The 109,992-nt window shown below is 59.8% G+C and carries 83 protein-coding genes and 1 pseudogene; 27 read left to right on the top strand and 57 right to left on the bottom strand.

Annotation, left to right across the window (positions count from 1 at the left end; translation table 11 throughout):
* Positions 1-61 precede the first annotated feature (61 nt).
* Positions 62-979, bottom strand: coding sequence for a LysR family transcriptional regulator (locus AFK24_RS00785; RefSeq protein WP_065831433.1), 918 nt, complete (start codon positions 977-979; stop codon positions 62-64).
* A 152-nt stretch (positions 980-1,131) separates the two neighbouring features.
* Here AFK24_RS00785 and trhA point away from each other — a divergent pair, with 152 nt between their 5' ends.
* Positions 1,132-1,749 carry a PAQR family membrane homeostasis protein TrhA gene (gene trhA, locus AFK24_RS00780; RefSeq protein ID WP_065831431.1) on the top strand — a complete coding sequence of 206 codons (618 nt, stop codon included), beginning with the start codon at positions 1,132-1,134 and terminating at the stop codon, positions 1,747-1,749.
* An 85-nt stretch (positions 1,750-1,834) separates the two neighbouring features.
* Here the strand turns inward: trhA and AFK24_RS00775 are convergent, their stop codons facing one another.
* Both AFK24_RS00775 and AFK24_RS00770 read right to left on the bottom strand, forming a co-directional pair.
* Positions 1,835-2,554 carry a 16S rRNA (uracil(1498)-N(3))-methyltransferase gene (locus tag AFK24_RS00775; RefSeq protein ID WP_065831430.1) on the bottom strand — a complete coding sequence of 240 codons (720 nt, stop codon included), beginning with the start codon at positions 2,552-2,554 and terminating at the stop codon, positions 1,835-1,837.
* 167 nt (positions 2,555-2,721) lie between these two features.
* Positions 2,722-4,128 carry an adenosylmethionine--8-amino-7-oxononanoate transaminase gene (locus AFK24_RS00770; protein WP_065831429.1) on the bottom strand — a complete coding sequence of 469 codons (1,407 nt, stop codon included), beginning with the start codon at positions 4,126-4,128 and terminating at the stop codon, positions 2,722-2,724.
* Between the two features lie 211 nt (positions 4,129-4,339).
* Here AFK24_RS00770 and AFK24_RS00765 point away from each other — a divergent pair, with 211 nt between their 5' ends.
* Positions 4,340-6,199 carry a flavin monoamine oxidase family protein gene (locus AFK24_RS00765; protein ID WP_065831428.1) on the top strand — a complete coding sequence of 620 codons (1,860 nt, stop codon included), beginning with the start codon at positions 4,340-4,342 and terminating at the stop codon, positions 6,197-6,199.
* 173 nt (positions 6,200-6,372) lie between these two features.
* Here AFK24_RS00765 and AFK24_RS30410 read toward each other — a convergent pair whose 3' ends face one another.
* Complete coding sequence (locus tag AFK24_RS30410) at positions 6,373-6,606, bottom strand: hypothetical protein (protein WP_139110428.1); 234 nt, start codon at positions 6,604-6,606, stop codon at positions 6,373-6,375.
* A 591-nt stretch (positions 6,607-7,197) separates the two neighbouring features.
* Between AFK24_RS30410 and AFK24_RS00760 the strand changes: the two genes are divergently transcribed.
* From AFK24_RS00760 to AFK24_RS00750, 3 genes are all read left to right on the top strand, one after another.
* Positions 7,198-7,746 carry a cytochrome b gene (locus AFK24_RS00760; RefSeq protein ID WP_065831427.1) on the top strand — a complete coding sequence of 183 codons (549 nt, stop codon included), beginning with the start codon at positions 7,198-7,200 and terminating at the stop codon, positions 7,744-7,746.
* A gap of 26 nt (positions 7,747-7,772) precedes the next feature.
* Positions 7,773-8,369, top strand: a complete 597-nt coding sequence (locus AFK24_RS00755) for a YceI family protein (protein WP_065831426.1) — start codon at positions 7,773-7,775, stop codon at positions 8,367-8,369.
* A 468-nt stretch (positions 8,370-8,837) separates the two neighbouring features.
* On the top strand, positions 8,838-9,683 hold the full coding sequence (locus tag AFK24_RS00750; RefSeq protein WP_065831425.1) for a S1 family peptidase: 846 nt from the start codon (positions 8,838-8,840) through the stop codon (positions 9,681-9,683).
* A gap of 183 nt (positions 9,684-9,866) precedes the next feature.
* Here AFK24_RS00750 and AFK24_RS00740 read toward each other — a convergent pair whose 3' ends face one another.
* From AFK24_RS00740 to AFK24_RS00645, 20 genes and pseudogenes are all read right to left on the bottom strand, one after another.
* Positions 9,867-11,093 carry a beta-ketoacyl-ACP synthase gene (locus AFK24_RS00740; protein WP_065831423.1) on the bottom strand — a complete coding sequence of 409 codons (1,227 nt, stop codon included), beginning with the start codon at positions 11,091-11,093 and terminating at the stop codon, positions 9,867-9,869.
* Positions 11,093-11,821 carry a 3-oxoacyl-ACP reductase FabG gene (fabG, locus tag AFK24_RS00735; protein WP_065831422.1) on the bottom strand — a complete coding sequence of 243 codons (729 nt, stop codon included), beginning with the start codon at positions 11,819-11,821 and terminating at the stop codon, positions 11,093-11,095. The genes AFK24_RS00740 and fabG overlap by 1 nt, the downstream gene beginning before the upstream one ends.
* Positions 11,818-12,273, bottom strand: coding sequence for a hotdog family protein (locus tag AFK24_RS00730; RefSeq protein ID WP_065831421.1), 456 nt, complete (start codon positions 12,271-12,273; stop codon positions 11,818-11,820). The genes fabG and AFK24_RS00730 overlap by 4 nt, the downstream gene beginning before the upstream one ends.
* Positions 12,270-13,466: a beta-ketoacyl-[acyl-carrier-protein] synthase family protein gene (locus AFK24_RS00725; protein ID WP_065831420.1), complete on the bottom strand. Its 1,197-nt coding sequence runs from the start codon at positions 13,464-13,466 to the stop codon at positions 12,270-12,272. Before AFK24_RS00725 ends, AFK24_RS00730 begins: the two co-directional genes overlap by 4 nt.
* Positions 13,463-13,972, bottom strand: a complete 510-nt coding sequence (locus tag AFK24_RS00720; RefSeq protein WP_065831419.1) for a DUF3261 domain-containing protein — start codon at positions 13,970-13,972, stop codon at positions 13,463-13,465. The genes AFK24_RS00725 and AFK24_RS00720 overlap by 4 nt, the downstream gene beginning before the upstream one ends.
* Positions 13,969-14,703, bottom strand: a complete 735-nt coding sequence (locus tag AFK24_RS00715; RefSeq protein ID WP_065831418.1) for a class I SAM-dependent methyltransferase — start codon at positions 14,701-14,703, stop codon at positions 13,969-13,971. The genes AFK24_RS00720 and AFK24_RS00715 overlap by 4 nt, the downstream gene beginning before the upstream one ends.
* Positions 14,700-15,952, bottom strand: a pseudogene (locus AFK24_RS00710) (NAD(P)/FAD-dependent oxidoreductase). Before AFK24_RS00710 ends, AFK24_RS00715 begins: the two are co-directional and overlap by 4 nt.
* Entirely contained in the window at positions 15,939-17,111 is a 1,173-nt protein-coding gene (locus AFK24_RS00705) for a sodium:proton antiporter (RefSeq protein WP_065831417.1), read from the bottom strand. The pseudogene AFK24_RS00710 and the gene AFK24_RS00705 overlap by 14 nt, the downstream one beginning before the upstream one ends.
* A complete protein-coding gene (locus tag AFK24_RS00700) occupies positions 17,108-19,468 on the bottom strand; it encodes an MMPL family transporter (RefSeq protein WP_065831416.1) in 2,361 nt (786 codons plus the stop codon). The genes AFK24_RS00705 and AFK24_RS00700 overlap by 4 nt, the downstream gene beginning before the upstream one ends.
* Entirely contained in the window at positions 19,440-20,024 is a 585-nt protein-coding gene (locus AFK24_RS00695; RefSeq protein ID WP_065831415.1) for an outer membrane lipoprotein carrier protein LolA, read from the bottom strand. Before AFK24_RS00695 ends, AFK24_RS00700 begins: the two co-directional genes overlap by 29 nt.
* A gap of 140 nt (positions 20,025-20,164) precedes the next feature.
* Positions 20,165-20,590: an acyl-CoA thioesterase gene (locus tag AFK24_RS00690; protein ID WP_065831414.1), complete on the bottom strand. Its 426-nt coding sequence runs from the start codon at positions 20,588-20,590 to the stop codon at positions 20,165-20,167.
* Entirely contained in the window at positions 20,580-22,127 is a 1,548-nt protein-coding gene (locus tag AFK24_RS00685; RefSeq protein WP_065831413.1) for an HAL/PAL/TAL family ammonia-lyase, read from the bottom strand. The genes AFK24_RS00690 and AFK24_RS00685 overlap by 11 nt, the downstream gene beginning before the upstream one ends.
* On the bottom strand, positions 22,108-23,052 hold the full coding sequence (locus AFK24_RS00680) for a glycosyl transferase (RefSeq protein ID WP_065831412.1): 945 nt from the start codon (positions 23,050-23,052) through the stop codon (positions 22,108-22,110). Before AFK24_RS00680 ends, AFK24_RS00685 begins: the two co-directional genes overlap by 20 nt.
* The gene (locus AFK24_RS00675; RefSeq protein ID WP_065831411.1) at positions 23,049-23,783 is read right to left on the bottom strand and encodes a glycosyltransferase family 2 protein; all 735 of its coding nucleotides are present in this window, start codon (positions 23,781-23,783) and stop codon (positions 23,049-23,051) included. Before AFK24_RS00675 ends, AFK24_RS00680 begins: the two co-directional genes overlap by 4 nt.
* 206 nt (positions 23,784-23,989) lie before the next feature.
* The gene (locus AFK24_RS00670) at positions 23,990-25,702 is read right to left on the bottom strand and encodes an acyl-CoA synthetase family protein (RefSeq protein ID WP_240500321.1); all 1,713 of its coding nucleotides are present in this window, start codon (positions 25,700-25,702) and stop codon (positions 23,990-23,992) included.
* Complete coding sequence (locus AFK24_RS00665) at positions 25,690-26,250, bottom strand: hypothetical protein (protein ID WP_065831409.1); 561 nt, start codon at positions 26,248-26,250, stop codon at positions 25,690-25,692. Before AFK24_RS00665 ends, AFK24_RS00670 begins: the two co-directional genes overlap by 13 nt.
* Positions 26,247-26,501 (bottom strand): acyl carrier protein, encoded by a 255-nt coding sequence (locus AFK24_RS00660; RefSeq protein ID WP_020291852.1) that lies wholly within the window; start codon positions 26,499-26,501, stop codon positions 26,247-26,249. Before AFK24_RS00660 ends, AFK24_RS00665 begins: the two co-directional genes overlap by 4 nt.
* 9 nt (positions 26,502-26,510) lie before the next feature.
* The gene (locus AFK24_RS00655) at positions 26,511-26,771 is read right to left on the bottom strand and encodes a phosphopantetheine-binding protein (RefSeq protein ID WP_065831408.1); all 261 of its coding nucleotides are present in this window, start codon (positions 26,769-26,771) and stop codon (positions 26,511-26,513) included.
* Positions 26,752-27,558, bottom strand: a complete 807-nt coding sequence (locus AFK24_RS00650) for a lysophospholipid acyltransferase family protein (protein ID WP_065831407.1) — start codon at positions 27,556-27,558, stop codon at positions 26,752-26,754. Before AFK24_RS00650 ends, AFK24_RS00655 begins: the two co-directional genes overlap by 20 nt.
* Positions 27,534-28,253 carry a beta-ketoacyl synthase chain length factor gene (locus tag AFK24_RS00645; RefSeq protein WP_065831406.1) on the bottom strand — a complete coding sequence of 240 codons (720 nt, stop codon included), beginning with the start codon at positions 28,251-28,253 and terminating at the stop codon, positions 27,534-27,536. Before AFK24_RS00645 ends, AFK24_RS00650 begins: the two co-directional genes overlap by 25 nt.
* A 264-nt stretch (positions 28,254-28,517) precedes the next feature.
* Here AFK24_RS00645 and AFK24_RS00640 point away from each other — a divergent pair, with 264 nt between their 5' ends.
* The gene (locus AFK24_RS00640) at positions 28,518-29,285 is read left to right on the top strand and encodes a ParA family protein (RefSeq protein WP_065831405.1); all 768 of its coding nucleotides are present in this window, start codon (positions 28,518-28,520) and stop codon (positions 29,283-29,285) included.
* A 210-nt stretch (positions 29,286-29,495) separates the two neighbouring features.
* Here the strand turns inward: AFK24_RS00640 and AFK24_RS00635 are convergent, their stop codons facing one another.
* Both AFK24_RS00635 and trxC read right to left on the bottom strand, forming a co-directional pair.
* Positions 29,496-29,900, bottom strand: a complete 405-nt coding sequence (locus tag AFK24_RS00635) for a PAAR domain-containing protein (protein WP_065831404.1) — start codon at positions 29,898-29,900, stop codon at positions 29,496-29,498.
* 147 nt (positions 29,901-30,047) lie between these two features.
* A complete protein-coding gene (trxC, locus tag AFK24_RS00630) occupies positions 30,048-30,482 on the bottom strand; it encodes a thioredoxin TrxC (RefSeq protein ID WP_065831403.1) in 435 nt (144 codons plus the stop codon).
* Between the two features lie 449 nt (positions 30,483-30,931).
* Between trxC and AFK24_RS00625 the strand changes: the two genes are divergently transcribed.
* The 3 genes from AFK24_RS00625 to AFK24_RS00615 all read left to right on the top strand — a co-directional run bounded on the left by AFK24_RS00625 (position 30,932) and on the right by AFK24_RS00615 (position 33,244).
* Positions 30,932-31,387: a hypothetical protein gene (locus AFK24_RS00625; protein ID WP_065831402.1), complete on the top strand. Its 456-nt coding sequence runs from the start codon at positions 30,932-30,934 to the stop codon at positions 31,385-31,387.
* Positions 31,388-31,493: 106 nt separating this feature from the next.
* Positions 31,494-32,300, top strand: coding sequence for a hypothetical protein (locus AFK24_RS00620; RefSeq protein ID WP_139110426.1), 807 nt, complete (start codon positions 31,494-31,496; stop codon positions 32,298-32,300).
* A gap of 26 nt (positions 32,301-32,326) precedes the next feature.
* Entirely contained in the window at positions 32,327-33,244 is a 918-nt protein-coding gene (locus AFK24_RS00615) for a hypothetical protein (protein WP_139110425.1), read from the top strand.
* Here AFK24_RS00615 and selO read toward each other — a convergent pair.
* The 4 genes from selO to AFK24_RS00595 all read right to left on the bottom strand — a co-directional run bounded on the left by selO (position 33,183) and on the right by AFK24_RS00595 (position 40,185).
* Positions 33,183-34,646 (bottom strand): protein adenylyltransferase SelO, encoded by a 1,464-nt coding sequence (gene selO / locus AFK24_RS00610; RefSeq protein WP_065831399.1) that lies wholly within the window; start codon positions 34,644-34,646, stop codon positions 33,183-33,185. The genes AFK24_RS00615 and selO overlap by 62 nt on opposite strands.
* 177 nt (positions 34,647-34,823) lie before the next feature.
* Positions 34,824-38,231 carry a mechanosensitive channel MscK gene (gene mscK / locus AFK24_RS00605; protein ID WP_065831398.1) on the bottom strand — a complete coding sequence of 1,136 codons (3,408 nt, stop codon included), beginning with the start codon at positions 38,229-38,231 and terminating at the stop codon, positions 34,824-34,826.
* A 35-nt stretch (positions 38,232-38,266) separates the two neighbouring features.
* Positions 38,267-40,009, bottom strand: coding sequence for a potassium/proton antiporter (locus AFK24_RS00600; protein ID WP_065831397.1), 1,743 nt, complete (start codon positions 40,007-40,009; stop codon positions 38,267-38,269).
* Positions 39,997-40,185: a hypothetical protein gene (locus AFK24_RS00595; protein WP_065831396.1), complete on the bottom strand. Its 189-nt coding sequence runs from the start codon at positions 40,183-40,185 to the stop codon at positions 39,997-39,999. The genes AFK24_RS00600 and AFK24_RS00595 overlap by 13 nt, the downstream gene beginning before the upstream one ends.
* A gap of 30 nt (positions 40,186-40,215) precedes the next feature.
* On the opposite strand from AFK24_RS00595, the gene AFK24_RS00590 reads away from it, so the two are divergent.
* Positions 40,216-42,843: a dermonecrotic toxin domain-containing protein gene (locus AFK24_RS00590; RefSeq protein WP_065831395.1), complete on the top strand. Its 2,628-nt coding sequence runs from the start codon at positions 40,216-40,218 to the stop codon at positions 42,841-42,843.
* 91 nt (positions 42,844-42,934) lie between these two features.
* Positions 42,935-45,538 carry a dermonecrotic toxin domain-containing protein gene (locus AFK24_RS00585; protein WP_065831394.1) on the top strand — a complete coding sequence of 868 codons (2,604 nt, stop codon included), beginning with the start codon at positions 42,935-42,937 and terminating at the stop codon, positions 45,536-45,538.
* Here the strand turns inward: AFK24_RS00585 and AFK24_RS00580 are convergent.
* The 3 genes from AFK24_RS00580 to putA form a co-directional block, all read right to left on the bottom strand.
* Positions 45,535-47,337: an acyl-CoA dehydrogenase gene (locus AFK24_RS00580; protein WP_065831393.1), complete on the bottom strand. Its 1,803-nt coding sequence runs from the start codon at positions 47,335-47,337 to the stop codon at positions 45,535-45,537. The two genes, AFK24_RS00585 and AFK24_RS00580, sit on opposite strands and share 4 nt — an antisense overlap.
* Before the next feature lie 207 nt (positions 47,338-47,544).
* Positions 47,545-47,748, bottom strand: coding sequence for a DUF6124 family protein (locus AFK24_RS00575; RefSeq protein ID WP_065831392.1), 204 nt, complete (start codon positions 47,746-47,748; stop codon positions 47,545-47,547).
* 600 nt (positions 47,749-48,348) lie between these two features.
* Entirely contained in the window at positions 48,349-52,302 is a 3,954-nt protein-coding gene (putA, locus tag AFK24_RS00570; RefSeq protein WP_065831391.1) for a trifunctional transcriptional regulator/proline dehydrogenase/L-glutamate gamma-semialdehyde dehydrogenase, read from the bottom strand.
* Between the two features lie 450 nt (positions 52,303-52,752).
* Between putA and putP the strand changes: the two genes are divergently transcribed.
* Positions 52,753-54,243, top strand: a complete 1,491-nt coding sequence (gene putP / locus AFK24_RS00565) for a sodium/proline symporter PutP (protein ID WP_065831390.1) — start codon at positions 52,753-52,755, stop codon at positions 54,241-54,243.
* A gap of 135 nt (positions 54,244-54,378) precedes the next feature.
* On the opposite strand, the gene AFK24_RS00560 is transcribed toward putP, so the two are convergent.
* Positions 54,379-55,050, bottom strand: a complete 672-nt coding sequence (locus tag AFK24_RS00560; RefSeq protein WP_065831389.1) for a polysaccharide lyase family 7 protein — start codon at positions 55,048-55,050, stop codon at positions 54,379-54,381.
* Positions 55,051-55,368: 318 nt separating this feature from the next.
* Between AFK24_RS00560 and AFK24_RS00555 the strand changes: the two genes are divergently transcribed.
* The 3 genes from AFK24_RS00555 to AFK24_RS00545 all read left to right on the top strand — a co-directional run bounded on the left by AFK24_RS00555 (position 55,369) and on the right by AFK24_RS00545 (position 58,460).
* Positions 55,369-57,498, top strand: a complete 2,130-nt coding sequence (locus AFK24_RS00555) for a putative bifunctional diguanylate cyclase/phosphodiesterase (protein ID WP_065831388.1) — start codon at positions 55,369-55,371, stop codon at positions 57,496-57,498.
* Between the two features lie 53 nt (positions 57,499-57,551).
* Positions 57,552-58,064: a M48 metallopeptidase family protein gene (locus tag AFK24_RS00550; RefSeq protein WP_065831387.1), complete on the top strand. Its 513-nt coding sequence runs from the start codon at positions 57,552-57,554 to the stop codon at positions 58,062-58,064.
* 99 nt (positions 58,065-58,163) lie between these two features.
* Complete coding sequence (locus tag AFK24_RS00545; protein WP_065831386.1) at positions 58,164-58,460, top strand: winged helix-turn-helix domain-containing protein; 297 nt, start codon at positions 58,164-58,166, stop codon at positions 58,458-58,460.
* 15 nt (positions 58,461-58,475) lie between these two features.
* Here the strand turns inward: AFK24_RS00545 and AFK24_RS00540 are convergent, their stop codons facing one another.
* Positions 58,476-58,934 (bottom strand): GNAT family N-acetyltransferase, encoded by a 459-nt coding sequence (locus AFK24_RS00540; RefSeq protein WP_065831385.1) that lies wholly within the window; start codon positions 58,932-58,934, stop codon positions 58,476-58,478.
* A 279-nt stretch (positions 58,935-59,213) separates the two neighbouring features.
* On the opposite strand from AFK24_RS00540, the gene AFK24_RS00535 reads away from it, so the two are divergent.
* Positions 59,214-59,951, top strand: a complete 738-nt coding sequence (locus AFK24_RS00535; protein WP_065831384.1) for a substrate-binding periplasmic protein — start codon at positions 59,214-59,216, stop codon at positions 59,949-59,951.
* Here the strand turns inward: AFK24_RS00535 and yccS are convergent.
* The 14 genes from yccS to AFK24_RS30400 all read right to left on the bottom strand — a co-directional run bounded on the left by yccS (position 59,932) and on the right by AFK24_RS30400 (position 78,443).
* Positions 59,932-62,130, bottom strand: a complete 2,199-nt coding sequence (yccS, locus tag AFK24_RS00530; protein ID WP_065831383.1) for a YccS family putative transporter — start codon at positions 62,128-62,130, stop codon at positions 59,932-59,934. The genes AFK24_RS00535 and yccS overlap by 20 nt on opposite strands.
* Before the next feature lie 214 nt (positions 62,131-62,344).
* Positions 62,345-63,523 (bottom strand): NAD(P)/FAD-dependent oxidoreductase, encoded by a 1,179-nt coding sequence (locus AFK24_RS00525; RefSeq protein ID WP_065831382.1) that lies wholly within the window; start codon positions 63,521-63,523, stop codon positions 62,345-62,347.
* A gap of 163 nt (positions 63,524-63,686) precedes the next feature.
* Positions 63,687-65,066 carry an ATP-dependent RNA helicase DbpA gene (dbpA, locus tag AFK24_RS00520; protein WP_080482005.1) on the bottom strand — a complete coding sequence of 460 codons (1,380 nt, stop codon included), beginning with the start codon at positions 65,064-65,066 and terminating at the stop codon, positions 63,687-63,689.
* Between the two features lie 167 nt (positions 65,067-65,233).
* The gene (mdtD, locus tag AFK24_RS00515; RefSeq protein WP_065831381.1) at positions 65,234-66,643 is read right to left on the bottom strand and encodes a multidrug transporter subunit MdtD; all 1,410 of its coding nucleotides are present in this window, start codon (positions 66,641-66,643) and stop codon (positions 65,234-65,236) included.
* A gap of 133 nt (positions 66,644-66,776) precedes the next feature.
* Positions 66,777-68,102 (bottom strand): TldD/PmbA family protein, encoded by a 1,326-nt coding sequence (locus tag AFK24_RS00510; RefSeq protein ID WP_065831380.1) that lies wholly within the window; start codon positions 68,100-68,102, stop codon positions 66,777-66,779.
* A complete protein-coding gene (locus AFK24_RS00505) occupies positions 68,102-69,544 on the bottom strand; it encodes a TldD/PmbA family protein (protein ID WP_065831379.1) in 1,443 nt (480 codons plus the stop codon). Before AFK24_RS00505 ends, AFK24_RS00510 begins: the two co-directional genes overlap by 1 nt.
* Before the next feature lie 122 nt (positions 69,545-69,666).
* Positions 69,667-70,362 carry an RraA family protein gene (locus AFK24_RS00500; protein ID WP_065831378.1) on the bottom strand — a complete coding sequence of 232 codons (696 nt, stop codon included), beginning with the start codon at positions 70,360-70,362 and terminating at the stop codon, positions 69,667-69,669.
* 216 nt (positions 70,363-70,578) lie between these two features.
* Positions 70,579-72,282 carry a choline dehydrogenase gene (betA, locus tag AFK24_RS00495; RefSeq protein WP_065831377.1) on the bottom strand — a complete coding sequence of 568 codons (1,704 nt, stop codon included), beginning with the start codon at positions 72,280-72,282 and terminating at the stop codon, positions 70,579-70,581.
* A 184-nt stretch (positions 72,283-72,466) separates the two neighbouring features.
* Complete coding sequence (gene betB, locus AFK24_RS00490; protein WP_065831376.1) at positions 72,467-73,939, bottom strand: betaine-aldehyde dehydrogenase; 1,473 nt, start codon at positions 73,937-73,939, stop codon at positions 72,467-72,469.
* A gap of 69 nt (positions 73,940-74,008) precedes the next feature.
* Positions 74,009-74,602, bottom strand: a complete 594-nt coding sequence (gene betI, locus AFK24_RS00485) for a transcriptional regulator BetI (protein WP_065831375.1) — start codon at positions 74,600-74,602, stop codon at positions 74,009-74,011.
* 264 nt (positions 74,603-74,866) lie between these two features.
* The gene (choV, locus tag AFK24_RS00480) at positions 74,867-76,045 is read right to left on the bottom strand and encodes a choline ABC transporter ATP-binding protein (RefSeq protein WP_065831374.1); all 1,179 of its coding nucleotides are present in this window, start codon (positions 76,043-76,045) and stop codon (positions 74,867-74,869) included.
* Positions 76,042-76,887 (bottom strand): choline ABC transporter permease subunit, encoded by an 846-nt coding sequence (gene choW, locus AFK24_RS00475; RefSeq protein WP_065831373.1) that lies wholly within the window; start codon positions 76,885-76,887, stop codon positions 76,042-76,044. Before choW ends, choV begins: the two co-directional genes overlap by 4 nt.
* A 66-nt stretch (positions 76,888-76,953) precedes the next feature.
* Positions 76,954-77,901 carry a choline ABC transporter substrate-binding protein gene (locus AFK24_RS00470; RefSeq protein WP_065831372.1) on the bottom strand — a complete coding sequence of 316 codons (948 nt, stop codon included), beginning with the start codon at positions 77,899-77,901 and terminating at the stop codon, positions 76,954-76,956.
* 215 nt (positions 77,902-78,116) lie between these two features.
* Positions 78,117-78,443 carry a hypothetical protein gene (locus tag AFK24_RS30400; protein ID WP_139110423.1) on the bottom strand — a complete coding sequence of 109 codons (327 nt, stop codon included), beginning with the start codon at positions 78,441-78,443 and terminating at the stop codon, positions 78,117-78,119.
* A gap of 443 nt (positions 78,444-78,886) precedes the next feature.
* On the opposite strand from AFK24_RS30400, the gene AFK24_RS00465 reads away from it, so the two are divergent.
* A complete protein-coding gene (locus tag AFK24_RS00465) occupies positions 78,887-79,990 on the top strand; it encodes a GlxA family transcriptional regulator (RefSeq protein WP_065831371.1) in 1,104 nt (367 codons plus the stop codon).
* Between the two features lie 137 nt (positions 79,991-80,127).
* Here AFK24_RS00465 and aac(6') read toward each other — a convergent pair whose 3' ends face one another.
* Both aac(6') and AFK24_RS00455 read right to left on the bottom strand, forming a co-directional pair.
* Complete coding sequence (gene aac(6'), locus AFK24_RS00460) at positions 80,128-80,574, bottom strand: aminoglycoside 6'-N-acetyltransferase (RefSeq protein WP_065831370.1); 447 nt, start codon at positions 80,572-80,574, stop codon at positions 80,128-80,130.
* Positions 80,575-80,584: 10 nt separating this feature from the next.
* Entirely contained in the window at positions 80,585-80,845 is a 261-nt protein-coding gene (locus AFK24_RS00455; RefSeq protein WP_065831369.1) for a hypothetical protein, read from the bottom strand.
* A gap of 332 nt (positions 80,846-81,177) precedes the next feature.
* Between AFK24_RS00455 and AFK24_RS00450 the strand changes: the two genes are divergently transcribed.
* Positions 81,178-82,014 (top strand): 23S rRNA (adenine(2030)-N(6))-methyltransferase RlmJ, encoded by an 837-nt coding sequence (locus AFK24_RS00450; protein ID WP_065831368.1) that lies wholly within the window; start codon positions 81,178-81,180, stop codon positions 82,012-82,014.
* A gap of 478 nt (positions 82,015-82,492) precedes the next feature.
* On the opposite strand, the gene AFK24_RS00445 is transcribed toward AFK24_RS00450, so the two are convergent.
* From AFK24_RS00445 to aceE, 5 genes are all read right to left on the bottom strand, one after another.
* Positions 82,493-82,951, bottom strand: a complete 459-nt coding sequence (locus AFK24_RS00445) for an REP-associated tyrosine transposase (RefSeq protein ID WP_065831367.1) — start codon at positions 82,949-82,951, stop codon at positions 82,493-82,495.
* 314 nt (positions 82,952-83,265) lie between these two features.
* Positions 83,266-83,931: a peptide-methionine (S)-S-oxide reductase MsrA gene (gene msrA, locus AFK24_RS00440; protein WP_065831366.1), complete on the bottom strand. Its 666-nt coding sequence runs from the start codon at positions 83,929-83,931 to the stop codon at positions 83,266-83,268.
* 206 nt (positions 83,932-84,137) lie between these two features.
* A complete protein-coding gene (locus AFK24_RS00435; protein ID WP_065831365.1) occupies positions 84,138-86,831 on the bottom strand; it encodes a putative bifunctional diguanylate cyclase/phosphodiesterase in 2,694 nt (897 codons plus the stop codon).
* A 414-nt stretch (positions 86,832-87,245) separates the two neighbouring features.
* Complete coding sequence (gene aceF / locus AFK24_RS00430; RefSeq protein WP_065831364.1) at positions 87,246-88,889, bottom strand: dihydrolipoyllysine-residue acetyltransferase; 1,644 nt, start codon at positions 88,887-88,889, stop codon at positions 87,246-87,248.
* Positions 88,890-89,042: 153 nt separating this feature from the next.
* Positions 89,043-91,688 carry a pyruvate dehydrogenase (acetyl-transferring), homodimeric type gene (aceE, locus tag AFK24_RS00425; RefSeq protein ID WP_065831363.1) on the bottom strand — a complete coding sequence of 882 codons (2,646 nt, stop codon included), beginning with the start codon at positions 91,686-91,688 and terminating at the stop codon, positions 89,043-89,045.
* Positions 91,689-92,070: 382 nt separating this feature from the next.
* On the opposite strand from aceE, the gene glnE reads away from it, so the two are divergent.
* From glnE to AFK24_RS00385, 8 genes are all read left to right on the top strand, one after another.
* Complete coding sequence (gene glnE / locus AFK24_RS00420; protein WP_065831362.1) at positions 92,071-95,025, top strand: bifunctional [glutamate--ammonia ligase]-adenylyl-L-tyrosine phosphorylase/[glutamate--ammonia-ligase] adenylyltransferase; 2,955 nt, start codon at positions 92,071-92,073, stop codon at positions 95,023-95,025.
* A 214-nt stretch (positions 95,026-95,239) separates the two neighbouring features.
* Positions 95,240-96,274, top strand: coding sequence for a lipopolysaccharide heptosyltransferase II (gene waaF, locus AFK24_RS00415; protein WP_065831361.1), 1,035 nt, complete (start codon positions 95,240-95,242; stop codon positions 96,272-96,274).
* A 1-nt stretch (position 96,275) separates the two neighbouring features.
* Entirely contained in the window at positions 96,276-97,343 is a 1,068-nt protein-coding gene (gene waaC, locus AFK24_RS00410; protein ID WP_065831360.1) for a lipopolysaccharide heptosyltransferase I, read from the top strand.
* On the top strand, positions 97,343-98,467 hold the full coding sequence (locus tag AFK24_RS00405) for a glycosyltransferase family 4 protein (protein WP_065831359.1): 1,125 nt from the start codon (positions 97,343-97,345) through the stop codon (positions 98,465-98,467). Before waaC ends, AFK24_RS00405 begins: the two co-directional genes overlap by 1 nt.
* Positions 98,464-99,270 carry a lipopolysaccharide core heptose(I) kinase RfaP gene (gene rfaP / locus AFK24_RS00400; RefSeq protein WP_065831358.1) on the top strand — a complete coding sequence of 269 codons (807 nt, stop codon included), beginning with the start codon at positions 98,464-98,466 and terminating at the stop codon, positions 99,268-99,270. Before AFK24_RS00405 ends, rfaP begins: the two co-directional genes overlap by 4 nt.
* A complete protein-coding gene (locus tag AFK24_RS00395; RefSeq protein WP_065831357.1) occupies positions 99,270-100,004 on the top strand; it encodes a lipopolysaccharide kinase InaA family protein in 735 nt (244 codons plus the stop codon). The genes rfaP and AFK24_RS00395 overlap by 1 nt, the downstream gene beginning before the upstream one ends.
* Positions 100,001-100,780 (top strand): lipopolysaccharide kinase InaA family protein, encoded by a 780-nt coding sequence (locus AFK24_RS00390; RefSeq protein ID WP_065831356.1) that lies wholly within the window; start codon positions 100,001-100,003, stop codon positions 100,778-100,780. Before AFK24_RS00395 ends, AFK24_RS00390 begins: the two co-directional genes overlap by 4 nt.
* Positions 100,780-102,219, top strand: coding sequence for a lipopolysaccharide kinase InaA family protein (locus tag AFK24_RS00385; protein WP_065831355.1), 1,440 nt, complete (start codon positions 100,780-100,782; stop codon positions 102,217-102,219). The genes AFK24_RS00390 and AFK24_RS00385 overlap by 1 nt, the downstream gene beginning before the upstream one ends.
* A gap of 336 nt (positions 102,220-102,555) precedes the next feature.
* Here AFK24_RS00385 and AFK24_RS00380 read toward each other — a convergent pair whose 3' ends face one another.
* A complete protein-coding gene (locus AFK24_RS00380) occupies positions 102,556-108,729 on the bottom strand; it encodes a dermonecrotic toxin domain-containing protein (RefSeq protein WP_065831354.1) in 6,174 nt (2,057 codons plus the stop codon).
* 180 nt (positions 108,730-108,909) lie between these two features.
* Here AFK24_RS00380 and tssI point away from each other — a divergent pair.
* Positions 108,910-109,992, top strand: a 1,083-nt coding sequence (gene tssI / locus AFK24_RS00375; RefSeq protein ID WP_139110421.1) for a type VI secretion system tip protein TssI/VgrG, incomplete at its 3' end; no start/stop codon positions are given.

The raw sequence follows: 109,992 nt of genomic DNA, 5'->3' as shown, positions 1-109,992 counted from the left end.
TGCACGGTATGACTGATGCTCCGCGTCGACTGGTTCGCGGGCAAGCTTCGCTCCAACGAAATCAGGTCTTGAGTCGATTGCTGTACATCCGGCATTCCGCGACTAACGCCAACAGATTCGGATCTCGCTCGCGGGATTTGAGGAACACCAGGCCGATGTGCTGCTGCATGTGATAGCGCGCTTGCAGCGGGATCAGGCGCACGCGGTTTTCGTAGACGGCCGCGATGCGTCCCGGCAGCAGCGCATAACCCACGCCTGAGCTGACCATGCTCAGCAGGGTAAAGATGTCGTTCACCTGCATCGCTACTTTCGGCTCGAAGCCCGCCCGCTGGAACACCCGCGCGCCATCGCGGTGGGTGGCGAAGCCTTGGGTGAGGGTGATGAACGTGGCTTCGCGCAGATCACTGAGGTCGACTTCGTTGTGTTGCGAAAACGGCGAATCGGCAGGCGCGGCGAGGAAGATGTCATCGGAAAACAATGGCAAATGCTCGCAATCCGGATCGTTGACGCTCTCATCCAGCGACACCAGGATGGCATCGACTTCCATGTTCTTGAGCTTGTAGAACAGGTCGATATTCGAGCCCAGAATCAAGTCGATATTCAACTCGCTGCGGCGGATTTTCAGACCCATGATCAACTGCGGCACGGTCTTGACCGTCAACGAATACAGCGCCCCCAGCTTGAAACGCGCCGCCGAGAAACCGGCCGCCTGACGGGTCAGCTCGACAGTGGCGAGCACGTCCTGGATCAGCTTCTGGGCGCGCTCTTCCAGCACATAGGCGCTTTCCAGCGGAGTAAGGTTGCGCCCTTCGTGTTTGAACAGCGGGCAGCGCAAGGCACTTTCCAGAGAATGAATCGCCCGGTGTACGCTGACGTTGCTGGTCTGCAACTCGGCGGCCGCCCGGGCGAGGTTGCCAGTGCGCATGAAGGCCAGGAAAATTTCCAGCTTCTTGAGGGTCAACTCATCGTCGATTTGCATGGCCAAGGTTTCTTGTTCGAATGGTAGCGATTGTGCCCAAGTCATGAGCCGCTGGCTGCACTAAATTCCCGGTCGGCGCATGCGCCGGTTGCGCTGTGGGTGTTTAACCTACAGCCTTGCGCAGCGATTCTGGTCAGCGAGGTAGTGTGCGGATGTATTACGGAGAAAAATTCAACGCCTGGTCGCATCTGGTCGGCGCCGTACTGGCGTTGGTCGGCGCGATCTGGTTGCTGGTGTATGCGAGCGTGTACGGGGATGTGTGGAAAGTCGTCAGCATGGCGATTTATGGCGTGACACTGGTGACCTTGTACAGCGCGTCGACGGTGTACCACAGCGTTCGCGGGCGGGCGAAACAGATCATGCAGAAGGTTGATCACTTTTCGATCTATCTGCTGATTGCCGGCAGCTACACGCCGTTTTGCCTGGTCACGTTGCGCGGCGCGTGGGGCTGGACGCTGTTCGGCATCGTCTGGGGCCTGGCGATCATCGGCATCCTGCAGGAAATCAAACCACGCTCCGAAGCGCGGGTGATGTCCATCGTAATCTATGCGGTGATGGGCTGGATCGTGCTGGTGGCGATCAAACCGTTGCTGGCGGCATTGGGCACAGCAGGCTTTACCTTCCTGGCAGCGGGCGGCGCGCTGTACACCATCGGCATCATTTTCTTCGCCTACGACACACGCTTCCGGCATTGGCACGGGATCTGGCATCTGTTCGTGATCGCCGGGAGCCTGCTGCACTTTGTGGCGATTTGTTTTTATGTGTTGTGAATAGCGTAACCGTGGGACCGGCTTCAGCCGGGAGAATGCCCTCCCGGCTGAAGCCGGTCCTACGGTTGGCTGCTGGAAGATATTTTTAAAAATCCCCCCACAACTGCTGCGCCACGCTCAGCGCTACGACCGGCGCGGTTTCGGTGCGCAGGACGCGTGGGCCGAGGCGGGCGGCGTGGAAGCCGGCGTCCTGGGCCTGATCGACTTCGGCGTCGTTCAAGCCGCCTTCCGGGCCGATCAGGAATGCCAGTGAGTTCGGCTTGCTGTGGCTGGTCAGCGGTTCGGCGACCGGGTGCAGCACCAGTTTCAGGTCGGCTTCAGTGCGTTTGAGCCAGTCGGCCAACGCCATCGGTGGATGAATCACCGGCACCACCGAACGGCCACATTGCTCGCAGGCGCTGATTGCAATCTGTTGCCAATGCAGCTGGCGCTTTTCCGCGCGGTCGTCCTTGAGGCGCACTTCACAGCGCTCGCTGACAATCGGCGTGATCTGCGTGACGCCCAGTTCGGTGGCTTTCTGAATCGCCCAATCCATGCGTTCGCCACGGGACAAACCCTGGCCCAGATGAATCAGCAGCGGCGATTCGGTCTGGCCGGCGAAGGTTTCGTTGAGCTGCACCCGCACGCGTTTCTTGCCGACTTCCAGTAAGGTGCCGCGAAACTCCTGTCCCGAGCCGTCGAACAGCTGCAGCGCATCGCCTTCAGCCATGCGCAACACGCGCCCGATGTAATGCGCCTGCGCTTCAGGCAATTCGTGTTCGCCAAGGCTCAGGGGGGCGTCGATGAAAAAGCGTGACAGTCTCATGGTGGGTCTCTGAAGTTCTGGAATGCTGCATTGTTCTTTGCGGTGGCATTTATTGTGGGAGCGAATTCATTCGCGAAGAAGACCGTGAAGATTGCGCTGACTGTACCGGCCCTTTCGGGGATAAATCCCCTCCTACAATGCATTTCATCCGCAGATCTAAATTCGGCCTAACCCGGATCACGGAAGTCCGGATGAAAGTTCTCACGCACGGCGACGCTGATGCTGGTACGCGTCGCGATATCGATGCCTTCGGTTGCCACTTCGGCGAGGAAGTCGATCTGTTCCGGGGTGATCACATACGGCGGCAGGAAATACACCACGCTGCCCAGCGGTCGCAACAGCGCGCCGCGTTCCAGGGCGTGCTGGAAGACCTTCAAGCCACGGCGCTCCTGCCACGGATACGCGGTTTTGGTCGCCTTGTCCTGCACCATTTCGATGGCCACGGCCATGCCGGTCTGGCGCACTTCGGCCACATTCGGGTGATCCGCAAGGTGCGCCGTGGCGGTTTTCATGCGCTGGGCCAGGGCTTTGTTGTTCTCGATAACGTTGTCCTGCTCGAAAATATCCAGCGTAGCCAATGCCGCCGCACACGCCAGCGGATTGCCCGTATAGCTGTGGGAATGCAGAAAGGCCCGCAAGGTTGGATAGTCGTCATAGAACGCGTCGTACACGTCATCGGTGGTGATGCAGGCCGCCAACGGCAGATAACCGCCGGTCAACGCCTTGGACAGGCACAGGAAATCCGGGCGGATGCCGGCCTGTTCGCAGGCGAACATGGTGCCGGTGCGGCCGAAACCCACGGCGATTTCATCGTGAATCAGATGCACGCCGTAACGGTCGCAGGCATCGCGCAACAGTTTGAGGTAGATCGGGTCGTACATGCGCATGCCGCCCGCGCCCTGAATCAACGGCTCGACGATGACCGCTGCAACCGTGTCATGGTGCTCGGCCAGGGTGTGTTCCATGGCCGCGAACATGTTGCGCGAGTGTTCTTCCCAGCTCATGCCTTCGGGGCGGTGATAACAGTCGGGGCTCGGCACCTTGATGGTGTCCAGTAACAGCGCCTTGTAGGTTTCAGTGAACAGCGGCACATCGCCCACTGACATCGCGGCCATGGTCTCGCCGTGATAACTGTTGGTCAGGGTGACGAAGCGCTTCTTGTCCGGTTTGCCGCGATTGAGCCAGTAGTGAAAGCTCATTTTCAGCGCAACTTCGATGCACGACGAACCGTTGTCCGCGTAGAAGCAGCGGGTCAGGCCTTCTGGCGTCATTTTGATTAGACGCTCGGACAGTTCGATCACCGGTTGGTGACTGAAACCCGCCAGAATCACGTGCTCCAATTGGTCCACCTGATCCTTGATGCGCTGGTTGATGCGCGGGTTGGCATGGCCGAACACATTGACCCACCAGGAGCTCACGGCGTCCAGGTAACGCTTGCCTTCAAAGTCCTCCAGCCAGACGCCTTCGCCGCGTTTGATCGGGATCAGCGGCAGGTTTTCGTGATCTTTCATCTGGGTGCAGGGGTGCCACAGGACCGCGAGGTCGCGCTGCATCCACTGATTATTCAAGCCCATTGGTTATCTCCGAGTGACGGCTCGCATGGCGCGAGGACGAACAATCGAGCAAGCCTATGCAATGCCCGGCTGCGGGACAACCTCTAGTGCGAAATGGCATCGTGCGTAGAGCGCTGGCAGGCCCGCAATGGCTGGCGTATCCTTCGCGGCTCTTCGACGTCTCGGGCCTGGTTTTCCGACACTTCCTACGTTTTATTTCGGAGTTTGCTGAATGCTTTCTGGTTGGCTGCGCGCCTGTGCGCTAGTGGTAGTTGGGCTGGTCAGCGTTTCGGCGCTCGCTATAGAAAAACAACATACAGCCATCGTCGTCGGCGGCGGACTGGCGGGCCTGACGGCGGCCTACGAGCTGCAAGGCAAAGGCTGGCAAGTCACGCTGCTGGAAGCCAAACCCAACCTGGGCGGCCGCTCCGGTCTGGCGACCAGCGAGTGGATCGGCAACAGCAAAGCGCAGCCAGTGCTGAACCAGTACCTGAACCAATTCAAGCTCGCCAGCGTGCCCGCGCCTGAGTTTGTGCGCACGCCGAGCTATCTGATCGACGGTGTTTATTTCACCAAGGCTGAACTGGCGTTGAAGCAACCGGCCACTGCCGAAGCGATGAAACGTTACGAGGAAACCCTCGATAACCTCGCGCGTTCGATCAGCGATCCGGAAAATCCAGCTGCCAACAGCACGCTGTTTGCCCTGGACCAGATCAACGTGGCGAACTGGCTGGATCGTCTTTCCTTGCCAGCAACCGCGCGCCAGCTGATCAATCAGCAGATTCGTACCCGTTATGACGAGCCTTCTCGCCTGTCGCTGCTGTATTTCGCACAGCAATCACGGGTCAATCGCGACATTGAAGACCGTGACTTCCGCGCCGCTCGCCTGCCCGGCGGCAGCGCTGTGCTGGTCGAATCGTTCGTGAAGCAGATCAAGGCCATCAAAACCAACTCGCCGGTGTCCGCGATCATCCAGGAAAAGGATGGCGTGACGGTCAAGGTCGGTGCAGTCGGTTACAGCGCTGACTACGTGGTGGTTGCCGTGCCGCTGCGGGCGCTGAACAAGATTCAGATGACCCCGGCGCTGGATGCTCAGCACATGGGCGCGATCAAGAGCACCAACTACGGCTGGCGCGACCAGATCATGCTCAAGTTCAAGACGCCGGTCTGGGACAGCAAGGCGCGCCTGTCGGGCGAGATCTACAGCAACACCGGTCTGGGCATGCTCTGGATCGAGCCTGCACTTAAAGGTGGCGCCAATGTGGTGATCAACCTGTCCGGCGATAACGCGCGGATCATGCAGTCGTTTGGCGACAAACAACTGGTGGACCAGGTGTTGATTCGTCTGCACGCGTTCTACCCGCAGGCCCGTGGTGCTTATACCGGTTACGAAATTCGTCGCTACAGCGTCGATCCTTCGACGGGCGGCGCTTACCTGGCATTTGGTCCAGGCCAGATCAGCAAGTACTGGCGCCTGTGGGAAAAGCCTGTTCAGCGCGTAGCTTTTGCTGGCGAACACACCGACACGATGTTCCCAGGTACCCTCGAAGGCGCCTTGCGCACAGGTCAGCGTGCAGCCAGCCAGGTGCAGGATCTGGCGGCTGGCAAGTCGTTCGAACCGGTCAAGGTCGTTCCGGCAGCAGTTCCAGCGGCACCGAAAGCATCCGGCGGCAACTTCTTCAGCAACCTGTTTGGCGGTTCGTCTGACAAGGCCGAAGCGAAGAAACCAGAACCGGCCAAACCAGCCGACGCCGCCAAGCCGCAAGAGAAGAAGGGCTTCTTCTCGCGTCTGTTCGGTGGTTCCGACGAGCCGGTTGCGCAGCCTGTGGAGAAAGCGCCAGAGCCAGCACCGGCTCCAGTGGTTGCTCCGGTAGTTGCGCCAGTGGTTGAACCGGCCAAGCCTGAGCCTGCGAAGGTCGAACCGGCGAAAAAAGCGCCAGTGAAGAAGACGCCGGCCAAAGAGCCAGCGAAGAAAGCACCGGCCAAGCCAGTGACACACAAAGCTCCGGCCAAGGCCGAACCAGCCAAAAAGGCCCCGGTGAAAGCCAAGACCGAAGTAACACCGGCACCAGCGGTAGATCCGAAAAACTGATCTGCTGATGCAACAATGAAAAAGGGCGCGGTTTTATACCGCGCCCTTTTTTTGTCTGTTTTTTTGCGTGGACATGGTGTTAGCCGGAAGACGGCCAGACCATCTGCCATATTTGCTTCGTCCTCAACGAAGCCCTTCCGGCTAAAGCCGCTCCTACGGCTTGAATTGCACGATCATTTGGCTTCGGTAGTGATGAAACTTTTATGCCCTTCAGTGCGCCGTGCTTCTTTCAACATCCACTGTGGTTCGCCTCGGCATTTGTATTTCACGCCCTTGCGACGCGCCATGGCGCTGACTGTTTCCATACATTCTTCTTTCGACGCATAAGCCTCGCCAGGCCTACGCTCATCCACACAGCCTTCCATTCCACTGCACATTGTCATAACGACAAAATAAACAGTCATCATCGCGGTGTTGCTCCATTGATCGCTGCGATCTAAACGTCCTGCGCCGGTCCTCGTTAACTGTCTGAGGCACTGATAGCAGTGATTGATTCGGCACGTGAAGGGCGGTGACAGGCGCTTCCCTTTGCAGGCCTGGGAAGAATGCTGAGGCTTATTAAGTGGCCTAACAATGGCCCCAGGCTTCCATCTGTCGGAATAACGTCACTATTATTGCTTTTGCTGGAGGGCGTCATTTTGACGTTACAGATTATCGCCATTAAATTGACTTTTCGGTGCGTTTGCTCTGATTGGCGGGCTGGTCCCTGATTTGAAAGACCCAGGAAAAACAGCCGCGCGCTGCCGCTCATCTGGGCCGATTGGCCGATGGTCATGACGCGGTTTTGTTGGATCCGATTTATCAGGATGCTGCGTTCCTGTAACAACATTGAAGCGGTTTGAGCGGTCTGGAAGCGGTAATGCTGGACAGGGAAGCTCGAGAAACGAAAATACGAATCAGGTAACAATCGTATTTCTCGATATTTCAGAGCAAAATTTTGCGCTTTCATTCGATAGATAAAAAGTTAGTCTGGTATCACTTCCTACAAGGTAATGGCAATGCAGCTACGCAACTCTTCCTCCCGCTACGGTTTGGTCAGCATGGTGCTGCACTGGGGTGTAGCTGTCGCAGTGTTTGGTCTGTTTGCGCTTGGGCTCTGGATGGTCGGGCTCGGTTATTACGACACATGGCGCAAGGCCGGCCCTGATCTGCACAAGAGCATTGGCATCACGTTGTTTGCTGTCATGTTGATCCGCATCGTGTGGCGCTTGCTCAGCCCACCGCCGCCAGCCCTGGCCAGTTATGGCAAGTGGACGCGGATTGGCGCGACATTTGGTCACCTGTTTCTGTATGTCGGTTTGTTTGCCGTGATGTTCGCCGGTTACCTCATTTCCACTGCCGACGGCGTGGGGATTCCGGTGTTTGGCCTGTTCGAGGTGCCTGCTTTGATCAGCAGCCTTCCCGATCAGGCAGACAACGCGGGCCTGGTTCATTTGTATCTGGCCTGGGTGCTCGTGATCTTTGCGGGGCTCCATGCTCTTGCTGCGCTGAAACACCACTTTATTGATCGCGATGTGACCCTCAAACGTATGTTGGGCCGCACTTAATTGTTCAACCACAAAGGGAATACAGCATGTTGAAGAAGACTCTCGCCGCTCTGGCTCTTGGTACCGCACTGTTGTCCGCCGGACAGGCGATGGCCGCTGACTACACCATCGACAAGGAAGGCCAGCATGCCTTCGTCAACTTCAAGATCAGCCACTTGGGCTACAGCTTCATCTACGGCACATTCAAGGACTGGACCGGTACGTTCAGCTTCGACGCCGCCAAGCCTGAAGACAGCAAGATCAGCATCGACCTGAAAACCGCCAGCGTTTTCACTAACCATGCTGAACGTGACAAGCACATCAGCAGCAAGGACTTCCTGGACGTAGCGACTTACCCGGACGCCAAGTTCGTGTCCACCAAAGTCGTGACCACCGGCAAAAATGCTGATGGCAAGCTGACTGCCGACGTAACGGGCGACCTGACCTTGCACGGCGTAACCAAGCCGGTTGTGGTCAAGACCGTGTTCCTCGGCGAAGGCAAGGATCCGTGGGGCGGCTACCGCGCTGGCTTCGAAGGCACCACTTCGATCAAGCGTTCCGATTTCGGCAAGATGATGGACCTGGGTCCACAATCTGACACGCTGGATCTGGACATCAGCTTCGAAGGCGTCAAAGCCAAGTAATTCTGGCCCGTTTGAAAGAACGCCGACCTCAGGGTCGGCGTTTTTGTGTGTGGTTAAAACTGGAATGGGGTTCGATGGAGCGAGTCTTGCCCGCTGTAGGACCGGATTTATCCGGGAAGACGTCGGTGCAGTCAGCGAGATAGTCGGAGTCTGTCCCGGCCTCTTCGCGAATGAATTCGCTCCCACAATCTTGAAATCGGCGCGGTCTTGTAGGACCGGATTTATCCGGGAGGACGTCGGTGCAGACAACACATCGGCGGCGTCTGGCGGTTGCCACCAAACTATAGAGTCTCCCACAAGCTATCGAGCAATCTTGATCTCACCGCCACCGCTTAAAGATCAACGACGTATTCACCCCGATCTGCCGCACTGTCATTTTTGACAGTATCCGAGGATGCCTTTAAGAATCATCTTTATTGCGTAAGTCGTACATAGACAATGTTCAAGCATGGAATCAAGGAGAGAGCCATGAACAGATGCATCCTGATGCTGAGTATTTTGAGCCTGACACTGACGGCCGCAGCGGAGGAAAGGATTGTCGGTGGAACACCCGCGCCAGCAGGCGCCTATCCGTTTTTCAGCACTGTAACCAAGCAGGACGGGACGCATATTTGCGGGGCCGCATTGATTGCTCCGCAATGGGTGCTGACCGCAGCTCATTGCATACGTAACCAACTACCCCATCGAGTTCAGATTGGGATGGAACAGTATCGCCCGACGGTAATAAGTCTGGACACGGTCGAAATCGCCGAGGCTTATATCCCCGCAGACTTTAAAGGCTGGCAGCCCTATTCGTCTGAGGCAAACGGTGAGCGGAGCAGCGGGCAATATGATATCGCCTTGTTGAAGCTGGCTCGCTCTGCTCGAAGCGATCACTTCCTTAAACTCGAGAGTCAGCAGGCCAATAAGGAACAACCCGGAGACGACGTGGTTCTGGCAGGTTTTGGCTTAACCGAGACGGGCCAGCAACCTGATCACCTTTACCATGCCGAAGGCAAGATTCTTGAGACGCAAAGGTGTATTGATGTGCCTGAAGGGTATCCCGACACCAACTACGATCCTGCCCTCAATGTCTGCGCAGATAACATGGCCCGAGGGGGGGATTCGGGTGGGCCGCTGCTGTACCGGCAAAACGGTGAGTACGTCGGCTTGGGACTGGTGAGCCGTGGATTGATAGATGCCGGACAGTACACGCGTATCTCTTTTTTTCAGGTATGGATGAACGTGATCATGAAAGAGGGCAAGTGCGACAAGTTTGAATCGCGATCAAATGGGTTGCCCATTTGCGCTGCCATCTCAGCCCAGCCCAAATAAGACTCGAAGCCATCGTGCCGGTTAGCGTCATTTCAGCGGTTGTGCTGGCCCCCGCCGCGCATGTTTTTTGTGGGACCGGATTCATCCGGGAAGGGGCCGGTTTTGCCGAGGAGGATCTTCAGGGTTTCCTCGGCCTCTTCGGGGATAAATCCCCTCCCACACTCCTGCTGCTCGCTCGCTCGCTTACCGCCACCGCTTAAAGATCAACGACGTATTCACCCCGCCAAACGCGAAGTTGTTGTTCATCACGTATTCATGGCTCATGACCCGGGGTTCGCCGCGCAGGTAGTCGAGGTCGCCGCATTGGGGGTCGATCTGGTCGAGGTTCATGGTGTGGATGTAGCGGTCGCGGTTGAGCATTTCGATGCAGAACCAGGATTCCAGCGCGCCGCAGGCGCCGAGGGTGTGGCCGAGGAAGCTTTTCTGCGAGCTGATCGGCATGCGTGGGCCGAACAGGCTGCTGGTGGCCAGGGTCTCGGCGATGTCGCCTTGTTCGGTCGCGGTGCCGTGGCCATTGACGTAGCCGATGGCTTCGGGCGGCAGGTTGGCGTCTTCCAGGGCCAGCTCCATGGCGCGGCGCATGGTGATTTGCTCCGGCCGGGTGCTGTGGGCGCCGTCGGCGTTGCTGCCGAAACCGACCAGTTCGGCGTGGATATATGCACCCCGCGCCAACGCATGTTCCAGTTCTTCGAGGACCAGCATGCCACCGCCTTCGCCGATCACCAGGCCGTCACGGCCAGCGTCATAAGGGCGCGGGCTGGTCTGCGGCGCGTCGTTTTTCAGGCTGGTGGCGTACAACGCATCGAAAACCATGGCCTCGGTCGGGCACAACTCTTCAGCGCCGCCCGCCAGCATCAACGGCAAACGGCCGAACTTGATCGATTCATAGGCATAACCGATGCCCTGGCTGCCGCTGGTGCACGCGCTGGAAGTGGGAATCAAACGCCCGGTCAGGCCGAAGAAGATGCTGATATTCGCCGCCGTGGTGTGCGGCATCATGCGCACGTAGGAATTGGCGTTCAAACCTTCGGCGACCGAATTGAGCAGCATATTGCCGAACGCCTTGATCTCGTCGGTGCTGCCGGTGGATGAACCGCACGCGGTGCCCATGCGTCCGTCGCGGATGATCGGGTCGTTCAGCAGCCCTGCGCCGATCAATGCCTGTTCCGCCGCGCCCACAGCGAGGCGCGAAACCCGGCCCATGCTACGCAGCTGCTTGCGGGTCCAGTGTGCTGGCACCACGAAGTCGTCGATGGGTCCGGCGAGGCGAGTGTTGAGTTCGGTGAAACGGTCCCATTCGTCCATGCGTCGAATGCCGCTGCGGTTGGCGTTGAAGTTGGCTTCGATGCTGGCCCAGTCACTGCCCAGTGAAGTAATGCCGGCCATGCCGGTGACGACGACGCGTTTCATCAGCACAGGCCTCCATTGACGGCCAATACCTGGCGAGTGATGTACGACGCTTCGGCCGACATCAGGAAATTCACCGCACCGGCGACTTCTTCCGGAGTGCCCATACGCTGGGCCGGGATCATCTTCATCAGTTCATCCACCGGCACGTTTTCGTCGAGCATGGCGGTGTCGATCAAGCCCGGCGCGACGCAGTTGACGGTGATCTTGCGCTTGCCCAGTTCGATGGCCAGCGCCTTGGCGGCACCGATGACACCGGCCTTGGACGCGCTGTAATTGACCTGGCCGCGATTGCCGATCAGCCCGGACACCGAGGTAATGCACACAATACGCCCGGCCGCACGACGGCGGATCATCGGCATCATCACTGGATGCAGCACGTTATAGAAGCCATCGAGATTGGTGCGCAGCACTTCGTCCCAATCGTCATCGGTCAGCGCCGGGAAGGCGCCGTCGCGGGTCAGGCCAGCGTTGAGCACCACGCCGTAATAGGCGCCGTGGGTTTCCACGTCGGCTTCGAGAATGGCTTTGCAGCTGGCGCGGTCGGACACGTCGAATTGCAGGACGCGCGCCTGACGGCCCAGCGCGAGGATTTCGGCCTGCACCGCTTCGGCTTCGCTGCGCCCGTTGCGGCAATGCAGGATCAGGTCGAAACCCGCCTGGGCCAGCCGCAAGGCGATGGCGCGGCCGATGCCACGGCTGGAGCCGGTGACCAGTATCGAGTCAGTCATGTTGCGGCTCCTTTGGCCAGGTACTTCGCGGGTTGTGGCGGGCAATACACGTTCAGGCGGGCGAACGCTTCGATGTCGGGGCCGGTCAGGCGGCATTCGAAAATGCCCATGCCGCTTTCGTCCTGCAATGAACGCAGGGCGTGGATGGTCAGTTCGCTGCCAGCGGGAAAGTGCTCGACGTTGCAGTCGAACTTGCGGCTGCCGAGGAGAAAACCGAGTTCGACGTTTTCGCCACGGGTCCGCGCGCGATAACCCGCGTAGGCCGCGACACTTTGCGCCATCAGTTCGATGCCGACCCACGCGGGCATGCTGCCATCTTCGCGGTTGAACAGGCCGCCTGGCCGCACGGTCAGGCGCGTCTGAATCTGTTCCTCATCGAAGCTGAGGATTTCGTCGATAAGAATCATGTCGCCAGCGTGAGGGATCAGCTCGGCGAGGGGCCATTGCTTCAAGGGGCATCTCCGATAATCAGGCTGATGTTGTTGCCGCCGAATGCAAACGAATTGCTCATCAGGCAGCGCCGGTCGGTGTGCGCCAGGCGGTCGCCGGGTGCGGTCCAGCGCAGCGCGGGCAATTGTGGATCGGCCTCGCCATCCCATAATTGAGGCGGTACGGCATGCTCGCTGTTCTCGGGCGCCAGGCTCAACCAGCAGAATGCTGCTTCCAGCGCACCCGCTGCGCCCAGCGTATGGCCGGTGAGCGGTTTGGTCGAGGAGCACGGCACGCCTTCGGGGAAGATCGCGTGGACGGCAAGGCTTTCCATGGCGTCATTGAGTGGCGTCGCGGTGCCGTGCAAATTCAGGTAACCGATGTCCTGCGCCTTGAGCCCGGCGCTGTCCAGCGCTTGCTGCATGGCTTGGCGAGCGCCGCGTCCGGTGGGTTCCGGTGCTGAAATATGATGTGCATCGCAACTGGCGCCCGCGCCGAGCAAGGCGATGGCATGTTCGCCGTCAGCCTCGCGGGTCATGAGAAACAACACCGCGGCTTCGCCAATGTTGATCCCGTCACGATTGCGCGAGAACGGGTTGCAGCGCTGGCTGGACATTGCTTCCAGTGCTGAAAAACCGTTCAGGGTCAGTTTGCACAAGCTGTCCACGCCGCCACACAACACCGCGTCGCACAGGCCTTGATCCAGCGCGCGGCGGGCACTGAGCAGGGCGCGGGCGCTGGAGGTGCAGGCGGTGGAAATCACATAAGCCGGGCCGCTCAGTTGCAGCCAGTCGGCCAGAAAGTTGGCCGGGGCGCTGAGTTCCTGTTGCTGATAATCGTAATGGGCGGGGAATTGCCGGTCGCGCAGCCAGGCGGCAATGCTGTCGCTGGCTTCGTCGATGCCCGAGGTGCTGGTGCCGAGGATCACGCCGATACGATCAGCGCCGTGACGCTCGATGGCCTGGCGAATCTCGCCTTCAATTTGCAGCGCTGCGGCCAGTAACAATTGATTATTGCGACTGCCATGAGAGGCCAGATGTGCAGGAATCAGCGGCAACCCGGATTTGACCGCACCCACCGGCAACACGCGCTCGGGCACCCAGCCGCTTTCGCTGCGCATGCCACTGCCGTCACCGGCAAACAGCCGACGGGCGACTTCTTCGCGGTCGTTGCCCAAGGCGCAAATCAGGCCCAGGGCGTTCAGGTAGGTAGTCATGGAGCGGTCTCGGTGTTCAACGGGCTGATATGGAAAATCAGCGTGTCTGCGTCTTTGGTGTCGGAGTCCGCGTGCACGCCAAGGGTAAAGACGTCAGCGGTGCGGTATTCGATACCCCAGCGGTCGCCCAGGCTGCGCCGCAGCCCCTGACGTCGGGCGTTCGGGTACGCGTCGCGCAACTCGGTGTCGGGGGTCAGCGCAAACAGTAATGCGGCGAACAACTCCCGGGCTTCAGCATTGGGCGGCAACAGGCCATCGGCCTGCCATTGGCCATTGATCAACAGCTGCCGCGCCAGCGGAATGCCCAGCGGGTCCATCAGCGACCAGCGCAACCCGGCCGATTCCTGCTGAATCACCAGTAACCAGTCCTGACGCTGTTCGGCCTGTTGGCGCTGCACGTGCAATTGCATCGGCAGTTGCAGGCGCGGCATGGCATCGGGCAGCGGTGCCTGACTGGCGCACGCGCTCAGCAGTAGCACGCAGGCAATCAATAACGCGCGGATCATTGGGCGGCACCGTTCAAGGGTTTGCGAGCCACGACATTGACCAGGGTTTCTTCGCGCTGGCCGACCGGCGCAGGTTTGCGCAGCTTCAAGCGTTCCAGCAAACCGAAATCCCTGGCGCGGCTCCACCACAAATACGGATACGACACGTTCTGCGCACCGAACTCGAAGCCCTGCTCACGCAGCATCTGCAAATATTGCCCGGCACTTTTCTGCACGTGCATCGGGTGACGGAACAGCCAGCGAATCACCCAGGTATCGATATAGGCCTCGGTGGACTCGGCAAACAGCAGATAGCCGCCCGGTTTCAACACTCGATAGAACTCGGCAAGGGCTTGTTCCTGCTCCACCAGATGATGAAAAGTCTGGTGGCAGAACAACAGGTCAACGCTGGCGTCCGGCACGTTCAACGCGGCGCAGTCGCTGCCGATCAGCTCGATATTGATGCCCAGCTGCCGGGCTTCGGCGCGGCTGGTGGTCAGGCTTTGCGGATCGGCGTCCACGCCCAGCAGGCGCGACGGCGCGAACACCCGACACAGATGCTGGAATGACTTGCCCTGGCCGCAGCCCGCATCCAGCAACACCGGCTGACTCGGCGGCGCGTTGTCGAACAGGCTGCGCAGATCGTCGATGGCCACCCGCAGCACGCGGTGTTGCCAGGTGTAACTGCGCAGAAACCACAGGCCGAAGCGGGTTTCCTCGACGTAGCTGTCGCTCAGGAACGGCCCGCTCATGGCTCCGTGCCAGCGCAGACTTCAGCCAACATTCGCAGGCGCCGCTTGGGTTCGCTGACGAACGGGTTGCGCTCGTCCCACGCGTAGCCGGCGAGGATCGAGCAAATCATGCGGCGGATTTCCGGGGTGCCACCGGCGTAGAAGATCACGTCCTGAAACATGCCGGTGTACCAGCCTTCGACATACGCCCGGAACGCATCGACGCCGCGCTTGAGCGGGATGGCGAATTCAGCTTCCCAGTCCACCGCTTCGCCTTGCAGCTGACGATGCAGCGAGGCGGCCNGGCCGCCATGCTTGCCGAGCGCATGGCGATAGTCACGCCGGACGAGAACACCGGGTCGAGGAACTCCGCCGCATTGCCCAGCAGCGCGAAACCCGGCCCGTGCAGGGTTTTGACGTTGGCCGAATAACCGCCGATGGTCCGCGCCGGGGTATCCCACACGGCATCTTTGAGCAGGCTTTTGAGGTTCGGGGTTTCGTCGATGAACTCGCGCAGGCAGGCGTCCAGATCCTCAGGTTTGTCAGCGAAACGCTCGGCCGCCGCGACCACGCCCACCGAGCAGCGGCCATTGCTGAACGGGATCGACCAGAACCACACATCGCGATGCTCGGGGTGAATGCTGACGAGGATTTTCTCGCGATCAAAGCGCGTGCTGTCGATGTGATCTTCCACATGGGTGAACACCGCCTGGCGCACCGGGAAGTTCGACGGCGCTTCAAGGTCGAGCAAGCGTGGCAGCACGCGGCCATAACCGCTGGCGTCGAGGACAAATTTGGCCTGCACGCTGTATTCGCTGCCGTCTTCGCGACGCGCGCGCAGGATCGGCTCGGCGCTGCTGAAGTCAGCGGCGATGATTGTTTGCTGATAGCGGATTTCCACGCCTTGCAGTTCGGCCTGATCGGCCAGCAGCTTGTCAAACTCGCCACGCTGCACCTGAAACGTCGACGGCTTGCCGTCGCTGAAGGTTTCGCCGAAATCAAAGGCGCTGTAACGCTCGCCCCAGGCGAACGCCGCGCCGTTCTTCTTCTGGAAGCCCGCGGCCTGCACCGCTTCGAGCATGCCAGCTTCCTCGACGAAATCCAGGCAATGGGCAAGCAGGCTTTCGCCGATGGAAAAACGCGGAAACTGCTGGCGCTCGATGATCAGCACGTCATGGCCATTGCGCTTGAGCAATGCCGCCGCGATGGCCCCGGCAGGACCCGCGCCGATGACGACGACCGTGCGACGTTCCATATCAGTTATTGGCACAAGATTTCCTTACCTGTTCAGCAGTGTTCAAGGGGGTTCGCAACGGCACGCGACCCATGCCAGCCAACGCGGGCAGCAAGGTCGCGAGCAGGCCCATCACCATCAGCGCGAAGTACAGCGCCGGACTGATGAGCTGTTGTTGCAGCAGCAGGTTGAGGAAAACGATTTCACTCAAACCACGAATATTCAGCAGCAGGCTTTCCCGCCAGCGGCTGGCACCGGCAAACGAGACCGGCGCCCAACGCAGGCCCAGCCAGTTGCCCAGCAGTTTGCTGGCGATGGGCAGCAGGATCAGCGCGCCCAGTTGCAGCCAGCTCAGGCTGGACATGGCGCTGTGCACGTTGATCTGCACGATGCCGAACGTCAGGATCAACGGGATGGCCAGATTGTTTTGCAGGCGCTTGAACAGTTCCGGGTCAAGCGGCGGCACCCAGGCCTGCTTGAGCCGCGCCATGCACAACAAGTAGCCGATGCCGAAAATCAGCGCGTTGAGCTTGTAGTGTTCAGCCACCACCAGCAGCGCGAAAAACGTCACGCTGTAGACCAGCGGCTGGCGCAGTTGCAAAGCGCGCAACAGCAGCGGCACGCAGGCACCAAGCAACGGCAGCAGAAGGCTGCTGAGGTGCAGGCTGCCTTGGGCGAGGGCGAACAGGCTCCAGCACGTCAGGTCGATCAAGATCGCGGTTTGCACCAGACGCCGGGTCGCGGCGGGCGGATAGTCGATGTGCCGCAGATACAGGTACAGCACTGGAATCGCGGTGATGGCGAACACCAGGCCGATGGCCAGCGAACTCAGCCACGGCTGTTCCGGCAGCAGCCAGACTGCGCAGGCCAGCCCGGCAATAAACGGCACACAGAAACTCGGCAGGGCGATTTTCAGGCTTTGGCGATCCATCTTCAGCTCGATCACGTCGCTGAGAATGTGCCCCAACACCATGGCGAAACTGAGGCCGTACAGGCTTTTCAGCCAAACCGGCGCCACCAGTTGCGCGCCGGTCAACTGCCAGCTCGGCTCGATCCAGAACAGCATCAACAGCGGCAGGCCAAAGGTCGCCAGCAGCAACTGGCTGACGATGGGAATCAGGCCAAAATGTCGACCCAGGCGAGTCGCCAGTGCGAACAGGATCAAGGCCATGAGCCAGAACAACAGGATCATCATGAGCCAGTCTCGCCTTCGTTAACCGCTGATGAATGACCGGCGCGGTTCGCGGCCCACGGCGCGAGCATGAAACTGAACGCCAGACCGAGGCTTACCGACAAACCAAAATTGCTGATGGCCGGCGTGCCGGACACCGCCAGCAGGCCGAACGACAACCAGGTCGTGACCGCTGCCAACAAGGTGCCCAACAGACTAACCGCTGCGCCGCCAATCTGCTCGCGCATGAGAATTGCGTAATCGACGCTGATCGCCGTCACCAACAACAGGCCGAACAGGCTGAACAGCGTCAGCGGTTGACCGAGCCAACCGAGGCTCGCCAGGCTGCACAACGCCGCCAGCAGCGGCAGCGCGACAATGCGTAGCGCGCCGCCGAGACCGAAGGGCAGGATCAACAACAGGACGATCAGCACGCAGGACAGCAGTTTCAGTTCCGCAGCGCTGATTTGCGTCGCGGCGAACACATTATTCAGTTCGCCCAGTCGATCCACCAGTTGCACGCCTTCAAGATCCTGCGCCTGCACGCGCAGCAGCGCCGGGTTGTTCAGACCTTGCAGGCTGACCAGCCCGGCGACGCCGTCGTCGGTCGCGCCGAGCCAAAGGGTGCGCCAGGGTTCGCCGAGCGGCCCGGCCAATAGCGTGTCGATGTCGGCATCTGGCAGCGCTTGCAGGCGGGTCAGTTCGGTCTGCAACGCTGCGGCCGGAACGCCAAGATCAACCAGCGGCTGCCACTGGCCGGCCAGTTGGGCCAGTGCGCGGCGGGTCGCATCCTGATCGGACGGTGCCGCGACCAGTTGATTGAGCGACATGTAACCTTGCAGTTTTTCCATGCTCACCAGTTGATCAAGACGCTGACTCAGCGCGGTCTGGCGTTCGAGCAATTGTTGCTGATCCTTGCCGCGCACCAGGAAAAACTGGCTGGTGGGTTGGAAACCGGTGATGCGTGCGATGGCCTGGGCTTCGTCGGTTAATGATTGCGGCGCGGAAACCCATTGGCGAATGTCATTCTTGGTAGTCAATTGCCATAGCCCGCCTGCGCAGAACGCCAGCAGCAGCGCCAGCAGAATCGGCGTGCAGATCCGCCGCAACAACGCTTCGCGGCAGGCCAGCATGTGTTCGGCCAAGTGTAGCGGCCATTGTGCCGGGCGCAGCTCGACAGTGTTGAGCAAGGCGGGCAGCAGGCAAACGGCGGTCAGGTACGCGCCGATCAAGCCCGCCGCTGAGAACACCGCGATCTGGGTCAGCGCCGGGAATGGCGTCCAGGCCAGCGCCAGATAGCCGATGCAACTGGTGGCCAGGCTCAACGTCAGGCCCGGCAGCGTGAGGCGCAATGCTGGCCAGCTGCGCCAGGGCTTGAGGCTCCAGCTTTTCGACAGGTAATGCAGCGGGTAATCCACGGCCACGCCGATCAGGCTGGAGCCGAGCACCAACGTCATCACGTGCATATGGCCGAATAGCGCCACGCATGCCACGGCACCGAACAGCATGCCGACGATCACCGGGACGAACGCCAGCAAAACCCGCCAGCGGCGGAATGCCAGCAACAGCAGCAACAGAATGCCAACCGTCGCGCCACCGCCGACCCATGTGATCTCGCGGCTGGCCTGACGTTGGCCATCGGCGGCGTACAGCAAACCGCTGGCGGCCAGCAACTGGCCGTTGGCCTGCGCCGCCTGTTCCCGCGCATTGGCGAGCAGGTCGGCGACTTGCAGCGGCAGGTGCATGTCGAAGGCATTGCCTTGGGTGCGGGCGCGCAACAGCACCCAGCTTTTGCCGTCGGCGCTGGCAATCAACGCGCCGCTGCCGATATCCGGCTGCACCGAGCCGTGTTGCGGCATGCCGTTCTGGATGCGGCCGGTCAGCCCCAGCCAGTCATCCTGACTCGGCACCAGACTGAAACCGGTGAACGGATCAAACAGGCTTTGCACCCGCTGCTGAATGAACGCCTGAGGATGCTCGATCAATTGCACGCGATCTGCTGCGGGCAGCATCGCCAGTCGGCCTTGCAGCAATTGCGTGCGCAGCGCGGGCAAGTCGGCCTGCAGATTCCATTGTACTTTTTCGAACAGGCCGCTGGCCTGCCATTGCTCGCCCAGGCGTTTCGCCAGTTCGATGGCTTGCTGGCGATCGGCATGGCCGACCAGCACCAGCATTTCCCGATTGAGCGGTTCCTGCATGCGTTGTTCGGCGCGCAGTTCCAGCGCATCTGGACTGGTGCCGGGGACCAGCTCCATGAGGTTGGCGGACAACGGCGCACCGTCGCGCCATTGCCAGCCCGCCAAGGCCAGAACCGCCAGCAGGACAATCAGGAAAAAACGGGGCAACAGGCGTTCAGTCGGCAAAGTCGTGGCGCTCCGCATCGCTCAAGGCTGGCACGCTCTGGCTGTCGAGCATCTTCAACAGGGTGCTGTCGCCTTGGGTTTCCTGCAGTTCGATGCGTTGCACTAAGACGCCGCCGTCGATATTGATCTGCTTGAACACTTGCTGCAGCAACAGCGAACGCGGGATCAGCGTCAGTTGCCATGCGCTTGCATCGCCCTTGAGTTGCAGCTCGAAATCGCGCTGCAAACCGCTGCTGTCGCCCTGCAAAACGGCGAGGAACAAACGGTTCTGCTCAGCACCGGCGCTCTTGTTCGGCAGCAATTGCCAACTGCCAGTGCCGTCGGTTTCGCGGCGGGCGATGCCAGCCGGGCTGATCCGGTAATCCTGCTTGAGCGGCGTATCCAGCAACCACAGCAGACCGAACTCCTTGGCCAGCACGAACTTGCCTTTACTCACCAACGGTTGGGGCAACGCGCGCAGGTGTTTTTCCTGAATGAAGCTGCCGCGCACTACGACCGGTTTGGCCAGTTGCTCGCTCAGCTGTTGCAGGTCAAAGGCGTTCGCCAAGGGCGACAGGCAGATCAGTGCCAGCATGCCAAGAACACGGCGAATGGTCTGTTGGAGCGAGGCTTGCCCGCGAAGAACGATTACGTGGTCTACCTGACATACCGCAGCCAATGATTCGCGGGCAAGCCTCGCTCCAACGGCGTCTACTGCTGCATGGTTCGCCGGATTCATGACAACACCCGCGCAACAGCATCGGTGAAGACTTTCGGCGAAGCCAGCTGCATTTCGCGGCTTTCGATATGCACGGCGACCTGGATCGAGCTGGCGCGGGTCATGCGTTCGCCGGTTTCGGCGTCGCTGATCAGGTAGTTGATCTTCAAGCGGCTTTCCCATTCCACGAGGCTGGCGCGCACGATCAGCCGCTGGCCGAAGGTCGCGCCGCGCACGTAGCGCAATTGCAGGTCGATCACCGGCCAGCCGTAGCCCGACGCGAGCATTTGCGTGTAGTTGTGGCCGATCTGGTCGAGTAACGCGCAGCGCGCCACTTCGAGGTATTTCACGTAATGCCCGTGCCAGACGACATTCATCATGTCGATGTCGAAAAACGGTACGACGAACTCGGTGTCCGCATGAATGACGCCTTTACTGCGCATGCAACCTCCAGTGGCGATCGGCGATACGTTGCAGGCACAAGCGCAGCTCGCCTTCCAGCGCGCGGTCTTCGATGACCGGCGGGAAGTCTTGTGCCAATTGCTCGTGCATGGCGGCCAGCGCTGGCGGCAGCGGACGCGCATCGGCGGCCTTGCTGCGCAGCCAGACGCCCTGATTGGCGGCGATCAAGGTGGCGGCGGCGACTTGTTCGGTCAGCTCCAGAACACGAATCGCATCACGGGCAGCGATGGTGCCCATGCTCACTTTGTCTTGGTTATGGCATTCGGTTGAACGGGAAAACACGCTGGCCGGCATGGTGTTTTTCAGGGCTTCGGCGGTCCAGGCGCTGGTGCCGATCTGCACCGCCTTGAAGCCGTGATTGAGCATCGCCCGCTCGGCAGACGCGCCGGACAGGTTGCTCGGCAAACCGTGGTTGTAGCGTTCATCCACTAGCAGCGCGAGCTGGCGATCCAGCAGATCGGCAACGTTGGCGACCAGATTCTTCAGGCTGTCCATGGCGAAAGCGATGTGCCCGCCGTAGAAGTGCCCGCCATGCAACACGCGTTCGGCTTCGGCGTCGATGATCGGGTTGTCATTGGCGCTGTTGAGTTCGATCTCGATGAACGAGCGCAGCCAGTTCAGGCTGTCAGCCAGCACGCCCAACACATGGGGCGCGCAACGCAGGGAATAGCGATCCTGCAACCGGTGCAACGGCGCGGTGGGCGCGTCGATGGCCAAATCCTTGCGCAACCAGGCGGCGACTTGCATCTGCCCCGGATGCGGTTTGGCGGCAAACAGACGCTCGTCGAAATGCTCGGGATTGCCTTGCAGCGCCACGACATTCATCGCGGTAATGCGTGTTGCCAATTGCAGCAGGTAATCGGCGCGGGCGAAGGCCAGACACGCCAGACCGGTCATTACCGCCGTGCCGTTCATCAAGGCCAGGGCTTCCTTGGGACGCAGCACCAAAGGCTGCCAACCCAGCTCGCGATGCACGTCGCTGGCCTGACGGCGCTCGCCACGGAACAGCACTTCGCGCTCGCCGGACAGCGTCGCGGCGACATAAGACAGCGGCGTCAGATCGCCACTGGCGCCCACCGAACCTTCTTCCGGAATCAGCGGCAGCACGTCCTGATCGAGAAACGCCTGCAAGCGTTCCAGCAACTCGACACGCACCCCGGAAACCCCCTGGCACAGCGACTGCAAACGCGCGGCAAGCACTGCGCGGGTGGCTTGCGGGTCGAGCAGTTTGCCCAGGCCGCAGCCGTGAAAGGTGTACAGGTGACGCGGCAAAGCTTCCACATGATGCAGCGGTACGGCCACCACGCAGGAATCGCCGTAACCGGTGGTCACGCCATAAATCACGCCTTCCTTGTCCAGCAGCGAATCGAGAAACTGCGCGCCCTTGGCGATGCGCTGGCGAAAGGCGCTGTCGCTTTGCAGGGTTGTGGGCACTTGGCGATTGGCCAGGGCCAGCACGTCTTCGATCTGCAGCGCGCGTTCGCCGAAAGTAACCGGCTCAGGAACTTGATTCGTCATCGGACTTCCAGAAAGGATAGAAATTGAACCATTGTTGCGGGGCTTGCAGGCAATAGTGGCTGAGGCGGTCGGCGTAACGCTGGGCCCATTGGCCGATCACGTGCTGGCGATCACTGCGCCGCCATTCGATCGCGTCGGCGAAAGGTTCGAGGATCACCCGATAGCCGTTCGCGCCCTTGAGGCAGAAAATCAGATGGATCGGGCATTTCAGCAGCCCGGCCAGCAGCCATGGCCCTTGGGGAAACGCTGCCTTGCCGCCGAGAAAATCCACCTTGGCATTACGTCCGCCATGCAGCGCGACGCGATCACCGGCAATCGCCAGCCATTCGCCACGATCCAGACGCTCGCTCAATTGGAGCATGATCATCGGGTTCAGCTCGCTGACCTGAATCAGCCGCAAGTGAGTCGCCCCGGCTTCGCCCAGCAAACGATTGAAACGCTCGGCGTGCTTGGTATGAACCAGCACGTTCATGGTGACTTTTTCGCCCAGCTCGGCCAGGGCGCGACAGACCTCAAGGTTGCCCAGGTGCGCGCCCACCAGCATTTGCCCGCGCTGGCCGCGCAATTGGGTACGTAAACCGGCGGGGTCGACGATATCGATTTGCTCAAGGCGCAACTTGCCGTTCCAGACGTCCAGCTTGTCCAGCAACGAGTCGGCAAAGGCCATGAACTGGCCGAACACCCGGCGCTGGGTCGGCAGCAATTCGGGGCGGGCGCTCCATTGGGCCAGACGCCGCTGGTATTCCCAGGCGCTTTTACGCGCCTGACGACCGAACAGGAAGAAGTACAAAACGATGCCATACAGCAGCGGGCTCAATACGCGTCGGCCCAGACGTTTGGCGGCCCAGGCGGTGAGCTGCATCAGCATGAAACTGCCGCGCTCTTCGTGATCGGCCCAGTGTTTGTCCGGCTGTTGATTGCTCATGGCAACCACCTCCGCCAGAGGATCAACGGGAAGCGCGCCAGCATGCCGAAGAACAACTTGGTGTGCATTTTCGTGATCAGCACATTGTCGTGAAACATGCGGAAGTGCGACACGCCGTCCTGCGGGTAATGCACCTTGACGGGCAACCACTGCATCGGCAGATTGCGCCACGCCAGGCGCACCAGAATGTCCGAGTCGAAATCCATGCGTTTGCCGATCTGCACGGTGTCGATCAGCTGCACCACGGGCCGGAGCGGGTAAATCCGGAAGCCGCACATGGAATCCCTGATCTGTAACGACAGCGTGTTCACCCAGACCCAGAAATGCGTCAGGTAACGGGCGTACAAACGGCCTTTGGGCACGCTGGCATCGTATTGCGGGTAGCCGCAGATAATCGCGTTTGGCTGCTCCCGGGACGTGCTCAGGAATAAGCCAATATCGCTCAGATCATGTTGGCCGTCGGCATCGACTTGCAGGGCATGGCTGAAGCCCCTGCGTTGGGCCTCGCGAAAGCCCGCCATCACCGCGCCACCTTTGCCTTGATTGACGGGCAGCGTGAGCAGAGAGACGTTTTCGCCTTCCGCCAGCGTTCTCAATACCGCCGCACAGGCCGGGCTGCTGGCGTCATCCACCAACACACACGGCAACCCCGCCGCCAACACCGCCGCTACCACGGCAGAGACGGCGTGTTCATGGTCGAACACCGGAATTATTGCGCAGGGGTTATGCATGAGGTGAACCGCCTGTGGGAGCGAGGCTTGCCCGCGAATGCGATGTTCCTGGTTCAAAAAAAGCTGCGGATGTACCGGCCTCTTCGCGAATAAATTCGCTCCTACAGGGGGATCGGATCACGGCGAGAGAATTCATTCTCCGTAGGAGCGAATTTATTCGCGAGGCGGTATTGCGATCAATGCAGATGCTGTGGCGTTTATCTGAATCAAACATCGACCACCTCCAGCAATATCCGTCCGCTGGAGCATGCCGCTTCGCTGTTGCGGTAGGTGAAGTAGAGTTTGCCGCGTTCGGCATCGAAGCGCAGGGTCAGGCTGATGTCATCGCCGGGGCGGATCAGTTGCTGAAACTTGAGTACTTCCATACCGGCGAATTTCGGCGGCAGATCCAGCAAGCGCTGGCCCAGCGCCATCGCCCAGTCCACCTGAACCACGCCGGGCAGTACCGGCGCGGACGGGAAGTGACCGCTGAAATAGGCAAGATCGGCCGGGACATGCAGGTCCAGATGCAACACGCCGTCGATCATCTGCTGACTCATCATCTCTGGCTGTCGCGCTCGTGGCGCCAACAGCAATGCTTGGACATCAGCCTGAGGCAATTTGCCCTGGGCATTGAGCGGCAATTGCCGCAGCAGACGCCAACGGCGGGGCAGGGCGATGGCTTCGCAGTGCGGGCGCAAATGCTCGCGCAAGGTTTGGGTCAGGCTGCGTCGGCCTTGATTGCGCAATGCATTCAGCCCGGCAGCGTTGAGCACCACCAAGGCGCCCAGCGATGCGCGTTTTTCCTGAATGACCCCGAAGCGCGCTTCGTTCACCCAAGCGTGACCGGCCAGCGCCTGTTCCAGTAACGGCAGGGAAATGCGCTTCTCTTCGAGTTTGACGATGCGGTCCAGACGACTCAGTAATTCAAAGCGGCCGTCGTCGCCCATGCGCACGGCATCGGCGCTGTGTTCGATATGGCCCGGTGGCATGTAGGTTGAACTGATCAGCAGCGCCCCATCGCCATCCTGCTCCAGGCGCACGCCGTCGAATGCCTGCCAGAGGTTTTCGCCCTGACGCCAGGCAATGCCACCGGTTTCCGAGCTGCCGAGAATTTCGGTGGGCCATTGCCCGAGCCGTTCATGCAGGCTCGCGGCGGCTTCGCCGGGCAATGCGCCACCCGAGGAAAATACCCGGCGCACCGCGCTCAGGGCCGACCAGTCGAGGTTGTCGCCCATGCGTTTGAGCAGCGCCGGGCTGGCGACCCAGGCAAAAACCGGGTGTTCGCGGCTGGCGCGCTGCAAGTCTTCAGGAAACGGCAATTGTTTGCGCACAAAACTGCGCCCGGCACTCAGCGGCCACAGCACGCGAAACAGCAGGCCATAAATATGCTGGCTCGCCACGCTGCCAATGATGCAGGAATGGCCCAGTTCGGCACCCCAGAGGGATTCCAGCGCCTGAATCTCGTTGGCCAGTTGTCGCAGACGCTTTTCAATCAGTTTGGGTTCGCCGCTGGAGCCGGAGGTACACAGGCTCAGGCGGCATTCGTCCAGATCCAGCGATGCGGGCGGCAGCGGATCGGCGTGCAGCTCGCGCAAGTGGAGGTCGCCGGGCTGATCGGTCAACCAGCCATCGACGTGATCGGCCCAGCGTTGGCGAGTCTGCGCTTGCAGGTCGGCGGGCAATAGCACGCTGACACCTGCGCGCCAGGCACCGAACAACGCGACAGCCAGTTCACCGGCATCTTCCAGATGCAGCGCCAGACGCTCGATGCCCCGGGCTTGCAGGGCGGCGGCGAGGCTCAAGGCCTGGGTACAGAATTGCGCGTGGTTCAGCGCGGGCGCCTGGGTCAGTTCGCGGTCGGCCTGGGGTTCGAGCAGCAGTTGCTCAGGCTTGATCCAGTTAAGTGCAATCGGGTTCATCGGGTTCAAGTGTTCCATTTGAGTTCGCCGCTTCGGACGCGTCGGCGGACTATCCATTCGCCTGCAAACAGCAAGCCCATCAACCCGTAGGAAATCAGTCCGGTGTACAGCGTCCACCACGACAGCGGCGCCCACAGGGTCAGGCCCGCAGCCATCAAACCGTTGCCGAGGAAAAACCAGCACCAGACTTCAGTGACCTGACGCGTGTAGCGCACCGCGACGGCAGGCAGCTCGGCTTCGCGCATCCGCGCCAGACGCTCGACGATCGGCGGGCCATAAATCAGGCTCAAACCAAACAGGCCAAGCATCGAGGCGCTGATCAGGACCGGATACCAGCGCAGCAACAGCGGACTGTTGAACGCGCCCAGAAGCAGGCAAAAACCAATGGCGACCAGCGGCGTGATCAGGCTGCCGGGGCGCTTTTCAGCAGTCAGCGCGCGACCCAGCCACAGGCTGCCCAGCAGCAGGGCGAACTGCCACGGCGCGAAGTGTTCGGTGCCGTAATAAACGGCAAATGGATACACCGCGCCGACCAGCAGCAGCCCCACGCCGATCAGCCGCTTCATGCGGCGGCGTTGACCAGACGGTAAACCGCCTCGACCACATCGTTGACGGTACGCACGGCCTTGAATTCCTCGGCTGCGATTTTTTTGCCGGTCTTGCGCTTGATGTGGTCGATCAGGTCCACGGCATCGATGCTGTCGATTTCCAGATCCTGATAGAGATTGGCTTGCAGACTGACTCGCTCAGGCTCAAGTTCGAACAGCTCAACCAGCGCCTCGCGCAGGATTTCGAAGATGTCTTCACGGGTTTGCATGTTCAGTCCTCAGGCCACTTGCCGGGCGCTGACGAAGGCCGCAAGGCTGTCCACGCTGGTGAAATGATTGCGGGTGTCCTTGGCGTCGGCATCGATCTTGATGCCGTAGCGTTTCTGGATGGCCAGGCCTAGCTCCAGGGCGTCAACGGAGTCCAGTCCAAGGCCTTCGCCGAACAGGATCTGATCGTTGCCGATGTCATGGGTGCTGATGTCTTCCAGGCCCAGGGCGTCGATGATCAGCTGTTTGATGTCACGGTGCAGATCGCTCATCTGAGGCGAGCTCCTTGATGAAATAGTGATGCAGATAATCGTTGAGCTTGCGCGAGGCGACGGGCGCCGGGCCAAGGGCAGCAAAGGCTTGTGGATCTATATCGGGTCCGACGCACAGGCTGAAATGCACGCGACGCTGGGGAATGCGGTACCAGGGCTCCGCCTTGGTCAATGTTGTCGGGCTGACCTTGATCACCACGGGCGTGATCACGCTGGCACCACGCAGGGCAATCGAGGCCGCGCCACGGTGGAATTCCGGCGCCTGGCCCGGCTGGGTGCGGGTGCCTTCCGGGAAAATGATCAGCGTCTGCCCGTTGCGCAGCGCGTCGGCGGCGTCGTCGAGCATGTCGACATTGCCGTCGTTGCTGATGTACTCGGTGGCACACACCGGGCCGCAGGTGAACGGGTTCTTCCAGAGGCTGCGTTTGACCACGCAGTTGGCGTCGCGCACCAGCCCGATCAGGAACACCACATCGATCAGCGACGGGTGGTTGGCAATGATCATCTGGCCCGGACGGCCCAGCCTTTCTGCGCCTTGAACGTCATAGGTCAGCACGCCAAGCCGGGCCATGATGCGAATGAACAGCCAGAATAGCCAGCCAATGGTGCGTCTGGCCCGTTGCCTGTGGGTCAGCGCATCGCCGGGCAACCAGCCCAGAACCGGGAAAACCACCAGGCGCAGGCACAATCCGCCCACCCCGAACAGGGCAAAGGACATCGCAGTAGCCAGCAGACGCCAATAGTAGGCGTCGCGGCCTCTATTCAGCGGTTGCGTTGCCAATTCCATAACCGGTTCTTCCAGGGATGTTGGCAGGCTGTCTGAGCGGTGTTGAGCGCGCACAACAGATTCAAAGCATGGGGCCATGGGCTGCGGGGAAGTTCTTCGGCATTGGCCTTCAATGACAGCTGCCAGTCGTCGCCCTGGGTCAGCAGCAGGCCCACGGCGTAGGGGAACGGCACGTCGTCGATCCAGTCGGCATAGGCCTCGGGAGGCTGTTCTTCGGTAATCACCAGCAATACCGCAGGCGCACCTTCGGCCAGCAAGGCGGCGGCTTCGAACGCGCCGTGTTCCAGGCCATCGCCGGTGGCGGCCAGGGCAGTCATTTCACTGGTTTCGCCACGCATGATCGACCACAGGCCAATCACCGAATTGTGTACCGATAAGCTGAATTGGGTGGGTGAGAGCGGCTGCTCGGTGGCGACATCGCAGAGGATTTCAAAGGTGCGGGGCGTTTCACCATGGCGCGAAACGAACACCAGCGGCAGACGCTCATGCCCTTCGGCCAATGGCCAGCCCACCGCAAAGGCCATGCGGGCCATACGCCCCAGCCGCCGACGCTGCATGGCGGGCAAAAATGACACGTCCGGAGCCTCATCGCTGCTGTGTAATAGCGTCGGTTGTCGGCTCCACTGCTGCCACTTTTCGACGTCCGCCAGACCGGGGGCCCAGGCGCGCCATTGTGCGATGTTGAACGTGATCAAAAATTCTCTTCCCGCCCCTGCGGGCTACTTCTCGCTGCGTTACTGCCAGGGATATTGCCGACCAGCGCGCGACATTGGCCGAATGGCTGGCATTATCCCGTTGGGGGTGATGAGTAGCAATTTGTTAAGTAAGAAATATCCGTTTGAAGTGTAGGTTTTGTCGAAAATCTATGTCTGATTTGGTGAAGCGCTCGCCCTTGTCACACGCATTGCATAGACTCGTTCCATTCATCGGTTTTCTTCAACCTACCAGGAGGTCCGTCCATGCGTCGGGTGGTATTCAATCAGAAGGGCGGAGTTGGCAAGTCCAGCATCGCCTGTAATCTGGCTGCGGTCAGCGCCCAACAAGGCTATCGGACGCTTTTGGTCGATCTTGATGCCCAGGCGAATTCGACCCAATACCTGACAGGCCTGACCGGCAACGATATTCCTATGGGAATCGCGGATTTTTTCAAGAACACCCTGTCTTCCGGGCCTTTCGCCAAGAAAAACCATGTCGATATCTACGAGACGCCCTTCGATAACCTGCATGTGGTGACGGCCACCGCAGAGCTGGCCGACCTGCAGCCCAAGCTTGAGGCGAAGCACAAGATCAACAAGTTGCGCAAATTGCTCGACGAACTGGATGACGATTACGAACGCATCTATCTGGATACACCGCCCGCGCTCAATTTCTATGCGGTTTCAGCGCTGATCGCGGCTGATCGTGTCCTGATTCCGTTCGATTGCGACAGCTTTTCCCGGCAGGCGCTGTATGGCCTGATCAAGGAAATCGACGAGCTGAAAGAGGATCACAACGAAGCGCTGCAAGTGGAGGGGATTATCGTCAATCAGTTCCAGCCCCGAGCGAGCCTGCCGCAGCAGATTCTCGATGAGCTGATTGCCGAAGGATTACCGGTGTTGCCGGTGTATTTGAACGCGTCGGTAAAAATGCGTGAGTCGCATCAGGCAAGCACTCCGCTGATCTACTTTGATCCACGGCACAAACTGACCCAGCAGTTTGTGGAGTTGCATACGCTGCTTGAAGCGTGAAATCGGTAGGAGGGGACTTGTCCCCGAAGGCGTAAGCTCAGCCGGCGCCGTTCCCCGGGTAATCTCGGTGATTGGCCAGTTGCTTTCGGGGACAAGTCCCCTCCTACACGGACGGTGTGAAAACGTCACGAGCGAAGACAAGGCAAAAATTCAACGGTAAGAGGGGACTTGTCCCCGGAGACGTTAAATTTTTTCGAGCGTTGCGTGCGCCTAAATGACATCCGGAATCGGCGCAAACAACTTGCAGCGCATGGTCCCGTCCTTGATTGAGCGGTTGATCCGCTCGGCCTTCGCTTGCGCCTGTTCGGCGAGGTCGGCAGGAATCGTGATGGCGGCGTCCATATCAGCCTGAATGATCTGCTGGGTCGCGATGAGTGTGTTGGAGCCAGGCTTGCAGCCGCATTGCACCAGGTGGCCATGGGTGGCGACGGCAACGAATTCGTCAATGTAAGTCGGGTTGCCTTCAGCTATGTAGCCGACGCGTTCACACGCAGAACACCAGACCGGATCGCCCATGCGGGCAAACCGCCGCAGTTCCATCAACTCTGTGGCGGATGCGCTCAGGACAAAACCGCCGCTGGTGGTTGGATCGCCTTCCCTGACTACATATGACATGGCATGTACTTCTCTCGACGCTGGCTGGAATGCGAATGCTAGGTCGAAAAAAGCGTGTCAGGGGTGTCCAGATTGCGTTTAGGACAAGTCCTACGGCAAATTCGGCAACCCATCACAAGCTGGTTTGGCGCAGTCCTTCATAGACGCTCAAATTCCCTGGCTTTTCAGCCAGGCGAGCAGCTGCTGCAACGGGAATGCGCCGCTTTGCCGAGCGACTTCCTTGCCGTTCCTGAACAGGATCAGGCTGGGAATCGAACGTATGCCCAGTTGTCCCGAGAGCTGCTGATTGGCTTCGCTGTCCAGCTTGGCCAGTCGGCAGCGTCCGGACAACTCGGCGGCCGCCTGCTCGAACACCGGCGCAAACGACTTGCACGGCCCGCACCACTCAGCCCAGACATCCACCAGCAGCGGCAGATCGCCCTTGATCTGGCTGGCGTAATCGCCTTCGGTCAAATTGAACGGTTTGCTCAGCAGCACCGGCTGTTTGCAGCGCCCGCATTTGGGCTGATCGCCCAGGCGCTCGGCGGGGATGCGGTTCAGCCCGTTGCAGTGCGGGCAGGGGATCATCATTGATTCGGACATGACGGCTCCAGTCATTGAGTTGCAGTGCGCCGATTGTACCGCCCGGTTGGCGCGTAGTTGTAACTGCCATCCGAAGCGATGGAGTTCGTTGGAGCGAGGCTTGCCCGCGAACCGGCCAAGGAGCGACCGTAGGAGCGACTTTAGTCGCGAGAGCGTCAATTGCCCTCCCGGCTAAAGCCGGTCCTACAGCAAGCCTCGCCAATAGGGCCACGTTCGGTCTTCACTTCAACTCCATTAACAACTTCTCCCCAGTAGTCGGGAGTTACTTAATTATATTTCTGTAGGACCGCTCTTACGGTGAATGGATACTTATCTGAAAATCCAATATTGTTTATCAGCTGTTGCCCTGTAAATACAGGGCTTTGCCAAATGCCTATCCTTTCGAGTAGTTGTCGGTTGTTTTTAAAATGGGTACCGTTTTTTCATTGTTATTTGAAAGGTACTTAGAGATGAAAAATAAAAAAGCGTTGAAAGTGGGTGTTGCTGCTGTTGGTGTTGTCGTTGCTTTGACTATGGCGGGTTATGCTCAGGCAGGGCCCGAGGTGACGATTACGTTCAAGAATAACAGCGATTCGAAAGCAATTTATGATGTGGTGGGTAGCAGCGCCTATAGTTATACCGAGGCTAACCCAAAACCGATGCCTGAAGTTCAGGCTCATGAGTCTGATGTCTATCGCGTCAGGGGCGCGCAATCTCCTGATGTCACAATAGTCGTGTTTCAGTACAAAATGGGGGCTAAGACCTGCAAATTTACAACCAGCTATCTCAAGTTGCCGAGTCGTAGCGGGACCGTGCCGAAGTGGAACAAAAGCGAACAATCGCTGGGTGGAGCGCGCTGCGAAGCAAGGATCACCGGGACTGATTTCGCCACGCACGATTGGGCAGTCGAATTCTCAATGAAATAAGCCTTGCGTCATGCAGTCTGAATAGCCGCAGCCGCCATGGAAATATATATATTCATGCCGGCGGGCTATTCGGACTTCTTATCCTGTCCCTTGTAAAGGCCTGCTCATGATAAATAATATTCCTGGCAGCACCCGCGTTATAAATACCTCGACCTCACAAGTCACTCCTGTTGCCTCTGTCGCTTCCAGTAAAACAGGGTTGATTGCACCTGCTCAATCCGAGGGAGGTCCAATACTGTCCAGCCTGTCCCGTCAGTTGGCAGCAAGTGCCGAGCGCGCCGAGGTGCGGGACAAGACGCTGGACCGGCGGCAACTCGGAGTCGAGGCGCGCAGGCTGCGCAGTCAGATTACGAGCGATAACCCTGTGCATAACAGCGAAATTCCCGATACTGATGATCAGGACTTATTGAAAAGGGCGAGAGACGCCACCGATTATGTGACCCGCTTTCATCTGCATGGTCGCAGCCTCAAAAACCCTTTTGCAGAGTTGTCGAGGGAACAGCTGAATTTGATCGTCCATGACGAACATGGACCCTATACGATCAACGAAAGGCACGCTGCCTACTATGAAATCGTTGGCCTTGAATCTAAGTGGAACAAAACTTTATGGGGGCCTGCCGATATCGAGTCTGCGATGAATGATGGCCGAACTCCAGGGTTCTATACCGAAGTGCTAAACCACTATAAAACCCTTCCGCTTATCGAGCAGGCCGATTACCCCGAAGAATACGAAACACGCCTGCTGGCCAGGATCAAGGAAGACAGTGATCCTAACGGTAAGAAACCTAAAGATTTCGAAATCCTGACCCTGTTCGAAGTTCTGGCCAAGCTTAAAAAATTTGACAACCAAGAGACAGCTGACGAAGCCAGTCCGGCAGTTGGCGCGACTTCGGTCACGACGACCAGTAACTAGATATTAAATCTACAGAGGTGTCGCGTATGGTCATTCAAGTTCAAGGTCCAGCTACGTCTGCTGTTTCCAGGCCAGCGCCTGCAACTGAAAGTATGCTGTCGACCGGACAATCAACTAGCCCGGTAAAAGTGTTCAACGAAAAATCAGACAAGGCCAGCATGTCTGCCCTTTCCCGCCAACTGGGTGAAAGTGCGGTTCGCGCGGAAAATCGTGATAGAACGCTCAGCCGCAGTGAGTTGGGTACAGAGGCGGACAGGATACTGGTATCGCTGGTGGATAATTACGAGGGGCTGAAAGACGTTCACAATCGCGAAGTGCCCAAGACTGACGACCCTGACCTGCTCAATCGGGCTGAACAGGCCACAGCGTTTCTGGCCAAGAGATTCTCGGGTGACGAGGGCGGCAAAAGTCCTTTCTCCGGATTGTCGAGGGAACAGCTGGTGCTGATAGCCTATGACGACAAAGGGCCGTATACCGTAAATGAGAGGCGTGTGGCGTGGGGCGATGCGCAAAAGATCGAGTCCGACTGGAGGTTCAAGACCGTAGCGCAAGGAAGCTTAGAGGCCAGTGTTACCGGCAAGTATCCCAAGTTTCTGACTGAGGTCCTGGAGCACTACCGAGCCCTGCCCGCAATCGAGCAGGCCCAATATGACGAGGGTTATGAAACCCGCTTGTTGGACAACATCAAAAACGACGGCGGTATCCCCAAGCAGGATGACCACCTGCCCAATCTGTTCGAAATCCTCGCCGGTCTTCAGCGGCCGGAGAAGAAGCCCGAGAAGCAGCCCGCCAAGGACGCCGCTGACACAGTCGAGACACCAGCCAAAGCCAAGGCAGCCCCACCAGCAACTCCGGCCGCTGTCGCCCCCGAAACACCAACCCTCAAGACGAACAACTTATCTCCAGATGCTTCCCCCACTCCGGCGGTCGTTCCGCGTAGTTAGCCATGCCGGGTTGTTCGGTGAAGGGGTTGCACAGCACGGTGTGCAGGCGACGGACTTCTTCGTAGTTGCCGTCTTCGGCAGCATCGATGGCTTTTTGTGCCAGATAGTTGCGCAAGATGTATAGCGGGTTGACCGCGTGCATGCGGGTCTGGCGTTGTTGCCCGGTGCCGTTGTCTTCCCCGGCGCAGCGGGCCAGGTATTCCTGGCCCCAGGCGTCGAAGCCCTTGATGTCGACGAAGTCGTCGCGCAATGATCGCAAGGCGTCGGCGGCGGGATCGTTACCCAGGCGGCGGAAGAACAGGGTGTAATCCACGCCGCTGTTCTGCATCAGCTTGAGCAGTTTACTGATCAGTTGTTCGTCGTCATCTTCGGCGCTGGTCAGGCCCAGGCGCCGGCGCATCAGGTCCAGGTAGTGCGCCTGATACAGCGGCAGGAACAAGCCGAGGGTCTCGCGCAGGGCTTCGACGCTGATGAACGGCGTCAAGGCCTGAGCCAGCGCGCTGAGGTTCCATTGGCCGATGGGCACCTGATTGCTGAAGGAGTAGCGGCCTTCGTGATCGGAATGGTTGCAGATGAAGTTCTGGTCGAAGTCATCAAGAAACGCGAACGGCCCAAAGTCGAAGGTGATGCCCAGAATCGACATGTTGTCGGTGTTCATCACGCCGTGGCAGAAACCATAGGCCTGCCACTTGGCGATCAGTTCGGCATTGCGCTCGACGATTTCCCGGAACATCGCCAGATACGGTTCGGCCTGTTCGAGACATTGCGGAAAATGCATGGCCAGCACGTGCTCGCCCAGTTCCTTGAGCTGTTCCGGCTGCTTGGTGTAGTAAAAATATTCGAAACTGCCAAAGCGAATATGGCTCGGCGCCAGGCGCAACACCATCGCTGCGCGTTCCTGTTTCTCCCGCCAGACCGGCGTGCTGGACCCGATCACGCAAGCGGCGCGGCTGCTGGGAATGCCCAGCGCGTGCAGCGCTTCGGAGGCGAGGAACTCACGGATCGACGAGCGCAGCACCGCGCGGCCATCGCCCATGCGCGAGTACGGTGTCTGGCCGGCGCCCTTGAGGTGCAAGTCCCAATGCTCGCCCGCGTCGTTGTAGACCTCGCCCAGCAGCAGGCCGCGCCCGTCACCCAGGCGCGGATTGTAGGAGCCGAACTGATGCCCCGAATACACCATCGCCCGAGCGTCAGCGTCGGCCCACAGTTTGTGGCCGCTGAAAATTTCGGCGAACACCGGCGTTTGGGCTTGTGCAGGATCGAGATCGAGCAACGCCAATGCCGCATCGCTGGCAACCACCAGGCGCGGGTCGGCGATGGGCTCGGGGAGTACCGAAGTGGAGAACGCGTCGCCCAGGCGGGCAAAGCGGTTATCGAAGGTCAGTTCGTCGAGGGCTTTCAAGGGCCATCTCCAGCAGAATGTCCGACCATTCTGCTGGGTTACTCGCTATGCGTCCAGTTGCGGCATTAATGGCGGGGTTACCTGTAGGACCGGCTTCAGCCGGGAAGAGGCCGGCACATTCGCTGCATCTTTGTCGTTTGTATGATGCCTTCCCGGCTAAAGCCGGTCCCACATTATTCAGTCCAGGCGCAGTTCCGGCGGTTCAGGTGCGTCTTTGGGGGCCGGTTTTATCGGGGTGGTCGTCTTGACCGGTTCGTCGGCGGAGCCCTGATCGAGCTTGAGCGGCCCGCTTGGATTCGACGGCTCGTCCTCGACCGGCACCAGTTTGTATTCCTGGCCGTGGAGGTTTTTCAGGTACACCTCCATCTGCCGGAACGAGATGTTGATGTGCTGCTTCTTGAACTCGCTGTTGATGAAACGGTTGATCTCGTCGAGCACCGGGTTACGGTCACCCAGGTCGCGCACGTGCATGCGCAACTCGTGATCCAGCGTGCTTTCGCCAAAATTCAGGAAGTACACGATCGGCGCCGGGTCCTTCAGGACGCGCGGGTTGTCCTGAGCAGCCTTGAGCAGCAGGCGGCGCACCAGCTCCAGATCGGAGCCGTAATCGACGCCGAGCTTGAGGGTTACCCGGGTAATGGTATCGGTCAGCGACCAGTTGATCAGCTGCCCGGTGATGAACGTCTTGTTCGGGACGATGATGTCCTTGCGATCAAAATCGGTGATGGTCGTGGCGCGGATGCGAATCTTGCTGACCGTGCCCGACAGGTTGCCGATGGTGATGGTGTCGCCGATACGCACCGGGCGTTCGAACAGGATCATGATGCCGGAGATGAAGTTGGCGAAGATTTCCTGCATGCCGAAACCCAGGCCGACCGACAGCGCCGCCACCAGCCACTGCAACTTGTCCCAGCTCACGCCGAGTGCCGATAACGTCGAGACGAAACCGACGCCGGCGATGGCGTAGGACAGCAGCGTGGTGGTCGCATAAGCGCTACCCTGCGCCAAACTCAGGCGCGACAGCACGAGGACTTCCAGCAGACCGGGCAAGTTGCTGGCCAGGACGAAGGTGATGACGATGATCACCAGCGCGCCAATCATGTCGCCGAGGCTGATCGGCACCATGCTCATGGTTGCGCCGGTGCCGCTGGTGTATTCGTACAGGGTGATGTTGTCCAGGTACGAGAACACGGTGATCAGGTCCGACCACACCCAGTACAGCGCGCCGATGAAACCGGCCAGCAGCGCCAGACGAATCAGGCGCAGGGATTGCTGGTTGACCTGCTCGATGTCCAGCGTTGGCTCTTCAACCACCATATCGCCATCGCCGCTTTCCTTGGCGGCCTGCCGTTTGGCAAGGGCGCGCTGATACGCCAGGCGCCGCGCCGCAACCCCGAGGCCGCGCACGAACGCAGCTTCGACCACCAGCCAGAACATCAGCAGGTACAGGGTGTCGATCAAGCGATCGCTGAGTTTCAGCGCGGTGTAGTAATAGCCGAAGCACACCGCGACAAACAGTGCGATGGGCAAGGCGGTAAACACCAGGCCGACGGCTCTGCGAAACAGCGAAGCATTGTGGTGGGTCGGGCTGACCAGCAGCAGGCGGCTGAGCAGCCAGGCCATCAAGCCGTAACAGGCCAGGACCACGCCGATGCCCAGCACATCGTCGGCCAGCGCGGCGGGCTGATGCTCGGCGACGGCGACCACCGCCACCAGCGCCAGAACCACCAGACCGAGGCGGCGAATCCAGCGTTGCAGGAATTCGACCTGAGCCTTTTCCCAGCGGAAATGCAGCTGCGCGACGCCGCCCGGCGCCAATATGCGATAGGCCGTGTAGAACACCAGCCACGCCAGGGCGATTTGCAGCAATGCCGCGCCCAGATTGGTGTTTTGCCCGCGTGCATCGATCTGCAGCGCATAGCCGCACAGCGCCAACGCGAGCGCCAGCGGCATGGCCAGCAGAATATTGATCAGGATCGCCAGCGGCGTTTGCCACTGGCTGTCACGCTTGAAGTGGCCGATGTCGGCGTGCAACCGGTTGAGCTTGTGGTAGAGCGCCTTGCGCTTCCACATCAGCACGCCGATCAACAGCAACAGCGGCAGGAACAGCAGCGGACGTTGGGTCAGGCCATCGCTCAGCTCGCTGACACTCGACGCCCAGGGCAAAGTCGTGACCTGTTTTTGCAGGCGCGGCCAGATGCCTTGAAACCACTCGACGTCCAGCGGTTTGTTGCTGGGGATCCAGAACATCTGCTCGTCCAGCGTCTCGCGCAGGCTCATGGCGGTGCTGACCAGCTGCTTCTGATTGAGCTGCAGCGTGATGGATTCGTTGAGCAGCGAACTCAGCTCGCGGTTCAGGCGCTCCAGCAGGTCGCTGCGCGTGGTCGCCATGTCCATCAGTGTTTTGCGCAGCTGCGGGGTGACATCTTCAGGCGGCTGCGTGGACAGCAGTTTCTCGACGTAGGACGCCGGGCTGCTCATCTGCTCGCGCTGCTGATTGACCTCGAACTGATACAGGCGAATGTCGGCGATTTCATCGGCCAGGCCTTTGTCCAGTTGCAGGTGCGGCAGTGCCTGTTTCTGCTTGTAGAGGATTTTCGACAGCAGCAGACTGCCGCGCAGCACGTTGATCTGTTCGTCCAGCGCCTGATCGCTTTGGGTCAGGTTATCCAGCTGTTGCTTGGTCTTGAGGTTCTGCTGGGTCAGTTCATTGAGGCGGTCAGTGCCGCGCAGCAAGTAGTCGGAAAGCTTGAGGTTGGCGGCGCTTTCGGTGGCCAGCAGGCTGCTGCTGCCGGCTTTTTCCGCTGCCAGGGATTGCTGCGTCACGGTCTGTTGCGACTGGGCGCGACGCTTGTCGTTGATCAGGGTTTGCAGCTCCTGGATTTCCTGCTCCTGACGGGCGACCTTTTCGGTCAGCAAGTCATGCTGGCTGTTGCCCAGATCCTGCAACTGGCTGTTGCCCGCCAGTTCCTGGCGACGCAGGACCGTCAGCGCATTGATGGCTGCCAGTTCCGCGTTGAGCAGGTTGCGCTGATCGGCGTTGATGCTTTTGCCGTTGTCTTTGCCCATTTTCAGGAGCGTGTTGATTTGCTGGATGCGCGTCTGGTTGGTGCTGATTTCGGCCTGGGCGCGCTCGGGACGGGTCTGGGCGGTGATCACCAGACTGCTGGCGTCATTGAGGGCTTTTTGCAGATCGCTTTGCTGGGTGCTGCGCTGACTCAACAATTGTTCGAGCTGCGGCACATCCAGATTGTTGTAGCGCTGGGCCACCGGGATGACTTTGCTGGCTTTCAGGCGCACCAGTTCACGCTGGTTTTCGCCGGTCTGCTTGGGCGCTTCAGCCAGTTGCTGCTTGAGCGACGTCAGCTTCTGCTCGCTTTCGCGCTTGTTGGACAGGAACGTCAGGGTCTGTTCAAGCACCTGCTGCAAGGCTTTTTGATCGGCGTCCGGCAGTTTGCGGTCGGCGATTTTGTCCAGGCTTTGCTGCACCGCTTCGCTGGTGGGCGGGTCGGCAGCCAGAACAGGGAGTGAAGACAGGCACAGGCCGAGCAGAATGGCAGCAAAGAAAGTACGCAGGGGCAACATAGACACCGGTCGAGCTGATCGAATAGAAGGGCAGTTTAGAGGAACAACCCGGGACCCGGGCGGCTTCCTTCCGGGAATCTGACGCCGACTTTGAGGATCTTGTTCCCCTCCATCACTGCAACAGTCCAAATAGTTCCATTCCATTCAACCTGATCGCCCACCACCGGCTCGCCGCGATTCTTCTGCACGATGAACTTGCTCAGCGGCATGTTCGAATCCAGGCCGTCCAGTTTCAGACCGTACAAAGCCGCCACCGCGCCCAGCTGCGCGTCGCCTTCGAGAACAAAATCGCCGAAGAAGCGCAGGTCAAGACCCCGTTGCGGAGCCTGGCTGAACAGTTTGCCCAGCGCTGCCAAGTCATGTTCATGGCCGATTACGCAGAGCAGATCGCCCACTTCCAGCGTGGTGCTACCCGACGGATGGAGCAGTTGCTGGCCGCGAAACAGCGCTGCGATACGCGTGCCTTCCGGCATTTTCAGTTCCCGCAGGGCGGCGCCAATGCACCATTTTTCCGCGCCGAGACGATAAACGAACAGCTCCCACTCGCTGGTCGGATGAACCTCCAGCGGCGCACGGGAAATCGGTGCGGGTTCTGGTGGCACCGTGACTTTCAACAATTTGGCCATCCACGGCAGGCTGGTGCCTTGCAGCAGCAAGGACACGAGCACGATGAAGAACGCCAGATTGAAGTACAGCTGCGCATTGGGCAGGTTCGCCATCAGCGGGAACACTGCGAGAATGATCGGCACTGCGCCACGCAAGCCAACCCAGGCGATAAAGGCTTTTTCGCGACCATGAAAGGCCTTGAACGGCAGCAGGCCGACCATCACCGACAACGGCCGCGCCACCAGAATCATCCACAGCGCCAGGCCCAGAGCGGGGAGGGCGATTGGCAGCAGGTCGTGGGGCGTGACCAGCAGGCCCAGCACCAGGAACATGCCGATCTGCGCCAGCCAGGCCATGCCGTCGAGCATATGCAGAATGCCGTGGCGGCTGCGGATCGGGCGATTGCCCATGACCAGACCGCACAGGTATACCGCCAGAAAACCGCTGCCGTGGATGGCGTTGGTCAAGGCAAAGATCGCCAGGCCGCCGGCAATCACCAGGATTGGATACAAGCCGTTGGCCAGATTGATCCGGTTGACCAGTTGCAGCATCAACCAGCCACCACCCAGACCGATGATGCCGCCGATCCCGAACTCGCGAATCAGATGGGTCAGCAGGCTCCATTCCAGGCCGGTCTGGCCGCTGGCGAGCATGCCAATCAAGGTGACGGTAAGAAACACCGCCATCGGGTCGTTACTGCCGGATTCGATTTCAAGGCTGGCGGTGACCCGCTCGTTCAGGCCTTTGCCGCCCAGCAGGGAAAATACTGCGGCGGCGTCGGTCGAGCCGACGATGGCGCCGATCAGCAGGCCTTGGATCATGTTCAGGTTGAACAGCCAGGCAGCCATCATGCCGGTCAAGCCGGTGGTGATCAGCACACCAACCGTGGCCAGCGACAACGCTGGCCAGAGCGCGACCCGGAAACTGGAAACCCGCGTACGCAGCCCGCCGTCGAGCAGGATTACCGCCAGCGCGAGGTTGCCCACCAGATACGCCGTGGCGTAGTTGTCAAAAATGATGCCGCCGCCGTCGACGCCCGCGACCATCCCCACCGCCAGGATGATCACCAGAATCGGGATGCCCAGGCGTGATGACAGCGAGCTGACCAGGATGCTTGCCCCAACCAGCAACGCGCCGATCAAGAACACGCTGTTGATGGTCACAGCATCCAAGGGCGGTACTCCAGACGAAATATGACGATAAAAAAGATGAGGGCGCGAAATGACCATGCAGTCCGCGTGCCAAGGATTCTAACCTGTTGAATTGGCTGGCTGTCAAAAAAGGTTACAACATTAAAGCGCAGTACATATATAGGGGCCTGCAACCGCTGTTTTTTGATCACGTGCATGACTTCTCTTTCACTCAAGGAACGAATGTCATGCCTGCGATTGGCCCCTCTACCCCGACTGCGACTGTCGGAAAACCAGCGCTCACCGATGAGCTGCGCCTGAAGAAAATTGCCCGCCAGTACATCGAGGATTACCCGGATGCCCACGGCCTGGCTTATGCCACCGCGCTGCATATCCTGAAAAAACATACGGGCAAACGCCTGAATCCCGGCAAGGTTTACTGGCATCGATTCAGCGGTGCCGTGAGCAGTAGCCGAACGTTCACCGGTTGGGAGCATTCGGGGACGCCCATCGAATCGATGACCCTCGTCGAATTGGTCATACATCGGTTCAGTGCCAGGGATCAGGACGCTTGCGATGATTTGCAACTCTACGGCGGCTTTTATACCGACGGCCCGCAGCACGGCGTCTACGACGAGCGTAACGAGGTGGCGATGCTGCCGCAGGTCGTCTTGCGGGATTTCTGGGACCTGGACTTCCGTGCGGTTTATGAACGCAGGATCAACCAGTTCTGGATCACCCACAGCGAGAACTTTCGCACGCTGGGCAAGGCGCACTTCCTGGCCGCGGCAGGGCAGGCGCAGCGCAGTGGCGCGCTGTCGGACGCCGACTACCAGACGGTTACGCGCGCCGTTGCTGACTCGCTGCCACTCGCCATGACCTTGAGCACCTTGCAGGCTCGGGTTGCGCCGCAAGCGGGCATCAGCCTGCGCAGCTTCGATATTGGCGAATATGTCGCCCGTGACGTGGTGCGTATTGTCGACAGCCAGGGCGTACAGATTCTCTACGTGCCAGGCCAGGCACCGGCTTTTCATCGTTTTGCCAACGCCGACCAGCTGCGCGCCTGGGTGCTGGAGCGTTGCGCAACCGACGCATCACGAACCGCCTTCACCTTGCATTTTTTTCCCTCGCAAGCCGCCAAGGATCAGGATGGCGGCGCGTTCGACCGCTGGATCGGCCAGCTGCAACGCAATGAATGGTCTGACGAAAAGGTCATCAATCGCCTTGATAAAGTCATTGCGGGTGACGTGTTCGACCATCTGCGCGAACTGGCGCAACACAACATGCACGTGCAGGCGCAACGGCTGACTTCCAACGCCAGCCTGAACAAACAGATGTGGATCGGTTATCTGAACGCCTTCATCCGGGTGTTCGGTGCCGCCGCCCCGCTGAGCTGGCCGGTCGCGCTCACGCTGGTGGGCGCGGGGCTGGCCAATGTCGGCTTGAACATTGATCAAGCCGTTAATGGCAATACGCCGGGTCTGCGCAAGGCGGGTGTGCTCGGTGCCGTGTTCAACTCGGTGTTTGTGGCGTTCAACCTGCCAATGCTCGGCGCAATCAGTGCCGAGATGTCTATCGAAGGCTGGGTGCCGGTGGCCGACAGCGGTGAGTCACTGGGGGGCCTGGAGGGTAATCTGATTTTGCCCGCTGAAGCACCCAAGACAGCTGGCCGCTTGCAAGGTGTGCATTTCCTCGCCAACGGCGAAACCTGGATCGAAATGCGTGGCGTGCCTTATCGCGTGCTTTACCGCCAGGAGCTGCGCAGCTGGACCATTGTCGATCCGCAGAACCCCTTTGCTTTCCACGGCGCCAAACCGGTGCGGCTCAACGCGCTTGGCGAATGGGAACTGCTGGCGCCGCCCACACTGAAAGGCGGCGCGCCGATGCAGGAAACGCCCGGTCCGTCGTCTGCGCAAGGCACGTCTGGCTCGTCTCAGGCGACGACAACAACATCTTTCTGGGACGTTTACATGCGCTTCGATTTGAAGGACGAGATGCGTCTGTCCAAACTCGCCCGCGCCCGACAAGAGGCGGTGGTGGACGAAACGATTCGGGAGTTCGACCCTGATTCGGACTCCGATTCAGACCTTGAGCAAGATGAACTCATCGCCACCAACGAGGAAGGGGAACGAGTCCTCGTCGATGCCTGGGGCGATGAACACCGCTTGTTCAAGACCGGAGATGAGTATGTCGGCGGGCGTATTGCGGACTACACGCAATATGACGGGATGTTCAACACTTACCTGCGCACTGGCGACGGCGCTTCAGCCGCGCAGGTGCAGCTCATTGAAGAGCTTGTCGAGGATATCGACAGCATCGGCTACAACAATGATGTGGACTTGTATCGCGGCGGCAGCGGTCTTCGCAGCACCTCGGGCATTGCCTTTCGTTCCGGGCAGCTCAAGGTCGGCGATATTCTGGTCAACACCGACTTCACCTCGTTCAGCGAAAATCCCTACCTGGCGCGAGTCTTTTCCAGCAGTCAGGCCGGTACGCAATCCTACACATTTGAGCGCGAAATGCTCGAAGGCGCGGCGATTACCTTTGACGACACTTCCGTGGTGTTCGAGCTGCCAAAGAAGGCCTATCGCAGTGCAACGCCAATCGCCCCGTTTTCCGGCGACTGGCAAGAGGCTGAATCACTCTTCAAGCCGGGCAATTATTTCCAGATCGACAGCATCGAGGAAGTGGCAGGCGAGCATTTCAAATTCATCAAGGTGCAGCTGAAAGAAAACCATCCCGCGTTGTATCGAGCCGGTCAATCGCAGGGTCGATTTTTTGACCTGCGCACTGGTCAGCCCTTCAGCCGCGAGGAGTACGCAGCACGGCTCGGGCCGCAAGGCGAGGGGTTGCTTGAGTTGTTCTTCCCCGAATGAAGCCCGCTGCTGGACACCGATAAATAACTAGCCCCTGCGGTTATTTCAGACCTGCTCACGTGCATGGCTTTCCCATCAGGACAGGAAAGTCATGCAGACACCCAACCAGAGTTTTCGTCAGGGCACCATTGCCAATCGTTACGCCACTGACCAGGATAAACTCAAGAAAATCGCCCGCGACTTCATCAAGGATTACCCGGATATTCACGGCCTGGCCTATGCCGAAGCCCGACAGTTGTTATTCAGGCACACCGGCAAATGGCTTGATCCGGATCGCATCTATTGGCATCGCTTTTCCAGCGCGGCCACCAGCCTGGCCACGTTCACCGGCTGGCGACACCTTGGGCCGCCCATTGAGTCGATGACCTTTGTCGAGTTGATGCTGCACCGGTTCAACGTGCAGGATCAGATCGTCTCCGATGAATTGCAGCTGTATGGCGGTTTCTACACCGACGGCCCCAGGCATGAGGCGTTCGACGAGCGAAACGAAGTTGCCTTGCTTCCCCGGCAGATTCTCGATGACTTCTGGGCGCTGGATTTCAGCGCCAGGTTCTCGGCCAGGATGGAGCGCTTCTGGACGCTGCACAGTGAGAACTTCCTGACCCTGGCGCGTAGTGGGTTTCTGGCCGCCGCCGCTCTGCAGTTACGCAAAGGCGGCCTGAGCGTCGAGCAATTCAAGGTCATCCACCAGGCCGTCATTGGTGAGTTGCGACCGGTCATAACGCTGGAAGCCCTGCAATCCGGTGTGCCGTCGGATTCAGGATTGACCGTGCATACCTTTGATATCGGCGGTTATGTGTGCCCGGAAAGCGTCCGCATCGTGGATGGCACCGGGCGCCAGTTTGTCTATTTGCCGGGCGAGGCCACGGCCTTTCATGTGTTTGCTTCCGAGCAGGCGCTGTATGCCTGGGTTCAAGGCCGGCTGGGCGACGTCTCGGCAAGGGCGGCGTTCACGGCGTTGTTCATTCGCTCCGCTGCAAGCCGGCAATTGCAGGGCGCGGCATTTGACGGAACGGCCGAGCAAATCGTCAACACGCCTTGGGTCGCAGGGCAATCGCTGATCAATCAGCGGAACGTGGCCATTCGCGGGGATGTATTCGCTTATTTACGCGGGATCGCCCGACAGCAAATGCAGGACGACGCGCAGACCTTGCTGACTTCCAACGCCAGTCTGCGCAAGCAGATCTGGATCGGCTATTTGAATGCCTTCCTCAATGTGTTCGGTGCGCTGGGTCCGTTGGGTTGGCCGATGGCGTTGACGCTGGTGGGCGCCGGTATCGCCAACCTCGGCCTCAATATTGATCAGGCGATCAATGGCCGCGACGCCCGGCAGCGCAAGGCCGGGCTCATCGGCTCTGTTTTCAATGCAATATTCGTGGTGTTCAACCTGCCGATTCTGCTGGGGTTGATCAGGGCCGCACGTTCGGGTTTGACCGGGCCTGGCGGCGGCGGATTGCCTGCTGGCACGCCAGCCTCCGCCGAATACATTCCAATGGTCGAGCTTCATCCTGTGTCGCCTGGGGCTGAAGGTCCCGGCTCAACCCTGCGTGGCATCCAGATGCTGACCAATGGTGAAACCTGGATCAGCCTCGACGATATGCCGCATCGGGTCGTCTTCAACGATGAGCTTCATGCCTGGACCCTGACCGATCCTGCCGATCCTTCGGCGAGCGATACTGGGTGGGCTGTGCGCTTGAATGCCAGGGGCGAATGGGAGTCGCTCGAATCAGGCCCGCGCCCGCAGCCTCTGATCGAGAGCGATGTACGCAATGAGCTGACACCCAGCCCGTTGCTGACCGTTCGCTCGTCTTTCTGGGATGTGCACATGGCGTTCAATCTTGAGGAAGAAGAACGCCTGTCACAGATTGGCCTGGCCCGGCAGAAGGTCGCCATGAACCTGCCGGAGCTGGGCGCAGATGATCAGGTGATGCAAGACCCCCAAGGCACAGGGTTCGTCATCGACGAGTGGGGAGATGTTCATCATGTGTTCAAAAAGGCTGACGGCAGCTATGTCGGCGGGCGTATAGAGCTGTATACGACCCGGGATTCGAGCTTCAACCAGTATTTGCGCACCGGAGTTGCCGGGGCTCTGAGCCAGATTGACCTTATCGACGAACTGGCGGATGACCTGCAGGCAATCGGGTTGGATAACAGCGTCACGTTGTATCGCGGCGGCAGCGATATGCGTGGCACTTCGGGGCGTTTCTTTCGCAACGGACAGATCAAGGCCGGGGACGTGCTGGTCAGCACCGATATCGCCTCGTTCAGTGAAAATCCGTATATCGCCCGTGCCTTTTGCAGCAGCCAGGCCGGTCATCATTCGGCAGGTTACGCGACCCTTGGGGCTTCGGCGGGGTTCGACGACTCCTCCGTGGTTTTCGAATTGCCCGCCAGGCATTACCTGGGGGCGACGCCGGTTGCGGTTTTTTCCAACGAGCCTGATGAAGTCGAATCGATTTTCATGCCCGGCCGCTATTTCCTGATTGATGGCATTCAGGAGGTGTCGGGCCTCAACTACAAGTTCGTCAAGGTGCGCCTAACCGAGATTCCCGAGCCCAAAGCCTGGCACAGGCTTTATGACCTGCGCACCGGCGAGCCCTTCAGTCGCGAACGCTTTGCCGCAAAACTGGGCGAGGAAGGCAGGAAGCTGGTCGACCGTTTTTTCCCTGTGAACCTGCGAGGGCTGAGCGTCTAGAACCATTCATCCTGCATCGCCAGGCACGTGTCATCACGGGCTTCGAGAAGCGCCAGTTCGTGATGGCAACCCGGTACTTCCCAGGTCAGGAAATACCGGGCGGCCTGTAGCTTGCCTCGATAGAACTCCACATCCGCTGGGTTGCCTGATGCCAAACCCTGCTCGGCGTGGACGGCTTGCTCCAGCCAGCGCCAGCCAATCACCGCATGGCCGAACGCTTTCAGGTACAGCGCCGAATTCGCCAGCGCCGAAGTGACCTTGCCTTGGGCCAGATCGCTCAGCAAACCCAGTGTCACCGTTTGCAGACGGGTCACCAGTTGCTCCAGCGGTGCGCGCAGGAGGTTCAGGCTTTCGTGGGATTTGGCTCGCTCACAGGTCTCGGCAATCAGCCGGATCAACTGCTTGAGACCGGCACCACCGTTTTGCGCCAGCTTGCGGCCGAGCAAATCCAGGGACTGAATGCCGTGTGTGCCTTCATGGATCGGGTTTAAACGGTTGTCGCGGTAATACTGTTCCACCGGGTATTCGCGGGTGTAGCCATGACCGCCGAGAATCTGGATCGCCAGCTCGTTGGCCTTCAGGCAGAACTCCGAAGGCCAGGATTTGACGATGGGCGTCAACAGGTCGAGCAGTTCCTGTGCGTGCTGGCGGGCCTCCTCGGTTTCGCCGGTGGTGGTGTCATCAAACAAGCGCGCGGCATACAAACCCAGATCGAACGCGCCTTCGACGTACGCTTTCTGGGTCAGCAACATGCGCCGCACATCGGCATGCTCAATGATCGCCACCGGCGCGCTGTCCGGGCTTTTGTTGTCCGGCAGGCGACCTTGCGGGCGTTGCCGGGCGTAATCCAGCGAATACAGATAACCCGCATAGCCGAGCATCACCGCACCCATGCCGACACCGATGCGCGCTTCGTTCATCATCTGGAACATATAGCTCAAGCCCTGATGCGGCTTGCCCACCAGGTAACCGACGCACGCGCCGTTATCGCCAAAATTGAGCGCCGTGGACGTGGTGCCGCGCCAGCCCATCTTGTGAAACAGCCCGGCCAGCAGCACATCGTTGTGCGGGCCAAGGCTGCCGTCGTCGTTGACCAGAAACTTGGGCACGATGAACAGTGAAATACCCTTCACCCCGGCGGGCGCATCCGGCAGCTTGGCCAGCACCATGTGAACGATGTTCTCCGACAGACCGTGATCGCCGCCGGAGATGAAAATCTTGTTGCCGCGCAGGCGATACGTGCCGTCTTCGGCAGGCTCGGCGCGGGTGCGGATGTCCGACAGCGACGACCCGGCGTGAGGTTCGGTCAGCGCCATGGTGCCGAAGAACCGCCCTTCGATCATTGGCTGCAGGAAGCGTTGTTTCTGCGCTTCGCTGCCAAAGCTTTCGATGAGGTTGGCCGCGCCCATGGTCAGGAACGGATACGCCGTCGAGCCCGCATTCGCTGCCTGAAAATGCGCAAAGCAGGCTTGAGACAGCAGCGTCGGCAACTGCATGCCGCCCGCCTCGAAACTGCGCGTCGCATTGAGAAACCCGGCATCGAGAAACGCATCGACGGCTGGCTTGACCTCGGGAATCAGCACCGCCTCGCCCTGTTCATAGCGCGGCTCGTTTTCATCCGCCTTGCGGTTGTGCGGCGCGAAATACTTCTCGGCAATCGTCCGCGCCGTGCCAATGGCCGCATCGAACGTCTCACGCGTGTGCTCGGCAAACCGCTCACGACGGATCAAGGCTTCGGCATCGAGCACTTCATACAGCTCGAAAGCCAGATTGCGCGAACAGAGCAGCGTCTCGGACATGGCGACAAACCTTTTGTGGGAATGCGTCGAGTCTAGGTTTGAAGGGCAGGGGTGAACAGGAAGATTGATTTGGGTGATGGTGGGGGAAAGGTTTTAACCGGGCCCCCGTAGGACCGGCTTTAGCCGGGAGGGGGTAGGCAACTCAGCGCGTTTGCATCGTCAGAAATACCGCCCTCCCGGCTGAAGCCGGTCCTACGGATCGCATTTTCAGCGAGTCTCGACGCTCATCAACGACCGATCCAGCTCCGTTCTGGCCATTTCAATCAGGTGCACGGCCGAGAAGGCCAGGTCGCGTTTCGGGCCGTTGAGGCTGTCGCCGCTTTCATAGGCGGTTGCAGCGGCGCAGCGCAGCAGGTCGCTGATGTGGAGCAGGGATTGTTCGAGTGATGTTTCGGATGTTGCTTTGATCATTTTTTGGCTCCTTGGATTTGGCGGAGCCACCGGATATTCGCTGCTAACCGAATAAAGGTGGCGGCTTGTACGCGGGTTAGCAGACCAGGTATCCAAGGCAAACCCAGCGCACTCGAAAGTGCCCCGCGCAAAGCCGCCATATAGCGGCACTTGCGAGCCTTGGATATTGGACAGGCTGCTAAACCCGATCACTGATGTTCAGCGACCGACGCAGCCTAGAGCCTCAAAATCCCCGGCGCAAGCGGTCAGGATTCTCTCGGAAAGTTCACGCAGAAGAAAGGGAAAAGGCACCGGCAGGGCGGTGTAGGAAGGGGTGTTTTGTGAGCTGAAGTAACCGGCTTCATGAGTTAGCATCCCGTTGGAGCGAGGCTTGCCCGCGAACCCGACGCCTCGGTGGGCTAGACCTACCGCGTTATCGTTCTTCCCGGACAAGTCCGGTCCTACCGGGCCGATGCAAAACCGGTAGGAGGGGACTTGTCCCCGAGAAGCCAGCCCCGCCCACCTCAATCCACCTGACCCACCTTCATTGCCTGCGCCGACGCGGTTTTGTTGGAGGCTTGCCAACGGATTTGCGTTCGGTCGCAGGGTGGTCCAAACGATTTACCCGATCGTCATCAAGCTCGCATTGCCACCCGCCGCAGCGGTGTTGACGCTCAATGCGCGTTCGATTACCAGACGCTCCAGTGCCACGTTGGTTTCGCCGTGTGACAGGCCGTTGACGCCGACAATGGCGCCGCCGCGTTGCGCCACTTGCTGGCAAACCGAGCGCAGTTGATCGGAATCGCCGTGGTGCAGAACGGCGTCGATGATCACGTCGTCCTTGGTCCAGTCGGCAACCAGCTTGATCCGCGCTTGCACGTCTTTGGGCAGGCGAGTGCGCAGGGTTTTGCTCAGCTCGTTGTCCGGCCAGATCGCTGTGCTGCCCACTGCAAGAACCGCAGCCAGTTGGGTCAGCAAATCGCTTTCGACGTCCGCCAGGCACAGCACGTGTTCCCGAGGCAGGATGCTGTAGCTGTTGCGCTCGCCGGTCGGGCCGCTCAGCAGGCGGGTGATGCCGCTTTGCGATTGTTCGGCAAACTGGCTGCACAGCGCGTCCAGTTCCGGCTGCTGAGTGCTGGCAGCCCAGGCTTTCAAGGCTTGCAGCGGCTTGCTCAGGGTTTCGCGCATCCGCGTGTCTGGAGCCGTCAGGGCATCGCCGCGCAAGAAGGATTGCTCGATGGCATCCACCGGGCGCGTCGACAGCAGGCGATACAGATACAGCGGCCCGCCGGCTTTCGGACCGGTGCCGGACAAGCCTTCGCCGCCAAATGGCTGCACGCCGACCACGGCACCCACGATGTTGCGGTTGACGTAGACGTTACCGGCGTTGACGTTGTCGATGACCTTGGCGATCGTCTCGTCGATGCGGGTGTGCACGCCGAGGGTCAGGCCGTAGCCGGAAGCGTTGATCTGGCCGATCAGTTGATCCAGCTCTTTACGTTTGTAGCGCACCACGTGCAGCACCGGGCCGAAGATTTCCCGTTGCAGTTCGTCGAAGCTTTCCAGCTCGATGAGGGTTGGCATCACGTAAGTGCCGCGCTTGATTTCGGCGCTGTCGGCGATGGCCACCTGATAGACCGTGCGACCTTTGTCGCGCATGGCCTGGATGTGTTTTTCGATGCCCGCTTTGGCTTCGGCGTCGATCACCGGGCCGATGTCCACGGACAGGCGTTCCGGGTTACCAAGGCGGCATTCGGCCATGGCACCTTTGAGCATTTCGATGACGCGATCCGCGGAATCTTCCTGCAAGCACAGCACGCGCAGGGCGGAGCAGCGTTGCCCGGCACTGTCGAAGGCTGAGGACACCACGTCGATGACCACTTGTTCGGTCAGCGCCGAGGAGTCGACGATCATCGCGTTCTGGCCACCGGTTTCGGCGATCAGCGGGATAGGACGACCTTGTGAATCCAGGCGACCGGCGACGTTGCGTTGCAGCAGCCGCGCGACTTCGGTGGAGCCGGTGAACATCACGCCTTTGACCCGATCATCACCGACCAGACGGGCGCCGACGGTTTCGCCGCGACCGGGCAACAACTGCACGACGCCTTCAGGAATCCCGGCTTCGAGCAAGATGCGCACGGCTTGTGCAGCCACCAGCGGCGTTTGTTCGGCAGGTTTGGCCAGGACCGGGTTACCGGCGGCCAGCGCTGCGGCGACCTGACCGCTGAAAATTGCCAGCGGGAAGTTCCACGGGCTGATGCAAACCACCGGACCCAGCGGACGGTGCGCGTCATTGGTGAAATCGTTGCGGGCCTGCACGGCGTAGTAACGCAGGAAATCCACGGCTTCGCGTACTTCGGCGATGGCGTTGGCGAAAGTCTTGCCGGCTTCACGGGCCAGCAGGCCCATCAATGGCTGGATCTCGGCTTCCATCAAGTCAGCGGCGCGCTCCAGAATCGCGGCGCGTTCGGCTGGCGGCGTGGCTTGCCAGATGGGACCGGCATTCAGGGCGCACTGCAAGGCGCTATCGACGTCTTCCAGGCTGGCTTCCTGCACATGACCGACCACGTCACGCAAGTCGGACGGGTTCAGCACGGGAGCCGCAGCGCCTTCGCTGGCCGGGCTGCCCAGCATCGGGCCGGCTTTCCAGTCGTTGTGCGCGGTGGCCAGCAGCGCCGAGGACAGCGAACCCAGACGGTGTTCGTTGGCCAGATCGATGCCGCTGGAGTTGGCGCGTTCCGCACCGTACAAGTCACGCGGCAGCGGGATACGCGGGTGTGGCAGGCCGAAACCGCCTTCCTGCGTTGCCATCTTCTCGATCTGGTTCACTGGATCGGCCACAAGCTCCTGAATGGAGATGGATTGATCGGCGATGCGGTTGACGAACGAGGTGTTGGCGCCGTTTTCCAGCAGGCGACGTACCAGATACGCCAGCAGTGTTTCGTGAGTGCCGACCGGTGCGTACACGCGACACGGGCGGTTCAGCTTGCCATCGGCGACTTTGCCTACAACCTGCTCGTAAAGCGGCTCGCCCATGCCGTGGAGGCACTGGAATTCGTACTGGCCGGGGTAATAGTTCTGACCGGCAATGTGGTAAATGGCCGACAAGGTGTGGGCGTTATGCGTGGCGAACTGCGGGTAGATGACTTCCGGCACCGAGAGCAGTTTGCGTGCACAGGCAATGTAGGAAACGTCGGTGTACACCTTACGGGTGTAGACCGGATAGCCTTCCAGACCTTCAACCTGGGCGCGCTTGATTTCGCTGTCCCAGTACGCGCCTTTCACCAGACGAATCATCAGGCGATGGCGGCTGCGACGGGCCAGGTCAATCACGTAGTCGATCACATACGGGCAACGCTTCTGATAAGCCTGGATCACGAAGCCGATGCCGTTCCAGCCGGTCAGCTGCGGCTCGAAACATAGGCGCTCCAGCAGATCCAGCGACAGCTCAAGGCGGTCGGCTTCTTCGGCGTCGATGTTCAGGCCGATGTCATATTGCTTGGCCAGCAGGGTCAGCGACAGCAGGCGCGGGTACAACTCTTCCATCACCCGCTCGTACTGCGCGCGGCTGTAACGCGGGTGCAGTGCCGACAACTTGATGGAAATGCCCGGGCCTTCATAAATCCCACGACCGTGGGACGCTTTGCCGATGGAGTGGATCGCCTGCTCGTAGGACGCCAGGTATTTCTGCGCGTCATGTTCGGTCAGCGCAGCTTCGCCGAGCATGTCGTAGGAATAACGGAAGCCCTTGGCTTCGAACTTGCTCGCGTTGGCCAGGGCTTCAGCGATGGTTTCGCCGGTGACGAACTGCTCGCCCATCAAGCGCATGGCCATGTCCACGCCTTTGCGGATCATCGGCTCGCCGCTCTTGCCGATGATGCGGCTCAGGGAGGAAGTCAGGCCCGTTTCATTGTGAGTGGCGACCAGTTTGCCGGTCAGCAACAAGCCCCAGGTTGCCGCGTTGACGAACAGCGACGGGCTGTTGCCCAAGTGCGGGTGCCAATTGCCGGTGCTGATCTTGTCGCGGATCAATGCATCGCGGGTGCCTTTGTCCGGGATGCGCAACAGCGCTTCGGCCAGGCACATCAGCGCCACGCCTTCCTGGGACGACAGGGAAAACTCCTGCAGCAGACCTTGGACGATGCCTGCACGGCCGCCGGCGCTTTTCTGATTGCGCAGTTTTTCCGCAATGGACGCAGCCAGCTTGTTGGTCGCTTCGGCCATCGACACTGGCAGACGCGCCTGCTCGATGAGCATTGGCACGACTTCCTGCTCCGGGCGGCGATAAGCCGAGGTGATCGCGGCACGCAGCACGGATTGCGGCAGGATACTTTCGGCGAATTCGAGGAAGCATTGATGCACTGCGTCGACTGGCAGCTCGCCATGGTCGTCGCCGTCTTTGCTGATCAAACCGTTGAGTTCAGAAAGGGTTGCACCACCTTCGAGCTTTTCCAGGTAATTGAAAATCGCCTGCTTGATCAACCAGTGCGGCGTGCGGTCGATGGAGTGGGCGGCGGCTTTCAATCGCTCGCGGGTCGGGTCGTCGAGTTTGACACCCAGAGTGGTGGTCGCCATGTGCTGTCCTCATTTTCGCCACTTTGGGTGTGGCCGTGGTTGTCGGACAAGATTAGCGATGCAATGGCCGAGGTGCAACCGGGTGCAACCCTTTTTCCATTGATTATTTCTTCCTTTGTCAGCAAATGAAATTTCCGAGCGTTCAGGTGCGCAATCCGGGGGCTTTTTGTCAGGAAAAAACCGTTGTTTGCGCCAAAGCAGGGCGAAAAGGCGGGAATGGCCAACTGGTCGAAAAGGTGCAACTTATCTGAAAATAAGGGTTGCACCTGATTCCCGTTGTTGAATAGGATTCGTTGCCTCGGTGCAACCGCACTTGAAGCCGCACGAACGGCCGTCGTTTTCCTTTGGAGAGCGCAGTCAGTACAGCCGTCTGCAATCAATGTTCTGAAGCTGGTGCATTGGTCACGAGATCAGTCGGCGTCTATAAAAACAATGCCAAGGCAGAATTCAATGAGTGTCAGCAATCCCACCCTCATCACCTTCGTGATCTACATCGCTGCGATGGTATTAATTGGCCTTATGGCTTATCGCTCCACCAATAACCTCTCGGATTACATCCTCGGTGGCCGCAGCCTGGGCAGTTTCGTTACTGCACTTTCGGCTGGCGCATCGGACATGAGCGGCTGGTTGCTCATGGGCTTGCCCGGCGCCATCTATATGTCCGGCCTGTCGGAAAGCTGGATCGCCATTGGCCTGATCGTAGGCGCCTATTTGAATTGGCTGTTCGTGGCCGGTCGTCTGCGCGTGCAGACCGAGCACAACGGCGACGCCTTGACCCTGCCGGATTACTTCACCAGCCGATTTGAAGACACGAGTGGCCTGCTACGCATCATTGCGGCGGTGGTGATCCTGGTGTTCTTCACTATTTATTGTGCTTCCGGGATTGTGGCCGGCGCGCGGTTATTCGAAAGCACCTTCGGCATGTCTTACGAAACTGCCTTGTGGGCGGGCGCTGCGGCGACGATTGCCTACACCTTCGTGGGTGGTTTCCTGGCCGTAAGCTGGACTGACACGGTTCAGGCGACGCTGATGATCTTCGCCTTGATCCTCACGCCGATCATCGTGTTGCTAGCCACCGGCGGCATCGACGCGACCTTCCTGGCCATCGAAGCCAAGGACCCTGGCGCGTTCGACATGTTCAAGAACACCACGTTCATCGGCATCATTTCCCTGATGGGCTGGGGCCTGGGCTACTTCGGTCAGCCGCATATCCTGGCGCGCTTCATGGCTGCCGATTCGGTGAAGTCCATTGCCAGCGCCCGTCGTATCTCCATGACCTGGATGATCCTGTGCCTGGGCGGCACCGTGGCCGCTGGTTTCTTCGGCATCGCTTACTTCTCGGCGCACCCGGAAGTTGCCGGTCCTGTGACAGACAACCCGGAGCGGGTATTCATCGAACTGGCCAAGCTGCTGTTCAATCCGTGGATCACCGGTGTGCTGCTGTCGGCGATTCTTGCTGCCGTCATGAGTACGTTGAGCTGCCAGTTACTGGTGTGCTCCAGCGCCCTGACCGAAGACTTCTATAAAGCCTTCCTGCGTAAAAAAGCTTCCCAGAACGAACTGGTCTGGGTCGGCCGCGCCATGGTGTTGCTGATTGCAGTGATCGCGATTCTGCTGGCGGCCAACCCGGAAAACCGCGTGCTGGGCCTGGTGAGCTACGCCTGGGCTGGCTTCGGTGCTGCGTTTGGTCCGGTGGTGCTGATCTCGGTACTGTGGAAAGGCATGACCCGCAACGGCGCACTGGCCGGGATTCTGGTGGGTGCCATTACCGTGATCGTCTGGAAGAACTTCAGCATCTGGGGCCTGTACGAAATCATCCCCGGCTTCCTCTTCGCCAGCATCGCCATCGTCATCTTCAGCCTGATGGGCAAAGGTCCATCGGTTGGCATGCAAACGCGTTTTGCACTGGCCGAGAAAGAGTTCCAGGATGCAACGCGTTAACTTCTACGCGTAACCCGTTGGAGCGAGCGGGCGGCGTTCCGACTTGCCCGCGAACCGTTATTCCAGGCGATATATACGTGACCTGGAATAACGCCTTCGCGGGCAAGCCTCGCTCCAACGAGGCTTGTGGTGGGCTTAAGTCTTGTTGTGATCAATATCCAGGTTATAGAAGGTCGCCTTGCCGCCTTCATTGCTATAGCCGGAATGATCCTGCGTATACACGCCCGCTTTGAAATACAACGGTTTGTCACGCCAGGTGGCGCTGATTGGCGTGCTCCAGTTCATGTTTCTGGCGCTGATGCTCAGCTCGCCGCCGGGGCTGAGGTGGATGATGTATTTGAATTTCTCATTCAGCGGTACGCCTTCGGCGATCTGGACGACGCGGCTTTTCTTGTCGTCGAAGCGGTTGCGTACCTTGGCGACGATGTTCCCCGATCCGGTGCTGTCCTTGTACTGATACTCGACCTTCAGCATGGGCTCGGTGCTGTTATAGGCGTGAATCTGGCCGATGACGATTTTGCCCGAGGACGGAACCTGATTGACTTCCAGGGTGGCGTTCAAATAGTTGTCGGCGTCGGGATACAGCCAGTTGTGCAGCGAGCCGTCCGACCAGGTTTCGCGCAATTCGCTGCGCGGGTAAATGGCGTTGGCGGTGCGTGCTCCAGTGACCGGCGCCCAGAAGAAAATCGAGCCGGAACCCGAGTTGAAATACTTGCCGTCGTAGCCTTTGACCAGCTGCGCGGTTTCGATGGTCTTCGGCGGCGAGCCTACCGGGATGCTCAGATTCCAAGAAGAAAGATCAATCATTTTTTCAGTCGTCCACTATGTCTCATTGCCAGCACCAAGCGTCTAGCTCGCGGCTTTGGGGTTATTGGTTATACGGTCTGAAAAACTGTTTGTTAATGGAATTTTGTCGAACGTCTGACGTCAAAGTGCCGCCATTTTCGCCGCGCGGCTGACAGGCTAAGGGTTACAGCGCCCTACCGTTAGTCGGGTGGCGTTCAGTTTAGAGGTGGCATTTGGCTAGCTCGCTTCTGGTTTTTCCCGGACGGGGCTAGAGTGAAAGCCATTCGGATAAGGGGGACTCCCCGATTCCCTGGCGTCAGGCCACAAAAGAGAAGCAGCATGGAATGCGCGCAACCCAAGCCAGGTGATGGCTGTTCGGTTTTGTTAGTCGTTGATGACTATCCGGAAAATCTGGTGACGATGCGTGCCGTCCTTAATCGTCAGGATTGGTGCATTGTTACGGCAAGTTCCGGGATAGAAGCGCTGTCGATCCTTCTCGAAAGAGAGGTGGACCTGGTGCTGCTCGACGTTCAGATGCCCGGCATGGACGGCTTCGAAGTGGCACGCCTGATGCGCGGCAGCCATCGAACGCGGCTGACGCCGATTATCTTTCTCACCGCCAATGAGCAGTCTCGGGATGCCGTCCACAAGGGCTACGCCAGTGGCGCAGTGGATTACCTGTTCAAACCCTTCGATCCCCACGTCCTAAAGCCCAAAGTGCAGGCATTGCTGGAGCAACAGCAGAATCGCCGCGCCCTGCAAAAGTTGTCGCTGGAGCTGGAGGAGGCCAGGGCTTTCAATGCATCGGTGCTGGACAATATCGACGAAGGCATCCTGGTCATCGATGAGAAGGGCTTGATCAACTTCGCCAACCCGGCGATTTGCGGTTTGCTCGGTGCCGACGTCGAGCAGCTGTGCGGGACTTCGCTGCTCGACTACCTGACCGAGCCGAAGGTGGTGGACTGGCACGAGTCGGGCTTTTATCGCCACTATCGCAGCGGCGAATCCTATCGATTGCATGACGCGAGCCTGCGCACGACATCCGGTTGCCAGCTGCCGGTGGCAATGTCATGCGCGCCATTGCCGGTGGAGCGCAAAGCCATGGTATTGAGCATTCGGGATATGTCAGTGGTCCGCGATCTGTATCGCCAGCTGGAACAGCAGGCGGTCACCGATACCTTGACCGGGCTGCTCAATCGCCGTGGTTTCTACCAGACCGTCGAAGGTCTGCTGTTGCGCAATGAGCAGGCCGGCAAGTTTCTGGTGCTGCTTTACCTCGATCTGGATGGCTTCAAGCGCATCAATGATTCCCTTGGTCATGACGCCGGCGATCAGGTGCTGCTCTGGGTTTCCCAACAGCTCAAGGAATGTATGCGGCCATATGACGTACTGGCGCGCATGGGCGGTGACGAATTTACCGTGGTCATCGACGGTCTGGATTTTCCCGAGCACGCCGCCAAAGTCGCGGAAAAACTCATTGAGCGTGTATCACTGCGTCGGCAGGTCGACGGCCTGGACATTACCCTGGGCGCCAGCATCGGCATTGCCATTTTTCCGGACTGCGGCGCCAATCTGGATGGTCTGCTGCGGGCGGCGGATATCGCCATGTATGAAGCCAAGCGCGCCGGACGTCAGCAATATCGCTTCTTCGATCAGGAAATGAACGGCCGCGCCCGCTCACGGCTGATGCTGGAGGAAAGCGTGCGCACGGCCATCGATGGTAAAGATTTTTCTATGGTCTACCAACCTCAGGTTTTCGTCGAAGGTGGTCGCCTGCGTGGCTTCGAGGCGCTGTTGCGCTGGCAGCATCCGAGTGCCGGCGACGTACCGCCGGGGCTGTTTATTCCGTTGTTGGAAGAAACCCGTTTGATCACCAAGCTCGGTGGCTGGATTTTCGAGCAGGGCGCCGCGCAGCGTAAGCGCTGGAACGAAGTCTTCGATGCCAATCTGGTGCTTAGCGTCAGCGTCAGTTCCACCCAGTTCAGCATGCCCAATCTGGCTTCTGAGTTGCAGCGGGCGATGCAGCGTTTTGATTTGAAACCGGGTCAGCTTGAAGTCGAGATCACCGAAACCTCCCTGGTGCATAACCTGAATCACAGTCGCATGCAGATTCAGTTGCTGCATGACATTGGCGTTCGAGTGGCGCTGGATGACTTTGGGGTTGGCGAGTGTTCGCTGTCGCATTTGCGCAATCTGGACATCGACACCTTGAAGATCGACCGGCATTTCGTTGCCAGCATGCTTGGCTCGGTACGCGACCTGGCCGTTGCCAGAAGCATCATCGAGCTGTGTCGCAATCTGGATGTGCTGGTCATTGCCGAAGGGGTGGAAACCATCGAGCAATACCAGTGGCTCAAAGACAATGGCTGCCAGTTGATTCAAGGGTTTCTGGTCGCGCATCCGATGATCGCCGAAGACGCCTTGAGCTTCCCGCAGCCGTTTGACTGGCAAGGGCTAAAACACCGTTGAATTCTGTACACTGCCGTCTTTGCATTCTGCCTTTGAGATCAGTAGCACCGCTCATGACAGCTCCAGCTCCGCTCAAATACCTTCAGGCTTATCCGCCCGCTCTTCAGGAGCAGGTGCAGCAGCTGATTGCCCAGGACAAACTCGGCGATTATCTCCAGCAGCGCTATCCCGAGCGCCATGCGATCCAGAGCGACAAGGCGCTTTACGCCTACGCCCAGGCAATCAAGCAGGAACATCTGCGCAACGCGCCGAACATCGACAAAGTGCTGTTCGATAATCGCCTGGACCTGACCCATCGCGCGCTGGGCCTGCACTCGACGATTTCCCGCATTCAGGGCGGCAAGCTCAAGGCCAAGAAGGAAATCCGCGTCGCCGCGCTGTTCAAGGATGCCGCGCCGGAGTTCCTGAAAATGATCGTCGTGCATGAACTGGCGCACTTCAAGGAATCGGATCACAACAAGGCGTTCTATCAGCTGTGCGAACACATGCAGCCGGGGTATCACCAGTTGGAGTTCGATCTGCGGATTTACCTGACGTGGCGGGATATGCAGCGCGGACCCTTGTAGGAGCCAACTTGTGTGGGAGCGAGCTTGCTCGCGAAGTGGCCCACACAAGTTCGCTCCTACGGGGCGGGTATTCGATTTTATAGAGCAAGGATTCGGACCATGGACGTCAGCAAGACCAAAAGCAGTTTCTACCGTCGGCTTTACGTGGCGTATCTGATCGACAGCCAGCTCGCCAGCAGCGTACCAGCGTTGATCGAGGTCACCGGCATGCCGCGTCGCACCGCGCAGGACACCATTGCGGCGCTGGCCGATCTGGATATCCAGTGCGAGTTCGAGCAGCAGGACGGCGCGCGCAATCACGCCGGGCATTACCGGATTCGTGACTGGGGCGCCATTGACCGGGGCTGGATCACCCAGCACCTGGGGCAGATCAAATCGGTGCTCGGCTATCCCTGACTACGACGGCGGGCGTTATTCCAGATCGCGACGCATGCCGATGTGCGGAATTTCATCTTCCAGATACACCTCGCCCACCGGCTCAAAGCCGTAGCGGCTGTAATAGCCTTGCAGGTGAGCTTGCGCGGACAGATAGATCGGCTGGTCGGGCCATTTCTTCTCGGCATTCTCCAGCGCCTGCTCCATCAACTCGTGACCAATGCCCCGGCTACGAATCGACGGCGCGGTCACGACCCGGCCAATGGTCACGTCACCGCCTTGCTGAATCGGATCGAGCAGGCGCAGATACGCCACCAGCTTGTCCTCGCGCCAGGCCATCAAGTGGCAGGTATCGCCCATCAGGTCCAGCCCGTCCACGTCCAGATACACGCATTGCTGCTCGACCACGAACACCTCGGCGCGCAATTGCAGGATCGCGTAAAGCTGTTCTTTGCTGAGGTCGGTGTGATGTTTGCAGATCCATTTGATAGACATGTGGCTGACTCGAAGAAGAAACCTGACGCGAATACTAAACGCATCCGCGGGGTTGCCCAATAAAGTTACCCAAAAAACCTCCGGGCCCCTGCCTGATGCGCAGGGTTTTGCAAGATGTCAGCGCAGAATATTCATTGAACAACCGCACAAATGCAGCATTCATATCAGTTGTGAAAAGGCTTGAATCAGTCTTCAATACAGGCAGCTCGCCATTAGTTGTGCGTCGCTATCCGGGCGCACATTTAGCGTGATTGCCTCGCCTATCTCAGGGAAATGAGCATGCCGTGTTTGCTTCGAACCGTGGGTTTGCTGGGATGGTTGCTGGTGGCGCAGGCCGGCGCGGGAGAAAAGCTTCGTCTGGTGGCCGATGTCTGGCCGCCGTTCACGGACAGCACCTTGCTCAATGGCGGGTTGGCGACCGATCTGGTCAGTACGGCGCTCAAGCGCGCCGGGTATGACACCGATTACCAGCAGGTGCCGTGGGCCCGAGCGTTGAACGGTGTGAGCGAAGGGCGCTACGACGTACTGATTAACGCCTGGTACAACAAAGAGCGCACCAAGGTCGGGCTGTTCTCCGCTGAATATCTGCTCAATCGGGTGCGCTTCGTCAAACGCAGTCGGTCCAGTGTTGAGTATCGTGATCTGTATCAGCTCTATGGACGGCCGATTGCCGTGGTGCGCGGTTACACCTATTCGCCGGAATTCGACAGCGACGAGATGCTGGAAAAGGTCCCGGTCAACGACTTTTCCATGGCCGTGCGCATGGTGATCGCCGGACGCGTTGACCTGGCTGTGGAGGATGAATTCGTCGCGCGTTTTTATCTATCTCGGGAATCCAAGGCTGTTCGCGAATCCATTGAATTCCTGCCCAAATCATTGAGCGAGAACAGCCTGCACATTCTGGTCAGCCTGAAAAATCCGCATCGGGAAGAGATCGTCGCCAACTTCAATCGCGAGATTGCCGCGATGAAAGCCGACGGCAGCTATGACGAGTTATTCAGGCAGCATGGCTTGTAGCTTCTTCCGGGGCTTTGATCAGGTGCGCGGCCAGGGTCCGCAACGGCCCCAACTGGCGACAGATCAACGCCAGCTGGGTTTGCACCAGGCGCTGGCTCTCATCCAGTTCGTCGGGCATCTGCTCCAGTTCAACCGCCAGGTGCTCTTCCGAGTCGCTTTGAATCGCGACCGGTTTCTTCTCGGCCAGGCTTTGCGCGATCTCATCGATGCTGGCGGCCAGCGTCGCCCCCGCACCTTCGATCAGATGCTCGCGGACTTCGCTCGGCAATTGAGTCTCCCGATGCGCGCCCAGCCCTGACAAATAACTCAGCAAGGTGTGCGAAAGCACCAGAAAGCGAAATCCGACATCGGCTTCCTTACGGAAATGCCCCGGTTCCATGAGCATGTTGGCCAGCGTGGTGGACAGCGCTGCGTCGGCATTGTGGGCGTTGCGGCGAGCGAGACGATAAGCCAGATCGTCGCTTTTGCCGTGGGCGTATTGCTGCATGATCTGGCGCAGGTAAATGCTGTTGCACGTGAGGGTATTGGCCAGCACCTTGTTCAAGCGCCGTCCTTGCCAGTCCGGCAGGAACAGGAACACTGCCAGCCCGGCGATCAGGCTGCCGAGCAAGGTATCGAACAGACGCGGCAGGAACAGCCCGTAACCGTCGCCCACCTGATTGAAACAGAACAGCACCATCACGGTAATCGCGGCGGTGGATAAGGTGTAGCGCGTGGTCCGGTTGACGAAGAACACCACGCCGGCCAGCACCGCGCACATCGATTGCAGAATCGGGCTGGTGATCAGATCGAACAGCGCCCAGCCGACTGTCAGGCCGATGGCGGTGCCGATAATCCGCTGACCCAGCTTGCGCCGGGTCGCGCCGTAACTTGGCTGGCAGACGAAAACCGTGGTCAGGATGATCCAGTAGCCCTGGGACGGGTGAATCAGGTGAACCATGGCGTAACCAACCGTCAACGCCAGCGGCAGGCGCAAGGCGTGACGAAACAGCAATGAAGTTGGTGTCAGTTGCAGGCGCAGGCGATTCCAGGCGTCCTTGAGGTTGCGCGGCGAGCGGTCCAGCAGCGAACTGTCAGTGGCATCGGCGACGGCGTCCGGATTGCTGGCGTCTTTGATCAGTCGATCAAGGGTGCCGAGGTTGGCCGCCAGGGCGCGCAAGGAGCGCAACAGCCCGCGCCAGGCCGGATTGCTCTGGATACGCAGGTGTTCCAGCGAGGCCTGTAAATCTTCCATGGCATACGCGAAGCTGTCGTCGTACACGAATGGCTGGCGCAGCTGGATGGATTCGGACAGCGCCTGGCAGGCCACGCCTTGTTGGCGTAGCAGGCGCTGACAGCGGAACAGCACGTCGCTGTGGAAGAATGCCTCGGCCAGTGAGTTGTACGGGTAATGCGATGAGCTGGCGCGCTCGTGGATGTCCTGAGCGATGAAATACAGCTTCAGGTAGCGACTGACCTTCGAGCCGGGTCGGCCATTGCCCACGCGATGCAGAATGATTTCTTTGGTGGCATTCAGCGCCGCGACCACGCGGCCGTTCTGCTGCGCCAGTTCCAGGCGGCGGGCTTCGACATCCAGCTGACGGATCGGCTCGAACAGGCTCGACTTCAGCTTCAGGTATTGCCCCAGTTCGCGAAACAGGCGGGCCAGCGCCTGTTGCACCGGCTGGTTGGAAAACAGCATCTGCCACAATACTGACAACAGGCCGTACCAGGCCGCGCCCGCCACCAGCAGCATCGGCTCATGCCAGAAATCCAGCACTTCGCCGCCGCGCTGGTCGACGCCGATCATGGTGTACACCGACAGAATCAGCGTGCCGTAAGCAATGGCGCTGTAGCGTTCGCCCAAGGCGCCGAGCATGGTCAGGCAAAACGCCGCCAGGGCGAACGAGCAGACAAACAGAATCGGGTAGGGAAACAGTAACTCCACCGCCAGTGCGGCGACGCTGAAACAGACCAGAGTCACGGCCAGCGCATTGAGGCGGCCTTGCCAGCTGTCATCGGTCTCGGCCAGCGCGCTGGCGATAATCCCCAGGAACAGCGGGATCAACAGCCCCATCTCATTCTGATACCAGCACAGCGCCATACTGCCGGTCAGCGCGATGAAGACTCGAACGCTGTAACTGAATTTATCCAGCGCCCACAGACGACGGAACGTGTGACGAAGAGATTTCGATGCCATAGAAGAGCTGACGGCCTTGTTCGCGATTGATCGATTCTGCACACGGATATGTACAGGCCTGAGTGAGGTCTGTACATCCGCTGCGCAAAATTTATTCCGTGCATTATTTCGTAGGACCGGCTTCAGCCGGGAGGAAGCCAATATATTCGCCGCATTGCTTGATCTGAGATGACGCCCTCCCGGCTGAAGCCGGTCCTACGGTGAGGGTGCCGTGTCAAACATACTGCGCCGCCGCATACGCCGAAGCCCAGGCCCACTGGAAGTTGAAACCACCCAGATGCCCGCTGACGTCCAGCACTTCGCCAACGAAATACAAACCCGGCGACTTCAGGGATTCCATGGTTTTCGAGGAGACTTCGCGGGTATCGATCCCGCCCAGCGTCACTTCCGCCGTGCGATAGCCTTCAGTGCCTGCCGGGACGACCTGCCAACTCGCCAGTTTGCCGCTGATATCGGCCAGTTCAGCGTGGGTGTATTGCTTCATGGGCTTGGAGACGAACCAGTGTTCGGCAATCAGGTTGGCCATCTTCTTGGTGAAGATTTCCCCCAGCAGGGTTTTCAGCTCGCTGTTGGGCCGCTCGGCTTGTTGCTCGTTGAGCCAACTGGCGACGTCGTGGTCCGGCAGCAGATTGATCTCCACGGCATCGCCGGGATTCCAGAACGACGAGATTTGCAGGATCGCCGGACCGCTGAGGCCGCGATGGGTGAACAGGATGTTCTCGCGAAAGCTCGTGTCGTTGCAGCTGACCAGACAATCCACCGACGTGCCGGACAGCTCGGTGCAGATTTCCTTGAGCTGATCGGTGATGGTGAACGGCACAAGGCCCGCGCGAGTCGGCAGCAATGTGTGGCCGAACTGCTTGCCGACCTGATAACCGAAACCGGTCGCACCCAGCGTCGGGATCGACAGGCCGCCGGTGGCGATCACCAGCGATTCGCAGCTCAGGCTGCCGAGGGTGGTTGCCAGCGTGTAGCCGGTCTCGGTCTTTTCGATCTGCTGCACGGACGTGTCCATGTGCAGGCTGACGCCCGCTTGCTGGCATTCGTCCAGGAGCAGTTCGAGGATGTCGCTGGATTTGTTATCGCAGAACAACTGGCCGAGCTTTTTCTCGTGGTATGGCACGCCATGCTTGGCGACCAGCGCGATGAAATCCCACTGGGTGTAGCGCGCCAGGGCCGATTTGCAGAAGTGCGGGTTCTGCGACAGGAAATTGGCCGGTTCGGTGTACATATTGGTGAAATTGCAGCGCCCGCCGCCGGACATGAGGATTTTCTTGCCGGGCTTGTTGGCGTGATCGATCAGCATCACCTTGCGCCCGCGACTGGCAGCGGTCAGCGCGCACATCAAACCTGCGGCGCCAGCGCCAATGATCACAACGTCAGTAACGGGCACAGCGGTTTCCTCAATGACTTGTTGGAGCGAGGCTTGCCCGCGAACGATTGCGCAGCAGTCGCAAAAAAGGTGGCTCGCTATCGCCGGAAAGTCGTTCCGACTTTTTCGCGGGCAAGCCTCGCTCCAACGATAGAGAGCGGGCTGCCTGTGAGCTTTATTCTGTTCAGAGAATCCGCACGCGCAACGATTTGCCTTTGATCTTGCCGTTGTTCAAGCGCTCCAGCGCCTGTTTGGCGACGCCGCGCTCGACTGCGACGTACGCCTGGAAATCAAAGATCGCGATTTTGCCGACCTGGGCGCCGGGGATTCCGGCATCACCTGTCAGTGCACCGAGGATATCGCCGGGACGCAGTTTGTCCTTGCGGCCGGAACCGATGCACAAGGTGCTCATGGTTGGAATCAGCTGCGAACCGCCAGCGTTTTTCAGGTTGTCCAGTTGATCCCAGCGCAGCGAAGCTTTCTGGATTTCTTCGATGGCGCGGGCGCGCTGGCTTTCCGACGGCGCGACCAGACTGACCGCGATACCTTTCTCGCCCGCACGACCGGTACGGCCGACGCGGTGAATGTGCATTTCCGAATCACGGGCCAGCTCGACGTTGAGTACCATGTCCAGTGCATCGATATCCAGACCGCGCGCCGCAACGTCAGTGGCGACCAATACCGAAGTGCTGCGGTTGGCGAACATCGCCAGGACCTGATCGCGATCACGCTGTTCCAGATCGCCATGCAGGCCGACGGCGGAAATGCCCTTGGCGGTCAGGTGATCGACCACTTCCTGGCACTGCTGCTTGGTGAAGCAGAACGCCACGCAGGACTGCGGACGGAAGTGACCGAGCACTTTCACGACGGCGTCGAGGCGATCTTCCGGGGAGATTTCGTAGAAAATCTGCTCGATCTGGCTGTCGGCGTGCAACGCTTCGACCTTGACGGTCTGTGGGTCGCGCATGAACTTGGACGACAGCTGCTTGATGCCCACCGGATAAGTTGCCGAGAACAGCAAGGTCTGACGCTTTTTCGGGGTCTGCTCGATGATGTCGGCGATGGCGTCGTAGAAGCCCATGTCCAGCATGCGGTCGGCTTCGTCGAGGATCAGCGTGTTCAGGCCGTCCAGCACCAGCGAACCTTTGCGCAAATGCTGCTGAATGCGACCCGGCGTGCCGACGATGATGTGCGCGCCGTGTTCCAGGGAGCCGATCTGCGGGCCGAAGGACACGCCGCCGCACAAGGTCAGAACCTTGATGTTGTCTTCGGAGCGGGCCAGACGACGGATTTCTTTCGCCACCTGGTCAGCCAGCTCGCGGGTCGGGCACAGCACAAGGGCTTGGCAGCCGAAATAGCGCGGGTTGATCGGATTCAGCAGGCCGATGCCGAATGCAGCGGTTTTGCCGCTGCCGGTTTTAGCCTGGGCGATGAGGTCCATGCCCTTGAGAATCACCGGCAGGCTCTGCGCCTGAATCGGCGTCATTTCGGCGTAACCAAGCGACTCCAGGTTAGCCAGCATGGCGGCGGACAGGGGCAAAGTATTGAAAGCGGTGTTAGTCACGGGATGGGCCTGCAAAACAAAATGTCGCGCAGTGTATCAGGTCCCGAGCAAGCCTGGCGGACTCCCGCCGGGTGGTGGCAGTTCTGGTTTTTACCGTAGGACCGGCTTTAGCCGGGAGAAGGCTCTGGCATCCTCCCGGCTAAAGCCGGTCCTACGAAAAGCCGGTCCTACGCAACCGCAGGCTTCACCTCACGCGACGGCAACTGCAGGAAAATTCCCGCCGCGAACATCGCCATGATGCCCACCGTCAGGAAGGTCAACTGGAAGGCACCCAGCACGCTGCTCACTTCGCCGGTCGCGACCTGATCGGTAAAGCCGCCGAGCAATGCCGCCGCGCACGCCACGCCGAAGCTCAGGGACAACTGCGCGACCACCGACAACAGGCTGTTGCCGCTGGCGGCGCTGGCGTCATCGAGGTCGATCAGCGTCACGGTGTTCATGGCGGTGAATTGCAGGGAGTTCACCGCGCCCAGCAAACCCAGATGCACCAGCAACATCCAATACGGGGTTTCGGTGCCGACCAGGGCAAGGCTCGACAGCAGAATGCCAAGCATCAAGGTGTTGCCGGTCAGGATGACGCGATAACCCAGGCGTTCGATCAGCCAGCGCGCCACGGACTTGGCGAACATCGCCGCAGCCGCCAGCGGCAACATGCTCATCCCCGCTTGCGAAGGCGAATAGCCCAATGCGATTTGCAGCAGCAGCGGCATGAGAAACGGCAACGCGCCGCTGCCCAGGCGGGCGAACAGGTTGCCGAGGATGCCCACGGCGAAAGTCCGAGTGCGAAACAGTGCTGGTGAAAACAGCGGCTGATCCACATGCCCGGCCCGCAGCCAGTAAGCGGCCAGACAACCGAAGCCGCCGAACAGCAGCAAGACCACGCGCAGATGCGGCAGGTGCAGTTCGCCGAGGCCTTCCAAAGCAATGGTGATCAGCACCATCGCCGCGCCGAACAGCGCGAAACCGACACCATCAAAGCGCGTGCGGCCGCCGCCCGCCAGGTCGGGGATGAAGTATTTGACCGCGAAGCAGCCGACGATGCCCACCGGAATATTGATCAGGAAGATCCAGTGCCAGCTCAGGTATTCCACCATCCAGCCGCCCATGGTCGGACCCATCAACGGGCCGAGCAGGCCGGGCAGGGTGATGAAGCTCATGATCCGCACCAGCTCCGAGCGCGGATAAGCGCGCAGCACGATCAAGCGCCCGATGGGCAGCATCAAGGCACCGCCGAGGCCCTGCACGACCCGCGCACCGATCAGCATGGTCAGCGAGTTGGACAGCGCGCACAGCAGCGAGCCGAAGCTGAACAGCAGGATCGCGCTGAAGAAAATCTGCTTGATGCCAAAGCGGTCGGCGATCCAGCCCGAAGCCGGGATCAGCAAAGCGATGGTGAGCATGTAGGCGATGACCACCGACTGCATGCGCAGCGGGTCTTCGGCCAGCGAACGCGCCATTGAAGGCAACGCGGTGTTGAGAATCGTGCCGTCCAGGCTCTGCATGAAGAACGCAATGGCAACTACCCAAGGCAACCAGCGTAGGGCTTTTTCATCCAGAAGCGGGGCGGTGATCGGCATGGGGTTCCTTGTTTTATTGTCACCCCGTTGGAGCGAGGCTTGCCCGCGAAGAGGTTGGCACAAGCGATAAATATATCGACTGAGCTGACGCGTTCGCGGGCAAGCCTCGCTCCAACGGGTTTCAGGCTGACCGTTACAACGTCAACGTCAACCGGCTGATTAAAGCCCCTGGCAGCTGACTCGACGCTGTCTGGCGCTCACTATAGGTACTTGTCGAGAGAATCAGTTCCCGCTCGCGGGTCAAATCTTCCAGCGCGCTGCCCAACAGGCTGTAGGCGCTGTCGTCGAAACGCATGGTGCTGACCGGTGCCTGGATCTTGCCGTCTTCGACCCAGAACGTCGCGAAACGGGTCATGCCGGTCAGGCGTGCGGCGGCTTGATCGGAGTAGTTCAGGTACCAGAGATTGCCGATGTACAGACCAGTGCCGATTTTCTCCAGGATCTGCTCAAGCTCCAGCGAGCCTCCCGCCATGCTCAGTGAGTTCGGCGACTCGCCCGGATCAGCGCCGTTGGTGGCCAGGCCGTACTCGGCGGCGCTGGCCGAATCCACCAGTTGCTCGTGAGCCAGACCCTTGGCGACCAGGGCCAGATCCTTGCGCGGATAACCTTCGCCGGAAAACGCCGGAGACAGCGAACCGCTGACCTGTTCGTCAATACTCACCAGCGGGCTGAAGTGTGTCTCGCCGCTGTACAGACGCTGCAACGGGCTGGTCTTGTTTGCCAGTGATTGCGCGGAAAAACCGCCCCAGCACAGCATGCCGATGATTTCGTCCATGGCCGCTGGCGCCAGATACGCGCGGTATTGGCCGGGCGCCAGGGTTTTCAGCGGCCGACCGAGAAACGCCAATTGTTCACGCGCTTGCTCGAAACGGCGGGCGAAAGCGTCGTCGCTCCAGTCGTGCCCGGCATAGTTGGCTTTCACCGCCTGACCGTTGTCGTGAAACAAACTCCAGTCAAAGTTGAAGCTGTTGGCTTCGTGCCAGCCCAGCGCGCCCCACGAACTGGCGAAACCGCGATACAGCGGACCCGCCGCATAGAAACCCACCAGATCCAGCCCTTGCGCCAGACGACCGATCTGCTCTACCACGTCGGCGCTGTCCGGCAACGGCTGCGCCTGAACGTTGCTGGTTTGCCAGGCGTCGGTATTGGGTTTCAGGTACGGGTCCTTGGGTAGCAACGTCAGGGTTTCGCGCAGCTGATGCAAGGCTTCGCTCAGGCGTTGCTGGTCGATATCGGCATCGCCCGACAATGTCAGGCGCAAGTTGGCGTGACGCTCACCATCGATCAGCTTGAAGGTCACGCTGGCCTGCTGCACATGGCCGACCTGACGCACCTTGGCGTGATTGAACCGAATGAAGTCCGATTCCTCGGCGTTGTAGGCGAGGGTGAATTGCTCCTGATGCGTGAGCGCGCCCTTGAGGGAGTCGACCAGCGCCTGGAATTGCTGTTGATGCGCCATCAGGCATCACCTCCGAATACGTCGACCTGACTGAACACGCAGGCCGGAGATGCGTGACCAACACGGATCACCTGATTGGGTTCGCCCTTGCCGCAGTTCGGTGTGCCCAGCACTTTGAAGGTGCTGACGTCGCCCACGGCGCTGAGGTTCTTCCAGAATTGCGCGGAAATCGCCCGATAATTGGGGTTCTTGACCACGCCCTTGAGTTCGCCGTTTTCGATCAGCTGGCCCCATTCACAGCCGAACTGGAATTTATTGCGCGCATCGTCGATGGACCACGAACGGTTGGTGGACATCAGAATGCCGTGCTCGATATTGCCGATCAGCTGCTCCAGCGGTTGATCGCCGGGCTCAATGTTCAGGTTGGCCATGCGGTCGATGGGCGGACGGTTCCAGCCGCAGGCGCGACTGTTGGCGACGCCGTCCATACCGGCACGATGTTGCGACAGCGCACCGCCCAACGGCCGTTCCAGCTTGCCTTCACGAATCAAAAACTGCTTGCTCGCGACAGTGCCATCGTCGTCGTGGCTGTAGCTGGCCAGTTGCTCGGGGATTTCCGGGTCGAAGGTCACGTTGAGCAGCTTCGAGCCGTATTGCAGGCTGCCGAAGTCGCTGGCCTTGACGAAGCTGGTGCCCGCGTAATTGCGCTCGTCGCCGAGAATGCGGTCCAGTTCCAGCGGATGGCCGATGGATTCGTGGATTTGCAGGATCATCTGGTCCGGCATCAACAGCAGGTCGCGCGGGCCTTGCGGCGTGTTGGGCGCCATGATCAGTTGCAGCGCTTGATCGGCCACGTTGCCCGCTGCGCCGATCAGCCCGCAATTGGCGATGACTTCCGCGCCGCCTTGCTGGCCGAAGTTGTCCCGGCCCAGGCTGCGGGTCTGGCTGTCGCTGCCGTCGTAGGCGGTCACGGTCATGCCCGGATAGACGAAGCGCTGCGCCCGACGGATCTGCGCGCCGGCGTTGTTGAGGTAGATCTGCTCGACGTTTTCCAGGCCCAGGCTGACTTGCCAGTTCACCAGACGTTCGTCCTGCGGCACGGCCGTGGACTCGCTCATCAACAGGTGCAGACAGTCGCTCAACGGCGGGAAGGCATCGTTGAGGTGCGGCGATACATAGTCGGCGCGGGCGGTTGCGACGGCCTGGTCGGTCAAGTCCAGCAGCGCGTGGGGCGCCAGACGACGGGCATGGGCTTCGGCTTGTTCCAGCGCAGCCTGCAGGCCGCGTTGCGAAATGTCCTGGGTCGCGGCGTAGGCTTCCACGCCGTTGAGGCGCACGGTCAGCATTGCGCCTTCATCGCTGCTCAGATACGGCGGCTCGGCGACATTCTTGCGCACGCACAAATGCTGGCTGGTCTGGCGAACGTAGCGCAGGGAATAGAATTGGGCGCGGCTCTGCAGGGCGGCAAACCGCTGCGAGAGCTGAGCGGAAAGATCGAACATGCAGGGGTGGCCTCTATCGGAGTATTGCGGGGAAGTTCTTGCGGCTAAAGCCGCTCCTACGGGTCAGGCTTTATGCGTAGGAGCGGCTTCAGCCGCGAGCGGAGCAACACGATGTTTCTGGCTTAAACCGGGCAACCTTTGCTGCGCAGGATCGCGTCGAAACGATCCGGGTCCAGCGTGCCGGCTTCGATGGCGGCGAGGGTGGCTTTTTCCCGTGCCAGCAGATCGTGGCAGCGCACCAGCAATTCCGGCAATTCAGCGCGGGCAGCGGCAACCACGCCGTCGCCGTCGCCAATCATCAGGTCGCCGGGCATGACCAGCATGCCAGCGCAAGAGATCGGTACGTTGATCTCGCCGCCGCCGTCAGTGCTCGGCCCGCGATGCACGCCGCCGATGGCATAAGCGGGCAGTTCGCCGGTTTGCCATTCGTCCAGGTCGCGCAGGGCGCCGTTGATCACCACGCCGACGATTCCGGCCTTGAGGGCCATGGCGCGCATGATGCCGCCGAACACGGCGCGGGTCAGGTCGGCGCTGCCGTCGATGACCAGCACGTCGCCGGGACGCGCCATCTGCATCGCCTTGAGGATCATCAGGTTGTCGCCGGGGCGCACACGCACCGTCAGCGCGCTGCCGAGCATCGGAGCGTTGCCATGAAACGCTTTCAGACCCAGTCCGCCCACGTTGCGGCCCAGGCAGTCACTGACGGCGGCAGCAGGAATCTTGCTGAAGGCGGTCAGCCATTGCGGGTCCAGCGGCTCGGCGTTGGGGTTGATCAGGTATCCGGTGGGCCATTTGCTCGAAGAAACTACATCAAACATGTGTAAGCCTCGTGGCCAGTCATTGCCGGCTTGTCGATTGTTGCGGGGGGTTGATCGTTTGCGTAGCGCTAGATTAGGCCGGTGGCCATGTCGGGATCAAGCGCGGCGGATGCAGATGGGATTTGCGGTGTTCGAAATGAATCTCTCCCGGCTAAAGCCGGTCCTACGGCTACACGCATCGTAGGACCGGCTTTAGCCGGGAGGGGCGTGACGCAGTTACAGCGCCGTACGGCTCACTTCCCGTGCTGGCTTGCCGCGTGCTGGCTTGTCGCCTGCGACGAAGTAATCGGCGGTGCTGCGTGGCAGCGGGGCGCGGCCACGGATCTTGTCGGCGATTTTCTCGGCGATCATGATCGTTGGCGCGTTGAGGTTGCCGGTGGTGATCAACGGCATGATAGACGCATCGACTACGCGCAGGCCTTGCAGGCCATGCACGCGACCTTCGCCATCAACCACCGCCATCTCATCGGTGCCCATCTTGCACGAGCAGGAAGGATGGAACGCGGTTTCGGCGTGATCACGCACGAACTTGTCCAGATCTTCATCGGACTGCACCTCAATACCGGGGCTGATTTCGCGGCCACGGTAAGGGTCGAGCGCCGGTTGCTGCATGATTTCCCGGGTCAGGCGGATGCCGTCGCGGAATTCCTGCCAGTCCTGCTCGGAGGCCATGTAGTTGAAAAGAATGCTCGGGTACTCCCGGGGATTCTTGGATTGGATCTGCACCCGGCCACGGCTGGGCGAGCGCATCGAACCCACGTGGGCCTGGAAGCCATGCTCTTTCACCCCATTGCTGCCGTTGTAGTTAATCGCGACCGGCAGGAAGTGGTACTGAATGTTCGGCCATTCGAAGGCTTCGCTGGAACGGATGAAACCGCCCGCTTCGAACTGATTGCTCGCACCAATGCCTGTACCGAGGAACATCCATTCGGCGCCGATTGCTGGCTGGTTCCACCACAGCAGCGATGGATACAGGGAAACCGGCTGGGTGCAAGCGTACTGCAGGTACATCTCCAGGTGGTCCTGAAGATTCTGGCCAACGCCGGGCAGATCGTGAACCACCGGCACATCGAGCTTGTTCAACACGTCGGCCGGACCCACGCCGGAACGCTGCAGGATCTGCGGCGAAGCGATGGCGCCGCCACACAGCAGGACTTCCTTGCGCGCACGGGCTTCGACGCGTGCGTCGTTGTCGCCCACCAGATAAGTCACGCCAACCGCGCGCTTGGCTTCGAACAGGATGCGGTCGGTGAGGGCGTGGGTGACGATGGTCAGCGTCGGACGCTTTTTCGCCTCGTCCAGATAACCGCGAGCGGTGCTGGCGCGACGACCCTTGGGCGTCACGGTGCGGTCCATCGGGCCGAAACCTTCCTGCTGATAACCGTTGAGGTCCTCGGTGCGCGGATAACCGGCTTGCACGCCCGCTTCAACCATGGCGTGGAACAGCGGGTTGTTGCCCGCTTTCGGCGTGGTCACGCTGACCGGGCCATCGCCGCCGTGATAATCGTTGGCGCCGATGTCGCGGCTTTCCGCCTTACGGAAATACGGCAGGCAATCCAGGTAGCTCCAGTCTTCCAGCCCCGGATTTTTCGCCCAGCCGTCGTAGTCCATCGCATTGCCACGGATGTAGCACATGCCGTTGATCAGTGACGAACCGCCCAGACCTTTGCCACGACCGCATTCCATACGGCGGCCGTTCATGTGCGGTTCTGGATCGGTTTCGTAGGCCCAGTTGTAGCGACGGCCTTGCAGCGGGAATGCCAGTGCGGCGGGCATTTGTGTGCGGAAATCCAGACGATAGTCCGGGCCGCCTGCTTCAAGCAGCAAAACGGTGACGCCTGCGTCTTCGGTGAGACGGGCTGCCAGGGTATTACCGGCCGAACCTGCGCCGATGATGATGTAATCGAATTCCTGGGACATTACTGCACCCTCTTTGAAAATAGTTGAAGCGGGGGAATGATTTGCTCACTCGACCCCTTGCACTCCATGCACGTGCGCGTGCCTGGAGGCCTCCTCGCGGATAAATCCGCTCCTACGACGATGCATCAGGTCCGTAGGAGCGGCTTCAGCCGCGAGGGCGCCAATGGGATCATCAGATCCCTGATCAAAACACCGACGCGTAATCCCCAAGTTCAACCTGCACCGACTTGATCCGCGTGTACTGCGCCAGGGAGCTGATGCCGTTTTCACGGCCCACGCCCGATTGCTTGTAGCCGCCGACCGGCATTTCTGCCGCCGATTCGCCCCAGGCGTTGATCCAGCAGATGCCGGCTTCGAGCTGGTGAATCACGCGGTGGGCGCGGTTCAGGTCTTTGGTGACGATACCGGCGGCCAGGCCAAACTCGGTGTCGTTGGCGCGGCGGATGACTTCTTCTTCGGTGTCGTAACCGAGGATGCTCATCACCGGGCCGAAGATTTCTTCACGGACGATTTTCATGTCGTCAGTGCAATCGGTGAACACCGTGGCCGCGACGAAAGCGCCTTTGGCGAATTCACCTTCGGTCAGTCGCTCGCCGCCACACAGCAGGCGCGCGCCTTGCTCTTTGCCGGAGGCGATGTAGCCCAGCACGCTTTCCATGTGGGCGAAGCTGACCAGCGGGCCGAAGTTGGTGTTGGCGTCTTCAGGATTGCCGACACGAATGCGCTTCACACGCTCGACGATCTTGGCTTCGAACGCGGTTTTCAGCGAGTTGGGCACGAAGACGCGAGTGCCGTTGGTGCAAACCTGACCGGAGCTGTAGAAGTTGGCCATCATCGCGATGTCGGCGGCACGATCCAGATCGGCGTCGTCGAAGATGATCAGCGGCGACTTGCCACCCAGTTCCATGGTCACGTCTTTGAGCGACGAGCTCGACGCGCTGGCCATGACTTTTTTGCCAGTGTCGGTACCGCCGGTGAACGAGATTTTCTCGATGCGCGGGTGCTCGGTCAGCCAGGTGCCGACTTCACGGCCGCTGCCGGTCAGCACGTTGAACACGCCATCCGGTACGCCAGCGGCGGTGTAGATTTCCGCCAGTTTCAAGGTGGTCAGCGAAGTGACTTCGCTGGGCTTGAAGATCATTGCGTTGCCCGCCGCCAGCGCCGGTGCGGATTTCCACAGGGCGATCTGGATCGGGTAGTTCCACGCGCCGATACCGGCAACCACGCCCAGCGGCTCGCGGCGGGTGTAGACGAAGGAAGAAGTGCGCAGCGGGATTTGCTCGCCTTCGATGGCGGGCACCAGGCCTGCGTAATACTCCAGCACGTCGGCGCCGGTCACGATGTCGACGTATTTGGTTTCGGAAATGGATTTGCCGGTGTCCAGGGTTTCCAGCGCGGCGAGTTCATCGTTGCGTTCACGCAGGATGTCCACGGCGCGACGCAGGATGCGCGAACGCTCCATGGCGGTCATGGCGGCCCAGATTTTCTGGCCTTTCTCGGCGCTGACTACGGCGCGTTCGACGTCATCTTTGGTGGCGCGCTGGACTTGCGCCAGGACTTCGCCGTTCGCCGGGTTGATGGAGTCGAATGTCGCGTCGCTGCTGGCGTTCACGTAGCCGCCGTCGATGTAGAGTTTTTGCTGTTCGAAACGGGCCATAAAGTCCTCGCAAATTCTTGAGTGGTGGCGATGACTGATGTCAGGTGGGTGAGTGGCCGCTACAGGGCTTCAGCTCACCGATTTCGCCAGTTGAAAATCCATATATTCGTACGCGATCTGTTGCGCTTGTTCGGTGTCGAAGGCATCGCCTGACAGCGCGCCGCGCAACCATAAGCCGTCGATCAGGGCCGCCAGGCCGCGGGCTGCGCTACGCGCTTGCTCCAGCGGCAAGACGCGGCGGAACTGACAGCACAGGTTCGAATACAGGCGGTGATCGTTGATCCGCTGCAACCTGTGCAAAGACGGCTGGTGCATGCTGCTGGCCCAAAAGGCCAGCCAGGTTTTCATTGCCGGGCCGTTGACCTGGCTGGCGTCGAAGTTGCCCTCGATGATCACTTGCAGATGCGCCCGTGGGCTGTCATCGGTCAGCGCCTGTCGGCGTTCGCTGACATTGGCGATCAAGGCGTTCATCAGATGCCGCATGGTGGCTGCGATCAGGCCGTTCTTGTCCTGAAAGTAATGGCTGATGATGCCGTTGGAGACGCCCGCCAGACGGGCGATCAACGCGATACTGGCGTCGCCCATTCCAACCTGATCGACCGCGGTGAGCGTGGCCTGGATCAGCTGTTGACGTCGAATGGGTTGCATACCGACCTTGGGCATATCGTTAAATCTCCTGGTTCGCCGGACTGATCGCAGTGCCGAAAAGGCTTGGCCAGTCTAAAGATTTTTTATTGAACGTTCAATCAATAAAAAAAGAGAGGCGTGCGGAAAGAGATGAAAATCAGTGAGCGGATAGTAGGCGCGGTTCTAGCCGCGAGGTATTCAGCCGCGTTTATCTGTCAGAACGCCCTCCCGGCTAAAGCCGGTCCTACGGGCCTCGTGCGATCCGTAGGAGCGGCTTTAGCCGCGAGCGCGGTGCTGCGCTTAACCGAGGTTTTTGCCCAAAAGCGCGTGATACAGCTCGCTGTCGCCCAGGATGCCGACCACTTGATTGCCCTCCTGCAGCACCAGCTTGTTGCCGGTCTGGTAGCGGATTTGCAGAGCGTCGCGCATGCCGATGTTGGAGTCGACCAGAGTCGGGCGGCGGTTGAGGGTGTCCATTGGCTGGCCCGGAGCCCAGTTCTGCAGGTCAAGCTGACCGGCACCCTGGCGCGCACCTTTGATGGTGTTGCCCTCGGCCAGATCGAGCCAGGAATCGACACCCGGATCGAGGCAGACCGAGCCGTTGACCTTGGTGCAATTGTCCAGCGTGCGCATCAGGCTGCGACCGCACAGCACATTGAGCGGATTGGTGTGGGCGACGAAGGTGCGCACATAGTCATCGGCCGGGTTAAGGACGATTTCTTCCGGCACGCTGTACTGCACGATGCGCCCATCTTTCATGATCGCGATTCGGCTGCCGAGCTTGAGGGCTTCATCAAGGTCGTGACTGACGAACACGATGGTCTTGCTCAGCTTGTTCTGCAATTCCAGCAGTTCGTCTTGCAGGCCTTGGCGGATCAGCGGGTCGAGGGCGGAGAAAGGTTCGTCCATCAGCAGAATGTCAGCGTCCATGGCCAGCGCTCGGGCCAGGCCGACACGCTGTTGCATGCCGCCGGACAGTTCGTCGGGCTTCTTGTTACGCCATTGGGTCAGGCCCACCAGTTCGAGTTTTTCATCGACCAGCTTGCGTCGTTCTTTTTCCGGGCGACCCTGCATTTCCAGGCCGAAGCTGATGTTCTCGCGCACCGTCAGCCACGGCATCAAGGCGAATTTCTGGAAGACCATGGCGATACGCTTGGTGCGCATCATTTTCAGTTCGGCGGGCGTGCAGGACGCAATGTTGATCTGCGAGCCTTCATGCTCGACGTACAGCGCGCCACGGCTCACGGTGTTGAGGCCGTTGATGCAGCGCAACAGGCTGGATTTGCCGGAGCCGGACAAGCCCATCAGCACGCAGATTTCACCTTTCTGGACTTCCAGGCTGGCTTTTTCCACGCCGACGATCTGGCCGGTTTTTTTCAGAATCTGGTCACGCGTCAGGCCTTGATCCAGCAGCTTGAGGGCCTCACGCGGATCCTTGGAGAAGATAACGTCAACCTTGTCGAATTTGATGATGCTCATGCGTCAGCCCTCACCTTGGCGTCCGGTTGTTTGCAGATACGGTCGAGCATGATTGCCAGCAGCACGATCGCCAGGCCGGCTTCGAAGCCCAGGGCGATGTCAGCGGTGTTCAATGCGTTGACCACGGGTTTGCCCAGGCCGTCGGCGCCGACCAGTGCGGCAATTACCACCATCGACAGTGAAAGCATGATGCATTGGGTAATGCCGGCGGCGATGCTCGGCATGGCGTAAGGCAGTTCGATGCGCGTCAGCAACTGGCGTCGCGATGAGCCAAAGGCTTTGCCGGCATCGAGTAATTCGTGGGGTACATCGCGGATACCCAGATACGTCAGGCGGATCGGCGCGGCAATGGCGAAGACCACCGTTGAAATCAGACCAGGCACAACGCCCAGGCCGAACAGCGTCAGGGTAGGAATCAGGTAGACGAAGGTCGGAACCGTCTGCATCAAGTCCAGAATCGGACGCATGATGGTGTAGAACATCGGTTTGTGGGCGGCAATGATGCCCAGCGGCACGCCGATCAATACACAGACGAAGGTGGCGAACAGCACCTGCGCCAGGGTTTCCATGGTCTGGACCCAGTAACCCAGGTTCAGGATCAGCAGAAACGAGATGATGACGAAAACCGTCAGCCCCCATTTGCGCTGGATGAAGTGCGCGAGCAAGGCAATCACGCCGATCAACACAAGTGGATTGAACCAGGTCAACGAAAACGTGAGGCCGTGGATCATGGTTTCCAGCGTAGACGCGATCGCATCGAAAGTGCTGGCACCGTGTTGGGTCAGCCATTCGACGAAGGCCGCGATGTACTCGCCAAGAGGAATTTTATGATCTGTGAACATGGTTTCGATTGTCCGCTTGCGGGAGGAATGGGGACAACAGGCGGGCAAGCCCGCCTGCCTGTCGGATTACTTCGTCAGCTTGGCTTTTGCGGCCTCCAGGCCTGGTTTTCCGTCAACAGTGGTGACGCCGGCAAGCCAGGTGTCGAGCACTTGCGGGTTGGCTTTGATCCATGCCTTGGCGGCTACGTCAGGCTTCATCTTGTCGTCCAGAACATTGCCCATCAGCGAGCTTTCCATGTTCAGGGTGAACGACAGGTTTTTCAGCAGCTGGCCGACGTTGCTGCATTCCTGGGTATAGCCTTTGCGGGTATTGGTGTAGATGGTCGCCTGGCCGAAGTTCGGGCCGAAGTAATCGTCACCGCCAGTCAGGTACTGCATTTTGAAACGGGTGTTCATCGGATGCGGCTCCCAGCCCAGGAACACCACATCGGTGCCGCGACGTGAAGCGCGATCAACCTGGGACAACATGCCGGCTTCGCTGGATTCCACGACTTTGAAGCCTGCGGCCTTGAGGCCGAATGCGTCTTTGTCGATCATGCTCTGGATCAGGCGGTTGCCGTCGTTGCCTGGCTCGATGCCATAGATCTTGCCGTCGAGTTCTTTCTTGAATTTGGCGATATCTGCGAAGCTTTTCAGGCCTTTGTCGTATAGCGCTTGCGGGACAGCCAGGGTGTACTTGGCGTTTTCCAGGTTGGCGCGCACGGTTTCGACAGTGCCGGCGTCACGATAAGCCTTGATGTCGTTTTCCATGGTAGGCATCCAGTTGCCGAGGAAAACGTCCATGTTCTTGCCGTCGGCCAGGGACTTGTAAGTCACCGGCACGGAAATCATCGTGGTTTTGGTCTTGTAGCCCAGGGACTCAAGCACAGCACTGGTCACGGCGGTGGTGACCGTGATGTCTGTCCAGCCGACATCGGAAAAGTTGACGGTACTGCACTGCGCCGGTTCGGCTGCTTGCGCCAGCATTGGCAAACCCAGCGCGACAGCCAGTAGCAGTGATTTTGAACCTTTCATGGGTGGACTCCTATGGTTTCTCTTCCCGCTGTCAGCCTGTGCAAGCCTGACGCGATTTATGTTTTTTCGGCTGAACGAAAAGGCGTAAAGCAAAAGCTCTTTCACTGCGGCTGGCGATCGAGTCGACACCGATCATGTAACAGCCCAAATCAAACGCCTACAGGGGGCGTCGTAACCAGTACATACAGGGTCGCATCCAGTGTTGGTGACGTCGCTTATGGATTTTTTCTCCGCTGTAAGCGCCCTTTTCCTACAGGAATAGGGCTAAAACCGGCATAAAGCTGTGCACAAAGGCGCTGTACGACATTTGCGACGTTGGTGAGCATGGGTGGGTCGGTGTGAGACGCCGTCGTACCGGAAAAAAGCCTGATGATGCGATTTGATCGGCGGATCGCAATCAGCGTAGCAGCTGCAGCACGCAGTTTTTGGATGGCCATTTGGATATTCCGTTCAATGTGCAAGGCATCAGGCATCAAACCTGTGAAAGCGAGCGGCGCATCTCCGCTGATTTGCCGAACCTCAAATAGCGTCTTCGCGAGCAAGCTCGCTCCCACGGTGAATAGTGTTGAAGCCTGACACTGCGCACTTATCGAACACCCCACTCGATTGTCGCCACCTTTTGGCGCGAAAGCCCCGAAACATGGCGCTAAGCCATGCCCTCATCGACCGAATCGCCCCCGCTCTGATGACCCCGTGCTTTGAGTGACACTCGTATCCGACAGCTCGTTTCTCCCTTCTCACAAGTGCTACCGAATTGCTCACCCGGCCAACGCCAGCAAGGCTTGTAAATCCTCCGCGTCGCGAATTGACAACTCAGGTCGCTGCTGAACAGACGCATCACGACGTCGTTTTCAGGGGTTATTGAATAGCCATTCAACTTTAGGCATGGCATTTGCGTTGTCATTACCAAAGCCCTGCTGAACATGGGGCAATAACAAGAGCCTGTGCCTGGGCCAACAACCGCTTTGTGTGAGGAGATACCGTGATGAATTCGTTCAACTCCGGGGCCCAACCCCAGAATCGTGCACCACAATCCATCGGCTTCCTGCTGCTGGACAACTTCACGCTGATCTCCCTCGCATCAGCGGTTGAACCCCTGCGCATGGCCAACCAGCTGTCGGGTCGTGAGCTGTATCGCTGGACCACGCTGACGGCCGATGGCGGCCAGGTCTGGGCCAGCGACGGTTTGCAGATCACTCCTGATGCCGCGATGCAGAAAGCCCCGGCGCTGGACACCATCATCGTCTGCGGCGGCGTTGGCATTCAGCGCACCGTGAGCCGTGAGCACGTGAGCTGGCTGCAGAGCCAGGCGCGTCAGTCCAAGCGTCTGGGTGCGGTCTGTACCGGCAGCTGGGCATTGGCCTGCGCTGGCTTGCTCGATGGTTTCGATTGCAGCGTGCATTGGGAATGCCTGGCCTCGATGCAGGAAGCTTTCCCGCGCGTGGCGATGAGCACCCGCTTGTTCACCCTGGACCGCAACCGTTTCACCAGCTCCGGCGGCACCGCGCCACTGGACATGATGCTGCACCTGATCAGCCGCGATCACGGCCGTGAACTGTCAGCGGCAATCTCGGAGATGTTCGTCTACGAGCGCATTCGTAACGAGCAGGATCACCAGCGCGTGCCGCTCAAGCACATGCTTGGCACCAATCAGCCGAAGCTGCAGGAAATCGTCGCGCTGATGGAAGCCAACCTCGAAGAGCCTATCGACCTGGACGAGCTGGCGGTTTACGTCGCGGTCTCCCGGCGTCAGCTGGAGCGGCTGTTCCAGAAATACCTGCATTGCTCGCCATCGCGCTATTACCTGAAGTTGCGCCTGATCCGCGCCCGGCAACTGCTCAAGCAAACGCCGATGTCGATCATCGAAGTGGCGTCGGTCTGCGGCTTCGTGTCCACGCCGCACTTCTCCAAGTGCTACCGCGAATACTTCGGCATCCCGCCACGCGACGAACGCGTCGGCTCCAACACCACCCAGCAAGTGGCCATGATGCCAATCCCGCAAGCCCTCGTACTGGCCCCGTTGTCAGGCCCGCTATCGGCGTTGAGCCAGGCGAGGAACGAGTCCACGTTTGCGAGTGTGAGGTTGTAAGTCGAATGGCCAGAGCTCGTTGGAGCGAGGCTTGCCCGCGAAGGCTTCGTTTCTGGTTTGGAGCTTCGGAGGATGTACTGGCCTCTTCGCGGGCAAGCCTCGCTCCAACGAATACTGCGTCATTCCTCGGGGGAGTGTCAGAGACCCCGTTTGAAAAACACCACGCGCTCGGTCTCTGCAAAACCGAGCGCCTTGTGCATATCTTGACTCAACAGGTTGTTCAGGTCGGTGTCGGAGGCCATCTCGGTACAGCCATGGCTTCGTCCCCATTGAGCGACAACATCAATGAGTTGTCCGGCAATGTGCTGCCGCCGACATTCCGGGGTTACATAAATCCCTTCCAGAAAAACGACCGGTGAGCTTTCAGTGCCATTGACATAGCCAGTGCGCAGCGATGCCTCGGCCAGGCCTGCCGGAGTTCCCGACTCTGAATAGGCGATCAGGTTTATGTAGCGCTGCCGGTCTGCGAGCAAATCGCTGACTTCGTCAGCATGAGCCTGTCTGGAGCTTCCCGGCCAGAGCGCTTGCCGCAACTCCAGCCAACCCGGTTGGGTGACGGATTGGCAATGTTCGATTCGGATCATAAAACGTAAATTACCCGTGATTCTTCTTATAAACCGCCAGCGCGGGCAACAGCTGCTTATCTATCGCCTGGCGCACGGCTGGCAAGATCGTCGCGCTGCCGGTGAGCATTTGTTCTACCAGGCGGCGCAGAGCGGTGGCGCGTTCTTCGGTCAGGCCGCAGACGGCTTGGGAGCAGGCCTGTTCGGCAGTAGCGCCGGAAGGCATTTCGAAGCCGATTGCTCTGAGCTGGCTGATCAAATCTTCCTGGTCAATCAAGTCTGCATGCATCATCCCGTGCGCTCCTTTTTGTGAGGTAGGGTCTGATTCTGGTGGTGCTCGCGGTTGTCGGCAAGGGGCGGGGGCAGCAATGTCTGGGGCGCCTACGAGCATGTCGTTTTCGGGCAACTCCGCTGCCGGGCGACAGGTCAAACTTGCCTGGCTCGAATGCGCGGCCAATGGTTTGGTCACCCTCTTGGCTGCGCGGTATCTTCAGCCCCGGTTTTTGCGACGGCTTTGCCGGGTATTTTTTTGCCCGAAAAATGACCGGCTGGCTCCTGCTGTGTGGCGGCGATCTGATAATCCCCACTCGATTTGCTAAACTCCGCTGCCTTCCAGGAGTTGCCATGAATTACCGTCACGCCTTCCACGCCGGCAACCACGCCGATGTGTTCAAACACCTTGTCCTGACTCGCTTGTTTGCCTTGATGGCGCGCAAGGAGCAGCCGTTCGCCTATATCGACAGCCACGCGGGGCTGGGTTTGTATGACCTCAAGGGTGATCAGGCCAGTCGCACCGGCGAATACCTCGAAGGCATCGCCCGCCTGTGGGATGCGCCGGACCTGCCTGCGATGGCGGCGGATTACATGCAGCTACTGCATGACATGAACCCTGACGGCGAGCTGCGTTATTACCCCGGCTCCCCGGAAATCGCCCGCCGTTCGACCCGCGAGCGCGACCGTATCCTGCTTAACGAGAAACACCCGGAAGACGGGCGTTTGCTCAAGGAAAACATGCGCGGCGACCGTCGTGTGGCGGTGCATCTGGGCGAAGGCTGGCATGTGCCGCGCGCCTTGCTGCCGGTTGCGGAAAAACGCGCTGTGTTGCTGATCGATCCACCGTTCGAGCAGCTTGATGAGATGAAACGCTGCGCCGTGGCCTTGAAGGAGACCATCAGCCGCATGCGCCAGACTGTCGCGACGATCTGGTATCCGATCAAGGATCAACGGTTGCTCAAGCGTTTCTATCAGGACCTGGCTGAAACCGGCGCGCCGAAGCTACTGCGCGTTGAGCTGTACGTGCACCCGCTGGACACGCCAGCGAGCCTCAACGGCTCAGGCCTGGTCATCGCCAACCCGCCATGGGGCCTGGAAGAAGAACTGCGCGAATTGATGCCATATCTGGCCAAAAAACTCGGGCAGACCAAGGGCGACTGGAAGATGGATTGGTTGATTGCGGAGTGATGGCACCCTTTATTATGCGGCGAACGCTGCTCGCGGCTGAAGCCACTCCTACGGTAGTGGTGCCCGTAGGACCGGCTTTAGCCGGGAGGGCGTCATTCGCACCCGCGCATAACCTGGCGGTGGACGCGGGGTAGTGGTGCCCGTAGGACTGGCTTTAGCCGGGAGGGCGTCATTCGCACCCGCGCATAACCTGGCGGTGGACGCGGGGTAGTGGTGCCCGTAGGACCGGCTTTAGCCGGGAGGGCGTCATTCGCACCCGCGCATAACTTGCGGCGAACGCGGGGTAGTGGTGCCCGTAGGACTGGCTTTAGCCGGGAGGGCGTCATTCGCACCCGCGCATAACTTGCGGCGAACGCGGGGTAGTGGTGCCCGTAGGACCGGCTTTAGCAGGGAGGGCGTCATTTGCACCCGCGCATAACCTGGCGGTGGACGCTGCTCGCGGCTGAAGCCGCTCCTACGAGATGGCGGCTGCTGACGCCTACGTCCACACCGAATCCCACAGTGGGTATTCACCCTCACATGTAACCAGTCCGGCACGTATTGGGTTGGCAATAACATAGCGCGCCATCACCTCAAGGTCTTTTTCAGCCCTGACCGCGTGGTCGTAATAACCTTTCTGCCATTCAATTGTTTTGCTACCGAACGCCTTGTTGATCCTGTAGGCGCTGCGGCCTTTTAGTAATTGCATAAGCGTGGCCAGTGACCCTGAGCGCAATTCAAACAACCAATGCAGATGATCGGGCATCACCACCCAAGCCAGCGAATTCACCACCCCAGAGTCGTGTAGGCACCTCATTTCGCGGACTACACTGCGGCCGAGATGAAAATCCTTAAATACGGGTTGGCGATCCTTTACGACACAGGTGACGAGATAGGCGTGCCCTGGCATGGAGAATCGGCCGACGCGAAGAAGGCGGCCGCGTTCCTGGTTTTGCATTCCATTGCTCCCTTTCTTGATTGAGAAGGAAACAATAGAAGGGGCAAATTACACAAACATCCCGAATGGTTGTCGAAAAATTGCTGGTGGGCCTTGAACGCCATGGATCGGCCGCAGGATCGGCTTTAGCCATTTGCAACGGCATATATCTCGGCGGCGAACGCTGCTCGCGGCTGAAGCCACTCCTACGGTAGTGGTGCCCGTAGGACTGGCTTTAGCCGGGAGGGCGTCATTTGCACCCGCGCATAACCTGGCGGTGGACGCTGCTCGCGGCTGAAGCCGCTCCTACGGTAGTGGTACCCTTGCGCGCGATTTTACGAGTTGTTCGCAAGACTCGGTGGCATGCACACGCCGGTGCCACCAATGCCGCAATAGCCCTGAGGATTTTTGGCTAGGTATTGCTGGTGGTACGCCTCGGCGTAGAAGAAGGTCGGCGCTTCGTCGATTTCGGTGGTGATCGAGCCCAGGCCGGCTTTGTTCAGTTCAGCCTGGAATGCGGCTTCGCTGGCTTTGGCGGCAGCGAGCTGGTCCTGTTTGGTGCAGTAGATGACCGAGCGGTATTGGGTGCCAATGTCGTTGCCCTGACGCATGCCCTGAGTCGGGTTATGCGCTTCCCAGAACAGTTTGAGCAGTTGCTCGTAGCTGATTGTTTCCGGCTCGTAGACCACCAGAACCACTTCGCTGTGCCCGGTCAGGCCTGAGCAGACTTCTTCGTAAGTCGGGTTCGGCGTCATGCCGCCCGCGTAACCGACCGCGGTGCTGAACACGCCTTCTTGCTGCCACAGCAGCCGTTCGGCGCCCCAGAAGCAGCCGAGACCGAAGATCGCGAATTCCACGCTGCCAGGAAACGGACCCAGCAATGGATTGCCGTTGACGAAGTGGTGCTCAGGAACCGAAATAGGGGTTTCGCGACCGGGCAACGCCTGGTCAGCGGTTGGGAGTACGTTTTTGTTCACAAGAATTTCCGAGCGCAGAGCCATGAACCTTTTCCTCTTGGTAGGGGGTGGTCAGGACGGGTTCTGTTGGAGCGAGGCTTGCCCGCGAAGGCGATATTGCAGGTTCGAAAGTGTTCCGGATGTACCGGCCTCTTCGCGAGCAAGCCTCGCTCCAACGAGTCTGAAGTTGAATGTGGAGTCGTAGGCTGCGGCTAGTGTGCCCGAAACATCCGGGAACAGGGAAGGACTTGTCAGGCCAGCGGTCCGCGCGGATAGCGGCGCAGTTTTGCGATCAGCTCTTCGCCGGGGATCGGACGGTCGAAGAGATAGCCTTGGCCCACATCGCAGCGATGGCGGCGCAGGAAGGTCAGTTGCGCGGCGGTTTCGATGCCTTCGGCCACAACTTTCAGCTTGAGGTTGTGCGCCATGGCAATCACTGCCGAGGTGATTTCCATGTCGTCCTGATCATCCGGAATGTCGCGGATGAAGCTGCGGTCGATTTTGATCACATCGATAGGGAATTTCTTCAGGTAACTGAAAGACGAGTAGCCGGTACCGAAGTCATCCATGGCCAGCGACAGGCCCATTTTTTTCAGGGAATCGAGCTGTTGGCGCGTGTCTTCGGTGGCCTCCAGCAGCAGGCCTTCGGTCAATTCCAGTTCCAGCAATGAAGCGTCGAGCTGTTCTTCCTTGAGGATCGCGGCAATCGAGCTGACCAGTTCCGGGTCGGCGAACTGCTTGGGCGAGACGTTGATCGCCACTTGCAGGTTGCCGAAACCGGCGGCGGTCAGGGCTTTGCTCATGCGGCACGACTGGCGGGCAACCCATTTGCCGATCGGGATGATCAAGCCGGTTTCTTCGGCAACGCTGATGAACTGGTCCGGGCGGATCATGCCTTTTTCCGGATGGTTCCAGCGCAGCAACGCTTCCATGCCCAGCAGGCGACCGCTGCTCAGGCACAGCTTGGGCTGGTAAAACACTTCCAGCTCGTTCTGGGTCAGAGCGCGGCGCAGGTTGTTTTCGACGAACAGTTTGTAGCTGGCCTCGGCGTTCAATGCTTCGGTGAAGACCTGAACCTGATGTTTACCATTGGCTTTGGCCTTGTGCAGCGCCAGCCCGGCGTTCTTCATCAGTGTTTGCGGGTCGCGGCCATGCAGCGGCGCACAAGCCAGGCCCACCGATCCCGTCACGCTGATCAGCTGGTTGTCGACGAACATCGGTTTGTCCAGCGTCGCCAGAACCTGAGTGGCGACCATCTGACCGGCTTCCATGCTTGCATCATCAAGCAGTACGGCAAATTCGTTACTGGCGAAACGGGCCAGGATGTCGCTGGCGTTAAGCGTGTTGCGCAGGCGGCGCGCGAGGCTGATCAGCAACTTGTCGCCGGTCTGGTGGCCGAGGCTGTCGTTGATGCGTTTGAAGTTGTCGATGTCCACCAGCAGCAGGCTCATCGGCGTGTCGCTGTCCCGGGCGAAACGTTCGTCCAGGTTGCGAATGAACGCCGGACGGTTGCCCAGGTTGGTCAGGTTGTCGGTGTAGGCCAGGCGCTCGATGCGCTGCTGGGCCAGTTTGTTCTGGGTGACGTCTTCGTAAATGCCGATGTAATGCGTCAGCTCGCGGTCGTCGCCGTAAACCTTGGAGATCGACAGCTGACCCCAATACGGTTCCAGGTTTTTGCGCCGGCTCTTGAATTCACCCTGCCAGCTGTTGCTTTTGGCCAGGCCAGAGTTAGCGTCCTGCAGCAATCCGTTGAGGTTTTCCAGCGCAGGCAGTTCGGACAGTTTTTGTCCGTGAACCTCTTCGGTGGTGTATTGGGTGATGGCCGTAAAGCTTGGGTTGACGTATTCGACCACGCCGTCGCAGTTGACCAGCAGAAACGCACTGGCGCTTTGCTCGACCGCGCGCTGGAACAGATGCAGCGCGCTGGTGGCGGCGCGCCGGTTGTGATTGTTGATGACCTGGGCGAACTGGTCGGCCAATTCGCCGGCAAACGCGATTTCATCGGACTGCCAGGGGCGCGGCGTACCGATCTGCTCCAGGCACAGCACGCCCACCACTTGCCCGTCGATGCGAATGCTGGCGTCGAGAATGGCGCTGATGTCACGCGGCTTGAGGTTGGCAGCCATTTCCCGAGTGCGGGGATCGTGCTGGACGTCATTGGCGTCGATGGCCCGGCTGTTGTGCAAGGCTTCCAGATAACTCGGATATGGGCTGGCATCGATGACATTCGGCAGCCGGTATTCACCCGTGGCCTTGCGGAATTCGGCGATCGGCTCAAGGCACTTGTCGTTGAGATTCCAGATGCTCGCGCAAGCAATGTCATAGATTTCGCAGGCGCTTTTGGTAATCAGCTGCGCTGCTTCCAGCAATGAGTTGGCGGAGCTGTAACGATGGCGTGCCAGGTGCAGGATCAAACCCTGCTGGGCGCGGACGCGCTCCAGGTGCGCGAGTTGTTCCTGTTGGGCGTGCTGGTTGAGTTGCAAGGCAATCTGTAGCTGGGAATTCTGGGTTTCCAGATCGGGTGCCGAAACAGCTTCACTGTCCAGCGACACATCGCCCAGTACCATCAGGTAACCACGCAACAAATGGCGGTTGTGCTGCTTGTAGCCTTCGCCAATCTCGATCAGACCCAACGGCCCGCGAGAGGTGTGCAGCGTGTAACGCACCAAGTAATGCGGCGTGTCAGACAGCTGTTGTTGAATGGCGTCGTGCAGTTGATAGCGGGTTTCAGGCTCCATCAGGCTGGCGTAAGGCGATCCCACCAAGGCGCACAGATCCATAGCTGCCAGACCGAGCTGTTTTTCGCAGTTCGGATCGAGGTACAGCAACGCCCAATTGGCTTCATTGAGCCTTTCGAAACGCAGCATGCCGAGCCGCGATGGCACAGGCAACTGCGTCACTACCTCGACCACCGATCTACCGGCAGCATCAGGTTGGCTCTTCATGAAGAAACTCGCTTCCGTAATACTGATCGCGCACGGACCCTGGCCCTTTTGAATTGTCGCGTATGGCAAGGTTGCATCATGCAGCGCGGGCTGACAAGCCGGCTGTATGGCTTAGTGCTATAAATGTTTCGGCTGATTAACACTCTTCTTAAATGCAGCTGGTCAGATTGCTCCAAATCAACGTATTTGTGTTATTTCGGACACAAATATCCAAGTTTATTATCAGAAACGTTACAAACTCCAGGCAAAAAAAGCCCCGCCAATTGGCGGGGTTGAGGTACGAGCGTGGCAGCTCGAAAAAACAGGTTGCGTTTCCGTAGGACCGGCTTCAGCCGGGAGGCGTCGGTTCATTCCATGCAAACGTGTCGCGTGGAATATTGCCCTCCCGGCTAAAGCCGGTCCTACGGTATTGCCTTACAACAGAATCGTGCGGATATCGGCCAACAGATCGCTCAGGCGCTTGGTAAAGCGTGCAGCTGCAGCGCCGTTGATCACGCGGTGATCATAGGACAGCGACAGCGGCAACATCAGTTTCGGCTGGAAGGCTTTGCCATCCCAGACCGGCTGTATGGTTGCCTTGGAAACACCGAGGATTGCCACTTCAGGCGCATTGACGATCGGCGTGAAGCCGGTGCCGCCAATGTGACCGAGGCTGGAAATCGTGAAGCAGGCGCCTTGCATTTCGTTCGCCGAGAGTTTCTTGCTGCGGGCTTTCTCAGCCAGTACAGCGGCTTCGGCAGCGAGTTGCAGCAGGCTTTTCTTGTCGACGTCCTTGATGACCGGGACCAGCAGACCTTCCGGCGTGTCCACGGCGAAGCCGATGTTCACGTACTTCTTGCGGATGATCGCTTTGCCGCTTGGGGCCAGCGAGGCGTTGAAGTCTGGCAGCTCCTTGAGCAGGAAGGCGCAGGATTTGAGCAGCAGCGGCAGGATGGTCAGCTTGACGCCAGCCTTCTCGGCTACGGCTTTCTGCGCAACACGGAACGCTTCCAGGTCGGTGATATCGGCCTGATCGAATTGCGTGACGTGCGGGATGTTCAGCCAGCTGCGGTGCAGGCCGGTTGCGCCCAGTTGCATCAGGCGGGTCATCGGCACTTCTTCGATTTCACCGAAACGGCTGAAGTCGACTTCCGGAATCGGCTGGATGCCCATGCCGCCGCTTGCGCCGCCAGCTGGAGCTTCCTTGGCTTTCTGCATCATGGATTTGACGTAAACCTGCACGTCTTCCTTGAGCACACGACCGTGTGGGCCGGTAGCGCTGACTGCGCTCAACTCGACGCCGAACTCGCGAGCCAGCTGACGAACCGCTGGACCAGCGTGAACCTTGGCGCCGTCTTTGGCCGGAGCTTGTACAGCAGGAGCCGCAGCCTCAGCTTTTGGCGCAGGTGCAGCAGCCGGAGCAGCAGCTTCTGTCTTGGCCGGGGCAGCAGGAGCGGCCGCAGCTGGAGCAGGTGCGGCTGCCGGAGCGGCGCCCGCGACTTTCAATTTCAGGATCAGGTCGCCGGTGCCGACTTCGTCGTCCAGCTTGACGCTGATGGCTTCCACAACGCCTGCGGCTGGAGATGGAATCTCCATGCTGGCCTTGTCGGATTCCAGGGTGATCAGCGATTGATCGGCGGCGATGGTGTCGCCGACCTTGACCATCAGTTCGATGATCTTAGCCTTGCCCGACGAACCGATGTCCGGAACATGAATGTCCTGGACGGTTTCAGCAGCAGCGGCGGCTGGAGCGGCAGCAGGTGCCGGAGCAGCAGCGGCTTCGGCCGGCTTTTCAGCAGGAGCCGCAGCAGGAGCAGCAGCTTCGGCGGGTGCAGCGGCAGCTTCGCCTTCGACTTCCAGCTCAAACAGTTCGTCGCCTTCTTTCAGACGATCGCCCAGCTTCACTTTCATGGCCTTGATGACGCCAGCCTTGGGAGCAGGGATTTCCATGCTCGCCTTGTCCGATTCCAGCGTCAGGATGCTCTGGTCGGCTTCGATGCGGTCGCCGACCTTGACCATCAATTCAATAACTTCACCTTCACCGTTGCCGATGTCGGGTACGCGAATTAGCTCACTCACAATGTCTCTCCTTCGGAGAACCTGTTCATTCGTGTGCGCTGTGGGCCGTTACGACAAAACAGCGTCGGATGCTCATTTACCGTTCGTAAATTCCGCATCTTCAGCTGCCTTGTCGCTCCTTTTCAGCGCGCTATACGATCTCGAAGCAGACTCTTAACAATCCAGTGGGTTGCGTTTCTCAGGATCGATGCCGAACTTGGCAATGGCTTCAGCCACAACCTTAGGTTCGATATCGCCACGGTCAGCCAAGGCTTCCAGAGCGGCCAGCACTACGAAATGGCGGTCGACTTCGAAGAAGTTACGCAGTTTCTTGCGGCTGTCGCTGCGGCCGAAACCGTCAGTGCCCAGGACTTTGTATTCCTTGGTCGGAACCCACTGACGAATCTGGTCAGCGAACAGTTTCATGTAGTCGGTCGAAGCGATCACCGGACCTTTACGGCCGTTGAGGCATTCTTCCACATAGCTCAGCGTTGGCTTCTGGCCAGGGTGCAGACGGTTGCTGCGCTCTACGGCCAGGCCGTCGCGACGCAGTTCGTTGAAGCTGGTAACGCTCCAGACGTCAGCGCCGACGTTGAACTCTTCGCGCAGGATCTTCGCTGCTTCGCGAACTTCACGCAGGATGGTGCCCGAGCCCAGCAACTGGACGTGGTGCGCCGCTTCCTTGGTGTCTTCTTCGAGCAGGTACATGCCCTTGACGATACCTTCCTCGACACCGGCCGGCATGGCTGGCTGGACGTAGGATTCGTTCATCACGGTCAGGTAGTAGAAAACGTCCTGCTGTTCTTCGAACATCCGGCGCATGCCGTCCTGGATGATCACTGCCAGCTCGTAGCCGTAAGTCGGGTCGAAGGTGCGGCAGTTCGGGATGGTCGACGCCAGGATGTGGCTGTGACCGTCTTCGTGCTGCAGACCTTCGCCGTTCAACGTGGTCCGGCCGGCGGTGCCGCCGACCAGGAAGCCACGGGTGCGGCTGTCGCCAGCGGCCCATGCCAGGTCGCCGATACGCTGGAAACCGAACATCGAGTAGAAGATGTAGAACGGAATCATTGGCTGGTTGTGGCTGCTGTACGAAGTACCGGCAGCGATGAAGGAGGACATGGCGCCTGCTTCGTTGATGCCTTCTTCGAGAATCTGGCCTTTCTTGTCTTCGCGATAGAACATCACTTGTTCTTTATCGACTGGCTCGTAGAGCTGGCCGACGGAAGAGTAGATGCCCAGTTGGCGGAACATGCCTTCCATACCGAAGGTACGGGCTTCGTCCGGGATGATCGGCACGATGCGCGGGCCAACTTCCTTGTCCTTGACCAGCTGCGAAAGGATCCGCACGAAGGCCATGGTGGTGGAAATTTCGCGATCGCCGGAACCGTCGAGGATAGCCTTGAGGGTTTCCAGTGGCGGAGTCGGCAGGTTGAAGCTCTTGGCGCGACGCTGTGGCACGAAACCGCCCAGTGCGGCACGACGCTCGCTCAGGTAACGGGCTTCGGCGCTGCCTTCTTCAGGCTTGAAGAACGGCAGGCTATCGAGCTGGTCGTCTTTGACCGGAATGTCGAAACGGTCGCGGAAGCTTTTCAGGCTGTCCACATCGACTTTCTTGGTGTTGTGCGCAGTGTTTTTCGCTTCGCCGGCGCCGGTGCCATAACCTTTGATGGTCTTGGCCAGAACCACGGTCGGTTGACCCTTGTGGTTAACGGCTTCGTGGTACGCCGCGTACATTTTGTACGGGTCGTGACCACCACGGTTGAGCTTCCAGATTTCGTCGTCGGACAAATCAGCAACCATCGCCTTGAGTTCAGGCGAGTTGAAGAAGTGTTCACGCACGAACGCGCCGTCTTTGGCTTTGTAGTTCTGGTACTCGCCGTCGATGACTTCGTCCATACGACGTTGCAGGATACCGTCGATGTCCTTGGCCAGCAGCGGGTCCCAGAAACGGCCCCAGACCACTTTGGTCACGTTCCACTGAGCGCCACGGAACACGCCTTCGAGTTCCTGGATGATCTTGCCGTTGCCACGTACAGGACCGTCGAGACGCTGCAGGTTGCAGTTGACGACGAAGATCAGGTTGTCGAGTTTTTCACGGCCAGCCAGGGAAATCGCGCCCAGGGATTCTGGTTCGTCGGTTTCGCCGTCGCCCAGGAAGCACCAGACTTTCTGCTTGCCTTCCGGGATGTAGCCGCGGTGTTCCAGGTACTTCATGAAGCGCGCCTGGTAAATCGCCTGGATCGGACCCAGACCCATGGAAACGGTCGGGAACTGCCAGAAATCTTTCATCAGCCACGGGTGTGGATAAGACGACAGGCCTTTGCCATCGACTTCCTGACGGAAGTTGTTCATCTGTTCTTCGGTGATCCGGCCTTCCATGAACGCACGGGCGTAAACGCCTGGCGATGCGTGACCCTGGAAGTAGATCAGGTCGCCGCCGTGTTCGTCGGTCGGAGCCTGGAAGAAGTAGTTGAAGCCGATGTCATATAGCGTGGCGCTGGACGCGAAACTGGAGATGTGACCGCCCAGGTCAGGGTCATTCAAGTTGGTTTTCACAACCATGGCCAACGCGTTCCAGCGTACCAGCGAGCGAATGCGGCGTTCCATGAACAGGTCGCCAGGCATGCGTGCTTCGTGGGTAACGGGAATCGTGTTGCGGTAAGGCGTGGTGATGGCGTATGGCAGTTGCGAACCGCTGCGAGTAGCGAGTTCACCCATACGGGTCATCAGGTAGTGAGCACGGTCTTCGCCTTCTTTGTCGAGAACCGATTCCAGGGCGTCCAGCCATTCCTGGGTTTCGACGGGATCGAGGTCTTGCATGGCTTGCTCCAGGGCGGAAAGGCTTCCAGAATCGGTTGCCTGAGTTTGCGACTGGCCTTGTGGGCAGACGACATAAATTCTTGGATGACCGGAGATTGTTCCGGTGGCGTGTAGTTTTACTACAAATCGTCGACCATTTCAGCCTTTCGAGTTGTAAGGGCAGTAGTAAAACTACAGGTAAGCGTCTAAAACGCTCCTGTCAGGTTGTGAGATAAATCGTTACCGTTGGTGGTAATCAAATATTTTCGGACTAAAAACTGATGCTGGCTGCTACAAAAATCACTATTCCAGCAATATATGACTTTTGTTCGACAGTCCTGCAAGTGACGTGGATCTTGACCTCACGGCACCCAGCCCCACGCACGCCGATCAAGGATAGACCATGAGCCTACCTTCGCTGGCCGATTTGCCGGCCATCCTGCTGCCTTTAGTCACTCGAGCACAGCAGTCGTTTCGTACATCTATTGCAGCGCTGCCCGAAGGCAGTGCCGAGTCTTTCGACGCCTGGCCCGAGTCGCGTCGCGAAGCGTTCGACCGGGTTTGCGCGGCCAGTGATTTTGTTGCCGAGCAAATCTGTCGCGACCCGCAGATGCTGCTGGACCTGGCTGACTCCGGCGAACTGGAGCGTAGCTTTGTTCTTGGCGAACTGCGCGAGCAGATTGCCGCAGCGCTGACCGAAGCCGCTGGCGAAGATGAGCTGGGGCGTAATCTACGTCGCCAACGCACGCGTCAGCAAGTGCGGATTATCTGGCGTGATTTGACCCGACAGGCCGATCTGGTGGAAACCTGTCGCGACCTTTCCGAGATGGCGGACGCCAGTATTGATCTGGCATGTCGCTGGTTGTACACGCGCCATTGCGAGCAATTCGGCACGCCCACGGGGCGGCGCAGCGGCGAAGTGCAGCAGATGGTCATTCTCGGTATGGGCAAGCTGGGCGCGGTGGAGCTGAACCTGTCTTCGGACATCGATCTGATTTTCGCTTATCCCGAAGGCGGCGAAACCGTCGGCGTGAAACGGCCGCTGGATAATCAGGAATTCTTCATTCGCCTGGGCCAGCGCTTGATCAAGGCGCTGGACCCGATCACCGTCGACGGTTTTGTGTTTCGCGTGGACATGCGCCTGCGGCCTTACGGTTCATCCGGGGCGCTGGTGCTCAGCTTCAATGCGCTGGAGCAGTATTACCAGGACCAGGGCCGCGACTGGGAGCGCTACGCCATGATCAAGGCGCGGGTGGTGGGTGGCGATCAGGCCGCGGGCCAGCAATTGCTCGACCTGCTGCGGCCGTTCGTCTATCGGCGCTATCTGGATTTTTCCGCCATCGAAGCGCTGCGCACCATGAAGCAGCTCATCCAGCAGGAAGTGCGCCGCAAAGGCATGGCCGAGAACATCAAGCTCGGCGCGGGCGGCATTCGCGAAGTGGAGTTCATCGCCCAGGCTTTCCAGCTGATCCACGGCGGGCGCGACTTGAGCCTGCAACAGCGGCCGCTGCTCAAAGTCCTGAAAACCCTCGAAGGACAAGGTTATCTGCCTGCGGCGGTGACCGACGAGCTGCGCCAGGGTTATGAATTCCTGCGTTACACCGAACATGCGATTCAGGCGATTGCCGACCGGCAGACACAAATGCTCCCCGAGGGTGAGCAGGATCAGGCGCGCATCGCCTTCATGCTCGGTTTCGCCGACTGGCAGAGTTTCCATGAGCAGCTTATGTACTGGCGCGGTCGGGTGTCCTGGCACTTCCGGCAGGTGATCGCCGATCCGGATTCCGATCCCGACGATGAAGAAGATGAAGGTGAAGTGGCTGTCGGCGGGGAATGGTTGCCGTTGTGGGAAGAATCCCAGGACGAAGACGCCGCTTGCCGTCAGCTATTGGCCGGCGGTTTCGTCGATGCGGGTAAAGCCTTGAAACATCTGGCCGACCTGCGCAACAGCTCGCAGTTGCGTTCCATGCAGCGCCTGGGTCGTGAGCGGCTCGATGCGTTCATTCCCCGATTGCTGGCCCAGGCGGTGGAACACGAGAATCCGGATCTGGTGCTGGAGCGTGTGCTGCCATTGGTCGAAGCCGTTGCGCGGCGTTCTGCTTATCTGGTGCTGCTCACGGAAAATCCTGACGCGCTGCGTCGGCTGTTGACACTGTGCGCGGCCAGCCCGTGGATTGCCGAGCAAATCGCCCGCTTTCCACTGTTGCTCGACGAACTGCTTAATGAAGGCCGGTTGTTCCGCCCGCCGCTGGCGCCGGAGTTGGCGGCCGAGTTGCGCGAGCGCCTGACGCGCATTCCCGAGGATGATCTCGAACAGCAAATGGAAGCCCTGCGCCATTTCAAGCTGGCGCATCGCTTGCGGGTCGCCGCGTCGGAAATCAGCGGCAGCTTGCCATTGATGAAAGTCAGCGATTACCTGACCTGGCTGGCGGAGGCGATTCTTGAACAAGTGCTGGCCCTGGCCTGGCGGCACACGGTTGCGCGGCACGGCACGCCTTCACGTCCGGATGGCAGCCTGTGCGATCCCGGCTTTGTCATTGTCGGTTACGGCAAGGTCGGTGGAATCGAGCTGGGTCATGGCTCGGACCTGGATCTGGTGTTCATTCACGACGGTGATCCACAGGCCGAAACCGATGGCGCGAAACCCATCGACAGCGCGCAGTTCTTTACGCGTCTGGGCCAGCGGATCATTCATTTGCTGACCACCCAGACCAACTCGGGCCAGCTTTACGAGGTCGACATGCGCCTGCGACCGTCCGGCGCTTCGGGCCTTCTGGTCAGTTCGCTGGGCGCGTTTGCCCGCTATCAGGAAAATGAAGCCTGGACCTGGGAACATCAGGCCCTGGTGCGCGCGCGGGTGTTGGTCGGCAGCCGTGAAGTCGGGCAAGCCTTCGAAAATGTCCGCGCCTCGGTGCTCGGCCGCGAGCGCGACTTGCCCAAGCTGCGCCAGGAGGTCAGCGAGATGCGCGCCAAGATGCGCGGCACTCTTGGCACGCGGATCAGCACAGCTGGAACCGGCGCCAATGCCTTTTCGGCGACAGTGCCGTTTGACCTCAAGCAGGACGCCGGTGGTATCGTCGATATCGAATTTATGGTGCAATACGCGGCCTTGGCGTGGTCCCGGGAACATCCGGCGCTGCTGCGTTACACCGATAACATCAGGATTCTGGAAGGGCTTGAAGAGGCCGGGCTGCTGCCCGCCACCGATGCCAACCTGTTGCGTGAGGCGTATAAAGTCTACCGCTCGGCCGCTCACCGCCAGGCGTTGCAGAATGAAGCCGGCGTGGTCCGGGGTGATCAGTTCGAGCCTGAACGGCGTGAAGTGATGCGGATCTGGGGTGAGTTGGGATTGGGTTAAGCCAGAATCTGTTGGAGCGAGGCTTGCCCGCGAATCGACCGTAGGGGCGACCGTAGGAGCGACTTTAGTCGCGAAGGCGTCAATTGCCCTCCCGGCTAAAGCCGGTCCTACAGCAAGCCTCGCTCCAACTATATAAAGCTAAGACAGGGAGGCGTCAGGTTGTGTGGGAATGTCACGCAGTCTGACCGGCCTCCCTGGTCGTTTTGGAAGAAGCATGAGAATTCTGATCGTTGGGCCTAGCTGGGTCGGTGACATGGTGATGGCGCAAACGCTGTTCCAGTGCCTGAAACAGCGTTATCCCGAATGCGAAATCGACGTGTTGGCGCCTGAGTGGAGTCGGCCGATTCTTGAGCGCATGCCAGAAGTGCGCGCGGCGCTGAGCTTTCCGCTGGGCCACGGTGCGCTGGAACTGGGCACGCGGCGCAGAATCGGTCGGTCCCTGAAGGGGCAATACGATCAGGCAATCCTGCTGCCCAACTCGCTCAAGTCGGCACTGGTGCCGTTTTTTGCCGGCATCCCGAAACGTACCGGCTGGCGTGGCGAGTTCCGCTACGTGCTGCTCAACGACGTGCGCACCCTCGACAAAGAACGCTACCCGTTGATGATCGAGCGCTTCATGGCCCTGGCTTACGAGCCGGGCGCCGAGCTGCCGCTGGCGTATCCGAGGCCGAGCCTGCGTATCGACATCGCCACCCGCGACTCCGCCTTGAGCAAGTTCGGCCTCACTCTGGATCGTCCAGTGTTGGCCCTGTGCCCAGGCGCCGAGTTTGGCGAGTCCAAGCGCTGGCCCGCCGAGCATTACGCGCAAGTCGCGGAAGCCAAGATTCGTGAAGGCTGGCAGGTCTGGCTGTTCGGTTCGAAAAAAGACCATCCGGTGGGCGAAAGCATCATCGAACGCCTGATCCCCGGCCTGCGTGAAGAAGCCGTCAACCTGAGCGGCGATACTTCCCTGGCCGAAGCCATCGATTTGCTGTCCTGCGCCGATGCCGTGGTGTCCAACGATTCCGGCCTGATGCATGTGGCTGCGGCGTTGAACCGTCCGCTGGTCGCGGTCTACGGTTCCACATCGCCAGCTTTCACGCCGCCGCTCGCCGATGAAGTGGAAATCGTGCGTCTGGGCATCGAATGCAGCCCGTGTTTTGACCGCACCTGTCGTTTCGGTCACTACAATTGCCTGCGTCTGCTTGAGCCTGAGTCGGTGATCACTGCACTCTCGCACATGGGCGGCACGCCGGTGGAGGTTGTCTGATTTGCGGGTCTTGCTGATCAAAACTTCGTCCCTTGGGGATGTGATTCACTGCCTGCCGGCAATTACCGACGCGGCGCGGGCCTTGCCCGGCATTCAGTTCGACTGGGTGGTCGAGGAAGGTTTCGCGGAAATTCCGACCTGGCATCCGGCGGTGGGCGAGGTCATCCCGGTGGCGATTCGGCGCTGGCGCAAGAACCTTTGGCAGACGTTCAAGAGCGGCGAATGGCGCCGCTTCAAGCAGCGTTTGCGCGACACCCGTTATGACTTGGTGATCGACGCCCAAGGCCTGCTGAAAAGCGCCTGGCTGACCCGTTATGTGAACGCGCCAGTGGTCGGGCTGGACAAAAATTCCGCACGCGAGCCGCTGAGCAGCCGCTTTTATGACCGGGCCTATCCGGTGGCGCGCGGCCAGCACGCGGTAGAACGCTTGCGGCAGTTGTTCGCTCAGGCGCTTGGCTATCAAGTTCCTGCCGGTTTGGGCGATTACGGTCTGGATCGCGAGCGATTGCTGGACGCGGATTCGAATCAGGCACCGTTCGTGCTGTTCCTGCACGGCACGACCTGGGCCACCAAACACTGGCCGGAGCTGTACTGGCGGCAACTGGCCGAGCGCATGCTCGAGCGCGGCCTGCAAGTGCGGCTGCCGTGGGGCAATCCAGAGGAAAAAGCCCGGGCCGAACGTATCGCTCAAGGACTGGAGCACGCGGTGGTCCTGCCCAAATTGAATCTGGCGGGCGTCGCCAAAGTGCTGGCCAGTGCTCAGGCTTGCGTCGCAGTCGATACCGGCATCGGGCATCTGGCCGCTGCACTGGATGTGCCGACCTTGTCGCTGTTCGGCCCGACCAATCCCGGTCTGACCGGCGCCTACGGCAAGTCGCAAGTGCATCTGGCCGCTGATTACCCGGCCTGCGCGCCTTGCCTGCAAAAGAAATGCACCTATCAACCGACGGATGAAGACCGCCGTCAGTTGGATCTGAAACGCGAGTGGCCAGTGTGCTTCACTCGCTTGAATCCCGAGCGAGTAGCGAGCCAATTGGGCGCGCTGTTGCTGGCAAAGGAACCCATCTGATGCAACTGGCTTTCGTACTCTACAAATACTTCCCGTTCGGCGGGCTGCAACGTGACTTCATGCGTATCGCTCTGGAGTGTCAGCAGCGTGGGCATCAGATTCGCGTCTACACCCTGATCTGGGAAGGCGAAGTGCCGCCGGGTTTCGAAGTGCTGGTCGCGCCGGTCAAGGCGTTCTTCAACCATCGCCGCAATGAAAAGCTCAGCGCATGGATGGCTGCGGATCTGGCCAAACGCCCGGTGGATCGCCTGATCGGCTTCAACAAGATGCCGGGCCTGGACGTGTATTACGCCGCCGACGGTTGTTTCGAAGACAAGGCGCAAAACCTGCGTCACTCGCTGTATCGCCAATGGGGCCGCTATCGCCACTTCGCCGAATACGAGCGCGCGGTGTTCGCCAAAGACGCGAAGACCCAGGTGCTGATGATCTCCGAAGTGCAGCAGCCGCTCTTCATCAAGTATTACGACACGCCGTTGTCGCGCTTCCACTTGTTGCCGCCGGGCATTGCTCAGGATCGTCGCGCGCCGCCTGAAGCGCCGCAGATTCGTGCTGATTTCCGCAAGGAGTTCGGCCTGGCCGACGACGAGCTGCTGCTGGTGCAGATCGGCTCCGGGTTCAAGACCAAGGGCGTTGATCGCAGCCTCAAGGCGCTGGCCGCATTGCCCGCCGAGCTGAAAAAACGCACGCGGCTGTTTGTAATCGGCCAGGACGACCCCAAAGTATTCCAACTGCAAAGCGCCACGCTGGGTTTGGGCGATCACGTGACCTTCATGAAAGGCCGCAGCGATATCCCGCGTTTCCTGATGGGCGCCGATATTTTGATTCACCCGGCGTACAACGAAAACACCGGCACAGTTCTGCTTGAAGCGCTGGTTGCCGGCTTGCCGGTTCTGGTCAGCGCGGTGTGCGGTTACGCCCACTACATTGCCGAGGCCGACAGCGGGCTGGTGCTGGACGAGCCGTTCGATCAGGCTCAGCTCAATCAGTACCTGAAGACAATGCTTGCCGACGACGCCGCGCGTGCAGCGTGGAGCAAGAACGGTCTGGCTTTCGCAGATTCAGCAGACCTGTACAGCATGCCGCAGCACGCGGCCGATGTGATTCTGGCGGAGCACTACCCATGAAGTTGTTCCTTGCTGAACCGTTCAAGACGCTTTGGGCCGGACGCGATGCGTTCGCCGAAGTCGAGCGTCTGGACGGTCAGGTGTATCGCGAACTCGAAGGTCGGCGCACCTTGCGCACGGAAGTCGAGGGGCGCGGGTATTTCGTCAAGATCCATCGCGGCATCGGCTGGGGCGAAGTCGCCAAGAATCTCATTACCGCCAAATTGCCAGTGCTGGGCGCGGGCAAGGAATGGGAGGCGATTGCGCGCCTGAAAGAAGTCGGCGTGCCGACCATGACCGCCGTGGCTTACGGCGAGCGGGGCAGCAATCCGGCGGCGCAGCATTCGTTCATCGTCACCGAAGAACTGGCGCCCACCGAAAGCCTGGAAGACGTCAGCATCAATTGGCGTAACGAGCCGCCGGAGCCGCGCCTGAAGCGGGCGTTCATCGCCGAAGTGGCGCGCATGGTCGGCATGATGCACCGCGCCGGGGTCAACCATCGCGACTGTTATATCTGCCACTTCCTGTTGCACACCGACACGCCGGTGACGGCTGACGATTTCCGCCTGTCGGTGATCGACCTGCATCGCGCCCAGACACGCCGGGTGATTACCCCGCGCTGGCGCAACAAGGATCTGGCCGCCCTGTATTTCTCGGCGTTGGACATTGGCCTGACCCGACGCGACAAACTGCGCTTCCTCAAAGGCTATTTCCAGCAGCCGCTGCGCCAGATCCTCGCCGAAGAAGCCAAGCTGCTGAGCTGGCTGGAGATGAAAGCCGACAAGCTGTATCAGCGCAAAGTGCGTTACGGAGATGCGCTCTGATGGCGGGTTGGAATCTGGAACCCGCTTACGCCTTTCTCGCCGAGGACTTTGGCAGCCTGGATGCGGTGTTCGCCTTGCAAGGCGAGCGCCTGACTCGCGACCCATTGTCCGAAGTGATCCGCGTGCAGCGTGATGGCGTGAATTATTACGTCAAACGTTACGTTGGCGCGGGCAAAGGCTTGCGTCGCTATCTGGGCCGACCTCGGGTCAAGTCCGAATGGCAAAACCTCAAGCGCTTCGCCAAATGGGGTATTCCCACGGCGGACGTCATCGCTTGGGGCCTGGAGCGCAAAGGCACTTCTTATGACCGTGGCGCGTTGATCACCCGCGAACTGCCCAACACCGAAGACTTGTCAGCGCTGGCGCTGCGCAACGATCCACTGCTGGCGGATCGACAGTGGGTCGATCGCATCAGCCGCCAGTTGGCGCGCTACACCCGCGCCATGCACGACGAGCACTTCACCCATAACGATTTGAAATGGCGCAATTTGCTGGTGGACGATCAGGCCAAACTGTTTCTGATCGACTGCCCCAACGGCGCTTTCTGGTGGAGTTTCATGCTGCGCTACCGGATCACCAAGGATCTGGCGTGCCTGGATAAAGTGGCGAAATATCATCTGTCCGCCACCCAACGCCTGCGCTTCTATCTGCAGTATCGGCAGCGGGCGCGGCTCAACGCTTCCGACAAGAAACGTATCCGCCATATCGTCAGCTTTTTTGAGGGACGCGAATGACCGATTTCATTGCACAAAGCGACCGGCCCTTGCTGGAACGTCACGGGCTGGCTGATTTTCAGTCGCTGTGGGAAGTCCAGCTGGATGCCGTCGATGAGCCCAATACCGGCCGTGGCGGCTGGAGCAGTGTGTTTCGTCTGGAGCTGGAAGGCTTAGGCTTCTATCTGAAGCGGCAGAGCAATTACCTGATGCACACCTGGCATCACCCGTTTGGCGAGCCTTCGTTCTCCCGGGAATTCCGCAATATCAGCCGCTACGAAAAGCTCGGTATTCCGGCACTGCATGCGGTGTTTTACGGCGAGGCCAAAATCGGCCCTGAGCGTCGGGCGATTCTCTTGACCCGTGCGCTGGACAGCTGGACCGACCTGGATACCTTGCTGCAGCAATGGCCGGAACTGACCACGCGCCAGCAATCGGCGATCCTGCAAGCCTGCGGCCAGTTGGCGCGCACGGTCCACAGCGCGGGGCAGGTGCATGGCTGTTTTTATCCCAAGCATATTTTCCTCAAGGCCAAGGCCGATGCTTACCTGGCGCAGCTGATTGACCTGGAGAAAACCCGGCCGCTGCTGTTCGGCAAGCGGGATCGAGTCAAGGATCTGGAGCCGTTGTTGCGTCGCGCGCCGATGTGGAGCGAATCCCATGTTCGCGAGCTGCTGGCGGCGTATCTGCAATCGGGCATCGACAGCCCGGTCGTGGAGCAATGGTGTGTTCGCCTGGGCAAGCGCGGCAGTCACAAGCGCGGTCTACACCGCAATGACCAGAAAGAGACCCGCTGATGCGTTTGTCTGAACTCAAGGCGGCAGGTCGTACGCCTGCAATGCCGATGAATCTGGAACTGGCCGACGCTGCAGGCCCGGCCGAGCTGCAACTGTTGAGCTTGTTGCGCGTCTTGCCGGGGCAGCGTTACGTCGGCGCTGGCGTGTGGCGCGGGCGTCCGGTGTTGGCCAAATTACTGGTGGGACCCAAGGCCGCACGGCATTTTCAACGTGAACTGGCCGGTGTCCGGCTACTGGCGCAACAAGGTCTGACGACGCCGCTGCTGTTGGCCGACGGTCTGCAGGAAGGCGAGGGTGGCTGGCTGTTGTTCGAGTTGCTGGAACATGCGCAAAGCCTGGGCGATGCCTGGGCCGAAGTGGAAAATCAGCCGCCACTGAGCGATGACCAGCAAACCGTATTGGCCGAAGCACTGACCGCCATCGCGCAGTTACATGCCAAGGGGCTGTGGCAGGAAGACCTGCATCTGGACAACCTGCTGCGCCACGACGGCACGTTGTACTTGATCGACGGCGCGGGGATTCGCGCCGAAGAAGCCGGCAAGCCGTTGTCCCGGCAAAAGGTGCTGGAAAACCTTGGCGTATTTTTCGCCCAGCTGCCCAAGGCTTTTGAGCCATTCATCGAAGAATTGTCGGTGCATTATTTGCTCAGCAACGGTGAGCATGGCTTGCCCATGGAAGCCTTGCAGAAGCAGATCGACAAGGTGCGCAGCTGGCGTTTGAAAGACTTTCTCGACAAGACGGGACGTGATTGCAGCCTGTTCAGCGTGGTAGACGGCGCTTCCGAACTGCGCGCGATTCGCCGCGAAGAAGAAGTGGCAATATTGCCCGTTTTAGCCGAAGCCGATGCGCTGCTGGAGCAAGGCCATCTGTACAAGACTGGCGGCGCGGCGAGCGTCGGCAAAGTCGAGGTCAATGGTCGCGCACTGGTCATCAAACGCTACAACATCAAGGATTTTGCCCACTGGCTGAAACGCTTCTGGCGGCCGAGCCGTGCATGGCATTCCTGGCGCGAAGGCAATCGGCTGATGTTCCTCGGTATTGCTACGCCCAAACCGCTGGCGGTGCAGGAACAGCGTTTTCTTGGTTTGCGGTGCAAGGCTTATCTGGTTACCGAGTTTCTGCCGGGGCCGGACATCATCGAACGATTTGCGCCTTATGTTGACTCAGGTGCAGCGCCGGAAGCGGAGCTGGTGGCGCTGGATAACCTGTTCGCGCAACTGGTTGGCGAGCGCATCAGTCATGGTGATTTGAAAGGGCATAACGTGTTCTGGGATCAGGATCGCTGGGCGTTGATCGACCTGGACGCCATGTGCCAGTACAGCTCGGCAGCATCGTTCGCCACCGCATTCGCCCGCGACCGCGCGCGCTTCATGCGCAACTGGCCAGCGCAAAGCGCGCTGCACCAGTTGCTGGAGCAGCGCTTGCCGAAGAACGCATAACCCTTTTTCGCGAATTGGACGCTGGCCCCGTTGGAGCGAGCGGGTGTCGTTCCGACTTGCCCGCGAATCGGCCGTAGGAGCGACCGTAGGAGCGACTTTAGTCGCGAGAGCGTCAACTGCCCTCCCGGCTAAAGCCGGTCCTACAGCAAACCTCGCTCCAACGGGTTTAACACGCCATCCGGTGCTCCTACAGTTGGAATGCAGTCCAGATTGTGGGAGCGAATTCATTCGCGAAGGTGTCAGCCCTGATGCGGAGTCGCGTCAGGTCAATATCCAGCGTGCAACTCGGCCCCTTCCCGGGTGAATCCGGTCTCACTTAAATACCGCAGACTTCCATCAAGCCATGCGCGTCAGGTTCATTTCCTCCAGCGCAGCGACCAGCGCGTCCATGTCGTCGAAGGGCTGGGCGTGCACGGCGCGCCAGGTCGGGCGCTCCACGTAGATCTTGCCTTCAGCGTTGATCTCCACCGGGGTGTGCAGGATCGAGCTGTCTCTGGAGCGGTGGATGATCGTCATTTGCCCGTCTGCGCGGGTCTCGATGGCGAACATGCCGGGTCGCGGCAGGCGCTGTTCGATGGGCAGAGGCCTCGGCGGCTGCAGTTTGCCCGACATGAGCGCGGTGTCCAGTTCCACCCGGTAATCGCTCTTGAGAAAACTCGATCGGTTGCTGAGCTGATCACTCACCGCAGCCCCCGGATCAAAGACTGGCGGTCTGGCCACCCCAGGCCTGACGTCGGTCACCCGTAGTCCGATCCCGCCCTCCAGTTCAGCAAGGCCGGGGACTATCTTCTCGAACGTATTGGAATGAGTGTTGCCCACCAGAGCGATCCACTTATGTGCGCCCATGACTTCCTGATGCTTGCGAATCGTGCGGGACGCGAAGTAGCTGAACATTTGATGACGCGTGGTAAGGGTTTCGTTGTCGATACCTTTGACGTGGTAGCTCGCGGCGCAGTCCAGGGCACGCACCTCGATACCGTTCTCACGGGCCTTGATCACCAGGTTTTCGAAGGTGTAGATCTTGCGCAGGTCGGTTTTATGGCCTGCGTCCAGCTGCTTCAGATCGTGCAGCAGCGTTTTGGTGATCTCGCCGGTCTCGAAAAAACGATCCAGATCGGCCTGGTGCAGATCGGTGAGCAGATGCTCCATGTACAGCGTTCTGACGTTTTGCCGCGCCAGCAGCGGCAGGTTGTCGAGGATCAGTTTCTTGCTGGCAATCGAGGCGTGCGCCTCGCCCACCACCACGCTGTCGGCAGTTGCGTAGAGGCGGGTCAGAAAGTCTGCCACGCTGGTGTCAGCTGCTATCACAGGTAAGTCGGGTCGTGGCGGCAGATCTGCGGAAACGATAGTGCGTGCATCTTTTTGCAGCGTGCTGCGCAGCCTGAAGAACTCTTCCTGTAGCGCCCGCTGTTCCGGATCGCCGAGGAAATATTGCGCATCCAGTCCGCGGCGCTCGAAAGTCGCCAGCCGGTGCACGTTGCGGCGCTGCGCCACGGGCACTTCGTAGACAGGATCACTGAGCGACTGAGCGATGGCGGTGGGTGATCGCTCGCGATTCCAGACTTGCGGTTCAACCCGCTGCCAGCCGCTGGCCGCGTCCCAGCGAAAACCGTGCTCGCCGGCGTAGCGGTCGCTGCCCGGTTTGCGGGTCGTCGAGGTTTTCCAGGTGGTGGGGTCCATATGCAGCTCCACCGGGGCTTCGCCGGTGAGATACAGGTAGAGATTGTCATCCATGCTCTGGGTATGGCTGGCCGAGAACACTTGCGCCGGCGCCGGTTCGATAATGACCGGGTTGGCAACCTGCATTCGGAAGTCGGCCTTGGCAACCGGGTCGCCGGGAATGTAGCCGGCGACATCGGATGTGATTCGCGTCGAGCTTCCGAGCGGCACATCTTCAATCCGTATGCTGATAGCGCCTTGCAGCTCAGCGATGCCGGGCAGACCTTGGTGGGTGATGGCAAGTTTTTGGTCGAGCAACGCAACCCAGCGGCGCGACGGCTGAGACGCGATGTCGCCGCTGATGAGCTTATGCCCGAAGAAATTACTCATCTTCTGAGCGGCGGCGGGGTCGTCGACTGCCGAAGCCATGGGATGCACGGCATAGGGATAGCTGACGGACGAGCTGAACGGGCGAACCTCGATGTTGTAGCGATGGGCGGCTTTGACCAGATGGTAGTAATCGTATTCGGCGACGTCGGTAACCAATTCGCCATCGTTGAGATAGCGCAGGTGATGTTTGATGTTGTGAGAACCCGCACGGGAGTGCTGTGTGAGTTTGCGATATTTGGCCAGTTTTTCCATGTGTTGATCGGTGAACAGGTGCTCGATGTACAGCACCTCGACCCGCTGCTCGGCCAGCAGCGGCATATTTAGGATGAGCAGGCGCTTGCTGGCCACCGACTTCGGCGCTTCGCCTAATACCAGGCCATGGGTCTTTGCGTAGACGTTTTGCAACAAGGTCTCCAGGCTGGTCGAAGCATCCAGGGTTGGCAATGCGTGGCGTGGCGGGAGTATCGGCTGCTCGAAAAAAGCGTTGGCGTCGCGATAGAGGTTCTGACGCAACCTGTGCCAGGTGCTGCGCATCTCGGCGAATTGGTGGATGAAGTAGCCCTCAAAGCCCATTCCGGTAGGGTCGATCATCTTGTCGCTGACGATGTTTTGCAGGTGGATGCGCATGTGTTCAGGCAGCTCGTAGTCGCCCATTGCAGGCAAAACAGCTGTTTCCTCTTCCAGGAGCGTGAAGCCTGCCAGACCATCAACACCGCCACCGCGCAGGTGTGTGCGTTCGACCAGTTGCCACTTGCCGTGCGGGTCAAGCGTCACCGGATGTTTGCCGAAGAACGCAAAGGGGTTGGCCGGATCGATGATGTTCCAGACTCTCATCCGGGCATCGAATTGCACCTGATAGGTGGAGCCGTTCAGGTCAATGTAGTGCTGGCCGTTTACCTGGCTCACGCCGGTAGCATGACCGCTGGCAACCGGCTGCACATCGCGCAGCGAAACGTCGACCACCAGTTCGGGCTTGATGCCGTTGGGCAGGTCTGTTGTCGTGGATTCGATACGGTGCGCCAGAGGCTGCCAGGTTCCGTCCGCTCTTTGGCTGACGAATTGCCCGGTCACTTGCGGCTCGCCGGACAAATCCGCGCCTTGGTAGACGGGCGCGTGGCCGTTGGCGTTGGCGCGGCCAATCCAGAGTGGCTCGTTGTCCACGCGCACCGGGAACAGATCGGAATATTTTGGCAGGTCGCCCGTGCGCGCAATGGGCTTGAGCACCGATTGTCGACCGGTCTGGTGGTTGATTCGTCGCAACACCCCGCCAAAACCCTTCAAGCCGACGCTTGCATCGCCTGCGGCGCCGAGACTGTTGAGCATCGAGGCCAGAATGTAAACGCAGGCGGCCTCGCTGTCGCCTTCCCTCAACGCCTGAAAGGCGCGCACGGTATCGTGTACGGCGAGCAATGCGCCGACGGCAAAGCTGGCTGGCGGGAACGGCAGGGTGACCACCGTGGCAATCACTTCGACGGTATTCCAGACCAGCCGGGCGATCATCTCGTTGCGCCCGGTCGTGGTCTCTGCCACGTCGCGCAGCCGGCGCAGGACTGGCCGGTTGAAGCAGACGTCGGCGAAGTCTGCGATGGATTCCCTCGGTATGGCGGGCGGCTTGTTGGCGTTGCCCTGGCGCATGTCGTGGAGGAAAAACGACAGATTGCGCCGCGCGTTGATGCGGCAGCGATCCTTGTAATAATCGATCATGCCCTCCGCGTTGAGCGAGTCAGTGAAGTCGGCGAACAGGCGGAACTCGATACCGTCGGGCGCTTGCGGCGTGTACAGCAGCGCGGGCTGCCTGACGGTCGTCGGCAGGATCATCAGGCAGCCCTGCACTGTCTCCACATGGGTCAGTTGCGTGCTGGGAACGACCAGTTGATCCACGCCGGAAAGGCCGGAAGCGATGAAAGGTTTGTCGACATGGACCTGCAAAGGATAGAGCGGGTATTGCTCCCGCGTTGTCAGGTCGTCCAGATGCGCCCGATCCACCGACGCTCGCAGCCATGTGTATTGTTGCTCGTTGATATGCCCTTTCAGGTAGCTGCGCAGCGCCGCCGCTTTCATCTGCAACTGGGTCATCAGTACGCTGGTCTTGCGGCGGTACTCATAGCCTTCGCCTTCAGTGTTGAGCAACGTGCGGTTGATCAGGGCGATGTAGTCGTCGCCCAGCCACTTGCCGCGCACCGAACCCGCGACTCTGGCCGGTGACAATGCACTCAGGTCCACGCTGTCCGGGCCGCTGAATTCAGCCTGGGTGTCGGCGCTGCTGTGAGTGAAATCGATGCTGTCGTCGTAGCCGTTAAGCAGCATGTCGGTGTAAGTGATGGTTTCCCGCTCGCTGGTGATCACGATGAGGTCGGGATCTACGGTGCCAACCGGCACGCTCAACAATTGGCTGATTTTCTGGCTGGCTCGTTCATGCACGTAGTCCTTGAACGGCTGGACGCGGGTGTGAGGTTTGGCCTCGTAATTGTTCAGCGCACCAGCGGCGGCATCTTCCAGCTCTACCAGCTCCTGGCGTTGTGCGGCGCTGGCCTGCCTAAACCATTGCGGCGTGTGGCTGGCCTGTTCGGAAAGCGCCACGCGCACCTGCTCTTCGGTAAGGATGCGCAAGCCAGCGGCGTAATCCGGCAGGTCGATCAATTGGAGGAAGTTGGCCGGTAAAGAGGGTCTCAGCCTGAGCTCCGCCAATTGCTGTCGCAGTTGCGGGCGCGCGGGCAGCTCGACTTGCTTGATCAGGTAGTCGCAGAGTTCGTCTGAGGCCATCCAGCCGACCAGCTCATTCAGCAATTGCGTTTCATTATTGAAGGCGATAAGACGCCGAGCGCGCGGTGCATCCGCTGCGATCATTACCAGGCGAACCAGCTTCCCGCGCTCATCTTCCTTGCGCAGGATCAACAGCTTGCTCATCAGGTCGCGATTGTTCAGCCTGATCTGCTGGACGCGCAGTGTTGGATCGGCTGCGGCCCGTGCCCGGTCGGCAACGATCTCGAACAGCGCAAAGTCCCCAGGCAGGATATGACCCTGCATTTTTGCCGCATACGCCAGCGTCGTAATCTGCGCGAGGGTCAGCACATCCATCAACTGGCGGTGGCTCTCTTTCTGATAGCTGCTTTGCTGGAATGCGCCGAAGACCATTCGCACATCGAGTTCGTCGACCAGCCGGGCAATCCATGCAGGGCTCAAGGCTGAATAATCTGCAACCAGCGGCGCGCCCCCAAGACTGAGCGTGGTGCGATTGAGGAAGGGCGATCCCGCCAGGCGATCGCCCGGATGCAGACCGTACAAGGCCAGGTCCAGCAGCGTGCGGGTTACGGTGTACGGCTCGCCCGTCACGGGCAGCGTGCGCCGCGTGCTGACCGTGATGGCGCCGGGGTCCAGCTCAAAGCCGAGCTCATCCGCCATTCGGGTACGCAGGCTCACCTCGGCAAACCGCTCCGGCGAGGCCGCCGCGCCAAGCGCGCTGAGCGCCGCGCTGCGGGCTTCATCGTAATGGCGCAAGTGTTCGGCGTAAGTGTGCAGATCATCTTTGCTCGCGTTCTTCATCCAGTCCGGCAAGCTGCGGCGGTAGCGGCTTTCCAGGTAGGCCAGCTCGCGCAGTTCGAGCATCGCGGTCGGCCCGAACAGGCCGCGCATACCCATGGCGTTCTGGATAAGCGCCTGACTTTCTTGCGCGGTATCGACGTCTTCTTTGGCACACGCGTAGAGCACATCGTCGCGCTGTTTGTTCAGCAGGCTGTCGAGGGCGTAGGAAAAAGGTTCTTCGGTGAGCGGCTGTAACTGGAGATCGGCAGCGATGAATGGCTCGGCCTCTAGGTCGGGATCCTTGTGGATTTCCGCCAGCCGGTCCTGATCGCGTTGGCCGAGACAGCCAAGAAGCGCGTCCTTGAGTTGCGGGGCGTTGAGCCATTGGGCCAGTGTTTCACGCATCTCGGCCTGGCTCGCAAAGCCGGTTACCCCGACACCCGGTAGCATCAGCAACGTTCGTCCCTGCACTTGGGAAAAAACCAGCGCACCAGCAATTTCCAACAACTCGTCATCGTGCAACTGCAGGTGCAGGGAATAGGCTGTCGTTGGCGAGGCAACCGAGTTTTCCCCTCGGCCAGGCGAGGCGGGAAGACACGCGGCGTAATCCGGATATAGGTCACGCTCGTGAATCTTGACGCTCACCTCGTCACGCAAGGCCCGCTTCAGCCCGGCGACAAACTGTTCGTAGCGACGCTCACCCGTTTGGCTGGACGCATCCCAATAGTCATTGATTCGTTGCAGCAGACGGGAAACCTCCGATGCGCGTTGCGCGGAGTTCGGCGCGGCCAGGGCATTCAGCAACACCTCATCAGGTGCAGGCAATGCCTTGAGCTCGTGGTCCAGGCGGGCGCTCAGCTCGTCAAGCCTTTTCAAAGCGGCCGTGGCCATGGGCAAAGTGATTGCGGGAAATTGAGGAACCGGGGTCAGTGTCTGCATCTGATTTCTGCTTCTCGATAGGCACCTTGAAAGCGCGCCGACGTTTGATTGAGGGCCGTCAGGCCGTTGTGGATTGGCTCAATCAATCAGAAGCAGACGAGGGTTGGGGTGTAGATAGTTATTGCGGGCGGGGGTGGCGGTGTTTTCTGCATCAGAAACGTCCCACAACTCCTGTGCCCGATGCTGACTTACAGTTTCAGTGTCGACGCGCAAAGTTTTGCCTTTCCCCAGGCCAAGGACTTGCCCATGCCCACCCCCGCCAATCAAGCCACTTTCACGCTGGATATCGCGGGGGTTGAGCATCGGCTTCGCGTCCTGAGTTTCACTGCCAAAGAGGCCGTCAGCCGGCCTTTCAGCGTGCGCATCGAACTGGTCAGCGAGCGGGCCAATCTAGCGCTTGAAGACGTGCTGCATCGGCAGGCTTTTCTGGCTTTTGACGCTCTGGGCAACGGGCTGCACGGGCAGATCGGCGAAATCGCCCAGGGCGATTCCGGCAAGCGTTTCACCCACTATTTCATCCGGCTGGTGCCGAATCTGCTGCGCCTGGAACATCGGCACAATCACCGGATCTTCCAGAACCACAGCGTGCCGGAGATCATCGCCCTGGTGCTCAAGGACCACGGCATTCTCGCCGATGAGTTCGCGTTCCGTCTGAGCAGCAAGACCTGCCCGCCGCGCGACTACTGCACCCAGTACCACGAAACCGATCTGCATTTCGTTCGCCGCCTGTGTGAAGAAGAGGGCCTGTCCTTCCACTTTGAGCACAGCCGCGATCGTCATCTGCTGATCTTCGCCGACGACCCTGTCGCACTGCCCAACCTGAAAAAACCTACGGCCTACCTGCAAGGCAACGGGCTGGTGGCCCAAGCGCCGGTGATCAATGCCTTCAGCGTGCGCCTCGCCACCCGCACCGGCAAAGTCAGCCGCCAGACCTATGATTTCGAACAACCCGCGCTCGACATGCTGGCCAGCGCGAAGCTGACGGACGGGCGCGTGGACCTGGAGGATTACCGCTATCCGGCACCCTTCAATGACCGCCAGATCGGTGACCGCCAGGCGCAAACCGTGCTGGAACGGCATCGCAGCGACTATCAACTGGCCAGCGGTAAAAGCAACCAACCTGCGCTGCTCAGCGGCCATCTGCTGACCCTCGCCGAACATCCCCGCGACGACTGGAATGCCCAGTGGCTGCTGACCGCCATCGTCCATGAAGGCAAACAGCCGCAGGTGCTGGAAGAATACAGCGACCGCGCCGCGCAGCCC

Origin of the sequence: Pseudomonas syringae, assembly GCF_001698815.1 — a bacterium.
Taxonomy (GTDB): domain Bacteria; phylum Pseudomonadota; class Gammaproteobacteria; order Pseudomonadales; family Pseudomonadaceae; genus Aquipseudomonas; species Aquipseudomonas syringae_A.
The sequence above is the reverse complement of the archived record's forward strand: the minus strand, read 5'-3'. Positions and strand labels throughout refer to the sequence as shown.

Coding starts and splice junctions, on each gene's coding strand:
- AFK24_RS00785 (WP_065831433.1), bottom strand. CDS start 979: ATGCAAATCGACGATGAGTTGACCCTCAAGAAGCTGGAAATTTTCCTG.
- trhA (WP_065831431.1), top strand. CDS start 1,132: ATGTATTACGGAGAAAAATTCAACGCCTGGTCGCATCTGGTCGGCGCC.
- AFK24_RS00775 (WP_065831430.1), bottom strand. CDS start 2,554: ATGAGACTGTCACGCTTTTTCATCGACGCCCCCCTGAGCCTTGGCGAA.
- AFK24_RS00770 (WP_065831429.1), bottom strand. CDS start 4,128: ATGGGCTTGAATAATCAGTGGATGCAGCGCGACCTCGCGGTCCTGTGG.
- AFK24_RS00765 (WP_065831428.1), top strand. CDS start 4,340: ATGCTTTCTGGTTGGCTGCGCGCCTGTGCGCTAGTGGTAGTTGGGCTG.
- AFK24_RS30410 (WP_139110428.1), bottom strand. CDS start 6,606: ATGATGACTGTTTATTTTGTCGTTATGACAATGTGCAGTGGAATGGAA.
- AFK24_RS00760 (WP_065831427.1), top strand. CDS start 7,198: ATGCAGCTACGCAACTCTTCCTCCCGCTACGGTTTGGTCAGCATGGTG.
- AFK24_RS00755 (WP_065831426.1), top strand. CDS start 7,773: ATGTTGAAGAAGACTCTCGCCGCTCTGGCTCTTGGTACCGCACTGTTG.
- AFK24_RS00750 (WP_065831425.1), top strand. CDS start 8,838: ATGAACAGATGCATCCTGATGCTGAGTATTTTGAGCCTGACACTGACG.
- AFK24_RS00740 (WP_065831423.1), bottom strand. CDS start 11,093: ATGAAACGCGTCGTCGTCACCGGCATGGCCGGCATTACTTCACTGGGC.
- fabG (WP_065831422.1), bottom strand. CDS start 11,821: ATGACTGACTCGATACTGGTCACCGGCTCCAGCCGTGGCATCGGCCGC.
- AFK24_RS00725 (WP_065831420.1), bottom strand. CDS start 13,466: ATGACTACCTACCTGAACGCCCTGGGCCTGATTTGCGCCTTGGGCAAC.
- AFK24_RS00720 (WP_065831419.1), bottom strand. CDS start 13,972: ATGATCCGCGCGTTATTGATTGCCTGCGTGCTACTGCTGAGCGCGTGC.
- AFK24_RS00715 (WP_065831418.1), bottom strand. CDS start 14,703: ATGAGCGGGCCGTTCCTGAGCGACAGCTACGTCGAGGAAACCCGCTTC.
- AFK24_RS00705 (WP_065831417.1), bottom strand. CDS start 17,111: ATGATGATCCTGTTGTTCTGGCTCATGGCCTTGATCCTGTTCGCACTG.
- AFK24_RS00700 (WP_065831416.1), bottom strand. CDS start 19,468: ATGCGGAGCGCCACGACTTTGCCGACTGAACGCCTGTTGCCCCGTTTT.
- AFK24_RS00695 (WP_065831415.1), bottom strand. CDS start 20,024: ATGCTGGCACTGATCTGCCTGTCGCCCTTGGCGAACGCCTTTGACCTG.
- AFK24_RS00690 (WP_065831414.1), bottom strand. CDS start 20,590: ATGCGCAGTAAAGGCGTCATTCATGCGGACACCGAGTTCGTCGTACCG.
- AFK24_RS00685 (WP_065831413.1), bottom strand. CDS start 22,127: ATGACGAATCAAGTTCCTGAGCCGGTTACTTTCGGCGAACGCGCGCTG.
- AFK24_RS00680 (WP_065831412.1), bottom strand. CDS start 23,052: ATGAGCAATCAACAGCCGGACAAACACTGGGCCGATCACGAAGAGCGC.
- AFK24_RS00675 (WP_065831411.1), bottom strand. CDS start 23,783: ATGCATAACCCCTGCGCAATAATTCCGGTGTTCGACCATGAACACGCC.
- AFK24_RS00670 (WP_240500321.1), bottom strand. CDS start 25,702: ATGGAACACTTGAACCCGATGAACCCGATTGCACTTAACTGGATCAAG.
- AFK24_RS00665 (WP_065831409.1), bottom strand. CDS start 26,250: ATGAAGCGGCTGATCGGCGTGGGGCTGCTGCTGGTCGGCGCGGTGTAT.
- AFK24_RS00660 (WP_020291852.1), bottom strand. CDS start 26,501: ATGCAAACCCGTGAAGACATCTTCGAAATCCTGCGCGAGGCGCTGGTT.
- AFK24_RS00655 (WP_065831408.1), bottom strand. CDS start 26,771: ATGAGCGATCTGCACCGTGACATCAAACAGCTGATCATCGACGCCCTG.
- AFK24_RS00650 (WP_065831407.1), bottom strand. CDS start 27,558: ATGGAATTGGCAACGCAACCGCTGAATAGAGGCCGCGACGCCTACTAT.
- AFK24_RS00640 (WP_065831405.1), top strand. CDS start 28,518: ATGCGTCGGGTGGTATTCAATCAGAAGGGCGGAGTTGGCAAGTCCAGC.
- AFK24_RS00635 (WP_065831404.1), bottom strand. CDS start 29,900: ATGTCATATGTAGTCAGGGAAGGCGATCCAACCACCAGCGGCGGTTTT.
- trxC (WP_065831403.1), bottom strand. CDS start 30,482: ATGTCCGAATCAATGATGATCCCCTGCCCGCACTGCAACGGGCTGAAC.
- AFK24_RS00625 (WP_065831402.1), top strand. CDS start 30,932: ATGAAAAATAAAAAAGCGTTGAAAGTGGGTGTTGCTGCTGTTGGTGTT.
- AFK24_RS00620 (WP_139110426.1), top strand. CDS start 31,494: ATGATAAATAATATTCCTGGCAGCACCCGCGTTATAAATACCTCGACC.
- AFK24_RS00615 (WP_139110425.1), top strand. CDS start 32,327: ATGGTCATTCAAGTTCAAGGTCCAGCTACGTCTGCTGTTTCCAGGCCA.
- mscK (WP_065831398.1), bottom strand. CDS start 38,231: ATGTTGCCCCTGCGTACTTTCTTTGCTGCCATTCTGCTCGGCCTGTGC.
- AFK24_RS00595 (WP_065831396.1), bottom strand. CDS start 40,185: ATGCACGTGATCAAAAAACAGCGGTTGCAGGCCCCTATATATGTACTG.
- AFK24_RS00590 (WP_065831395.1), top strand. CDS start 40,216: ATGCCTGCGATTGGCCCCTCTACCCCGACTGCGACTGTCGGAAAACCA.
- AFK24_RS00585 (WP_065831394.1), top strand. CDS start 42,935: ATGCAGACACCCAACCAGAGTTTTCGTCAGGGCACCATTGCCAATCGT.
- AFK24_RS00580 (WP_065831393.1), bottom strand. CDS start 47,337: ATGTCCGAGACGCTGCTCTGTTCGCGCAATCTGGCTTTCGAGCTGTAT.
- AFK24_RS00575 (WP_065831392.1), bottom strand. CDS start 47,748: ATGATCAAAGCAACATCCGAAACATCACTCGAACAATCCCTGCTCCAC.
- putA (WP_065831391.1), bottom strand. CDS start 52,302: ATGGCGACCACCACTCTGGGTGTCAAACTCGACGACCCGACCCGCGAG.
- putP (WP_065831390.1), top strand. CDS start 52,753: ATGAGTGTCAGCAATCCCACCCTCATCACCTTCGTGATCTACATCGCT.
- AFK24_RS00560 (WP_065831389.1), bottom strand. CDS start 55,050: ATGATTGATCTTTCTTCTTGGAATCTGAGCATCCCGGTAGGCTCGCCG.
- AFK24_RS00555 (WP_065831388.1), top strand. CDS start 55,369: ATGGAATGCGCGCAACCCAAGCCAGGTGATGGCTGTTCGGTTTTGTTA.
- AFK24_RS00550 (WP_065831387.1), top strand. CDS start 57,552: ATGACAGCTCCAGCTCCGCTCAAATACCTTCAGGCTTATCCGCCCGCT.
- AFK24_RS00545 (WP_065831386.1), top strand. CDS start 58,164: ATGGACGTCAGCAAGACCAAAAGCAGTTTCTACCGTCGGCTTTACGTG.
- AFK24_RS00540 (WP_065831385.1), bottom strand. CDS start 58,934: ATGTCTATCAAATGGATCTGCAAACATCACACCGACCTCAGCAAAGAA.
- AFK24_RS00535 (WP_065831384.1), top strand. CDS start 59,214: ATGCCGTGTTTGCTTCGAACCGTGGGTTTGCTGGGATGGTTGCTGGTG.
- yccS (WP_065831383.1), bottom strand. CDS start 62,130: ATGGCATCGAAATCTCTTCGTCACACGTTCCGTCGTCTGTGGGCGCTG.
- mdtD (WP_065831381.1), bottom strand. CDS start 66,643: ATGCCGATCACCGCCCCGCTTCTGGATGAAAAAGCCCTACGCTGGTTG.
- AFK24_RS00510 (WP_065831380.1), bottom strand. CDS start 68,102: ATGGCGCATCAACAGCAATTCCAGGCGCTGGTCGACTCCCTCAAGGGC.
- AFK24_RS00505 (WP_065831379.1), bottom strand. CDS start 69,544: ATGTTCGATCTTTCCGCTCAGCTCTCGCAGCGGTTTGCCGCCCTGCAG.
- AFK24_RS00500 (WP_065831378.1), bottom strand. CDS start 70,362: ATGTTTGATGTAGTTTCTTCGAGCAAATGGCCCACCGGATACCTGATC.
- betA (WP_065831377.1), bottom strand. CDS start 72,282: ATGTCCCAGGAATTCGATTACATCATCATCGGCGCAGGTTCGGCCGGT.
- betB (WP_065831376.1), bottom strand. CDS start 73,939: ATGGCCCGTTTCGAACAGCAAAAACTCTACATCGACGGCGGCTACGTG.
- betI (WP_065831375.1), bottom strand. CDS start 74,602: ATGCCCAAGGTCGGTATGCAACCCATTCGACGTCAACAGCTGATCCAG.
- choV (WP_065831374.1), bottom strand. CDS start 76,045: ATGAGCATCATCAAATTCGACAAGGTTGACGTTATCTTCTCCAAGGAT.
- choW (WP_065831373.1), bottom strand. CDS start 76,887: ATGTTCACAGATCATAAAATTCCTCTTGGCGAGTACATCGCGGCCTTC.
- AFK24_RS00470 (WP_065831372.1), bottom strand. CDS start 77,901: ATGAAAGGTTCAAAATCACTGCTACTGGCTGTCGCGCTGGGTTTGCCA.
- AFK24_RS00465 (WP_065831371.1), top strand. CDS start 78,887: ATGAATTCGTTCAACTCCGGGGCCCAACCCCAGAATCGTGCACCACAA.
- AFK24_RS00455 (WP_065831369.1), bottom strand. CDS start 80,845: ATGATGCATGCAGACTTGATTGACCAGGAAGATTTGATCAGCCAGCTC.
- AFK24_RS00450 (WP_065831368.1), top strand. CDS start 81,178: ATGAATTACCGTCACGCCTTCCACGCCGGCAACCACGCCGATGTGTTC.
- AFK24_RS00445 (WP_065831367.1), bottom strand. CDS start 82,951: ATGCAAAACCAGGAACGCGGCCGCCTTCTTCGCGTCGGCCGATTCTCC.
- msrA (WP_065831366.1), bottom strand. CDS start 83,931: ATGGCTCTGCGCTCGGAAATTCTTGTGAACAAAAACGTACTCCCAACC.
- AFK24_RS00435 (WP_065831365.1), bottom strand. CDS start 86,831: ATGAAGAGCCAACCTGATGCTGCCGGTAGATCGGTGGTCGAGGTAGTG.
- aceE (WP_065831363.1), bottom strand. CDS start 91,688: ATGCAAGACCTCGATCCCGTCGAAACCCAGGAATGGCTGGACGCCCTG.
- glnE (WP_065831362.1), top strand. CDS start 92,071: ATGAGCCTACCTTCGCTGGCCGATTTGCCGGCCATCCTGCTGCCTTTA.
- waaF (WP_065831361.1), top strand. CDS start 95,240: ATGAGAATTCTGATCGTTGGGCCTAGCTGGGTCGGTGACATGGTGATG.
- AFK24_RS00405 (WP_065831359.1), top strand. CDS start 97,343: ATGCAACTGGCTTTCGTACTCTACAAATACTTCCCGTTCGGCGGGCTG.
- rfaP (WP_065831358.1), top strand. CDS start 98,464: ATGAAGTTGTTCCTTGCTGAACCGTTCAAGACGCTTTGGGCCGGACGC.
- AFK24_RS00395 (WP_065831357.1), top strand. CDS start 99,270: ATGGCGGGTTGGAATCTGGAACCCGCTTACGCCTTTCTCGCCGAGGAC.
- AFK24_RS00390 (WP_065831356.1), top strand. CDS start 100,001: ATGACCGATTTCATTGCACAAAGCGACCGGCCCTTGCTGGAACGTCAC.
- AFK24_RS00385 (WP_065831355.1), top strand. CDS start 100,780: ATGCGTTTGTCTGAACTCAAGGCGGCAGGTCGTACGCCTGCAATGCCG.
- AFK24_RS00380 (WP_065831354.1), bottom strand. CDS start 108,729: ATGCAGACACTGACCCCGGTTCCTCAATTTCCCGCAATCACTTTGCCC.